Source organism: Sorangium sp. So ce362, from assembly GCF_051519845.1.
Taxonomy (GTDB): Bacteria; Myxococcota_A; Polyangia; order Polyangiales; family Polyangiaceae; genus Sorangium.
In genome coordinates, this window is record NZ_CP150332.1 from 2,474,085 (window position 1) to 2,588,615 (window position 114,531).

General features: G+C 71.0%; 97 protein-coding genes and 2 pseudogenes (2 of these 99 running past the window's edge). 45 read left to right on the forward strand and 54 right to left on the reverse strand.

Translation table 11 applies throughout. The annotated features are described in order from the left end of the window. The 5 genes from WMF17_RS09835 to WMF17_RS09855 all read right to left on the reverse strand — a co-directional run. Positions 1-574, reverse strand: the 5' portion of a protein-coding gene (locus tag WMF17_RS09835; RefSeq protein WP_437649026.1) for an alpha/beta hydrolase family esterase. It extends 527 nt beyond the left edge of the window; the window shows 574 of its 1,101 coding nt (coding positions 1-574); its start codon is at positions 572-574; its stop codon lies off the left edge, out of view. 305 nt (positions 575-879) lie between these two features. Then, positions 880-1,668, reverse strand: a complete 789-nt coding sequence (istB, locus tag WMF17_RS09840; RefSeq protein WP_437644266.1) for an IS21-like element helper ATPase IstB — start codon at positions 1,666-1,668, stop codon at positions 880-882. Further along, the gene (gene istA, locus WMF17_RS09845) at positions 1,661-3,166 is read right to left on the reverse strand and encodes an IS21 family transposase (protein ID WP_437644267.1); all 1,506 of its coding nucleotides are present in this window, start codon (positions 3,164-3,166) and stop codon (positions 1,661-1,663) included. The genes istB and istA overlap by 8 nt, the downstream gene beginning before the upstream one ends. Beyond that, a complete protein-coding gene (locus tag WMF17_RS09850; RefSeq protein WP_437644268.1) occupies positions 3,163-3,537 on the reverse strand; it encodes a hypothetical protein in 375 nt (124 codons plus the stop codon). The genes istA and WMF17_RS09850 overlap by 4 nt, the downstream gene beginning before the upstream one ends. Positions 3,538-3,731: 194 nt before the next feature. After that, positions 3,732-4,766 carry a transposase gene (locus WMF17_RS09855; RefSeq protein ID WP_437649028.1) on the reverse strand — a complete coding sequence of 345 codons (1,035 nt, stop codon included), beginning with the start codon at positions 4,764-4,766 and terminating at the stop codon, positions 3,732-3,734. A 304-nt stretch (positions 4,767-5,070) separates the two neighbouring features. Between WMF17_RS09855 and WMF17_RS09860 the strand changes: the two genes are divergently transcribed. After that, on the forward strand, positions 5,071-5,532 hold the full coding sequence (locus tag WMF17_RS09860; RefSeq protein ID WP_437649030.1) for a hypothetical protein: 462 nt from the start codon (positions 5,071-5,073) through the stop codon (positions 5,530-5,532). A gap of 163 nt (positions 5,533-5,695) precedes the next feature. Here WMF17_RS09860 and WMF17_RS09865 read toward each other — a convergent pair whose 3' ends face one another. The 7 genes and pseudogenes from WMF17_RS09865 to WMF17_RS09895 all read right to left on the reverse strand — a co-directional run bounded on the left by WMF17_RS09865 (position 5,696) and on the right by WMF17_RS09895 (position 11,807). After that, positions 5,696-6,709 (reverse strand): SGNH/GDSL hydrolase family protein, encoded by a 1,014-nt coding sequence (locus WMF17_RS09865; protein ID WP_437649032.1) that lies wholly within the window; start codon positions 6,707-6,709, stop codon positions 5,696-5,698. 524 nt (positions 6,710-7,233) lie between these two features. Beyond that, positions 7,234-7,518: pseudogene (locus WMF17_RS09870) on the reverse strand (IS1380 family transposase); the annotation flags it as partial. 141 nt (positions 7,519-7,659) lie between these two features. Next, positions 7,660-7,887: pseudogene (locus tag WMF17_RS09875) on the reverse strand (matrixin family metalloprotease); the annotation flags it as partial. 460 nt (positions 7,888-8,347) lie between these two features. After that, positions 8,348-9,205 carry a class I SAM-dependent methyltransferase gene (locus WMF17_RS09880; RefSeq protein WP_437649034.1) on the reverse strand — a complete coding sequence of 286 codons (858 nt, stop codon included), beginning with the start codon at positions 9,203-9,205 and terminating at the stop codon, positions 8,348-8,350. After that, on the reverse strand, positions 9,202-10,785 hold the full coding sequence (locus tag WMF17_RS09885) for an aldehyde dehydrogenase family protein (protein WP_437601719.1): 1,584 nt from the start codon (positions 10,783-10,785) through the stop codon (positions 9,202-9,204). The genes WMF17_RS09880 and WMF17_RS09885 overlap by 4 nt, the downstream gene beginning before the upstream one ends. Positions 10,786-10,789: 4 nt before the next feature. Continuing rightward, positions 10,790-11,545 carry a hypothetical protein gene (locus WMF17_RS09890; protein WP_437601721.1) on the reverse strand — a complete coding sequence of 252 codons (756 nt, stop codon included), beginning with the start codon at positions 11,543-11,545 and terminating at the stop codon, positions 10,790-10,792. Positions 11,546-11,675: 130 nt separating this feature from the next. Next, the gene (locus tag WMF17_RS09895) at positions 11,676-11,807 is read right to left on the reverse strand and encodes a hypothetical protein (protein ID WP_437601722.1); all 132 of its coding nucleotides are present in this window, start codon (positions 11,805-11,807) and stop codon (positions 11,676-11,678) included. Positions 11,808-12,004: 197 nt separating this feature from the next. On the opposite strand from WMF17_RS09895, the gene WMF17_RS09900 reads away from it, so the two are divergent. Beyond that, positions 12,005-12,670 (forward strand): hypothetical protein, encoded by a 666-nt coding sequence (locus WMF17_RS09900; protein WP_437649036.1) that lies wholly within the window; start codon positions 12,005-12,007, stop codon positions 12,668-12,670. A 582-nt stretch (positions 12,671-13,252) separates the two neighbouring features. Further along, on the forward strand, positions 13,253-14,521 hold the full coding sequence (locus WMF17_RS09905; RefSeq protein WP_437649038.1) for an FG-GAP repeat domain-containing protein: 1,269 nt from the start codon (positions 13,253-13,255) through the stop codon (positions 14,519-14,521). Positions 14,522-14,650: 129 nt separating this feature from the next. Here the strand turns inward: WMF17_RS09905 and WMF17_RS09910 are convergent, their stop codons facing one another. The 3 genes from WMF17_RS09910 to WMF17_RS09920 all read right to left on the reverse strand — a co-directional run bounded on the left by WMF17_RS09910 (position 14,651) and on the right by WMF17_RS09920 (position 16,603). Continuing rightward, complete coding sequence (locus tag WMF17_RS09910) at positions 14,651-14,800, reverse strand: hypothetical protein (RefSeq protein WP_437601725.1); 150 nt, start codon at positions 14,798-14,800, stop codon at positions 14,651-14,653. Positions 14,801-15,119: 319 nt separating this feature from the next. Further along, positions 15,120-15,533 (reverse strand): hypothetical protein, encoded by a 414-nt coding sequence (locus WMF17_RS09915; RefSeq protein ID WP_437601726.1) that lies wholly within the window; start codon positions 15,531-15,533, stop codon positions 15,120-15,122. Continuing rightward, positions 15,515-16,603 carry an alpha/beta hydrolase gene (locus tag WMF17_RS09920; protein WP_437649040.1) on the reverse strand — a complete coding sequence of 363 codons (1,089 nt, stop codon included), beginning with the start codon at positions 16,601-16,603 and terminating at the stop codon, positions 15,515-15,517. Before WMF17_RS09920 ends, WMF17_RS09915 begins: the two co-directional genes overlap by 19 nt. A 339-nt stretch (positions 16,604-16,942) precedes the next feature. Between WMF17_RS09920 and WMF17_RS09925 the strand changes: the two genes are divergently transcribed. Both WMF17_RS09925 and WMF17_RS09930 read left to right on the forward strand, forming a co-directional pair. Continuing rightward, positions 16,943-18,139 carry a serine hydrolase domain-containing protein gene (locus tag WMF17_RS09925; RefSeq protein WP_437649042.1) on the forward strand — a complete coding sequence of 399 codons (1,197 nt, stop codon included), beginning with the start codon at positions 16,943-16,945 and terminating at the stop codon, positions 18,137-18,139. 511 nt (positions 18,140-18,650) lie between these two features. Then, a complete protein-coding gene (locus WMF17_RS09930; protein ID WP_437649044.1) occupies positions 18,651-19,280 on the forward strand; it encodes a serine hydrolase domain-containing protein in 630 nt (209 codons plus the stop codon). A gap of 7 nt (positions 19,281-19,287) precedes the next feature. Here WMF17_RS09930 and WMF17_RS09935 read toward each other — a convergent pair whose 3' ends face one another. From WMF17_RS09935 to WMF17_RS09945, 3 genes are all read right to left on the reverse strand, one after another. After that, positions 19,288-19,449 carry a hypothetical protein gene (locus WMF17_RS09935; protein WP_437649046.1) on the reverse strand — a complete coding sequence of 54 codons (162 nt, stop codon included), beginning with the start codon at positions 19,447-19,449 and terminating at the stop codon, positions 19,288-19,290. Between the two features lie 248 nt (positions 19,450-19,697). Then, complete coding sequence (locus WMF17_RS09940) at positions 19,698-19,937, reverse strand: hypothetical protein (RefSeq protein ID WP_437649048.1); 240 nt, start codon at positions 19,935-19,937, stop codon at positions 19,698-19,700. Between the two features lie 164 nt (positions 19,938-20,101). Continuing rightward, a complete protein-coding gene (locus WMF17_RS09945) occupies positions 20,102-20,494 on the reverse strand; it encodes a hypothetical protein (RefSeq protein ID WP_437601732.1) in 393 nt (130 codons plus the stop codon). A gap of 363 nt (positions 20,495-20,857) precedes the next feature. Between WMF17_RS09945 and WMF17_RS09950 the strand changes: the two genes are divergently transcribed. From WMF17_RS09950 to WMF17_RS09970, 5 genes are all read left to right on the forward strand, one after another. Then, a complete protein-coding gene (locus WMF17_RS09950) occupies positions 20,858-21,469 on the forward strand; it encodes a hypothetical protein (RefSeq protein WP_437601734.1) in 612 nt (203 codons plus the stop codon). 270 nt (positions 21,470-21,739) lie between these two features. Continuing rightward, a complete protein-coding gene (locus tag WMF17_RS09955; protein ID WP_437649050.1) occupies positions 21,740-23,290 on the forward strand; it encodes a hypothetical protein in 1,551 nt (516 codons plus the stop codon). Continuing rightward, entirely contained in the window at positions 23,290-24,489 is a 1,200-nt protein-coding gene (locus tag WMF17_RS09960; protein ID WP_437649052.1) for an ARPP-2 domain-containing protein, read from the forward strand. The genes WMF17_RS09955 and WMF17_RS09960 overlap by 1 nt, the downstream gene beginning before the upstream one ends. Positions 24,490-24,644: 155 nt before the next feature. Beyond that, entirely contained in the window at positions 24,645-24,872 is a 228-nt protein-coding gene (locus WMF17_RS09965) for an addiction module protein (RefSeq protein WP_437601738.1), read from the forward strand. Position 24,873: 1 nt separating this feature from the next. Beyond that, positions 24,874-25,176: a type II toxin-antitoxin system RelE/ParE family toxin gene (locus tag WMF17_RS09970; protein ID WP_437649054.1), complete on the forward strand. Its 303-nt coding sequence runs from the start codon at positions 24,874-24,876 to the stop codon at positions 25,174-25,176. 463 nt (positions 25,177-25,639) lie between these two features. On the opposite strand, the gene WMF17_RS09975 is transcribed toward WMF17_RS09970, so the two are convergent. The 9 genes from WMF17_RS09975 to WMF17_RS10015 form a co-directional block, all read right to left on the reverse strand. After that, entirely contained in the window at positions 25,640-26,377 is a 738-nt protein-coding gene (locus WMF17_RS09975; protein ID WP_437649056.1) for a hypothetical protein, read from the reverse strand. A 294-nt stretch (positions 26,378-26,671) separates the two neighbouring features. After that, positions 26,672-28,147, reverse strand: a complete 1,476-nt coding sequence (locus tag WMF17_RS09980; RefSeq protein WP_437649058.1) for a reverse transcriptase family protein — start codon at positions 28,145-28,147, stop codon at positions 26,672-26,674. Positions 28,148-28,533: 386 nt separating this feature from the next. After that, positions 28,534-30,423 carry an SWIM zinc finger family protein gene (locus tag WMF17_RS09985; protein WP_437649060.1) on the reverse strand — a complete coding sequence of 630 codons (1,890 nt, stop codon included), beginning with the start codon at positions 30,421-30,423 and terminating at the stop codon, positions 28,534-28,536. Continuing rightward, on the reverse strand, positions 30,420-37,265 hold the full coding sequence (locus tag WMF17_RS09990) for a HEAT repeat domain-containing protein (protein ID WP_437649061.1): 6,846 nt from the start codon (positions 37,263-37,265) through the stop codon (positions 30,420-30,422). The genes WMF17_RS09985 and WMF17_RS09990 overlap by 4 nt, the downstream gene beginning before the upstream one ends. Continuing rightward, positions 37,262-40,087: a hypothetical protein gene (locus WMF17_RS09995; RefSeq protein ID WP_437601745.1), complete on the reverse strand. Its 2,826-nt coding sequence runs from the start codon at positions 40,085-40,087 to the stop codon at positions 37,262-37,264. The genes WMF17_RS09990 and WMF17_RS09995 overlap by 4 nt, the downstream gene beginning before the upstream one ends. A 211-nt stretch (positions 40,088-40,298) precedes the next feature. Next, the gene (locus WMF17_RS10000) at positions 40,299-41,174 is read right to left on the reverse strand and encodes a WGR domain-containing protein (protein ID WP_437649063.1); all 876 of its coding nucleotides are present in this window, start codon (positions 41,172-41,174) and stop codon (positions 40,299-40,301) included. Positions 41,175-41,346: 172 nt separating this feature from the next. Next, entirely contained in the window at positions 41,347-41,643 is a 297-nt protein-coding gene (locus WMF17_RS10005) for a DUF2288 family protein (RefSeq protein WP_437601747.1), read from the reverse strand. Between the two features lie 172 nt (positions 41,644-41,815). Beyond that, a complete protein-coding gene (locus WMF17_RS10010; protein WP_437601748.1) occupies positions 41,816-42,817 on the reverse strand; it encodes an alpha/beta hydrolase in 1,002 nt (333 codons plus the stop codon). Positions 42,818-43,438: 621 nt separating this feature from the next. After that, positions 43,439-43,654, reverse strand: coding sequence for a hypothetical protein (locus tag WMF17_RS10015; RefSeq protein WP_437601749.1), 216 nt, complete (start codon positions 43,652-43,654; stop codon positions 43,439-43,441). Positions 43,655-43,751: 97 nt separating this feature from the next. Here WMF17_RS10015 and WMF17_RS10020 point away from each other — a divergent pair, with 97 nt between their 5' ends. Both WMF17_RS10020 and WMF17_RS10025 read left to right on the forward strand, forming a co-directional pair. After that, positions 43,752-44,063 (forward strand): hypothetical protein, encoded by a 312-nt coding sequence (locus tag WMF17_RS10020; RefSeq protein ID WP_437601750.1) that lies wholly within the window; start codon positions 43,752-43,754, stop codon positions 44,061-44,063. Positions 44,064-44,081: 18 nt separating this feature from the next. Further along, positions 44,082-45,098, forward strand: coding sequence for a DNA/RNA non-specific endonuclease (locus tag WMF17_RS10025; protein ID WP_437601752.1), 1,017 nt, complete (start codon positions 44,082-44,084; stop codon positions 45,096-45,098). A 19-nt stretch (positions 45,099-45,117) separates the two neighbouring features. Here WMF17_RS10025 and WMF17_RS10030 read toward each other — a convergent pair whose 3' ends face one another. Both WMF17_RS10030 and WMF17_RS10035 read right to left on the reverse strand, forming a co-directional pair. Beyond that, the gene (locus WMF17_RS10030) at positions 45,118-45,528 is read right to left on the reverse strand and encodes a nuclease A inhibitor family protein (protein WP_437649065.1); all 411 of its coding nucleotides are present in this window, start codon (positions 45,526-45,528) and stop codon (positions 45,118-45,120) included. A 118-nt stretch (positions 45,529-45,646) separates the two neighbouring features. Then, complete coding sequence (locus tag WMF17_RS10035; protein ID WP_437651314.1) at positions 45,647-46,111, reverse strand: glycoside hydrolase family 97 N-terminal domain-containing protein; 465 nt, start codon at positions 46,109-46,111, stop codon at positions 45,647-45,649. Between the two features lie 478 nt (positions 46,112-46,589). Between WMF17_RS10035 and fbaA the strand changes: the two genes are divergently transcribed. Beyond that, on the forward strand, positions 46,590-47,663 hold the full coding sequence (fbaA, locus tag WMF17_RS10040; RefSeq protein WP_437649066.1) for a class II fructose-bisphosphate aldolase: 1,074 nt from the start codon (positions 46,590-46,592) through the stop codon (positions 47,661-47,663). Positions 47,664-47,763: 100 nt separating this feature from the next. On the opposite strand, the gene WMF17_RS10045 is transcribed toward fbaA, so the two are convergent. Together WMF17_RS10045 and WMF17_RS10050 are read right to left on the reverse strand one after the other, a co-directional pair. Then, the gene (locus WMF17_RS10045) at positions 47,764-48,177 is read right to left on the reverse strand and encodes a hypothetical protein (RefSeq protein WP_437601757.1); all 414 of its coding nucleotides are present in this window, start codon (positions 48,175-48,177) and stop codon (positions 47,764-47,766) included. A gap of 116 nt (positions 48,178-48,293) precedes the next feature. After that, complete coding sequence (locus WMF17_RS10050; protein WP_437649068.1) at positions 48,294-48,677, reverse strand: hypothetical protein; 384 nt, start codon at positions 48,675-48,677, stop codon at positions 48,294-48,296. A gap of 344 nt (positions 48,678-49,021) precedes the next feature. Here WMF17_RS10050 and WMF17_RS10055 point away from each other — a divergent pair, with 344 nt between their 5' ends. From WMF17_RS10055 to WMF17_RS10065, 3 genes are all read left to right on the forward strand, one after another. After that, on the forward strand, positions 49,022-49,243 hold the full coding sequence (locus WMF17_RS10055) for a hypothetical protein (RefSeq protein WP_437649070.1): 222 nt from the start codon (positions 49,022-49,024) through the stop codon (positions 49,241-49,243). 116 nt (positions 49,244-49,359) lie between these two features. Next, complete coding sequence (locus tag WMF17_RS10060; RefSeq protein WP_437649072.1) at positions 49,360-50,637, forward strand: AAA family ATPase; 1,278 nt, start codon at positions 49,360-49,362, stop codon at positions 50,635-50,637. 9 nt (positions 50,638-50,646) lie between these two features. Beyond that, positions 50,647-52,977 (forward strand): hypothetical protein, encoded by a 2,331-nt coding sequence (locus tag WMF17_RS10065; RefSeq protein ID WP_437649074.1) that lies wholly within the window; start codon positions 50,647-50,649, stop codon positions 52,975-52,977. Between the two features lie 8 nt (positions 52,978-52,985). Here the strand turns inward: WMF17_RS10065 and WMF17_RS10070 are convergent, their stop codons facing one another. Genes WMF17_RS10070 through WMF17_RS10080 form a run of 3 tightly spaced genes read right to left on the reverse strand, consistent with a single transcriptional unit; the run spans position 52,986 to position 56,916 of the window. After that, complete coding sequence (locus WMF17_RS10070) at positions 52,986-53,900, reverse strand: HTTM domain-containing protein (RefSeq protein ID WP_437649076.1); 915 nt, start codon at positions 53,898-53,900, stop codon at positions 52,986-52,988. Further along, positions 53,897-54,451: a hypothetical protein gene (locus WMF17_RS10075; protein WP_437649078.1), complete on the reverse strand. Its 555-nt coding sequence runs from the start codon at positions 54,449-54,451 to the stop codon at positions 53,897-53,899. Before WMF17_RS10075 ends, WMF17_RS10070 begins: the two co-directional genes overlap by 4 nt. Next, entirely contained in the window at positions 54,448-56,916 is a 2,469-nt protein-coding gene (locus WMF17_RS10080) for a hypothetical protein (protein WP_437649080.1), read from the reverse strand. Before WMF17_RS10080 ends, WMF17_RS10075 begins: the two co-directional genes overlap by 4 nt. Positions 56,917-57,342: 426 nt before the next feature. On the opposite strand from WMF17_RS10080, the gene WMF17_RS10085 reads away from it, so the two are divergent. Beyond that, the gene (locus tag WMF17_RS10085; protein WP_437649081.1) at positions 57,343-59,061 is read left to right on the forward strand and encodes a hypothetical protein; all 1,719 of its coding nucleotides are present in this window, start codon (positions 57,343-57,345) and stop codon (positions 59,059-59,061) included. A 428-nt stretch (positions 59,062-59,489) separates the two neighbouring features. Further along, positions 59,490-62,294 (forward strand): hypothetical protein, encoded by a 2,805-nt coding sequence (locus tag WMF17_RS10090; protein ID WP_437649083.1) that lies wholly within the window; start codon positions 59,490-59,492, stop codon positions 62,292-62,294. A 41-nt stretch (positions 62,295-62,335) separates the two neighbouring features. Here the strand turns inward: WMF17_RS10090 and WMF17_RS10095 are convergent, their stop codons facing one another. Further along, a complete protein-coding gene (locus tag WMF17_RS10095) occupies positions 62,336-62,899 on the reverse strand; it encodes a hypothetical protein (RefSeq protein ID WP_437649085.1) in 564 nt (187 codons plus the stop codon). A gap of 612 nt (positions 62,900-63,511) precedes the next feature. On the opposite strand from WMF17_RS10095, the gene WMF17_RS10100 reads away from it, so the two are divergent. Genes WMF17_RS10100 through WMF17_RS10110 form a run of 3 tightly spaced genes read left to right on the forward strand, consistent with a single transcriptional unit; the run spans position 63,512 to position 64,676 of the window. Then, a complete protein-coding gene (locus WMF17_RS10100) occupies positions 63,512-64,078 on the forward strand; it encodes an RNA polymerase sigma factor (protein WP_437649087.1) in 567 nt (188 codons plus the stop codon). Continuing rightward, positions 64,075-64,320, forward strand: coding sequence for a hypothetical protein (locus tag WMF17_RS10105; RefSeq protein WP_437649089.1), 246 nt, complete (start codon positions 64,075-64,077; stop codon positions 64,318-64,320). The genes WMF17_RS10100 and WMF17_RS10105 overlap by 4 nt, the downstream gene beginning before the upstream one ends. Next, positions 64,317-64,676 carry a hypothetical protein gene (locus tag WMF17_RS10110; protein ID WP_437649091.1) on the forward strand — a complete coding sequence of 120 codons (360 nt, stop codon included), beginning with the start codon at positions 64,317-64,319 and terminating at the stop codon, positions 64,674-64,676. The genes WMF17_RS10105 and WMF17_RS10110 overlap by 4 nt, the downstream gene beginning before the upstream one ends. Before the next feature lie 739 nt (positions 64,677-65,415). Here WMF17_RS10110 and WMF17_RS10115 read toward each other — a convergent pair. Further along, positions 65,416-66,960 (reverse strand): ISKra4 family transposase, encoded by a 1,545-nt coding sequence (locus WMF17_RS10115; RefSeq protein ID WP_437643636.1) that lies wholly within the window; start codon positions 66,958-66,960, stop codon positions 65,416-65,418. A gap of 662 nt (positions 66,961-67,622) precedes the next feature. Here WMF17_RS10115 and WMF17_RS10120 point away from each other — a divergent pair. The 4 genes from WMF17_RS10120 (at position 67,623) to WMF17_RS10135 (ending at position 71,550) form a co-directional block, all read left to right on the forward strand. Beyond that, on the forward strand, positions 67,623-67,856 hold the full coding sequence (locus tag WMF17_RS10120) for a hypothetical protein (RefSeq protein WP_437649092.1): 234 nt from the start codon (positions 67,623-67,625) through the stop codon (positions 67,854-67,856). 1 nt (position 67,857) lies between these two features. Beyond that, positions 67,858-68,454 (forward strand): hypothetical protein, encoded by a 597-nt coding sequence (locus WMF17_RS10125; RefSeq protein ID WP_437649094.1) that lies wholly within the window; start codon positions 67,858-67,860, stop codon positions 68,452-68,454. A gap of 14 nt (positions 68,455-68,468) precedes the next feature. Then, complete coding sequence (locus tag WMF17_RS10130) at positions 68,469-70,292, forward strand: tyrosine-protein kinase family protein (RefSeq protein ID WP_437649096.1); 1,824 nt, start codon at positions 68,469-68,471, stop codon at positions 70,290-70,292. A 481-nt stretch (positions 70,293-70,773) separates the two neighbouring features. Beyond that, positions 70,774-71,550 (forward strand): GNAT family N-acetyltransferase, encoded by a 777-nt coding sequence (locus WMF17_RS10135; RefSeq protein ID WP_437649097.1) that lies wholly within the window; start codon positions 70,774-70,776, stop codon positions 71,548-71,550. 277 nt (positions 71,551-71,827) lie between these two features. Here the strand turns inward: WMF17_RS10135 and WMF17_RS10140 are convergent, their stop codons facing one another. After that, positions 71,828-73,222 carry an amidase gene (locus WMF17_RS10140; RefSeq protein WP_437649099.1) on the reverse strand — a complete coding sequence of 465 codons (1,395 nt, stop codon included), beginning with the start codon at positions 73,220-73,222 and terminating at the stop codon, positions 71,828-71,830. Positions 73,223-73,404: 182 nt separating this feature from the next. Continuing rightward, positions 73,405-74,010, reverse strand: a complete 606-nt coding sequence (locus tag WMF17_RS10145; RefSeq protein WP_437649100.1) for an RNA 2'-phosphotransferase — start codon at positions 74,008-74,010, stop codon at positions 73,405-73,407. A gap of 205 nt (positions 74,011-74,215) precedes the next feature. On the opposite strand from WMF17_RS10145, the gene WMF17_RS10150 reads away from it, so the two are divergent. Further along, entirely contained in the window at positions 74,216-75,136 is a 921-nt protein-coding gene (locus WMF17_RS10150) for a LysR family transcriptional regulator (protein WP_437649102.1), read from the forward strand. A 25-nt stretch (positions 75,137-75,161) separates the two neighbouring features. Here the strand turns inward: WMF17_RS10150 and WMF17_RS10155 are convergent, their stop codons facing one another. After that, positions 75,162-75,503 (reverse strand): hypothetical protein, encoded by a 342-nt coding sequence (locus WMF17_RS10155; RefSeq protein WP_437649104.1) that lies wholly within the window; start codon positions 75,501-75,503, stop codon positions 75,162-75,164. 355 nt (positions 75,504-75,858) lie between these two features. On the opposite strand from WMF17_RS10155, the gene WMF17_RS10160 reads away from it, so the two are divergent. The 9 genes from WMF17_RS10160 to WMF17_RS10200 all read left to right on the forward strand — a co-directional run bounded on the left by WMF17_RS10160 (position 75,859) and on the right by WMF17_RS10200 (position 84,310). Beyond that, a complete protein-coding gene (locus WMF17_RS10160; protein WP_437649105.1) occupies positions 75,859-76,413 on the forward strand; it encodes a Na+/H+ antiporter subunit E in 555 nt (184 codons plus the stop codon). Beyond that, a complete protein-coding gene (locus tag WMF17_RS10165; protein ID WP_437649107.1) occupies positions 76,406-76,675 on the forward strand; it encodes a monovalent cation/H+ antiporter complex subunit F in 270 nt (89 codons plus the stop codon). Before WMF17_RS10160 ends, WMF17_RS10165 begins: the two co-directional genes overlap by 8 nt. Further along, the gene (mnhG, locus tag WMF17_RS10170) at positions 76,675-76,977 is read left to right on the forward strand and encodes a monovalent cation/H(+) antiporter subunit G (RefSeq protein ID WP_437601778.1); all 303 of its coding nucleotides are present in this window, start codon (positions 76,675-76,677) and stop codon (positions 76,975-76,977) included. Before WMF17_RS10165 ends, mnhG begins: the two co-directional genes overlap by 1 nt. Then, entirely contained in the window at positions 76,974-77,930 is a 957-nt protein-coding gene (locus WMF17_RS10175; protein WP_437649109.1) for a hydrogenase subunit MbhD domain-containing protein, read from the forward strand. Before mnhG ends, WMF17_RS10175 begins: the two co-directional genes overlap by 4 nt. Beyond that, the gene (locus tag WMF17_RS10180; protein ID WP_437649111.1) at positions 77,927-78,250 is read left to right on the forward strand and encodes a cation:proton antiporter subunit C; all 324 of its coding nucleotides are present in this window, start codon (positions 77,927-77,929) and stop codon (positions 78,248-78,250) included. Before WMF17_RS10175 ends, WMF17_RS10180 begins: the two co-directional genes overlap by 4 nt. Continuing rightward, positions 78,247-79,671, forward strand: a complete 1,425-nt coding sequence (locus WMF17_RS10185; protein ID WP_437649113.1) for a complex I subunit 5 family protein — start codon at positions 78,247-78,249, stop codon at positions 79,669-79,671. Before WMF17_RS10180 ends, WMF17_RS10185 begins: the two co-directional genes overlap by 4 nt. Beyond that, entirely contained in the window at positions 79,668-81,161 is a 1,494-nt protein-coding gene (locus WMF17_RS10190) for a complex I subunit 5 family protein (RefSeq protein ID WP_437649115.1), read from the forward strand. The genes WMF17_RS10185 and WMF17_RS10190 overlap by 4 nt, the downstream gene beginning before the upstream one ends. After that, positions 81,158-82,909, forward strand: a complete 1,752-nt coding sequence (locus WMF17_RS10195) for a complex I subunit 5 family protein (RefSeq protein WP_437649117.1) — start codon at positions 81,158-81,160, stop codon at positions 82,907-82,909. Before WMF17_RS10190 ends, WMF17_RS10195 begins: the two co-directional genes overlap by 4 nt. A 111-nt stretch (positions 82,910-83,020) precedes the next feature. Further along, positions 83,021-84,310 (forward strand): hypothetical protein, encoded by a 1,290-nt coding sequence (locus tag WMF17_RS10200; RefSeq protein ID WP_437601785.1) that lies wholly within the window; start codon positions 83,021-83,023, stop codon positions 84,308-84,310. 39 nt (positions 84,311-84,349) lie between these two features. Here WMF17_RS10200 and WMF17_RS10205 read toward each other — a convergent pair whose 3' ends face one another. Then, positions 84,350-84,892, reverse strand: a complete 543-nt coding sequence (locus WMF17_RS10205) for a DinB family protein (protein WP_437649119.1) — start codon at positions 84,890-84,892, stop codon at positions 84,350-84,352. A 288-nt stretch (positions 84,893-85,180) separates the two neighbouring features. On the opposite strand from WMF17_RS10205, the gene WMF17_RS10210 reads away from it, so the two are divergent. From WMF17_RS10210 to WMF17_RS10220, 3 genes are all read left to right on the forward strand, one after another. Continuing rightward, positions 85,181-86,035 (forward strand): class I SAM-dependent methyltransferase, encoded by an 855-nt coding sequence (locus WMF17_RS10210; RefSeq protein ID WP_437649121.1) that lies wholly within the window; start codon positions 85,181-85,183, stop codon positions 86,033-86,035. Further along, positions 86,013-87,938 (forward strand): GNAT family N-acetyltransferase, encoded by a 1,926-nt coding sequence (locus tag WMF17_RS10215; RefSeq protein WP_437649122.1) that lies wholly within the window; start codon positions 86,013-86,015, stop codon positions 87,936-87,938. Before WMF17_RS10210 ends, WMF17_RS10215 begins: the two co-directional genes overlap by 23 nt. A gap of 70 nt (positions 87,939-88,008) precedes the next feature. Next, positions 88,009-88,401 carry a DUF4156 domain-containing protein gene (locus tag WMF17_RS10220; RefSeq protein ID WP_437579425.1) on the forward strand — a complete coding sequence of 131 codons (393 nt, stop codon included), beginning with the start codon at positions 88,009-88,011 and terminating at the stop codon, positions 88,399-88,401. Between the two features lie 214 nt (positions 88,402-88,615). On the opposite strand, the gene WMF17_RS10225 is transcribed toward WMF17_RS10220, so the two are convergent. Next, a complete protein-coding gene (locus WMF17_RS10225) occupies positions 88,616-89,413 on the reverse strand; it encodes a sulfite exporter TauE/SafE family protein (RefSeq protein ID WP_437649124.1) in 798 nt (265 codons plus the stop codon). 119 nt (positions 89,414-89,532) lie between these two features. Here WMF17_RS10225 and WMF17_RS10230 point away from each other — a divergent pair, with 119 nt between their 5' ends. Both WMF17_RS10230 and WMF17_RS10235 read left to right on the forward strand, forming a co-directional pair. Beyond that, entirely contained in the window at positions 89,533-91,617 is a 2,085-nt protein-coding gene (locus WMF17_RS10230) for a hypothetical protein (RefSeq protein WP_437649126.1), read from the forward strand. 47 nt (positions 91,618-91,664) lie between these two features. Further along, positions 91,665-93,446, forward strand: coding sequence for an ABC transporter ATP-binding protein (locus WMF17_RS10235; protein ID WP_437649128.1), 1,782 nt, complete (start codon positions 91,665-91,667; stop codon positions 93,444-93,446). Here the strand turns inward: WMF17_RS10235 and WMF17_RS10240 are convergent. Then, positions 93,430-93,858: a hypothetical protein gene (locus WMF17_RS10240; protein WP_437601792.1), complete on the reverse strand. Its 429-nt coding sequence runs from the start codon at positions 93,856-93,858 to the stop codon at positions 93,430-93,432. The genes WMF17_RS10235 and WMF17_RS10240 overlap by 17 nt on opposite strands. A gap of 357 nt (positions 93,859-94,215) precedes the next feature. Between WMF17_RS10240 and WMF17_RS10245 the strand changes: the two genes are divergently transcribed. Next, positions 94,216-96,228 (forward strand): hypothetical protein, encoded by a 2,013-nt coding sequence (locus WMF17_RS10245; RefSeq protein ID WP_437649130.1) that lies wholly within the window; start codon positions 94,216-94,218, stop codon positions 96,226-96,228. Positions 96,229-96,301: 73 nt separating this feature from the next. Here the strand turns inward: WMF17_RS10245 and WMF17_RS10250 are convergent, their stop codons facing one another. The 10 genes from WMF17_RS10250 to WMF17_RS10295 form a co-directional block, all read right to left on the reverse strand. Further along, positions 96,302-97,237 (reverse strand): SGNH/GDSL hydrolase family protein, encoded by a 936-nt coding sequence (locus tag WMF17_RS10250; protein WP_437649132.1) that lies wholly within the window; start codon positions 97,235-97,237, stop codon positions 96,302-96,304. Positions 97,238-97,537: 300 nt separating this feature from the next. Then, positions 97,538-99,319, reverse strand: coding sequence for a glycoside hydrolase family 43 protein (locus tag WMF17_RS10255; RefSeq protein ID WP_437601797.1), 1,782 nt, complete (start codon positions 99,317-99,319; stop codon positions 97,538-97,540). A gap of 242 nt (positions 99,320-99,561) precedes the next feature. Continuing rightward, on the reverse strand, positions 99,562-100,614 hold the full coding sequence (locus tag WMF17_RS10260; protein ID WP_437601798.1) for a LacI family DNA-binding transcriptional regulator: 1,053 nt from the start codon (positions 100,612-100,614) through the stop codon (positions 99,562-99,564). 155 nt (positions 100,615-100,769) lie between these two features. Further along, positions 100,770-101,858 (reverse strand): S41 family peptidase, encoded by a 1,089-nt coding sequence (locus tag WMF17_RS10265; protein ID WP_437601799.1) that lies wholly within the window; start codon positions 101,856-101,858, stop codon positions 100,770-100,772. Positions 101,859-101,869: 11 nt separating this feature from the next. Then, positions 101,870-102,541, reverse strand: a complete 672-nt coding sequence (locus WMF17_RS10270; protein ID WP_437489133.1) for a DUF3540 domain-containing protein — start codon at positions 102,539-102,541, stop codon at positions 101,870-101,872. Positions 102,542-102,551: 10 nt separating this feature from the next. Beyond that, positions 102,552-104,288, reverse strand: a complete 1,737-nt coding sequence (locus WMF17_RS10275) for a pentapeptide repeat-containing protein (protein WP_437649134.1) — start codon at positions 104,286-104,288, stop codon at positions 102,552-102,554. Further along, positions 104,285-106,714: a DUF2169 family type VI secretion system accessory protein gene (locus WMF17_RS10280; RefSeq protein ID WP_437649136.1), complete on the reverse strand. Its 2,430-nt coding sequence runs from the start codon at positions 106,712-106,714 to the stop codon at positions 104,285-104,287. Before WMF17_RS10280 ends, WMF17_RS10275 begins: the two co-directional genes overlap by 4 nt. Before the next feature lie 25 nt (positions 106,715-106,739). Then, entirely contained in the window at positions 106,740-107,834 is a 1,095-nt protein-coding gene (locus WMF17_RS10285) for a hypothetical protein (RefSeq protein WP_437601802.1), read from the reverse strand. Between the two features lie 54 nt (positions 107,835-107,888). Next, complete coding sequence (locus WMF17_RS10290; protein ID WP_437601803.1) at positions 107,889-109,148, reverse strand: hypothetical protein; 1,260 nt, start codon at positions 109,146-109,148, stop codon at positions 107,889-107,891. Positions 109,149-109,310: 162 nt separating this feature from the next. Next, positions 109,311-110,432, reverse strand: a complete 1,122-nt coding sequence (locus WMF17_RS10295; protein ID WP_437601804.1) for a DUF4419 domain-containing protein — start codon at positions 110,430-110,432, stop codon at positions 109,311-109,313. 453 nt (positions 110,433-110,885) lie between these two features. On the opposite strand from WMF17_RS10295, the gene WMF17_RS10300 reads away from it, so the two are divergent. Next, a complete protein-coding gene (locus tag WMF17_RS10300) occupies positions 110,886-111,632 on the forward strand; it encodes a Bax inhibitor-1/YccA family protein (RefSeq protein ID WP_437601806.1) in 747 nt (248 codons plus the stop codon). A 133-nt stretch (positions 111,633-111,765) separates the two neighbouring features. Further along, the gene (locus WMF17_RS10305) at positions 111,766-112,185 is read left to right on the forward strand and encodes a cupredoxin domain-containing protein (RefSeq protein ID WP_437601807.1); all 420 of its coding nucleotides are present in this window, start codon (positions 111,766-111,768) and stop codon (positions 112,183-112,185) included. A 43-nt stretch (positions 112,186-112,228) separates the two neighbouring features. Here WMF17_RS10305 and WMF17_RS10310 read toward each other — a convergent pair whose 3' ends face one another. Next, complete coding sequence (locus tag WMF17_RS10310) at positions 112,229-112,735, reverse strand: hypothetical protein (RefSeq protein WP_437601808.1); 507 nt, start codon at positions 112,733-112,735, stop codon at positions 112,229-112,231. A 353-nt stretch (positions 112,736-113,088) separates the two neighbouring features. On the opposite strand from WMF17_RS10310, the gene rplC reads away from it, so the two are divergent. After that, a complete protein-coding gene (gene rplC, locus WMF17_RS10315) occupies positions 113,089-113,790 on the forward strand; it encodes a 50S ribosomal protein L3 (RefSeq protein ID WP_437601809.1) in 702 nt (233 codons plus the stop codon). 77 nt (positions 113,791-113,867) lie between these two features. Then, positions 113,868-114,485 carry an SAM-dependent methyltransferase gene (locus WMF17_RS10320; RefSeq protein ID WP_437601810.1) on the forward strand — a complete coding sequence of 206 codons (618 nt, stop codon included), beginning with the start codon at positions 113,868-113,870 and terminating at the stop codon, positions 114,483-114,485. 20 nt (positions 114,486-114,505) lie between these two features. Here WMF17_RS10320 and WMF17_RS10325 read toward each other — a convergent pair whose 3' ends face one another. Continuing rightward, positions 114,506-114,531, reverse strand: the final stretch of a protein-coding gene (locus tag WMF17_RS10325; protein ID WP_437601811.1) for an acyl-CoA dehydrogenase family protein. It continues 1,159 nt past the right edge of the window; the window shows 26 of its 1,185 coding nt (coding positions 1,160-1,185); its start codon lies off the right edge, out of view — the gene reads right to left on this strand; it ends in the stop codon at positions 114,506-114,508.

The window sequence follows — 114,531 nt, forward strand, 5'->3', positions numbered from 1 at the left end:
TCGCGGCGTCCGGCGCGACGAAGATGGTGGTAGCTCCAGTGTCGAGCGTCGCCATCGTGAAGTAGTTCCGGTTCGCCACCGACATGGCGGAGGAGCCGGACTCCGCGAAGGCGAACACGAGCCGATACGGCTTGTCCTTGTCGTAATCGCTCGGCACGCGAAGGATGTACTTGCGAGAGGCGCCGCCGAACGAGATGTCGATCGTGCCGTTTTGCAGAGTCTTCGCTTTGCCGCAGCCAGCGCTCTTGACCGCGTCCGTCCCGGTCGCGCCGCCTGCGCTGCCGCCGCTGTCGCCGGCTTGACCGCCACCACCGCTCGCCCCCCCCATGCCCGCGCCACTCGCGCTGCCGCCCGCGCCGCCTGCGGCCGCTCCGCCCGCGCCCGCGGAGCCGGGCCAGCCACCGCCCGGGGTGCTGCCCGCGCTCGCGGCGTTACCACCGGCGCCCGCCTGCGCTTGGCCGCCCGCGCCTGCGACCCCCGGTTCTTCCGACGGAGGGGTGCTGCTCGACGAACAAGCAACACCCGAGAGTGAGAACAGGGCGAGGACCAGGGAGGAGCAACGGGCGCTTGTCATCGGTAACTCCGCGCGCGCGAAGGGCGCGACTGGGACTCGACCCTAGCTCATGGCCTCCCGACCAGCAATGGATTGAGGCGCGCCGGTTCAGTTGTGAAGCAACAGCTCAAAATAGGCGCGTCACCATACCGGCCGCGACCGTATCGTTCGGCGCGTAGGTAAAAGAAGCCGGGCGCGTAGGTAAAAGGCGGCGGCGCGTAGGTAAAAGAAGCCGGAGCGCCGCGCTGTTGCTGGACCGTTCAAACCGCGGAAATCTGAACAGCCCGGCCGACCCCTGAGCGGGTGGCCGGGCTGCCGGGCAACGCCTACTTCTTCTTGTTCTTCGGCACCCCGTCGTCTCGCGGAGACGGTGCTCGCCGGCCGGCGTGCTCCTTGGCTTCGCGCAACCGGTAGCTCTCCCCCTCGATCGCGATCACGTCGGCATGATGGATCACCCGGTCGATGAGCGCGGTGGCGCACGTCGCGTTCGGGAAGACCGTCGGCCAGTCGCTAAACGCGAGATTGGTGGTGAGCACAAGGCTCTTCTTCTCGTACCGCCGGCTCACCACCTGAAAGAGCAGGTCGGCGTTGCGGTTGTCGAAGGCGAGGTAGCCGACCTCGTCGAGCACGAGCAGGCTGATCTTCGCGTAGTGCTTCAAGCGACGGTCGAGGGCACGTGAGGACTCCTGTGAGCCCAGATCGAGCAGGAGCTGCGCGGCGGTGACGAAGAGGACCGAGTGGCCCATCAGGACGGCCTGGTGCGCGAGATTCTGGGCGATCATCGTCTTTCCCAGGCCTTGCGGGGCGGCGAGCACGATGTTGCGCGCGGCGGCGAGATAGCCCCCGCCGAGCGAGTGCTCGACGAGCTCGCGGTCGATCTTCGTCGGCCAGGCCCAGTCGTAGTCGATCATCGGCTTGAAGCGGCCGAGATGGCTGTCCGAGAAGCGCCGCTCCAGGCTGCGCCTCACGCGGTCCTTCTCGTCGAGATCGACGACCCGTTCGAGCAGCTGCACCGGGCTCCAGCGCTCTTTCGTTGCCAGGGCGATGAGATCGTCGAGCCCCGCGCCGGTGGCGCGGAGCCCGAGGTCGTCAAGACGTTCTGCGAGATCACTCATGACGCTCCTCCGGGTCGCTGGCGCCGAGCGCGTCGTAGCGGCCGAGCGCGTGCGGCGTGATCCGCAGTCCGTGGATTCGCGGATCGTCGGACATGACGTGTTCGAGCGGCGGCGGGGCCCCGGCGGCGCGCGTCGCCTGATCGAGCACGTGCGCGACCGACTGGGCCGAGAGCGCGCCGCGCCCGAACGCATCGGCGATCGCCCCATCGAGGGGCGCCGCGCCGAATCGATCGAGCAGCCGCAGCAGCCGAGACGTGGTGCCACCGAGGTGCCCGCCCCGCAGCGCAATGGCGTCGAGAAACGCCTCGGCATGGGCGCAGGCGGTGCGCAGACGGTCGCGCCCGCGCAGCTCGTGCGCGTGGCGCTTGTGGTCGGCGAGCGTCTGGAGGTGCGTCGGGTCCTCCACGGTTTGAAGCCGATCGTAGGAGCGGCGGTGATGGGCGACGACGGTCTTGCCGTCGACAATCCGGACACTCTCCTCCGAGGCGATCAGCGTGAGCGGCTTGCGCACGAGAGCGTGCGGGATCGAGTAGTCGTTGAGGTCGAAGCGGAGGTACGGCGTCTTGCCCGAAGCCGCCGGTCGCACCAGATCGCTCTCGAAGGCATGTTGCGGCAGCGGCAGCAGGCGCGGCCGCTCCTCGGTGAGCGCCTCGGCGACCAGGCGTCCGTCGGGATCGCCGGGGACGCGGCGTGTGTGGGCGACGGCCGCGATCCAGGCGGCAAGCTGCGTGTTGAGGTCGGCCACCGAGGAGAACGAGCGAGCGTCGAAGAAAGAGTAGCGCAGGTAGCGAATGGCCCTCTCGACCTTGCCCTTCTCGTTTCCCCGGTACGGCGCGCAGGGCTTGGTGGCAAAGTGGTAGTGGCCCGCGAGCTCGAGCAGACGAGGATGAAAGCGAATGATGTCTCCCTGCCGCTCGAGCACGGCCGTCTTGAGGTTGTCGTAGAGCAGCGCCCGTGGCACGCCGCCGAGCGCCTCGAAGGCGCGCATGTGGCAGCGGACGAAGCTCTCCAGCGTCTGGTCGAGGGTGAAGTAGGCGTAGACGGCGCGCGACCACCCGAGTACCATCACGAAGCACGACAGCGCTCGCTTGGCCCTGCCAACGAGGAGGGTCCCAAAGCATCCCCAGTCCACCTGGGCCTGCTCCCCCGGCAGGGTGCGCAGGCGAAAGAACGCCTCGTGGTGCGAAGAGGGTCGGATGGCGCGCACGTACCGGCGCAGCTGCACCACCGAGCCTGCGTAGCCACGGGACGTGATCATGTCGTAGAGCCGGGTGGAGAGCAGCTTCGGGTGGTCCTTGAGCGTGAGCTGGATAAAGCTCTTGTAGGGATCGAGGACCGAAACGTGCGCTCGGTACTGGGTGTTGACGAAGCGCGTCGCATCGATGGCGAGGCGCACGGTGTCGTGGTGGACGCCCAGCTCGGCGGCGATCGTCCCCACCTTCCAGTGCTCGGCGAAGTAGAGCCTTCGCATGCGGGAGCGCAGCTCTTCCGAGATCATCGCGACACCTCTCCGATCAGCAGTCGCTCGAGATCATGAAAGCGGCCCATCCCCGCGATCCCCGGCCGTCTTCGCCTTCGCCCGGCGACGGGGACCCAGGCGACGGTGAACAGCGGATCGATTCCGTGGTCGGTCAACCGATCTCGACAGAGACTCGAGTCGCACGAAGTCCGCTCGTCGTCCGCAGCGAGCGCAGCGTGGACGTGCATCCCCTGCCAGAGCGCGATCGCCTCCAGGAGCGTCGCGAGCGCGCGCGGGTGCGAGGGGTCGCGGCGCAGCCTCGCCTTCAGGAGCGTCTCGCCCGCGCCGTGCATCGCCAGCACCCGCGTCGCGGTCGGGCCCGGGGCGATTCCCATCCAGATCGAACTCATGGCTCTTCTCCTCGCCGGCGCTCGCGCCCCTCGACACGAGGAGCGAATCGGCCGGCGAGGGGAGAGTCGCGGGTGGGGCAACTTCTCGGGTAGCAGCGTCCGTTACAATCGTCGCGCGCTCCTTCCGGAGCTGTCGGACCCGGAGCAACGTCATGTGCTTGCCCTCCGGACTCCTCCAGTAGCGCTGCGCGCTCTCATGCCGCGCCAGCCGACGCCGGAGGTCCTTGCACACGGCCCCGCAGTACCAGTCGCCGCGGTCGCACCGCGGACAGAGGTAAAAGAGCCGAGCGCAGGCCGGATTTGCGCACTGAACCTGGCGAACGGAGTCCATCCCGCACCGAGCGGAAAGTTGGCCGAGCCGGGTGGACCGTGCGACACCACAAGGCGTCGACCGCGTCCATCCGCGAACGACCGAGGGCTCGGAGCGGCGAACTCCGGGCCCTCATTCTTTCTGCGGGCCCGAGCATGCGCCTCCTCCGCGACCTGGGCCAAGCCGGCGGTTGCGCCTGCCCTGGGCGCCGCGAGCGCCCGGAGGCGGTGACCTTCCCGCTTCCTCCGCCGATCAGCTCGTCGCCACCACCACGCCCGAAACGATCGCGGTGACCCTGGGGGGTGACGAACGACTCACCCAGCGCTCGGGCTGTCCGGAATTCCGCGGTTTGCAGCGAGCGCCAACAGCGCGAAGAAACGTAATGCAGCAAGCCGAAAGGGTGGGACCGCGAGCGTCGTGATGGCTCGGTCCTGGGTCGAAAGAGCTCGGCGCGGTTTGTCGACCGCTCGATAGCCGCCCCGCTTGCGTTTCGGAGCGGCGTCATCGTCCGCCTTCGTAGGCTCTTCTGGCTTCGCAGGGCGCGGTCCGATGCGCTTGCGCGCCAACGTGGGCGACTCGCCGACGCGAGCACGCCCGCGTACTTGACGGTGTGAAAGCGCGGCGGCGGGACGCTGGCCGCGAGGTGGCACAGGAGCGAGAGCGGATCCATGTCCACCGCGACAGTCCCGTCAGCGAAGGCGCGCTTGAGCGAGAGCCGCACCAGGCCGTCCTGCTGCGGCTCGACGCGCTCCTTTGCGATCGGGGTCGCAGCACGTAACGCAGCAGCGCCTCCCTCGCCGCGGCATGGTGCGCACCGGCGCGCGTCGCTGCGTGCAAGGTGAAGCCATCGAGCGCAGCGCACAGCGGCTCGTCGTACGCGAGCGCGCTCGGAGAAGACGGCGAGAGCCCGCGGAGCCATTGCGGGCCGGCGGGCGGCTCTCGTCCCGAGACGGCGGAGGCAGCGCGTTGCCGGCGCCAGCGCCGGCGTCGGGCGAGCCGCCTGTCCCGCCGTCGTTGCCTCCAGTGCCGCCCGCGCTCGTTCCGCCGTTCGAGCCACCGCTGCCTGCGGATCCGCCGTTTCCGCCGGAGTCGACGGGCGGCACGCTGGCGCCTACGCTCGGCCAAACGGCGTCATCTAGCTCGATGCCCGCGCAGACGGGCCCGGCTGCCGATACGCCGCCCGCGCCCGCAGTTGCTGTCGCGCTGCTTTTCGAAGCGGGGCCTTGGCGCATGGCGGCGAAGCGGACTCGCGCGTTGGAAGTCAGCTCACCGCCGTGGGAGAGCCGCGTGAGCCGACCGGAAGCCGGCAGGTCCAAGCACTCGTGCTCGGCGGTTTTGCCGTTCATCATCAAGTCGCCATTCCAGACCTGAACGTCCAGCTGCACTTTCGCGGCGTGGTCGCCAGAGCGATTGGGAACGAAATCGACGGCCACGCCGACGACCTTGCCGCTCGTGTCTTTCACTCCGCTGATGAAGACTCGGCCATCCCCATCCTCTGTATCGTCGCAATCGGTGAGCAGACCCAAGCACGCGAGGCCGAGGGAAGTGACAGCAACGAAACGACCCGGCAGCCGTACCCGTCGGGATCCCGTGATCCCACCCTGGTTCATCGAAGGTCGCTCTATCAAGGTTCGGCGCGCGCACCCGATAGTCATTGTCCTGGCGAGACGCCGTGGGGCTCTTGAGAGCCGGAAGCCGCGTCGTGCTGCCATTCGTTCTCGATACCAGGCGAGGTGATTGCGCCGGGGCGAATCAATAGCCGGGGTTACGCCGCGAGCTCCTCAATTTCGGCTCGAACGGCGTGCGCCGCGAATCTGCTCGAGCGTTGGTGGCGTTCGCCTTTCGATTTCAGCGAAGGTACGGACTCAACGCCTCGAACCAAACATCGGCCATGCGGTTATACCCTGCCTGGTTCGGGTGGAGATTGTCGGCGAAGAGGGACTGCTTGTAGTTCGCGTCGTTGGTGAACGCTGTGTACATGTCCACCAGCACGATGTGCTGCCCCTTGCTGACGCGCGTCGAAACCAGGTCGGGCATGGCCGCGTTGTAGGTCTTGATGGTGTTGTTCGTGCCGTCCGTTCTCGTCGGCACGATCTGCGCGAGCACCACGAGGATGTTCGGATCACGCATGAAAATCGAGTCGAGCAGCTTGCCCAGGCGATTCGGTGCGTCCGCAAGGTTGATGTTACCGTTGATGTCGTTCGTTCCGATCATCAACGTAATGATGTTGGGCTTGTAATTCGGAATGCTGGTGCCCACGAGCTGCGCGATGCCGTTGTTGCCCTCGATCGTCCAGCCGCCGTGACCCTCGTGGTTCCTCGGGAACGTCACTCCGTCCACCATGGGCACGCTGTAATCATTGGCGGAACCGACGAAGGTGATGTCGCGGTTCGCTTCGAGCGCGAGGTGGAACAGCGGGGCGCGGTAGCCGCCGGCGACATTGAAACCCTGCGTGATTGAATCGCCGAAGGGCATGACCTTACAGGAGCCGCTCGCCGGGCAGGGCTGGAATGCCGGGCCGCCGCCCGCGCCAGCGCTGCCCCCTCCGTCACCTCCGTTGCCCGCGGTACCTCCGCCACCGTCGGATACGCCGCCCATGCCACCCGAGCCCGCTCCGCCGGCGCCCCCGCCGGCCGTGCCTCCTGCACCGGCGTTCGCCGCGCCCCCGCTGGTCGCGCTCGAGCCGGAACTGCCGGGCGAGCCGCCGCCACCCGCCGCTGTCCCGCTGCCGCTCGTGGTCCCGGCGCTGGCCGTGCTCGCGGTTCCGCCAGGCGAGTCGGCGCCCTCACTGCACGCCGCGACGAGCAGCACCACACACGCGAGGACGGCGGAAGAAGAGAGTTTTAGGCGGCGCACGGGCATCTGCTACGCATAGCACGATCGCGTGCTCCACCGCGATTGTGAAGCGCAGCCTATCGAAGTTGCCGTTGTCGTTGAACGATTTCATCGCGAGGGGAAGTGCGTCTGGACGGCGGCGCTCTTCGCGGCCACGCGGCGCCCGAGTGCGAAACGGCGGTTACACCGGCGCACCTCGTATTCGGTTCTGCGCCCGACGGCCCACGCCTGGTCCGCCTCGGTCCGACCCTCCGAGCACGGCCCGGCCCAGTTTTCGCTAGTGACCGCGCGATGGACGGCTCTTGCGCGACGAGGTACGCGCGGCGGCGCGGGCGACGACGACCGCGCCGGCTAGTCCTCGATCAAGCGCTTGGCGACCCTCGAAATGGGCCGAACCGCCGTCTCGAATCGCCGAGCGGATCCGTCCTGCCGGAGAGCCGGGATTCGGTGATCGTCGCTGCGGCTGGTCAAGGATCCCTCGTTTCGTGGTTCGAGGTTGTAGGTTCGCGGTCGGGCTGCCCGTGCCTCAGTGCGTCGGGCAGCCCCGGCCGTCAGAGCGCATCAAGGAAGCGGAAGAAGATGGGCAGCTCGGGACGCCAGGCAAGGAGCCGATAGACGAGAGTTCGACCGGTATGGAGGATCTGCGCCGGAACGAGAATGAAACGCTGCACGAAGGAGCGGAATTCCATGCGCAGAACGCGCTCTCGATCGGCTTGGTGTGCTTCGTGCCATCGCGGCGCCGTGGGCATGAGCAAAGAGAACCAAGCCTTGAGCGACCACGCGAGCGACGCGATCACCATATAGGCCCAGTTCGACTCGAGCGTGTTCAGCGGGGCGCTCCATCCTGGGCCTCCGGCGGCCGGCGGCGCCGCGCTGCAGCGGACCAGCTGGTCATCGGCGCACTCGGGCGAGAACCCGTGCGGCGGGATGGGGTTGCAGGTCGACGTGGAGAGAGCCCGAGGGGGGTATATCTGGCAGATGCCCGCGATGTCGTCGTCGTGCAGCGTGCGGAAGTTCATCGGGTCCGACCTGTCGTACCTGGAGTGCATGGTCGCCTCGGGGCCGGCCATGGTGTGGTCGAGGCCCAGAAAATGCCCGGCCTCGTGCGTGACGACGGCGAGCAGATCTTCCCTCCGCGCGGCGGAGTCGTCCCCGACGGTGAAGTCGTAGCAGATCGCGGTCCAGCGCCCGCAGATCGAGGGCATTGCGCGCCTCCTCGGCCTCGCGGGCGAGGGGCCGGCCGCGCAGCGCCGCGTGGCGCCGGTCGAGGGCCGCGAGCTCGGCCGCCCTCGCGCTCTCGCGCTCCTCTGCCAGCGCCGCCTGTGCGTCGCGGAGCCGCCGGGCTCCCTACTCCAGGCCCGCCACGTGCTGCGCGACCCCGTACGCGGCCGCTGCGCCGCCGCACAGCACGAGGCCGAGCGCGGCGGCGAGCGCGTGCACCAGGCCGCGGCGCCGGCCCTCGGCGCGCGCGGGCGACGGCCAGCTCGTGCGCGCGCGCCGCGTTGTCGGCCTCGAGGCGCGCCTTCGCCTGGGCCTCGATGCGTGCCACCTCGAGCGCCGCCCGCGCCCGCGCTTCCGCGCGCGCCTCCGCTTCTGCCTGCTCCCGCGCGCGCCGCGAGCCGGGGGCCTTCCGGGGGATGCCCGCGCGGCGGCCGGTCACCGCTGCTACCGTACGGCGTCGCCGCCGCTCCGCGCGGGCGCGAGCTCCGCGATGACGAACAGTTCGAGCAGCGGCGGCGCGATGCCAGCCCGGACCGCAAGGTCGCGCGCCGTGTGCGCGGCGCGGAGCTCGAAGCCCTCCGACGACACGAGCGCGCGCAGGTGCTCGAGGTCGTCGAGTCCCCGGCGCAGCATCGAGCGGAGCGCGCGCTTGCGCAGCCATGCCTCCCCAGGCACCCCGGCGTCGCGCGCCGGCGTGGCCGCGGCGCCGTCGCGCAGGTAGAAGTCCATGAGCACCACGCACGAGCTCAGGCGGCTCGCCACGCGGCGCACCTGCCGCAGCAGCCCGCGCAGCGCGGGCTCGTCGAGGTAGCCGGTCAGCCCCTCGGAGACGACCGCCGTGCGGCGGTCGCGCAGCGCCGCGCCGAGCGCCTCGCCGAGGTCGGCCTCGCGCAGGTCCGCCGCGACGAGGACGAGCTCGCCGCGCGGCTGTGCGGGCTCGAGCAGACGCCGCTTCGCGTCGATCACGGCGGCCTGGTCGACCTCGATGTACACGACCGGACGAGCTCTTGCCCACTCCGCCCCGCGCGGCGACAGCCCCGCGGCGAGCTCGATCACCTGCTCGGGGGCGATCTCATCGAGCAGCGCGCCGAGGCCGAGGTGGCGCGCGGCGAGCAGGAGGCTCGTGACGCTGTGGTCGCCGCGCAGGCCGAGCATGCTCCCGCCCCAGCGCGCGGCCTGGTGGAGGACGCGCCCCCTCAGGGTGTCGAAGCGCGCTGCGCCCGGGACGCCCAGCGACGCCCACACCGCGGCGGTGAAATAGGCGCTCCAGGTGAGCGCCGCGTTCTCTCGCGCTCCGCTCAAGAGCGCTCCTCCCCGGAGCGCGACGCCGCGAGCCACCGCCTGGCCGCGCCGCGGACCATCTGGCCCGCCGACGAGAGCCGCTCGAGCTTCGGTCCTCTGCCCAGCGAGCGCACCATCCCGCGCGCCAGATCGAAGAATGCGCGGTCGTAGGGGAACCACCAGAGCTCGCGCGGGGCGGTGTTCTCGTCGACCGCGAGCAGCCGCGGCCTCGTCATCGCCTGCACGACCGCCGGGCCGTTCTGCACGCCGTAGCCCGAGATCCCGCGCCCGGTCCACACGGCTTGCGGCGCCGCGGCCGTGAACATGTGGTTGTTGACCGTCGCCACCCCGACCCGGAGCTCTCGCGCGAGCGCCGCGCCCCGCGCGACGTCGCGCGTCCACACGCTCCCCGTGAGGCCGTAGGCGCTCTCGTTGGCCGCGCGGATCGCCGCGTCCGCGTCCGGAACGGCGACGACGGGGATCACGGGCCCGAAGGTCTCCTCGCGCAGCAGGTCGAGCGACGGGTCGACGCCGGTGAGCACCGTCGGAAGGTAGCAGTTGCCATGCCGCGCACCGCCGCAGCGCACCTGCGCCCCGGCCGCGACCGCCTGGCTGACGTGCGCCTCGACGCGCGAGAGCTGCGCCGGCGTGGCCATCGGCCCGATCTCGACCGTGCCCGGCGCGGTGCCGTCGTCGCCCACGCGGAGCCGCTCGGCGACGGCGACGAGGCGCCCGACGAACGCGTCGAAGACCTCGGACTCGACGTAGACGCGCTCGACCCCCGCGCAGCTCTGCCCGGCGTTGACGAAGCCGGCCCAGGCGATCCCGTGCGCTGCCCGATCGAGATCCGCGTCGCGGAGCACGATGGCCGCGTCCTTGCCGCCGAGCTCGATCTGCGCCGGGATCAGGCGCTCCGCCGCGGCGCGCGCCACCGCCCGCCCGCCCACGACGCCGCCGACGAAGACGATCTGGTCGACCTCCTCGACGAGCGCCGCGCCGGCCTCGGCGCCGCCCTGCACGAGGCCGAGCAGCGCCTCGGGCAGCGCGTCCGACAGGGCGCCGACGAGCGCCGCGCTGGTCCGGGCGGCGTGCTCGGACGGCTTGAGCACAACGGCGTTGCCCGCGAGGAACGCCGGGACGAGGTTGTGCACCGGGATGGAGACCGGGTAGTTCCACGGCATGATGAGGCCGACCACCCCGTGCGGTAGGCGCTCGACCCGCGCCTTCTTCCGCGGGAACATCACCGGGTTGAACGCGACGTCCTCGGCCGGGAGGAAGTCCTCGGCGCGCGTCGTGTAGTAGCGAAAGACCTCGGGGGTCGAGCCGAGATCGACCCCGTACGCGTCGGCCATCGGCTTGCCCAGCTCGCGATGGAGCTCCGCCGCGATCTCGTCGGCCTTCCCCATCAAGCAGCGCCCGGCCTCGGCGAGGAGGCGCGCCCGCTCCGCGATCGGCCGCGCTGCCCACGCCGCCTGCGCCTGCCGGGCGCGGCGGACCACGCCCCGGATCCCGTCGGCCGTCGTCACCCGCACGGGACACAGCGGGGCGCCGTCCAGCGGTGAGGCGCCGTGAATCCACCCATCGTGGATGATCTCGCCCATGGGACTACGCAGCTTGCCCGCTGAGAAGCGCGGGCATCAGGCGACGGCAGCCCGGCATCCCCGACTCCTGGATGTGCGCGGCGAGCGCCTTCCGGAAGGAGCCGCGGGGCAGCGGCTTGTGGCGATCGAGCGCCCGGAGCAGCGGCACGACCGTGGCGAGCACGCCCGCCGTGTGCCACCAGTAGCGCGCGGTCGCGCGCAGGTGCGCGGACCGGCTCGACCGGGCGAAGAAGCCCTCGAGGTAGGCGAGGTCGTACGCGGTGTGCGCCTCCTCGTCGCTGGCGAGGCGCCGGAACACCGGCTCGAGCGGAGGGTACGACAGGCGCGGCGCGGCGACCTTGTAGAAGGCGCTCATCACCACCTCGAAGGCGAGGCAATCGACGGCGAACTCGAGCACGCCGTGCGGGACGGCGACCTTGCGGAGCATCATCTTCATCAGCCAGCCCGGCAGGCGCGCGCGCTTAACCACGTCGGGGTAGGCGCGGCTGAAATCGAGGAGCGCCTTGCACCAGAGGTTGGCGTGCATTTGCTCGTCCTTGAGGTGCCGGATACCGTGCGCGAAGAACGACTCGAGATAGCCGAGATCGTCGCGCTCCCGCGCCAGGTCGAGCGCCGGGAGGACGGGGAGGACGCCGAGCGCTGCCGATTCGACGATCGCAAACCATGTGATCAGGAGACACGTGGCGTCCGCTTCGGCCTCGCTCTCGAACGCGAACGACATCGGCTCACGGATCGAGACGGTCTCTTCGGCAGCTCCCATTTCCGGATCGTCGCTTTCCCTCTTCGTCGAAGAGAGCATCGGAGTTGAGCTGCCCGCAAGGTACTCGACCAACCATCCTGCCGCAAGCCAACTTGCCGGAGGACATGCGCCGGCCGTCGTCGACATAGCTTCACCGCAAGCGCTGGCGCTCCATGCGCAGCGCTTTGGACACCGCGCGCCGCTCGCACGCCGTCATGGCGCTGGGCTGAACAAGCGCCGCCGCCCGCTCCAGCAGCACCCGGTCCATCTCGTGCGCGACCATCCGCTCCCGGGACGCTTGCGGCGCGCCCCGCGAGAGCGCGGGCGTGGCGGCACCCAGGCAGCCGCTCCCGGCGGTTGACGCCGTTCAGCCGGACGCACTCTTCACGCCACGGTGGTGCGATGAAAGCTCGCCATCGTCGCAGAACGTCCCGTACGAGCCGCCTGCAGGCGGAGAAGGGAGCAAGATGCATAGTTGACGTGATCGCGCTCTCTCCGATGTTCGGGGCCGCCCGGTCGGCGTGCGCGCTCCTCTTGTTCTCGGTCCTCTTCGCCTGGGTGATGTTCAGGCGCGGGCGCGACTCGAACCACGTGGACAGGGCGGTGGTCCCGGCGCCGGGGGCGCTCCTCGTCGACGCCGCCTACCATGCTCTGCACCACGCCTATCCGGACCGTTACATGAGCTCGTTCACCACGGTGTTCGACCGGCTCGCGGGCACAGGGTGTGCGCTCGCTGGAAGGCGCGTGGCGATGACCGGCGCGACGGGCGCTCTCGGCGCGCCCTTGAAGGAGATGCTCGAGCGCGAGGGCGCGCAGGTGACCGGACTGCGCTCCAACGTCGTTTACACCTACGACGATTACGGGCGGCTCGACGCGGCGCTTCAGGGCGCGGACATCCTCGTGCTCGCGCACGGGTCCAAGACGGACCATGCGATGGACGCGAACTGCGCGTCGTTCGTGGCGATCATCGAGCGCTTTCGCGCGCTGCACCGGGGCGACAAGCTCCCTGTCGAGGTCTGGGCCGTGGGCTCGGAGATCGAGTGCCATCCGGCCTGGGGCGACCCGGATCTCCGGATCTACCTCGAATCGAAGCGCACCTTCGCGCGGCGGGCCCGCCATTACTTTCACGACCGCAGCGTGGTGTAGACAACGTTACACAGCCGAGTGAACTCGTTGGATCTGATGGATTTTGCAGGCGGAGCAGTGGATCGTACTTTATGTACGTTATGTCAACTGCTGGTCGTTGGTTGGAAATTCTTGACAGGTCGGAATGGCTTTGCGCCGGCTATCCTCTCATCGTCTGGCTCGCTTTCGGCCTGCTGGCGCTGGTTCTCGCCTGCTCCGGTCCTGTGCCACCTCGGCCGCCATCTCCGACAGTGCTGGCCAAGGTTAAGACGGTTCGGCCTCCGCGGATCTCCGCACCTGTCCTATCCAGGCGCCTCGCCAATGCGGCTTGCTACCGTCGGCGCGACCTTTCTCGCCCCTCCGGTGCTGGCACCAGAGTGAACTCGTTGGATCTGTTGGTTCTTGTCGGGGATCAGTGGATCCGTACTTTTTGTACGTGATGTCAACTGCTGGTCGTTGGTGGAAAATTCTTGACAGGTCGAAATGGCTTTGCGCGAGCCATCCTCCTGCTCGCCAGGGCATAGCTCCCGATGACGAGCGGGACCGTGCGCGATGGCCGGCGCATGGTGACCGATTCTACCACGACGTGCTAAGCGCTCGGAGATGGCTTCGGGAATCGGGGTATTGTGCTGCACACCGCTCGCCTTGGTCATCGCCTGCGCGGCCGAATCCTCGCGCGCGCCCGTCGACGCGGGCACCGACGCGCCGCCCGCGGGCACCGTCACCGCGCCCCCACCGCTCCCCCGTGAGGCCGCCCTCGACGCACGCTTCGTGAAGATCACGCTGCACCGCGAGTTCTACTGCGAGGGGGCGAGCTTTGCGGACTTCAATCACGACGGGGTGACGGATGTCATCGCGGGCCCGGATTGGTACGAGGGGCCGGGGTATGGCACGAGCCATCCCGTCTGGCCGAGGGAAGCCTTCGATCCGCACGGCTACTCGGATTGCTTTTTCGAGTTCCCCTACGACTTCGACCACGACGGCTTCACCGACGTCCTCGTCGTCGGCTTTCCGGGTGTGCCCGCGGCTTGGTACCAGAACCCACGCGACGGCGACGCGCTCTGGGCTCGTCACGACACACTGCCGTGGCCGATCGACAACGAGTCGCCCCTGTTTTCCGACATCACCGGCGACGGCGTGCCCGAGCTCGTGCACATGTCGGGAGGCGTGCTCGGAACGTCGTCGCCCGGCGCGGACCCGACCGAGCCGTGGGTCTTCCGGGCGCTCACCGAGAATCGGGGGTACGGCGCGTTCACGCACGGCCTCGGTGCAGGCGACGTCAACGGGGACGGCGCAAGCGACTTGGTCGAGGCGAGCGGCTACTTCACGCGGAGCCCAGAGTCGCCCGACGGCTTGCCGTTCACGCGCGTCGAGCAGCCGTTCGGTGCCGGGGGAGCGCAGATGCCGGTGGTCGACATAGACGGCGACGGGGATGCGGACATAGCGACCACGCTCGCCGCTCACGGCTACGGGCTCTCCTGGTTCGAGCAGGTTCCGAGCGCGGCCGGCACCGCGTTCGTGGAGCACGTCATCGTTCCGGGGACCACACCCGATGCCGCGTCGAGCGTGTTCATGCACGAGCCGCACGCGCTCGCTCACGCCGACATCGACGGTGACCGGCTCCAGGACCTCGTGAGCGGCGAGCGCTTCTGGGGTCATGTGCCTGCCGGCATGCCGGACTTCGACGCGCCGGCACGGCTCTACTGGTTCGAGCAGGCGCGAGCGGCGGAACGCATCGACTTCCAGCCCGTTCTCATCGACGACGATTCGGGGGTAGGCACCCAGCTCACGGTCGCGGACGGCGACGGAGACGGCCGGCCGGACATCGTCATCTCGAACAAGAAGGGCGCTTTCGTCTTCCTACAACGCTAGGGCGAGAATCCTCGCGCCGATCCAAGACGGCCTCCCACCGGCGCGAAACGTTCGAAGCGACGGAGGCGAGGGCTTGGTTCTGGGTCGAGGCGCTGACGTGCTGGTCGATCACCAGGTGCGTGAGGGGGCTCATGCCTCCGGTGCCACCGGCAGCCCGAGCAGCCGACCGATCGCGTCGTGAACGACCCGCGCCGCCACCTCGTCCCCGAGGGCGAGGGCGCGGCATCGGGTGCTGGCGAGCGAGGCGACCATGGCAGCCCGACGCGACGGCTCGGTCACGGCGAGCTCCCCAGGCCCGGGGCTTGACCATTGGGCCCATGCCTTCCGAGGGGGTGCGATCCGTCGTCACACTCCCCCCAAATCCCCGGGGATGCGACGTCTCGCGACGGTTCGCCCCCCCAGAACAGTCCCGCCAGGAATTCCCGGCCGGAGAGGGGTGGTCGCCAGAAAGCTTAGCGGTTCCTCGTCGCGATTTCGATCTCGTGGCCGCCGCGGCGCCTGGCCAAACGCCGGCGCTGCTCGCCATCCGGCCCTGAAGAGGCCGGCGCGCGCAATCGCCTGCCGACGCTCGCTTCTTTTCGTTCACGGGATGTACGGGTCAGCGCTCGACGCGGAGGCTCCTTTCACGCGCGAAGCGCGCGACGGCCGCCCAGTCGATCGGCGCCGCCATCCTCGGCGCGGGAGGGATCGAGGCCATGTTCTCCCACATGTCCTTCGTGCCGAAGAGCCTCGCGACGACCGCCGGATCCTCGTCCCACGTGACGGGCACGAGGTCGTGGAGGCACGTCGTATCGACAGGGGCCTCGGGATCCGCGATGAACTTCGCCATCATCTGCGTGCCGCAGGGCGCCGCATCGGCGGTCTTCACGGGGGACTCGAACGTGACCACGTGCGGGCTCCAGGGCACCGCCACGAACGTCTGGTGGGGCGCGGTCAGCCTGTCGGCCGCCAGCTCCGCCAGGCCGATGGGCGTCTGCGGATCGAGCAGGCCGTTCATCGCCAGGATGGGCACGGAGGAGCGCGGCCATTCGGTCCAGAGCTGGTCGTGCGGATACCGCGGCCAGCCATCGTAGAGCTGGCCAATCTCCAGCGCTGCCCCCGGGCAGGCGCGCTGCGCATCGCAGCGCGCCTGGAGCTCGGCCGAGGTCGGGGCCGGTGATCGGGCCCGAGCTTCGCCCCGCAGACCGGATCGGCGGCGCAGATCGCGGACAGGTCCTTTAGCACGGGATCGAACTGCGTATCGTACGAGGACAGGTACTGCGCGCCCGGCGATACGATCGAGTCGAGGATCACGGCGTCGACCGCCTCGGGGTACTTCTGCAAGAAACGCAGCGCGCGCGCCGTCCCGTACGAGGCGCCGTAAAGGATCACCTTCTTGCCGTGCTCGCGCGCCCGCTCGACGAGGCGCGCGAGATCGTCGGCGTCGGCTGAAGTCGTGAAGTGCGCGAGATCGTCGCCCCACTGCGCCTTCAACGCCTGGATGCAGGCGGGCCACTCGCTCGCGCTGATCTCCGCCCCGTCCTCCGAGCTCGGGTCCTCCTGGACCGGGCATTCGAGGCGGCTCGAGAGCCCGACGCCGCGGTGCTCGAGCACGTACCAGTCCACATCGGGCATCACGCGCTCCCATAGCTGCTCGATGAAGCCCGTGAACATGTTGCCGGAGTCGCCGGGGCCACCTTGCAGGAGCCAGACCTGCGCCTTCGCCGCGCCGCCCGGCGCGAGGTGGCGCGACACGAAGACGGGCAGCGTCGCGCCGCCAGGCTTCGATGGATCGAGCGGCAGGGCGACCGTGGCGCACTCGGAGATGAAGTCGCCTGGGCAGCCTCCCCATTTGACCGCCGAGCCGCCGCCCGAGGCTCCACCGCCGCCGCTGCCAGGCTCGCCGCCGCTGCCGCCATCGCCGCCGCTGCTGGCCTCGGTGTTCGCCGGCGCCTCGTCGTTGTCGGGGCAGCCCGCGAGCAGGGTCGAGGATCCGAGCAGCGCCGAGACAAGGACCGTCGAAAGGGCGCTTCGCGAGCGCGTCGTGGCTGCGCCGGCAACGCGCGTTCTCGGAGAAGTGACACAATGGTGCAGAGATTTCATGATCGGCTCCTGGTCGTGTGCGGGCGCCCTGGGCTCACCGGCGCGCGCCGACGACCATTTTTGCGTCGATTGGAGGGCGCCGCTCCTATTCGTATCTCTGTTCCCGGACTCGCGAGGTTCGTTTATGACTCGCCGCGAGAGCCACGCCGCGAGCGACGGGCGACGCCTCCGGGGCGGCCGGTGTGCAGCGGGAGCCCCGCAGGTGGGCCGGCTTCCATGGCAAGTCGCCGCAGGCACCCGCAGCGGTCCGCAGCGCGTCATGCACCTGCGCGACGGTGCGACATCGAGAAAATCGTAAAAACCGTTGAACGGAGCCAAGCCGAGCGGGAACACACGGGCATGGCGCTCAGCAAGTCCTCGATTCCGCTCTTCTGCATGGCATTTCTCGTCGCGGGTTGCCCGAACAACTCTTCCGAGGAGGGCGACGCGACGTACGACAAGCTGCTCCAGGAGGGGGTGGACAGGATCCAAGCGAGCGGCATTGTCGCCGTGCATGCCGAAATGCTCGAAGGTGACCGACGGATCCGTGCCCGCAGCGGCGTGGCGCAGCTCAACAGCGAGACGCCGGTCGACTTCGACAGCTACTTCCGGATGGGCAGCAACACAAAGACGTTCGTCGCCGTCGTCGTGCTGCAGCTAGCCGGTGAGGGAGCGCTGTCGCTGGACGACACGGTCGAGCGGTGGCTGCCCGGCGTCGTGTCGGGCAACAGCAATGACGGCTCGCTGATCACGATCCGCCAGCTGCTCCAGCACACGAGCGGTATCTACAACTACACCGGTCCGGCCGAGCCGGACGGCCCGGATCCGCAGTCGGCCCTGGCCGTGCTGCGCTCCGCCGACGAGTACATGCAGCATCGGCTCGACCACATGGACGCGGAAGAACTCGTGGCGCTCGCCATGGAACACAAGCCGACCTTCGATCCGGGGACGCAGTGGGCCTACTCCAACACGAACTACGTGCTCGCCGGCATGATCATCGAGCGTGCCACCGGAAATCACTGGAGCGAGGAGGTCGAGGCGCGCATCCTCGATCCGCTCGGCCTCGACCACACGTTCGAGCCCGGCGATGAGCCTGATCTGCCTGCCCCGCACGCCGTGGCATACCAGCAGTACGAGGTCGACGGGCCGCTCATCGACGTCACGATGGCGAACCATACAATGGCCGGCGCCGCCGGCTCCCTCGTCACGACCACCGCGGACCTCGCGAAATTCTGGCGGGCGCTGACCGAAGGATCGCTGCTCGATCCGGAGCAGATGGCGGAGCTCCACGAGACGGTCCCGGCGCCTGCCTTCGACCCGATCGCGCCCGGCACCGATTATGGCCTCGGCATCATGTGGATCCCGACCAGCTGCGGTGGAGGGTACTGGAGCCACGCCGGGGGCACGCTCGGGTACTCGACCCGCAACGCCGCGAGCGACGACGGCTCTCGCGTCGTCGTGATGTCGCTGTCGACGTCGACCGACGACCCCGAGGCCGCGTACGCCACGATCATCGATAGCTTCAAGATCATCGATCAGCTCATGTGCGCTGATTGAGCGTGGGCCCGGCGCGGGAGGCGCGGCCGCCCCGGGGAGGCCCGTGGCAGCGCGCCGAGGTTCGAGCGATTGAAGAGGTAGATGAACTGCACGGCGAGCCTCCCGCCGCGGGAGATCCCATCGAGATCGTCGGGGTGCCGCTGGAGCACGACGGAGGCGAGTACGCGGAGAAAGTTGTGCGCCGTGCCCGCTGCACGGAGGGCGACAGGAGGCCCGACGTGGCAGAGCACTACTGGCGCTGGTACGAACCGTGGCGCTCCGTTGCTTCCCCCGAGAATTCGGGAGGGCGCGGCGACGAATCGCAGCCCCTTGGGGGATGGCCCCAACCCGGACCCCCGGCGAGCCCCAGGAGATACAGTGCGATCCGCCGGCGCCGCGCCGCGCCTCGTACCGGAGAGCCCGCCGCTCGTCGGGCAAAACCCCTGCCTGGTCATCCGTCGCTCGATCTCGCCACCTCGTCTGGCAACGTGGGTGCCCTATGACATCCCGTACGAGACGAGATTCTCTGTCGATGGTGGTTGCCCTTACTGCGCTGGTTGCTCTGAACCCCGCATGCATGGAGGACCTCACGGCGGCGGCCATCTTCAGGCTCGAGGACGAGGGAAATTTCAGCGTGTCGGACTCGCTCGCGACCCTTTTCGACGACGTGCCGGCCGACAAAGCCGAGATCACCGTCCTGCAAATCGTCCAGCGCAGCGCCGGGTTCGACGAGTACCACGACACCGAGGGAGACTTCGAGCCCATGGCGCGCCTTGAAGCCCGCCAGCGGATCTTCGCGCAGGAGCTGCGGTTCGCGCTGGGAAGCGAGGTCGACTACTCGAATTCGGGCTATACTTTGCTGGCCGACGTCGTCGAGACCGTTTCGGGGCGAGGGTTCACCGATTACGTGCGCGACGAGCTCCTGACGCCGGCCGGGATGCAACACAGCGGCTTCTTGGGGGACCCGGTGTGGGAACGGGTCGACACCGCAATCGGGTACGGCCACTCGACGTTCGGGAGCAACGACCCGGCCGCGTGGCCGTACACGTGGTCGCTGGTCGGCAACGGCGGGCTGGTCACGACGGTCTCCGATCTGGAGCGGTGGCTGGTCGCCGTCTGGGGCGGGGGCGAGCTCGCCAAATTCGTTCTCTCGGTGAGATAGGACGAGCTCAGCCTGGCTGGCGAATGCCCACGGTGTTCTCCAGCAACTGCTGCCGGACCTCCCGCGCCCGCTCGCGCGACACGGGGACGCGGAGCGTGGGGCCGACTTCGACGATCAGCTCTCCCGCGATCGCCCGGTGCATGCCGAGGCGCAGGATCGTCGTGCTCATGGCCGAATCGCCCCGGAACCGCTCCGTCACCGCGTCGATCCGGCGGCACAGCGCCGGCGTCGAAGTCCGGACCACCGCCGTCCTCGCTTGAGCTTCCAGGCGGCCATCGCGAGCTGGCGATGAGCTTCAGGAAGGCGTCATTGGGTCGAGCGTCGATCTGAAGCTCAGAAGCCGACGGGACCCGCGAAATTTCTATTTTGCGGGCGCGCCTTCACCGAAATCATGAATCGACCAGTCGATGAACATCTTCAATCGTTCATTGAGGTGCCGGTTGGGCGGGTAGACGATATGCAGGGGAATGGGGGGCGCGTCCAGTCTTCCAATAGCGCGACCAGCTCGCCCGAGTCCAGGTAAGGCTGAACGCAACGTCTGAGATGCTGGCCGATGCCCGGGCCCGATAAGATCATCTCGAGGAGCCCATTGCCGTCGTTGGTCGAAAAAGCGCGATCTGCAATCTCGTGACGATGGCTCCCCTTCTCGAAGATCATCGGATCCAGCTTGCCCGTGGCAGCAAAGAAGCAGCCGGCGTGGGCGTGTTTCTTCTCGAGATCCGCGGGAGAGGAAGGGGGCCTGAGGGGATCCCTTAGATGGCGGCGCCATCGTACGCCAGGTCCGCTGCCGTTCACGACGTCATGGTGCGCCCCGCTGCCTGTCAGCTCCCGAAGGCCGCGGACCGCCCCGTCCGCGCCTGGATCACTTCGTCGAGCCAGCGCAGCAGACCCACCAGCGGCGGCCGCTCCTGCGCCTCCCGGTGCCATAGCCGGATCTCGCGGCGTCCGGCAGGCGTCTCGATGTCGAAACAAACCTGCGCCTCCCCGGGGACGCCCATTCGTTTCGACGCCGCGTCCACCGCCGCGGCGCCGCCCAGCAACCGATCGAGCGCCGCCATCTCCGACTCCGACAGGGGCTCCGGTCCCCGGTGGATCTCCTCCCCGAGCGCCTGGCCCGCGAGCGTCACGCTCCCCCCGGCGTCGACGCTCACCACCCACGCGCCGAACCGTCCGTTCGGGCCGTACGCCGCGCCGCCTCGGAAGACCATCCTCATGATGACGAGCATTGTGCCCCGTCAAGCTGAAGCTGAACAGCGTAGACAAGACGCAACGTATTCATGGTGAGCTATGTCGCAGTCCTCGTGCCGCAAGTCAGCCACGCTGCACGCGCTGGTTGACATAGACAACCTTACGCGATCCGCATCCCTGATGGGAAAGTGACGCCCTCGCGTCGCACGACGGCGAGCCGCCCGGATCCGGCGCTTCTTCAGTTCCTGTCGCCGGATGTCACGGTGATGACCACGTTGCCCTTCTTGCGTCCCGTGTCGACGTTCGATAGGGCTGGCGAGCCCGCGCCGCGCCACCGGCCCGCTCTTCCGCGTTGGTGCCCCGCGCCCCCCGGGATACGCTCTCGAAGCATGGAGTCACGTCCTCTCGGAGCGGCCTCGCTCTGCGCGATCGTCCTGGGCCTCGCGGCGTGCCAGCCGGCGGCGACGCCGCTGCCGGCCCGTGTCCGTATCTCCATCGACGGCGCCGTCATCAGCCCGGCCAAGGCGGACGGGCGTCAATGGGACGGCATGGGCGTTGTCGCACCGGGGGCGCTCACCGCGATCGGCGACCTGCTCAGCACGGCGCACCCGGCCGTCGCCGCCGCCAGCGTGGCCGGGGTCGCCGCGGAGGCGGCGGGGGCGGGCACCGAGCCGCCGGAGCCCTTCGGCTCGGCGGAGCTGTTCGTGGGCGGCCGGTCGCTCGGGCGGCGCGCGCTCGATCGCCCGGGGCAGCGCGACACCTGCGCGCCCGGCTGGAAAGGCCCGCCGACCTGGCGCCACGTGCCGCTCTCGCCGGATGTCCACCTGAGCGGTGAGCTCATCGACAGGGACCTGGTCAACGACGACTTCATCGGGAGGTTTGCCATCCATCACGGTCACCTCGTCGAGGCGCTCCGGGCGCGCACGGTCTATCCGGTGGCCGTCCGCGATCAGGCCGCCGGACAGGTGCTGTTCGTCTGGATCGAGGTCTGGCCGGAGTAGCCCGGCGTGGACCCGCGCCGGCGACGCCGGTGCCCGCGCGTCTTCGCCTGGACCCGTGCGATGCGCCAGCGCAGCGCCCGCGCCGCCACGCCCTCGCCGGCGCTGCCCAGCGCGCCGGTGAAGCAAATTGGCTCAATCAATCCGTTCCGCGAGGCGCCCCTCCCGGGGTATCGTGTGCTCGCCGCCCGTGGGACTCCGGGGCGATTTCCGAGCCCAGTCTGGTAACTGTTGTAGGTTGATCGCCCCACCATTCCCCGGGCGGCGCTTCGTATGCCCCCCGCGCCCCCCGCGTTCCCTGCACGTTTCCATACCGAGCGCGTCGAGCGCGAGGACCTTGTCATGTTCATCAACGCCTGCTTCGCGTGCACCGGGCAGGCCGAGTTCTATGGCTCCTCGGGCGGGCAGGTCGTCTCCGTCGAGTTCCTCCACGAGTACATCCTCGGCAACTACCGCCGCCTCTACGCGCGCACGCTCGCCGCCGGCATCAACCACTTCAACCAGGCGCGCATCGCCGTGAACCTCCTCGCGACAGGCGCCGAGACGCCCGCCGCGGACCGGCGCGAGGAGGGGCTGCTCATCGCGGCGGCGCTCCGGGAGCTCCCGCCGCAGCGCGCGCTCCGGGCGCTCCGCGAGCTCCGGGAGCGCCGCGTGAACAACCGCCGCGCGCGCGCCGTCATCCGCGGCTACCTCGCCGGACGGCCCGAGCCGGCCTTCGACGCCGTCAAGTACCGCGCCCACGTCCGCGCGCTCGCCGCGCACGCCCACCTCCGGCTCCCCGGCGAGCTAGGGCCCTTCCTGTTCGAGCCCGGGCGGCGCGCGCCGTTCGAGACGCCGCTCCTCGAGCGCGCGCGGCAGGCCCGTTACGCGAAGGAGGCGATCTTCGACCTGCCGCTGACCGTCGCCGAGGGGCTCGCCGCCGCCCGCGGCGTCTCGCGCGACGAGCTCCTGCGCCGCGCCGCGCCGCGCATGACCGAGGGCGAGCGCCTGCGGCTGCAGCGCACCGCCGGGCGCGAGGACGTCGACCTCGCCATCGACCTCGGCCGCGCCCCGCTCACCCGCCTCGCCCTCTATGCGCTCTCCCTGCCCGAGAAGGCGCGGCGCGACCGCCGCGACGAGCTCCACGCCGCGCTCGAGCGCGCCGCCGCCCGCGCGCTCCGCCGGAGCCCCGCCGCGCTCGGGCGCGTCGCCGCCGTGCTCGACCGGAGCTACTCGGCGTCCGGATCGAGCGAGAAGCGCCGCCGCCCGCTCGCCGTCGCGCTCGGCGTGAGCTACCTGCTCCGCGCCGCCGCCCGCGAGTACCGCGCCTTCTGGACCGCGCCCACGCCCGACGAGCTCCTCGTCGATGCGCGCGGCCAGACCGATCTCGCGACGCCGCTGCTCGACGCGCTGGCCTTCCGCCCCGACGTCGTGCTCCTCGTCTCGGACGGCTTCGAGAACGACCCGGCCGGCGCCGCCGCCGAGGTCGCCCGGTGCTTCCGGGCGCGGCTCGACCCGGGGCAGCGCACGTCGATCGTCCACATCAACCCCGTGTTCGACAGCGAGCGCTACGCGCCCCGCGCGCTCGGCCCGTCGATCCCGACGGTCGGCCTGCGCGACGCCGAGGATCTGCCGACGGTCCTCGGCTTCGCCCGGTTCGCCGAGGGGACGGCGCCGCTCGCGGAGCTCGAGCGCTACCTCGCGCAGCGCGCGGCGGATCTGCTCTCGCGCCACGCCCGAGGCGCCGGCGCCGGTGGGACGGCGGAGGCGCTTGCCGCGACGCCGGCGGAGGCGCCCGCCGCGGCGCCGGCGGAGGCGCCCGACGCGGCGCCCGAGGTGTCCTGATGGCCAAGGCGCCGGCCCTGATCCAGTCGCTCACGCTCCGGGGCCTCTCGGCCACGCACGCCCAGGTCTTCGCGGGCGTGCGCCTCGTCCCGCTCCTCCGGGCCGCGCCGCGCGACGACCTGCGCATCGCCCGCCACGGGTACGACGACACCCTGGCGGTCGTCGATCTCAGCGACGGCGCGACCTATTGCTCGACCTACGTGCCGCACGCGCTCGTTATCGGGTGGACCGACGACGGCTCGCCCGTCGCGTCCTACGGCGCTGCGCTCGGGGCGCCGACCGACAGCATCCCGCTCGCCAAGCGGTGGCGCGGCGTCAACGTGCTCCACCGCATGACCCGGCGCGAAGCGCGCGGCGAGGACCCGGCCGAGCGGAACCGCCTGCGCCTCCTGCCGCAGCACCTCGCGATGGAGGGCTTCCTCGCCCTGCATTTCAACGCGCCCGAGATCGCCTGGTCCGAGTACTCGCGGCGGGCGATCTCCCGCGGCCTCGACCCGCGCGTGGAGGTGTCGCTCTCCGGCCGGGCGATCCCGAGCCTGGAGGACGCGCTGCGGGTCTTCGAGATCCACGAGGGGCAGTGCGGGCTCCTGCTCTTCGTCGGCGAGCTGCTCGCGTCGGTGTTCGTCGTGTCGCACCCCGACGACTACCGCGCGCTGCACCGCACGCTGATCGAGGACCTGTTCGAGCAAACGCTGCTCTACGCGGCCCGCCACAACGGCGACAGCCAGGCCTTCACGCACACCTTCGACGCGGCGCAGATCGGCTCGCTCGACGATCTGCGGGCCGCGCTCGGCCGGGCGCGGGCCGAGGCCGGCGCGCTGCACGTGGACACCGCCGCAGGCCTCCTCGGCCGGCCGATCTCGGCGGAGCGCGTGTACCGGGCGGGGCCGTTCTCGCTGCAGCGGTTCATGACCGAGCTCGATCCGGCGCTCGACAACCACATCGGCGAGGCGATCGTGCGCGACGACGGCACGCTGGAGTACGCGAAGACCTACCGGCTCTCGGCGGGGCAGGTGCGGCGCGCGCGGCTCCTCCAGCAGCTCGCCGCGCACGGCTGGAACCTCGACGCCACCGCGGCGGCGCTCAAGATCGCCCGCGACCAGCTGCTCCGGCGGATCGACGGGGAGGGGTTCGGCTACCTCATCGCGGAGCACGTCCTCAAGGCGGCGCTGAAGCGGACGCGCGAGCGCGGTCGCTGAGGGGATCTCGGCGCCTCCCGGGGCGCGCCCCAGGTTGCGGCGTGCGGCGTGTGTCCCAGGTTGCGGCGTGGGATGCGCTCGCCACGCCGCGCAGGGGCTCAGCTCGCCCGACCTGCACCCCCCGAAGCGTGGCCAGCGCTGCTACACTGCGCTCCATGAGCAACCCGGCCGAGAAGCTCCTCGACGAGGCGTTGAAGCTCCCGGAGAGCGAGCGGCGCGTCATCGCGCTCCGCCTGCTCGACAGCGTGGGCGAGGAGCCGCCCGAGGAGATCGAGCGCGCGTGGACCGAGGAGGCCCTGCGTCGCCTCGAGGATCTCCGCGCAGGACGTACCCAGCCGATCCCGTGGGAGGAAGCTCGGAAGCGCATCTTCGCGCGGGGCTGACGTGGCTCGACGCGTCCTGTCCCTCGCGCCCGAGGCCGAGCGCGAAGCCCACGAAGCCTTCCGCTGGTACCGGGACCGGGACGAGCGTGCAGGCGTCCGCTTCGAGGCGGAGTTGCTCGCCGCCCTCGACCGCATCACGGAGACCCCCGAGCAGGGTCCCGAGATCGAGCGAGGCGTGCTGCGCATGCTCCTGCACCGCTTCCCGTACGGTGTCCTGTACGCGATCGAGCCGGAGCACGTCTTGGTGCTCGCGGTGATGCACCTCCGGCGCCGACCGAGCTCCTGGCGCGGCCGCGGGGGCTGACTCTTCGAGCGTCAGCCGCTCGCAGCGCGCCCCCGTCGTTCTTCTCGACGCCCAGGAGGGCCTGCTGGCCCGTACTGCGCGCGGAATCGGGCGAGCCCGCGACTGGGAGGCGCTCGAGGCGCAGCCCGCTTCGGTCGATCTGGAGCGGGATATCGTGCTGCTCCGGCTCTACCGAGAGAAGCCGATCCAGGGGCTGCAGATCGCGCTCTCGCTGCGGGAGGATTACCTTGTTCCAGGGCGGCCCTGAAGGGAAGCGAGCCACCGCATCATCCATAGGGGAAAAAGGTCCACGGACGAGCGCCGCTCGCTGGCGTCTCCTGGGAGAGGCACCGTGTAGCAGGAGCGGATGAACAAGCTCCTGGAGCAGCGATCCGCTTGAAGACCGAGAATGTACCGCAGAGGCGCAGAGGAGAGGCTGCCTCTCCTCGAACAGGGGCTGAGCCCGCGAGGTCGGCTCGGCGCGTCACATCGGCTCTTGCAGATCCTTGTAGCTCGGCAGCGCGCCGAAGTTGAACCCGATGCCGAAGTTGTAGACGAGCCCCGGCCCCTCGACGCTCTTCATCATCGTGATCTCGGGGTGGATCGCGAAGTTGTCCGATGCCCGGAACTGGAAGCCGAGGCTGCCGCGCAGGAGGAGGCCGTCCGCGCTCGCCGCGGCCTCATCGTCGTCCGAGAGATCGCCCGAGGCGAGGCCGTAGGTGACGCCGGGGCTCACCACGATCGAGAACCAGTCCGCGGGGTTCACGGCGAGCATGAGCGGCGCGTGCAGGTAGACGATGTGCACGGAGGCCTCTTCCGCCGACAGGAAGAAGTACTGGAGCCCGGGAGCGACCGCGAGGTCGAAGATGCCGCGGACCGGGTTCACCTTGAGATCGACGCCGAACGAGCTGAGGTTATGGACGTGGGCGCCGATATCGAGCATGTCCGTCAAGCCGGCCCGGAGCTGGTACGAGGGCAGCGTCGGCAGGAATCCGCTGGTCGTCCTCGTCGCCGTCTCGACCTCGGTGGTGCTCGGGTCGTCGGCGAGCTCCTCGATCTCGCCGATGTACCCGAAGCTCTCGAGGGACACCGAGTGCGAGATCTTGCCGGGCTCCACGGTCCGCGGCGTTCCGTAGGAGTTCGGGTTGGGGCACCCGCAGAGCAGGGAGCCAAAGAGGAGGACCGCCGGGAGCGCCAGGAAACGAGCAGAGGGCTTTCGCATAGCCGACCATCCTACCCATTCCGCATTTTGGATGTCCAGGCACCTCACGGAGGGAGCAGCTTTACGACAGGGGCTTGTTGCGGGGCCTATCGTGAGCACCCAGCCACGGACGAGCCTGGACGACGAGGTGTCATGCGTGGCTCATGCCATCATAGCATGGACTGGATACGTCGGTCGATGGCGAGGACCGGCTGCGGACCTCGGCACACCGTCGTTCAAGTCCACCGCCGATCCCGCGTGGGCGCCTCGGGCCGGGCAGCTCGTCGAGGCCTCTCCAGCGACCACGAAGGCTGCCTAGCCCGCCTCCCCAGCCGGAGCCGGCTGGCTCCGCTCGAGCGTCTCGATGCGCCCGAGGAACGCGCGCCCCCTGACCGGATCCGTCATGTACACGAACGCCGCGAGCCCCTTGAGCTGCGCGAGCGTCTCCCCCTTTCCGGGCCTCCCGAGCTCCCGGTTGCGGATCGCCGCGCGCAGCGCGCGCACCCGCTCGCGCGGGACGCGCGCCGCAGGGACGGCGTCGCCCGCGCCGTTGACGACGAGGCCCGTCACCTTCTGCCGGCTGCCCTTGCGCATCACCACGGTCTTGCTCGGATGCAGCCGGAAGCCCTCCGAGCTCAGGATCTCCCGGAGCCCGCGGAGCAGCGCGCCCACCGGCGCGCGCGGCCGCGCGGCGCCGGCGACGCCCGGCGCCTCGGGCGCGCGGAAGGAGAACGTGAGATCGTCAGCGTACCGCGTGTAACGAAGCCCCAGCTTGCGCGCGAGGCCGGACGCGCGCCGATCGAGCCGCAGGCAGATCGCGTTCGTGATCGCCGGGGAGGTGGGCGCGCCCTGCGGGAGCACGCGCGGGCCCGTCGCCACGTAGAGCGTCTGCCCTCGGAACTGCACGACGTCCCGCGGCGCCTCCGTCGAGAGGAGCGCAACGAGCGTCGCCGGACCCTCGGCCACGCCCGCCTTGCGGAGCAGGCCGCGCACCCGGCGCCACGTGATCGTCGGGAAGAAGTCCTTGATGTCCACCTTGACGATGGTGTCGGCGCCGGCGTGCGCGGCGGCGTTCGTGACGATGGATCGGCTCGCCAGGAAGCCGTGCGCCGCGGCGTGGACCGGCAGCTTCTCGAACAGGTTGCGGAGCGCCCAGCGCTGCGCGCGCTTCAGATCCCGCTTCGGCGACGAGATGGTGCGCGCGCTGCCGTCGCGCTTCGGGATGTGCCACCGCCGGTAATGGGTGCCCGTGTCGACCTCGCGGTGGTACGCGAGCCAGCGGAGCCGCGGGATCGACAGCCCCAGCGCGCTCGCGAGCTCGGCCGCGCCCGGCAGGTCGGGGAGGCCGTGCGCCCGCGCGCGCTCGCTCAGCCCGGGCACATCGAGCCTGTCCGGCCCGCCACGGTCGCTCCAGTGCACGCCCGCGCCAAGGTGGTTGACGTGCGTGGCGACGTAGGCCTCCCAGGCGAGGCGGCGCAGCGAGCGGCGCTCCCTGGCCTCGACCTTCTTGCGCTCCTTCCACTGAGCGCGCTCCCGGTCGGACATCGCCTTGGGATCGCCGGTCGCGAGGGCGCCCTTCGACGTGAGCTCCGCGCTCACCCACGCGTCGATACCGCCCGCCTCGTCGATCGCCTTCCAGCGGGCGACGCGCTCCTCGTGGGCGAGCCGGCGCGCTTCTGCGCCTGCGGCGGCGTGGAAGCGCGCCGCCGCGCCGCCGGGGGCAGGCGGCGTCGTGATGGGGAGAACGACGGGGGCTCGGGCTTGAACGGTCGCGTCGATCTTCGCGGTCATGTCTCGGTGGGAGCGTGGTGGTGAGTCACGATGGGAGCGATCTGTCCCGGGGACGCCGGACCGTCGATCGCTGTCTCATGTCGCCAAGAGAGGCTCCAAGCGCATCACCTTCATCGCTTGGTGCACGGTAGCCTCACCGGTTCTCCGGCTAGACGAGCCCTACGGCGTCGGGAGAAACGGCGTTTGCGAGGTTGTCTCAGCTCTCCCGACGCCGTAGGGCTCGTCTAGCCGAAGAGAACCAAGAACAGGCTACCTTGCGGAGAGTGACTGGCGGTTCCTCCAGAGCGGCGCGACGCCGCTCCTACGCTCGAGGCGTGGAGGCTGGTGCGTTCAGAACCTCTCCTGGCAACACGAACAATCTCTTTTTCTTGACCTCCTTTCCTCTCTCATGCTGACGACGCGTCGGCGTCCACGAACCCGGAGGACGTCAATGCATCCAGTCTCTTGAAATACGCGTCGCGCGCTTCGCCGTCCGTGTCAAACCAAATGCGCTGGTGTCGTGGCGCTTCGGCGCGCGCCCCCCACGACAGGTGTACTACGCGGTCGTCCAGGGAGACACGGTAGACGACCTCCGCGCCCGAGGCCTCGCGGCGCACGTACGTGCGCGTCTCGGCGCGGATGAGCGACCGCCCCTCGGCCGTCTGGCGCAGGGCGTCCCGCTCGGCGCGCTCGCGGGCGTAGGCGACGCGGAGCGCGATCATGTGCTCGCACGGACCTTCGCGGAGGCCGCTCCGGCGGAACGTGGGGCAGCTGCACCACGCGTCGGAGACGCGGCCCTCGAGATCCATCGTGAACCGCGGGGCGAAGTCGCGGTGGGCCTCCCGGTCCGCGACCTCTCCGTGGATCTCGGTGCCCTCGCCGGCGATCTCGTGCACCTTGGTCGGCCTGACCGCGCCGGGCGCGCCGAGCAGGCGGTGGGCCGCGGCCTCGCGGGGCGAGCTGTAGCGGATGTCGCGCTCGTCCACCGGATCGGCGAACAGCTCGCGCGGGCGGTAGACGCGGCGCGCGACGTCGTAGAGCACCCGGCCGCGCAGGCACTCGAGCTGGAGCGCCGCGCGGGCGTCCTCGGCGCCGCCGCCGGCCGCGAGCGCCGCGAGCGGGAGCGGCCCGCGCTCGCGGAGGAGGGCGATCTGCCTGGCCGCGAGCGCGTCGAGCGCCGCGCGCGCCTTGTCGCCGCCTTTCCCCTCGCGGGGCATCAGGGCGTCGAACGAGGCGGCGCTGGCCCAGCTGCTGTCGGTCCAGCCCGTGAGCGCGATCGTCAGCGTCGCGCGGCCCAGATCGAGCACCCAGAAGACCGGCAGCCCGGGGCCCCGGAGCTCGGCGCGCACGCGCTGCACGTGCGGCAGGAGCCGCGACAGCGCGAGCAGCCGCTGCCGGCCGAAGGTCCGGACCACGCGCGCCGGGCCCTCATACGGAGGGCCGTGGCCCTCGATCAAGATCTCCCAGGGCTCCAGGATGAGACGCGGCGGCTTGCCGGGGACGAGCTCGAAGCGCAGGCCGCGGGGCGGCTTCTTCGCCTTGCGGGTGCGGAGCACGAAGAGCGCGTTGTAGAGATCGATCGGCGCGAGCTCGCAGGAGACCGCGGGGAGCGTCGCCGCCGACTGCACCTGCAGGAAGCCGCGGAGCCAGGTCGTCGGGACCTCGAGCGAGCGCTCGATCGGCGTCGCGCGGGCTGCCGCGGCGTCGCCGCGCGCCACGCCTGCGTCGAGCTCCACCTTGGCGTAGGCGCGCAGGCGATCGATCTGCTCGACGATGCGCGGCGAGAGATCGACGAAGGCGGTGCCATGGGCGGCCTCGCGGCCCTCGAAGAGGTCGCTGGAGAAGGCGAGCCGGGCGTAGGCGCTCTCGTCGCGCGAGAAGACCTCGATCGAGACCTCGTCCGGGTGCACCGTGAGCACGGGATCGAGCGCGCCGGAGGCCCTCGGCTTCGCGGCGGAGCCGTCGCCCTGGGTCGCCGCGTCGTCGGGGAAGGCGCCCTCCAGGAACGCCTTCTGCGCCTCCCAGATGGCCGCCGTCGCCTTCTTGCCCTGCTTCATCAGGTAGGCGAGGTACGCGGTCCGATCCCGGCCCTTGTACCGGAGATCGCTCTCCAGGATGGTCGCCAGCACGGCCATCGCGTCGCGGAAGAGCGCCGCGTCGCGGACGGTGCCGCGCACGCCGACCGGGCCGCGGGCGCCGTCGAGGGAGAGGCGCACGCTCGAGTGGAGCGGGGCGGCGGCGAGCTCGCTCGGCGCGGCGTACCGGAGGAGGATCGGGCGGGCGAGTGCGGCCGTCATGCGTTGACTCCTTCGGGGGTCTCTGGCGATGCGGGGGAGGGCGCGGCCGCGAGCCGCGCCGCGCGGGGATCCGCCGCCTTGCGCTTCGCGCGGCGGTACGCTCGGTACGCGGCCTTGCGGAGGGCGACGTCGGCCTTCTCTTTGGCCTTCTCCTTGTCGAAGGCGAGCGCGGCGAGCGCCTCGAGCGCGCGCTCGCCGCCGGCGCGGCCGAGCGCCGCGATGGCGTCGAGGCGCGCGGAGGCGTCGCCGCCGCTGCCCTGCGCGAGCGCGATCAGCGGGGCGAGTGCGGCGACGTCGTGGCGCGCGAGGATCGACGGCAGCGCGAGGCGCCGGCCCGGCTCGGTCGTGGTGAGCGCCGCGAGCGCCTCGGGCGAGGCGACGCGCGCGGTCGGCCCGAAGGCGACCGGGTCGAACGGCCTCACCGCCACGGCGATCGCGGCCGAGCCGTCCGGCGCGAGCGCGGCGAGCGCGGCCGACGCCGAGGCCCGGACGCCGGCGTCCATGTCCTTGAGGGCCGCCGTGAGCGCCTCCACGGCGCCCGCGGGCGGCGCGGCCCCTGCGGACCTCGCGGCCGACTCCAGGGCGCCGAGGGCGCGCGCGGCCTCGCGGCGAACCTCGCCGGGAGCGCTGTCGTTCGAGAGGAGCGCGCGCAGCGCGGGCGCCGCCGCGGTCGCGCCGGCGCGACCCGCGGCCCAGAGCAGCTCGCGCCATGCAGCGGCCTCGGCGCTGCGCTCGTCGCCGTGCGCGGCCGACCAGCGCTCCGCGGTGCGCTGCGCCGCGGCGGCGAGCGCGCCCGCGAGGGCCCCGCGATCGCCGGCCACGGTGCCGGCGGCGATGAGCCGCGCGGCCTCCTGCCGCGCCGGGGCGCGCTCGTCCTCGAGCATGCGCAGGAGCGCGGCCACAGGCAGCGCGCCGCGGCGGAGCAGGCCCATGGCGAGGCGCTGCCGCAGGTCCTCGTCCTTGAGCGCGGCGAGCCGGGGCAAGAGCTCGGCCGGGTCGGCCTCCGCGGCGAGGTAGCTCGCCGCCGGGCCCGCGATGTCGTCGTACTCGCTCCCGACCGCGAGGAGCTCGACGCGCGTCCGCTCGCCAGGGAAGAGCTTCTCCAGCGCCTTGCGCGCGTTCTTGCGGACCTCGCTGCTCCGCGCGTCGAGCGCGCGGGCGAGCGCGGGCTCGGCCGCGCCGTCGCCGAGCAGGCCGAGCTCGTTCACCGCGACGATGCGGAGCCTGTCGGGCGTGTCGCCGGCGCGCACGAGCTCCTCGAGCAGCACGCGGGCGCGCTCGCCGCCGATCCAGCGCACGCCCTTCGCCGCCGACTCGCGGAGATCGATGGAGTCCGCGTGGAGCGCCTGCTCGACGCGCTCCGAGGCCCGCTTGCGGAGCTCGGCGCTCCCGAGCTTCGGGGCCATGCGGCCGAGCGCCTCGGTGGCGGCGGCCTGCATGCTCGGCTCGATGGGCGCTTCCTTGGTGCCGCCGGCGGCCACCGCCTCGAGCTCTTCCAGCGCGCGGGCGTCGCCGAGCGTGCCGAGCGCGAGCAGCGCGCGCTCCCGCTCCCCGGGCTCGCCCGCGCGCACGACGAGGAGGAGCGGCCGGAGCGCTGACGCGAGGCCCCGCTCGGCCACCCCCTCCGCGGCGGGCAGCACGAGCTCGCGCGCGCCCGCGCGCAGCACGGCCTCGAGCGGCCCCGAGGGCGCGCGCTCCTGTCGATCGCCCTTCACCCGCTTCGCGTACGACGTCACGGCCGCGACGCGCGTGGGGAGATCGCGATCCGCGAAGAGCGCGACAAGGAGGTCGTTCTGCGCGGGATCGTCGCCGAGATCGAGCTCGCGCGCCGCGGCGAGGCGGAGCGCCGGGTCCTTCGCGCGCGCGGCGGCGGCGAGGAAGGCGAGCGCGAGCGCCGTCTCGCGCTTCTCGCGCTCGCGCCCCTTGTCGACGATCTCGAGGCACGCCTTGAGCGCGGCGCTCCGGACCTCGGCCGCCTCGTCGTCGAAGCGCGCCGCGAGCGGGGCGGTGGCCGCGGGGTTCCGCGTGCTCCCGAGCGCGCTCGCCAGCGCGGCGCGGTCCGCCGGCGTGGCGGCCTCATCCATGCGCGCCGCGAGCGCCCGCACCGCCGCGTCGCTCGCGAGCGCGACGAGCGCCTTGCGCGCGCGCGCCGCCGGCGCGGCCGCCCCCTCGCGCAGGAACGCCGAGAGCACGTCGACGGCGCGATCGTCGCGGCTGCGGGCGAGGAGCTCCGCGGCGCGCAGGCGCAGGTCGTCGTGATCGCTCTCCATCGCGCGGCACAGGGCGGGCACGATGCGCGGATCGCTCGACGACGCGAGGCGCTCGAGCACGCCGAGGCGGAGGTCGGCGTGCTCGCTGCCGAGCGCCGCGAGGAGCGGGTCGAGGCTGCCCTTCGGAGAGAGCCGCTCCAGGAGCTCGAAGGCGTAGCGGCGCACGTCGGGCAGCGCGGAGCTCAGCGCGCGCACGATCTCGGGTCGGGCGTCGCCGCCCCGCGCGGCGATCTCGTCGAGCGCGGTCCGCGCCACGTCGGCCGACGCCGACGCGAGCCCGAGCGCGAGCGGCTCGCCCGCCCCCGCGGGGAAGAGCGCCTTGAGCCCCGCGAACGCCGCCTTGCGCACGAGGTGGTGCGGGTCGTCGAGCGCCCGGACCAGCGGCGGGACCGCCGCCGTGCTGCTGACGTGCCCCTTGGCGCAGACGTCGACGATGCGATCGATGGCGTCGCGGCGCGTGCGGTGCGCCTCGTCGTCGCCCGCCGAGACTTGCCGGAGGAGGCCCATGTACGCGCCGAACGCGAGCCAGCGCAGCCGCCGCTGCTCGCCCTCCGGGACCGCGTCGCCGGCCGGCTTGTCGCTCTGCTTCTGGCCGCTCTGCCCGCCCGGCTCGGGCTGCGCGAAGAGGCGGCGGAGCCACCCCTTCGCGGGCTTCGTGTCGCTCTCCTCCGCGGCGCGCGGGGTCGTGTCCGCCACGACGTGGGCGCCCGCCGGGCGCAGCGCGGCCACGCGCTTCGCCTCGCGGAAGTACTCGACCGGCTTGCGCCGGATGCGGAGCACCTGCGCGGCCGCGTAGCGCTGCTGCGGGTCGTCGCTGGCGAGCGCCTCGGCGAGGCCGACGAGGATGCGCCCGCGCGCGACCTCGGGCGGCCAGTCCTTCGTGCCGGCGGGCTTCTCGCCGTCGGCCGCGCGGCCCTGCTCCGCCGTGTCGGGGCGCGGGGGCATCAGCGCCTCGATGAGGTGGGCGAGGTACAGCTCCGGATCGGTCCGGAGCTCCAGCGCGCGCGCCGCGGCGAAGCGCACGTCGGAGCGCTGCGACGAGAGCGCGCTCGTCAGGAGGTCCGGCGGGTCGCCGCGGCGGAAGGCCCTGAGGTCGCGCGCGAGCACGATCGCGAAGACGATCTCCTGGACCTCGCGCGAGCTGTCCTCGAGACCCTGCAGCATGCCGCCGTAGCCCTCGGGCCCGAGCGCCGCGAACGACATGATCGTCGCGACGCGGATGGGCGGGTGCTCGTGGCGCAGCGTGCCCGTGAGCACCGGCAGCGCCCGCACGTCGCCGAGCCGCGCGAGCCCGTCGGCGGCCCACGACCGCACCGCGACGTCGGCGTGGCCCATGGCGTCGAGCAGGTAGCCCTCCTCGCCGCGGCGGGCGGCCATCGCGAGCCCGCGCGCGGCCTGCTCGCGCACGTCGGGGTACTCGTCCTTGAGCAGCTCGGTCGCGAAGTACTTGACGAGGCGCGGCGATCCCAGCGTCGCCAGCGCGGTCGCTGCACGCGCGCGCAGCGGGCCGAGGACCTGGATCGGCAGCTGCTTGAAGAGGGACTGATCGCCGAGGAGCGCCCGCATCGGGTTGATCAGCTGCTCGTCACGCCGGACGGCGCAGAGCTCGGCCGCGCGCACCCGGAGGTCGAGGTGGCTCGACTGGAGGCCGATGTGGAGCGGCCCCGCCTCGCCCGGCAGGAGCTTGTCGAGCGCCTCGATCGCGGCGATGCGCGGCCCCGCGTGCTCGTCCTCGAGCAGCTTGCTCAGGGCGCTGCGCGCGGCCTCGCCCACCGGCACGCGCGTGGCGAGCAGCCGGAGCAGGGTGTTGCGCGTGTCGTCGCCCGCCGGCATGCCCGCGGCCCCGCGCGCGCCGCTCTCCCGGACCGAGGGGTGGATCGACGCCATGGCGGCGAGGTGCGGCTCCGCGGCCTCCTTGCCGCGGAGCTTGACGACGGCGTCGTACGCGGCCTGGGCCACGCTCGCGTCGCGGTCGCCGATGGCCGCGTGCAGCCGCTCCGCGGCCCACGGCTGCTCGCCGTGCGCCTTGAGCTCCTCGACGGCGCGCAGGCGCAGGTCGGGGAAGCGCGCGAGCTGCGCGCGGTCGAGCGCCGTCTGCGGATCCGAGGCGTGCCACGACCAGAGCGTCCGGAACGCCTCGCGGCGGACCTTGGGCGACTCGTCCTCGATCGCGTCGGCGAGCAGCGCCTCGGCCTCGGGCGGCCTCGGTCCCTTGCCCTCGCCGGCGAGCGCCACGAGCCGGTCGAGCCCGCGGACGCGGATGTCCTCCTGCGACGAGCGGAGCGACGCCTCGGCGACGGTGAGCGGGGCCGACGGCTGGAGCCGCGCGTAGGCGTCGTGCGCCGCGGCGCGCACCGCCCCGTCCGCGTCGTCGAGCATCCAGATGAGGCGCTTCTCGGCGCGGGTGTCCCGGAGCTCGGCGAGCGCGGTCGCCGCCTGCCTTCTCAGCGACGGGTCCTGCTCGCGCGTGAGCTGCAGCAGCGCGCCGAGGGCGCGCGTGTCGCCTAGCTGCGCGAGGCCGCGCGCCCCACGCACCGCCGTGTCCGGCGTGCGGCACGCCATCGCGGTGAGCAGCGGCTCGAGGTCGGCCTCGGCGGGCTCGGCCCCCGGGCTGCCCACGCCGGGGATCCGGGCGCGCGCCGCCTTGATGGCCGCCTCTTCGGCCGCCTTCGCGGCGTCCTTCGCCCCATCCTTCGCGTTCGCCGCGGGTTTCTCCGCGCCGCCCGCGCCGCCCGCGCCGGCCCGCCGCAGGACCTCGGCCGCGCGCCGCGCGATGTCGATCGCCGCGCGGCCGAGATCCTCGTCGCGCGCCTCGAGCGCGTGGGCGAGCGCTCGCCGCTCGATGACCTTCGCCGCGAACGCGATGCGGCGTACCTCGGCGTCCTCGTCGTCGAGCGCGCGCGCCGCGATCGGCGCGAACTCCGGCGCCGAGAGCCAGCCGGCGAGCGCCGCCCGGATGAGCGCCTCGACCCGGAGGTCGGCCGGGCCGCGCTCGAACGCGGTGCGGAGCGGCTGCGGGCCGTCCGGGTAGATCTGCTGGAGCTGGTCGAGCGCCGTGAGCCGCACCGACGCGTCGCGGCCGGCGAGCTTCTCGGCGATGAGCCCCGGGACGAGCGGCGAGCTGCCGTAGAGCTTCCGGAGCTCGAGGAGCGCCCGGCGCTGCACGTCCGCGGCGCGGGCATCGAGCGCCGCCCGGAGCGGGGCGAGCGGCGTGTCGCGCTCGATCGCGCGGAGCGCCTCGAGCGCGGCCATGCGGACGTTCGGGCTCTCGTCGTCGAGCGCCTCGCGGAGCTTCGCGCGCGCGCCGCGGCGCCCTTTTTCCCCGAGCTCGCGGGCGGCGAGCGCGCGCACCTCGGCGTCGCGGTCCGATCGGAGCGCGGAGAGCGCGGCCTCGAGCGCCTCGGGCTCGTCGAGCGAGGCGAGCGTCTTGACGGCGCTCTCGCGCGCCGGCCGCGCGCCCGACAGCGCCTGGGCGAGGACGTCGAAGCCGTGCGCGAGCTCGGCGGTGCCGTCCGCGGGCGCGCCGGCGGCGTCGATCGGGAAGCGCCATACCGTGCGCCGGTCCCCTGCGGCGAAGACGGCGCCGAGCCCGTCCTTCGCGTCCGCGCCGCCGCGGGCGGCCTGCCCGCGCGCGCCTTTGCGCGCGGCGGCCGGCGCGAGCGCCAGCGCGTGGAGCGCCAGCGCGCTCGTCTCCAGCGTGCGCGGCTTGCGTTTGTCCTCGAGCCGGTGGATGCGGATCGCGCCGTCCGCGCCTGCGGACAGCAGGCGGTCGCCGCTCTCCTTGCCGTCTTCCTGCGGCGGCGGGGTGGGCAGGCACAGGAGCGCGCGGACGCCGCCCGCGTGACCGCTCCCGTCCGCGCCGCGCACCTCGCACTCGACGTCGCCGACGAGGTACCAGAGGCGCACGGTGCCGTCGTCGCCGCCCGACGCCAGCCGTCCGTCGCGCGGCGTGAACGCGAGCGCCGTGACCGGCCCGTCGTGCCCCGGCATGGCGCGGACGGCGCCCGTCGACAGCGTGACCACGCGGACGACGCCGTCGTCGCCCGCCGCCGCGCAGAGCTCGCCGGCAGGATCGAAGGCGACGGCGCGGAGCGGCGCCGCCGAGAGCGCGAACGACGCGATCTCGACCGCGGCGCCGGGCTGCGGGGCAGGGGAGCCGGCGGCCTCGCCGACGCGGAACACCCGCAGCGCGCCGTCGACCCCCACGGTCGCGAGGCGCGCGCCGCCGGGCGTCGCGGCGATCGCCGTTGCGCCGCCCGGGTGCGCGTCGATCGCCCGCACGTCGGCCACGCCGCCCGCGACGAGGCGCAGCGCCCCGTCGGAGCACGCCGCGGCGAGCAGGTCGCCCGCGAAGGCGAGGCCGAGCACGTGCGCGGGCACGTCGATCGAGCGCACCGGCTTGTTCGCCACGTGATCGAACAGCGTCACCTGGCTCGCGCCGGCGGGGGATGGCGTGGTCTGCGTCCCGCGCGCCTCGCCCGGCGCCGGCGCGCGCACGCCGCCGACCGCGAGGAGCCGCGGGCCGATCGCGAGCGCGCGGACCTTCTCGTAATGGCCGATCGCGTGGCTCATGCGGTCTCCTGTCCGACGCCGGGGAGCGCCCGGCCTTCGCCGACGGCTCCGAGGCCTTCGATCTCGAGCCCCGGGTGCGCGTGCCTGAGCCGCAGGAGCGCCGCCAGGCACGCCTGCCACTCGCCCTTCGCGATCGACCCGGTGAACTCGGCGATGACGGGGGCGACGAGCGCCGCGAACGCCGCGTCCTCGACCGCCAGATCGCGCACGACCTCGATCACGTGCCGCTTGGCCTCGCTTGCCGAGAGGCGCCTGCGCGAGCCCGCGTCGTCGCCCGGCTCCGGCGACCGCCCCGCGGGGATCCCGGACAGCACGTACCGCAGGAAGCGCCGGAGCGCCTCGACGTCCGCGAACCGCCCGGCGTCCTCGGGCAGCTCCGCCGCGGGGCGCGCGTCGTCTCCGCGCGCCCCGCGCGGCCGCCATCCCGGCGGCAGATGGCGCGGACGGTGCTTCTCCCAGAGCATCCGCACGGCGAAGAGGCGCACCTCGCGGTCGGCGCTCTGCATCAGCCAGCCGAGGCGCTCCGGGCCGCCGAGCCGCGCGTAGTGCTTCAGGATGAGCGAGAGGCCGAGCTCGCGCGCGCTCTTCTTCAGGCTCTCCGTGAGCGCGAAGACCTGCGCCGGATCGAGCTCCTCCGGCGTGAGCGCGATCGCCGGATCGGCCGAGGGATCGCCGACCTTGCGGAGCGCGTCGAAGGCGATGTTGCGCACCTCCTTCGCGTCGCTGTGCGCGAGCTCGTAGACGCGGGTCTGGTAGCCCCACGCCCGGAGCTCGGCGCGCGTGATGAGCGCGGCGAAGCGCCGGACGTCGTCCCGCTTGTCGGAGAGCGCGGGCCAGATGCGCTCGGCGGTGAACGCGCCTCGCTTGAGCGCCGGCTTCAGCTCGAGCTCCTTGGCCTCGCCCTGCTCGGGCCCGAGGACGGGGTGGTGGCAGCGCAGGTACGTCTGCGCGAACGCCCGCATCGGCTCGGGCTCCTTCTCGCCGAGCGCGAGCGCGAACAGCCTCGCCGTGCCCGCCTCGCGGTCGCCGCGGCCGCTCGCGTCCTGCCCCGCGTCGAAGTCCTGCGGCTTCATGTGCGAGAGGAGGTAGCGGCGCGCGAAGCCGTTCAGCGTCGGATCGGCGCGCCGCGCGAGCGCGAGCAGCCAGGGCAGCGTGAGCTGCCGCGGCGACACGATCTTCGGGTTGCCGAGCACCTCCAGCGCCACCGCGCGCGTCTCGGCGCTGAAGACGAGCCCCTTCAGGCGCTCGACGCCCTCGGCCGTCAGGTCGGGCAGGGCGTCGGCCTTCTGGAGCCAGGTCGCGACCGTGGACCCGAGGCGCTTGCGCGTGAGCGCGCCGAGCAGCCACGGCGTCCCGATCGCCGCGATAGGGCACTTGCCGAGCGCGTCGAGCGCGGACTTCGTCGCCTGGTAGTCGTCCTCGTGGCGCGGGTCGTCGAGCACGCGCACCCAGAAGCCCGCCCCGGGCTCGCCGGGCCGGTACTTGGCCTTGAAGTACGCGGCGGCCCACCTCTTCTGCTCGGACTCGCCGTAGAGCATGTCGATGAGGAAGCCCTCGGGCAGCTCGGCGCGGTCGAAGCTCTCGCTCAGGGCCTTGCTGGCCCACGCCTCGGTCTCGCTGTGCGTGAGCAGCCGCCCCAGGAACGCGTGGCCGAGCGCGCGCGGGCTCTTGCCCTGGAGCGCCGACGCCGCGAAGGCGCGCGTGTCCTTGTGCTCGGAGTCGAGCAGCGCCGCGAGGCGCTCCGGGTCGAGGTCGGTCGCGTGCGCGCGGGCGTACTCGATCGCGAACGTGCGCGCCTTCGGGCTCGGGGAGCCGAGCAGCGCGAGCGCCGCGTCGTGCAGCCCGAGGCCCCGCAGCTTGCTCTGGTGGAGCTCCGGCGAGCCGAGCAGCGTCTCGATCAGGAACTCGTGCGCGCTCGCGAGCGGCCGGTGCGCGAGGCGCGAAAGCCACGCGGGCGTGACGCTCCGCAGGGTGTCGGCGAAGTCCTTCTTGAGCCCCTGGATCGCGAACTTGGCCGGCGGATCGGCCTGGCAGGCCGAGAGCAGGAGCATCAGCGGATCGGGCGATCGCTTCCACGCCTCGTCGAAGGCGCGGTGCTTCACCATGTCGTTCGGCGGGACGTTGCCGTGGAACGAGCGCCCGTCGTACTTGCCCGTGCCGTGCGCCCAGATGTGGTTCGCGACCCAGAGGTCGCTGAAGCTCGTGCCCGGCGCGTAGTGGCGGAGGACCTCGACCGCGAACTGCGGGTAGAGCTCCGGCGTGCTCCGCCCGAGCTCGCGCAGGAAGCGCCACGCGCGGCGGCGCATGTAGATCAACGTCCCCCTGGAGACCTCGCGCCGCCGGCTGCGGGAGAGCTCGACGTCGAAGCGGAAGGCGAGCGCGCCGAAGATCTCCGCGTCGAGCCGCGCCTCGGCCAGCTTGTAGATGCGCTTGAGCCCGCCCCACGCGCCGAAGACCAGCGGCGCGCTCGTGGCGATGTCGCGCAGCGCGCTGCGCCCTGCGTCCGTGCCCTCGTCGTAGATGCGCACGAGCAGGTCCGCGAGCTCGAGCCGCGGCGGCGGCGCGGCGTCGACCTGCGCGAGGAAGCGCTTCCACGCGTCGGTCGACTGCTCTCGCCGCTGCTCGGGGGAGCGCATGCCCTGCGCGCGCGAGAGCAGCTGCAGGAACGCCGCGAAGGTGAGCGCCCCCTCGCGCGGCGGCGTCTCCGGTTTTGGATCCGGCTGCTCGAGGTACGCCTCGACGACCTCGGCCAGGGTGGGTGAGCCGCTCGCGGCGAGCTGCTTGACGTTCGCGATGTCGATCGGGTTCGGTGAGCTCGCCAAGTCGCCCTCGCGCTGCGGGATGGGCTGAGAGAATCGCGATCCCTGCGGATCAGGTCAAGGACGAGTCGATCCGGCGATGACGGATGGGCCGCCGCCTCGGTGCGGCGACCCTCGGTGTGGCGTATCCGCCTACGTCTGCGCCGCGCGCTGCGCACATCGGCTCGAGGCGGCGCTCACGGGGCGCGGGCGGCGAGCCCGACGCGCGCGCAGCTCACGCCGCGCGCATCCGGGCGATGCGCTGCGCGACGTGCGGATCGCTGCCTGCGTCGAGGCCCGCGAGGTGCTCCTCGAGCGACCGCCCGGTGCCGGCGAGGTGCGCGGCGAGGAAGGGCGAGAGCGCCTTCCATCGCCGCGCCCACCCGGCCTCGGCGCTCATCGCGCCGTGGTGCGGCCGATCGACGAGCAGCGCGCCGAGCCGGAGGCCGAGCTCCGGGTCGCCGAGCTCCTCGAGCTGCCGCTTCAGGAGCGCGAGCGCGCCGGCGGCCGGCGAGGCCGCGGGCGGGGCCTTCCAGGTGTCGCGCACCGCGCGCGCGAACGCGGCGGCGTCGAGCTCCGACAGCAGCTCGATCGCGCGCACGAGCGGCAGCCGATCGGCCGCGCTCGGCGCGACGACGCGGGCCATGAGCGCGTCCAGCGCGGCCGACAGCGCCGCGTCGGTCGCGGGATCGAGCCCGCCGAGCGGCTCGAGCGCGCGGCGGGCGCGGCGGACGGCGCGGCCGAGGGCCCAGCTCCGCCGGCCGCGCGCGGCCGCGAGCGCGGACAGCGCGTGGACGGCGGCCTTCCGCTGCGCCTCGGTGGCGTCGCCGGTGCGCACGCGCGGCGGCAGCTCGAGCTTCGGCGGCGGCGGGGCGGCGCTCGCCGCGGGCGCGGGGGCGGCGGGCGCGCCGACTTCCTGGTAGCCCTCCCGGAGCTTCTCCGCGATCTTCTTCTCGCATTCGCGCGCCGCGGCCTCCGCGGAGGGGAACGCCTTCTCCTTGCGCTGCCCGGCGGTGCCCAGCCGGCCGTAGACGACGACGAACGTCCTGTCGTCCACGTCGGCCATCCAGAACTTGGCGCTCGTCCCCTGCACGAACTCGAACCGGCGCATGCGGGCGAGGATATCACGGCGCGACAACGGCGCGCCTCGGGTCGCTGCGTCCGAGCGCCGGAGGGCACGTGTGCTCGCGCGTGGGACGAGGATGCAGGTACAAGGCTCCTTGCCTCGATGCGGGTCGCGCGCTCGCGCGGTCGCCCCGACGGGGGGGGCCGCCTCACCCGCCTCAGGAGGGCAGCGGCGAGGCCGGCCGGTGCACCAGCACGAAGGGCGCGACAACGAGGGACACGAAGCGCAGATCGCGCTGGAGCGGCCAGCGCGTGAGATCTTCGGCCGTGGGCTTGGTCAGCTTGCCGGCCGCGATCCAGGCCTCTACCGCGGCGGCGTCGTTCGAGGCGACGGCCTCGCCGACGTCCAGGAGGTCGAGGTCGGCCGCGACGAGGATGATCCCGTCGCGGGCCGCGTGGGCGCGGAGATCGGTCCAGAAGACCTCCCCGAGCGTCTTGGCGAGCCGTTCGCGCATGGGGGCAGCATAGAGCCCGGGCAGCCGCCGCCAAGCCGGCCAGGCGCCGCAGGTGGCGGTGCACCCCGCGAGCGCCGAGCCGCTCCCGGCAGCGCCTCACAGGAAGGGGGGAGGGGGTGACGCGCCGCGCAGCGCCGGCAGCGCGCGACCGGCCAGAGTCTCCCCTCGAGCGCTACCAGCCCATGTTGTGGTGAATCCAGCAGTCGATCTGCTGCCAGCCGACCGGCGTGCCGCGATGGCCATTCAGGATATGGCCCGTGCGAGGGACGATCGCGGTCGTGACGCGCTCGGCGCCGGTGTAGAGCGCCGCGTCGGAGTCTACATAGGACGCCGGCTGCAGCTCGTCCGTCTCCCCGAACTGGATGAGCACCGGGCTCGTCACGCCCTGGATGCCGGAGAGCGAGGGGTCCCCGGAGACGGCGAGGAGGCTCAGGAACTGCCCGCGGGTGTAGGTGTCGGCGATGGTGGCGTTGTCGAAGTCGATCAGCGCGGGGTCGGCGTTCGCCGCGTCGTAGAAGATGTCGGTGCGTATCTCCGGCGGGATCGCGATATAGGGCGTCTGCAGCAGCGCCGAGATCGCCTCCGGGGAGACCGGGATCGGGTGCGGCGTGAAGGCAAAGCCCGTGTTGACGAGGACGTCCGCGTCGTTGTAGGTGCTCTGAACGAGCGTGCTGGTGATGGCGCCGTTCGAGTGGCCGACCAGCGCGATGCGGCTGAAAGGCGTCTTGAAGACCCCGCCGCTGGTGCGCATCTCGGCGATGACCTGGTGCACGCTCTCGGCCGTCTGGGCCAGGTCGAGGAAGTCGCCGTCCGGGCGGCTGCTCTCCCCGGCCCCGAGCAGGTCGAGCGCCAGGACGGCGTATCCCTCCTTGGCCATGTACCGGGCGTAGGAATAGTCGCGTCCGCCCATCGACGGCATATCCCAGTATGCGTGCGTGTAGGTGAGCCCGTGGACGAGCACCTGAAGGGGGCGATACTTGGTGTGGCCGCGATAGTAGAGGTAGCCGACCACCTCGTACGTGTTGCCGTCGGAGAGGGTCACCGGGAACACCAGACGCTCGACCTGGGTGTGCTGGCTCGACGACGACGCCTCGGCCTGGCTCGCAGGCAGAGAGGTGGCCGCGAGCGTCGCCGAGAAGAGAACCGTGCTGAGTGTGCGGGAATACAAATTCATCAGTTGACCCTCATGGTTGCGGTAGGTGATTGGAGGTGAGGCAGCGTCTATCGCGGTGCGATATCTCGTGGTCTCTCAGCTCCAGCACCACCTCGCAATGCTCGCAAACACTGGACCAGAAAGCATCTGAACAACCAAGGTAGCGCACGAACGCCGCTCGTGCCGCCGTTTAACCGTATTTATCAATGCTTTTGGTCCTGGTTGCGTTCTCCGTACGTCGTCCGTGTGAGCCGCCCGAGCCGCGCATCCCGTCGTGCGACGTGGACGCTGCACAAATCGTTGCGTTATCCCGCAATGATTTGCGCCTGTGGATGACGCGGATGCGTGGTCCCGTGCAGATGCCGGAGCCCATCTCCTCGTTTCGGTTGCTGTGCTGGCAATAATTTTACTGCCACGCTTCACGGATTCTCGCTGTCCGTCATGGCCAGGAGGCGCCGTCTACGCACCGTCCCGGGACAATGCATCGGTATGAGATTTTCGCAGCCATGCTGCATTCGCCGCCCGCGGATGAGCCCGCCAGAGCCGGCGATGACGAGGATCCTCGACCACGGCGCGGGCGCTTCCTCAGGTCCCCCGGCGAGCGCCGCGCGCGCCGCGTCCACCGCGTCTACCGAGGCAAGGTCAATGCCGCTCAGAAGCTCGCTTCGCCGCCGACCCCCAGAGGTCGTAATCGAGCGTCATCGGAATGCCGCTGTAGAACACCGCCCTGCCCCCGAGCTTCCAGCCGCGCCCCAGATCGACCGCGGCGGCGGCGTTGAGCACGTGGCGGCGGTCGAAGGCCGAGTCGAAGGTCTCGCGGCCGACGTGGCGGACCGAGCGCGAGAGGGGGTAGGACACGAACCCTCCGACCCGCTTCGACAGGCTGCGATGCGCGTGGATCTCCAGCCCATGGGTGCTGCCGGTGCCGCGCAGCTCCGCCCGCTGCCCGAGGCCGATGTCGGTGCCGGGCAGCCCGTTGCCGAGTGCCGAGGGCGTCGCCGAGGTCGAAGAAGCCGCTCCGGAACGCCGAGACCGTCGCCTTGATCTCCTCGGGGAGCCGGAGCTCGACGCCGGCGCTCGCGAGCAGCCCTGTCTGCACGCCGCCGCGCAGGCCGCCGATCTGGAGGCCGGGCACGGCGCCGAGGAAGCTCGGCGGCTGGTGGGTCATGCCGAAGGCGCTCGGCAGGGCGACGTTCCGCGTCGCCTGCCGCTATCGCCCGGCACCGGCCGCGCATCGAGCTGGACGCTGGTGCCATCGCTGCCGTAGATAGCCGGAAGCGCTCACGTGGGCTCGAAGAGACGACAACGAAAGTCCAGGGGTTCGCGCGCGCTCGTCGCGCTCGTCGCCCTCGTCGTGACCGGGCTCAGCGCGGCGGGGGTCAAGTGCGGCCTCGAGCGCGGGCTCGAGGGGCTCGGGCTGGACCTCGGCCTGGACCGCCCCCCCGGGCCATCCCCCTCACCGGGCCGATCCACCGGCCCCTCGCCGCCGAAGGGCGCTCCGCCGAAGGGCGCGCCCTCGCCGCGGCCGCCGGCGCAGAGCGCCCATCTCGAGCTCGGCGTGCCGGCCCGCACGGGGGCGCGGGCCGCCCGGGCCGAGGCGCCGGCGTCCGACGATCACCTGATGATCAAGCCCCAGTATGCCCTCTCGTACAACCGCTCCAGGAACGTGGCGAACTGGGTCAGCTGGCGGCTCGACGCCGCCTCGTTCGGCGACACGCCCCGCCATCGGGGCAAGTTCCTCGCCGACGCGGCGCTGCCGGACGGATGGTACCGCGTGCAGCACGACGACTACACCGGCTCCGGCTTCGATCGCGGTCACATGGTCCGCTCCGAGGAGCGGACGCGAACCCCCGACGACAACAAGGCGACGTTCCTCCTCACGAACATCCTGCCGCAGCGGCACGACCTCAACGCCGGTCCGTGGCTCCGGCTCGAGGAGGCGTGCCAGGAGCTCGCGCAGAAGGAGCGGCGCGTGCTGTTCGTGATCGCCGGCGGCCTCTTCGACGAGCGCGGGCGCCCGACCACCCTCGGCAAGGGCGTCGCCGTGCCGGAGGCGTTCTTCAAGATCGCCGTGGTCCTCGAGCCGGGGCAGGGGCCGGACGACATCGGGCCGGCGACGCGGGTCATCGCGGCGGCGATGCCGAACGAGACGGGGATCCTGGAGCAGGGCTGGGGGCAGTACCGCACGACGGTGGACGAGATCGAGCGGCGCGCCGGCTACGACATGCTGACCGCCCTCCCCGAGGCGCTGCAGCGCACGCTCGAGGCGCGCACCGACGACGGGCCCGCAGGCGGCCGCTGAGCGGCGCGCCCTCCGTCGATCACGTCTCGACGACCTTCGTCTTGAGCCCGAGCCACGCGCCCGACGGGTGGCGGCCGAGGACGTAGACGTCGATCGCGACGCGCCCCACGCGGTAGACGCGAAGGTCGGTCAGGTGGCGCTCCAGGAGATCCGCGAGCCGCCGGTACCGCCCGGCCTCGGCCAGCGCCGCCTCGCCCGCGTCCTCGGCCGGCTCGATCACGGGCGCGAAGAAGTCGCCCGCGGTCGTGACCTCGACCGGCGTCTCCGCGGCGAGGCCCTCGGCCGCGAGCAGCGCGTCCGGCGACGACGCGTCCCCGCGCGATCGGAACGGCTGCAGCGGGTGATCGGACTCGCTGGGGAACAGCAGGTTCTGTGCGGCCTCCGCGAGGGAGGCGAGGAGCTCTTCGGGCGACGCGGGTTGGGCCTGCATGCGGATCTCCGGACGGGCGGCGCGGCGAGCGCAATCTTACCGTGAGGTGATCATTCTACCGTGAACCCGAAGACGTACGGCGCCTGCATCGACACGCTGTCCAGGTCGAGGGCGCTCTTCACGTCGGCCACCGTAGACCTCGAGGCTCGCCGTGTCCTCGGGGGTCGCCGGGCGGAGGCGGACCGCCTGGCCGCCGCCGGCCTCCATGGCCGCGACAAGCGTGTCGGCGGGCGTGACAAGGAACCGGCTCCGGGCGACCAGGGTCGGGCGCGTGTCGTAGTCGGCCTCGGCGTCGTCCGTGTACGTCTCGGCGACGAAGGCCCCCTCGCCGAGCCTCGTGGCTCATGAAGTTGGGATACGTGCGCTCCTCCCCGGTCGGCTTATCGGCCTCGTGCAGGGCCACGTAGAGGTCGCCCGGGAGTCGGACCATCATGGGCGTATTGGCATTCTGGGCTGCGCTGAGCGCGCCGCGGTTGTACAGCGACTCGTCGCCCTCGAAGTCCGCGCGCGTCCACCAGGCGGTGCCGTCCGAGGCGAAGCGAAACTCGGTGTCCTCGGAGGTGATGGCGAGCTGCCGCCGGATGGGCTGTGCTCGTCATCACCACAACCGGCGACCCCGGGGACGAGCGACGCGGCCAGGCCGAGCCAGGCGACCCGAGTGCGAATCCTTTTCGCGATCGTTGCGCATTCGATGGTCATGGGGCGTGGTCCGCCATGGCCCACCTCCCCGGTGGCGTCCATCGTGAGCCGTCCCCTGGGCCAGTGTTAACATGTTGAAATTGAACGAGTTTTTGCGATCGTGGCGCGGGTGGCGTCCAGGCGTGCTGGTTGCACTTGACATCTCAGGGAGGTTTCGGAGCCGCATCGTCCCGCGCCGGTCACCGGTGGTGACGCGATGCTTCAAGTCTGCAGCTGCGGCACGGGAGAAACCGCTTGCTCCCGGAGCTTCGGCGATGGTACCCGGACGCGCCCGCCCTGGGGATCCGATCCACCCTTCCGCTTTCCGTTGCCGCGTTGCATGCTCAGCGCAACCCGAGCAAGGAACAAGGATTCAAGGTGCCATGTCCAAGTTGAAGCTCAAGCCCGGCGTGATCACTGGTTCCGCTCTTCAGGAACTGTTCGAGTACATGAAGAGCGTGGAGTGCGCGCTGCCGGCCGTGAACGTGATCGGCTCGCACAGCACGGTCGCTGCCCTCCAGGCGGCCCGGGAGGCCAAGTGCCCCATCATCGTCCAGTTCTCGAACGGCGGCGCCCACTTCTTCGCCGGCAAGTTCCTGGACAACAAGGGCGAGAAGGCCGCCATCGCGGGCGCGATCGCGGGCGCCCACTACGTGCGCAACCTGGCTGAGGCCTACGGCGTGCCGGTCATCCTGCACACGGACCACGCCGCGAAGAAGCTCTTGCCGTGGGTCGACGGCTTGCTCGAGGCCGGCAAGAAGTTCTTCGAGAAGAACGGAGAGCCCCTGTTCTCCTCGCACATGCTCGACCTGTCCGAGGAGCCGCTCCACGAGAACCTCGAGATCTGCCAGAAGTACCTGCGGCAGATGGCGGCCCTCAAGATGACGCTCGAGATCGAGCTCGGCGTCACGGGCGGCGAGGAAGACGGCGTCGACAACAGCGGCATCGACAACTCCAAGCTGTACACCCAGCCGGCCGAGGTCCTCGCGGCCTACGACGCGCTCAAGCCGATCGGCAACTTCACGGTCGCCGCGTCGTTCGGCAACACGCACGGCGTCTACAAGCCGGGCAACGTGCAGCTCCGGCCGCCCATCCTGAAGAACTCCCAGGACGCGATCCAGAAGGAGCGCAAGACGGGCGCGAAGCCGGTCGACTTCGTGTTCCACGGCGGCTCCGGCTCGTCGCGCGAGGAGATCCGCGAGGCGGTGTCCTACGGCGTCATCAAGATGAACATCGACACGGACACGCAGTGGGCCTTCACGCAGCCCATCAAGAAGTTCATGGACGACAAGGGCGCCTACCTGAAGTCGCAGCTCGGCAACCCCGAGGGCGAGGACAAGCCCAACAAGAAGTACATCGACCCGCGCGGCTGGCTCCACCTCGGCGAGAAGGGCGTGGCCGCGCGCCTCGTCGACGCGTGCAAGGACCTGAACTCGTTCGACAAGTTCGAGTTCTGATCCGCGGCGGCAGCGAGGGCCCTGCCCGCCCGGGCGGGGCCGTCGTTCGCCGCGCGGACGCCGGCGATGCGCCGCGCGTCCTCTGATTGTCGGCGCTGGCTCACGAGGGCGACGGGGGCGCCTCGCGCAGCGAGCGGACGGGAGCGGCCGCGGCAGGGTCGCGGCGCGGCAATCGGGAGAGCGGCAGGCCGAAGAGGCCCAGCGCGGTGAGCTCGATCCCGAGCACGGGGAGGAAAGACGACCCCGCGAGCTCGCTGGCGAGGACCTGCACGAGGACGAGCGGGGCCGCGATCGACAGGAGCGCTGTCCGGTAGGGGACGCCGTGCAGCAGCGCGAGCAGCACGCCGACGATCCCGGCGGTCAGGCAGCCTTCGGCGCCGGGGAGCAGCTCCAGCGCGCCCGGGTCGCGCAGCGCGGCGCGGATCCACAAGAGGGCGCCGCTCCCCAGGAGGAGAAGCGCGATCGGCAGATTGCCAGAGGAGCGTGTCGAGAGCGTCCGGGTCTGGAAAGCCATGATCTCGGGCCGAGAGCACGCCATGTTCCATCGAGGCTCCCCGGCGGCGACGGCCGCGCGGCGCGCGGCGCGCGGCAGGGATTGCGCGGCGGCGCATGCCTTGCGTGCCACGCGCGTCAGGGCGCGGGATGGCCGGGCGGCCCGCCGGCGCCGACGTCGCGAGCGCCGGCGTCGCCGGCATCGCGAGCGCCGGCGTGCTCGCCGCGGCGTGCTGGATCGACGGGCGCGAGCCGGATGCCCAGGTTCAGGAGCTTCACGCAGTCCTGCTCGCACGTGGGCACCCCGTCCGGGGCCAGCGAGCACCGCGTGATCTCGACGAGCTCCCCCGTGCGCCCGTCGGCGACCAGCCGGCACCGCGCCGGGGTACCGGTCCGTGGGCACACCAGGGTGACCTCCGAGGCGCGGTAATGCCGCCGGGCGAGCAGGCGTCTTGTACAGACGACCAGCGATCCAACGCCGCCGGCAGTCGCCAGCAGCACGACGAGCCAGTCTGCCATCATGATCCCCTCCGAAGAGCCGCAGCGCACATCACAGCAAACGATGCGCCATCCGGGGCGCCGGCGTGACGGCCCAGCGTGCGCGGCAGATCGCGCTCCTCGCTGGTGCACGCCGTGCGCCCTTTCGCGCACAGCGTGCGTGACGGCAGGCGGACCAGCCGCTCGGCCCGCCGGATGCGCACCGGCGGGTCGGGAGCGAAGGGCTGCGGGACGCGGGATCCACGGCAGACGATGTGACCGCGATAAGCCCCGGACGGCTCGCCTCGCCTGTGCCGCGGTGCACCCTCGCGCGGCTCGGTGATTGCAAAAGACCCTGCATCGGCCGATGGCCGCGGGAGGAGGGCGCGATGAACTGTCGTCTGGATGCACCGGAGAAGCTGGCGTGGCTCGAGATCGAAGGTGGCGGCGTGGAGCCACGGCAGGTGAGCTGCCCGCGTCGAGGGGAGGCGACGGACGTGCGGGAGTGCGTCGCGTGCAAGCGCTACGCGACGCTCGCGCTCCATCCGAGCGGGAAGAAGATCTATGTCGTGTGCGAGCCGTTCGACGACGCGCCCGCCGAAGAAGCGTAGCGGCGCGAGGGGCGCCAGCGCCGGGAGGCGGGCGGACGGAGCGCGGCGCACCTTGAATGCCCGGCGAGGACGTGCGAAAGCCTGGCGAGCCACGAAGGCGTACGGAGAGCGTCTCGATGACCCCTCGCCCCAAGCCAACCCGCTCGGCCTGTTTCCAGCCGGACAACTACATCGATCTGGCGCTGTTCACGAACCGGGAGGAGCTCCTCAGCGACTTGGTGGAGAGGCTGAAGAGTGTCCTGGAGCCTGGGGGGCCTGGGCAGGCGAGGATCCTGGTTCGCGGGCATCGTGGGGTCGGAAAATCGATCCTGACCCGCAAGGCGCTCGACACGGTCATCTCGTCGCCCGGCGCGCTCCGGGTCATCGTGGACGGCGCCCAGACGGGCCACGGCCCTGACGCCGTTCTCAAGCGCATCGCAGCCGACCTCGGCCGCGAAGCCACGGAGAACGCGAACGACCCAGCGCTGCAGAAGGGCGCGGAGCTGCTCCAGCGCTTTGCCGCGCTCACGAAGGTCAGCGTCAAGGAGGTTCGCCAGTGGTCGCGCAACATCCAGCTCGGCGCTGCGGTGAAGTCCAAGCTCGTAGAGAGCGTCCAGGTCGAGTTCGGCATCAGCGGGGCCGCCGGCCGGGTCCGGACCGTCGAGGAGTCGTACGAGCGCGCGATCGACGCCGAGTTCCTCAGGGACAAGGTGCAGGACTTCCTCAGCGATTGCCGCGCCGCCGGGGAGCACGTCGTCCTCTTCGTCGACAACCTCGATCAGGTCGGCTACGCCGAGATAGAGGAAGACGTGCGTCGGGTCACGGACCTGGCGAAGGCCATCCTCGGCTTCCGGGACTGCGTGGTCGTCGCGAACCTTCGGACCGAGTTCGTGTCTGCGGATCTGCGCAAGCTGTACTCGAACGAGGTCGTCGTGAAAGGCCTGGAGCCCGAGGAGCTCCTCCGGATCGCGAAGACACGGATGAGCACGGCAGGCCAGGACAAGCGCCTGGCCCTCAAGGAAGCAGGTTTCGAGAAGCTGGCAGCGAAGCTTGCCTCGTGGACCACGAATGCCTGGGGGTATCTCTCGTGGCTCGCCGATCTCGACTACGAGCGCATCGATTTCCCGCCTGATGATGGGGATCGCCTGCGCGAGGCCTTGCTCCGGATCGCCGAGAATCGCTTCGCTGGGCTGCGCGGCGAGGAGATCCGCCGGGTGGCGGCGGCGTTCAAGCACGCCCCGCATCAGTTCCTCACAGGCGTCGAGCTCGACACGCACGGCGTGACGCAGGAGCTCCGGGAGCGCGCGCTCCGTTACGGCGCGCTGGTCCCCGACTGGCTGCTCAGCCCCGATCGTTACATGCTCTCGCCAGGGCTCCACTTCCTCTGCGAGCACGCGGCCGGGCTGGCTCCCTGAGGAGGCCGCGTGCGCCTGTTTGCCGGCGATCATTTTCCGCGCCTCGCCGTCCAGAGCGGTGATCTGCCGCGGCCGTGGGTGATGCCGTCCGGGCTCCCGCGCGCGCACCGCGACCGTCTCGCGGTGTTGCTCGCGCAGGCGCTCCGGGCGCTCGAACCGGAACTGAGGCTGGTTCAGCTCCGCTGGGCGGAGCGGCACTCCCTGGTGTCCGGCCGCATCAACCTGCCGAGCTCGGTGCTCGTGTGGTGGCGCATCGACGCCGTCCCGGTGGTGAATCCGGAGGCGGTCGTGCTCGACGGCAGCAAGATGACGCCGGGGCTCACGCTGTACGACTTCGATCAGGAGGTCAGCCTGCCCGCGGAGGCGTGGCTGGGGCCGCTGAAGATCGGGGTGCTCCACCGCATCATGGACCGGCTGCTCGACGAGCGGCCGGTGGGGACGCACGAGGAGGTCGCTGATGCGTTGCGAGAGCTCTCGGCCAGGCTGGTTAGCCCGATCGATCTCGTGGACGCCGCCGAGGCGATGGTCGAGGTGGAGGCCCAGGGCGAGGGGCTCGACGCGTCGAAGGCAGAGGCCGTGGGCCGCGTGATTGCGGGACGGTTCACGACGGGAGCCGCGGAGAGCGCCGTGCGCGCGCTCGTTGCGATCGGCAGGGGCGAGACGCTTGGCGACGAGGAGTACGAAGCGCTGTACAAGGCGGGGCTCGCCGATCGGGGAGGAGTGGTACCGCTGCTCGACGTGCTCCGGAACGAGGAGATGCTCCGGCGGGCGCTGGTGCAGGTAGTTGCGCAGCGGCGGTTCGAGGGGAGTATCGCGGAGCTGGCGCCCGGCCTGTTTCCTGACGAGCGTCGGGTGTCCGTGCAGGCTGGCGTGGACCTCGTGCCTCCCCAGACGCTGAGTACGAGCGATGAACACTCATCCAGCCTGCCCGAGCCCCAGGCCAAGATCATCCGCCAGGCGCAGGAGATGATCCAGCGCGGCGATACCGAGATGGGCGCCCGAGTCCTGCTCCGAGCTCTCCAGCAGCGCGAGGACAGCGCCTGGACGCGCGATGATCTGCTGGCAGCTGGGCTGCTCCTGCTCGAGGTATCGACGAAAGACGACGTCCAGCACGGCGAGAACATGGACGTAGCGTCAATTGAGTGGCTCGCGGCGATCTACGACGCTGCGAGCGACCTGCTCGAACGTTCCGGCGCTGTCCTGGAGGCGACCGTGAACGCCCTTCACGGCGCGGGATTCACTCGCGTCCTGCTTCATCGATGGAATGAAGCGGCGGCGTTGCTCGAGCATGGGCGCTCACTGGCGGCGGCCTCCGGCAACCGAATGGGCCTTGCTGCCTGTCTGAGCAGTCTCGCTACGGTCATGCTTATGATGGGACGCGTGAACGCGGCTCTGGAGCTCGCCGAAGAGGCCGCGCCGCATTTTCGCGCCCTTGGGATGCGAGTTTCAGAGTGTGCGACGTTGAAAACTGTCGGCGACGCCCGGATGGAGCTCCATCAAACCGAGGGAGCACGGGCTGCGTACGAGCAGGCACTCGCCGCGCTCGGCGACGCCAAGGAGCCGGTCACCAGGGGCACCATACTGCTTTCCCTTGGACGGCTCTGGAAGCTCGAAGGCAGTTTCAAGAATGCGCGCCAGGCCTTCGAGGACGCTCTGTCGTTGTTCCGGGAGCGCAGCTCTCGGAAGAACGAGGCGGCTGCCCACGAGGCGCTGGGAGAGCTATCGCTGAGCCGGAGCGAGCCGCTCCGGGCTCGAGAGGCCTATGAAGAGGCGGTTCCACTCTACCACGAGCTCGGTGACCAGCTCGGCGAGTTGACGGCGCTCGCCCGCCTCGGCGATGTGCATGCATCTATGAACGCGCTCGCGCTCGCGCGTGACGCCTACGACGCGGCCCTGGAACTCGCGCGCGAGCTCGGGAACCGCTCGTGGGAAGCCTCGCTGCTCTTCAGATGTGCCGCAGTGCGCGACCGGAGCGGGGACCGGGAGGGGGCCGTGCGAGAGTACGAGGAGGCGCTGCACGTATACGAGGAAACAGGGGACTTGGCAGCCCAGGCACGTACGATGACGGCGCTCGGCGACGTCGAGCTCCGCCTCCCAGAACGCCCTGGTTACAGGGGTGAGGCGGCCCGCTGGTTCGAGCTGGCCGTGGCTCGCTGGCGCGATGCGGGTGATGCGGCGGGCCTGGGTGAATCTCTGTATCTTCTGGGCATGATGCGGTATTTTCAGGATCGGACCCAGGAGGCGAGGGAGACGCTGGCGGAGGCCCATTCCATCGCGCTAGCGAATGCGAACGAGGTGCTTGCAGCTCGGGTGAAGTTATTGAGCGACAAGCTGCGCTAGGGGCCGTATCAGGTGGTAGCCCCGCGGCGCGGGCGCCTCAGATCGCGCAGCTTCTCCAGCTCGAAGAACCCCGCGAACGCGACGCCGAGCAGCGGGTAGGGGAACAGGATCGCCATCGTCAGCAGCACGCCGAGGTGGAAGAGCCAGGCGGCGCCGCAGAAGACGACGGCGATGCGCCGGCTGAACAGCGCGAGCGGCGCGCCGAGCTCCATGGCCAGGCTGCAGAGCGCGAGCGGCGGGAACAGGAACCGGTAGCGGACCAGCGCGCCGCCGAGCGGAGAATGGGTGTCGCCGAGCGCGATCTTCCGCACGTTGTCGTAAGCGACGTAATTGCGGAGGATGTCGCTCAGCGCCCAGTCGAGCCCGCTGTTCCGGAGCTTGGTGACGCCCGCGATGAAATACGAAGTCACCGTGATCGCGCAGAACAGCCGGATCGGCCAGCCGTAGCGGCCGTCCGGCGCCGGCGGGGCGACGCCCGCGCGGCGCGCGGCCCGCGCGTCGAGCGAGAACGCGTCGGCCGCCGCGCCGAGGCTCAGCGCGATGACGTGGAGCACGAGGAGGTTCTCGGTGTGGAACACCATGCCCCAGGAGTTCCTGTAGGTCAGCACCCAGAGCAGCAGCGCGCTGAAGAGCGGCCCCGTGACGCGGAACCGGTAGCCGGCCACGAAGGCCGCGCCGGCCGCGATCGCCCCGCCGATCAAGGCGCGCACCGCCCAGAGAGGGAGCGGCGCGGACAGCACCGAGACGACGCCGATCGGCCTGAAGCTCCCCGGAGGCAGGTGGCCCACCCCCTGGAGGTGCACCGCGCGGACGCAGAGGTACACGAGGGCGAAGCCGCCGACGAGGAGCCGCAGGATCGCGAGCCGCTCGGCGGGCGCCTCGGCGAAGAAGGCGCGGTCGAGCCGGTCGAGGAGCCGCCTCATCGCGCGCCCACCTTGCAGGTCGCGTGGAGCTTCGAGTCGACCGGGGCCTCCTGCCCGTCAAAGAACGCCACGGCGTCGAAGGTGTCGGTCCGGATCTCGATCTTGACGACGTCCGCGTAGCGGTCCTGCTCCGCGACGCGCGCCGCGATGCCGCGGCAGAGCGCGCGCGCCGCGCGGGCGCCCTGGCGGATGCTCTGCGCCAGCGTGGCCTTGGCCTGCAGCACCTCCTCGCTGCCCACGAGGCGCGGCGGGATCGGCCGCCGCTCGCCCCGGGAGTCCACGCCGATGGCGCGCTCCACCGGGGTGCGCGCGTCGTGGCGACCCCACGAGAACATCGGGTAGGTCGACAGCGGGAAGCTGTCGACGGGAGGGCGGCGGAACAGCGGGGCGAGCATGAGGAGCACGAGCCCCGCGGTCACGCCGTACGCGTAGGCCTTGCGCTCGCCCCATCGAGCGCCCTCGCCCGGGCGCGCCCCGCCGCCGGCGGCCGCGCTCCCGGCCGCCCCACCGCCGGCGGCCGCGTCCCCGGCCGCCCCGCCGCCCGCGCTCACAGCGGCCCCGCCGCCGGCGCGCTCCGCCCGGGCACGAGCCCCAGCATCCTGCCCCCGTGGCCGAGCGCGGCCCAGGCGTGCTGCACGTAATCGATGCGGATCCGGGGGGACGCCATGCTCTCGCTGAAGCCGCCCTCGATGATCACGCCGCGGCTGCAGGCGAAGCAGGTCGCGGGCGACCACTGCTGCCGCACGAGGAAGCCGAGCACCCGCTGCATCAGCGCCCGGTCCCGCGTGAGATCCTCGCCGCGCCCCTCCTTCACCGCCATCGCCGCGGCCAGCGCCTCGCCGAACCCCGCCGTCGACGTGTTGTGCGGCGGCAGCACGTTGCCGAACCCGTACCCGCCCACGAGATCGGGCGCCACCTCGCTGTCCTCGTCGAGCACGAGCCGCGACTTGAACGCCACGTAGTCGAGGCAGAACCGCTCGTAGTCGTCCCGGCGGTGGTGGCCGAGCGCCGCGCGCGCCGCGAGGCAGTGCCAGTTCTCTTCCATGTATACGAAATCACTAGCAAAATGGTCCCAGTAGCGGTTCGCGTAGTGGTCCATGGCCCGGTCGACGGCGGCGCGCACCGCGGCGGCGGGCGGGAGCTCGGGCCTCGGCTCGCGGGCGGCGAGCGCCTCGAGCAGCGTGAGCGCGAGCACCGACTGGCCGCCCTCGTAGAGCTGCGTCGGGCCGAGGATCGGCGCGACGCGCGCGAGGTCGAGCTGCGGCGCGAAGCCGCCGTCGTCCCGCTGCGTCGCGAGCACCATGCGGGCGAGCCGCCCGATGAGCGCGTCGTGCGCGTCGCCGACGACGTCGCGGCACGAGAGGAACGCGACGAGGCTCAGCGCCGTGGGGTTGAGGTTCGCGACCGTCCCGGGGCTGTCGGCGGGGTAGAAGAGCGCGCCGACGGCGCCGCCCTCGCCGGCCTTGCGCTCCAGCTTCGCGAGCAGCCCGAGCGAGCGCTGCACCGCCTTGCCGAGCGCCCGCGGCGCCGGCGCGCCGCCTTCGCCGCTCCCGAGCTCGCACAGGGCGAGCGTGGTGCCGGCCTGTCGCGCGATCGAGAACCCGTCGAACGAGGCGCGCCCGGTGAACGGGTCGACGATGTAGCGGAACATGCCGTCCTTCCGCTGCGCGCCGAGGATGTAGCGCTGGGCCGCGGCCGCCGCCCGCTGGGCGGTCGCCTCGGTGAGCGGCACCGACGGCTCGCCGATCCGGGACAGGAGGTGGAGCTCGCCCGCGGCGTCGACCGCGTAGCTGAGCGTCTCGATCCGCGCGAGGCCGCTCCTCAGCGCGGCGTCGTCGGGGCCGGCGGGGCCGTGGCCGCCGGGCGGCTCGGGCTCGCCGAGGGCGCGGCGCAGGACCGCGAGGTCCACGCCGAAGCGGAAGTCGGGGACGCCGGCGAGCGGCGCGTTCGTGTTGAACGCGTCGAGCGCGATGAGCTGCCACGGCAGGAGGCACCGCTCCGCGAGGCAGATGCCGTCGAGCCCGGGGCGCAGCGACAGCCCCGCGAGGCCCGGGCCGGGGGAGTCGAGCGGCTGCACGGCCGAGACGACGTCGATCTTGAGGGGGCCGCGCAGCGCCTCGGCGAGCGCGCCGCGCAGCGCCGCCGCAGGGTCGTCGCCGGGCGCGGGCTGGAGGCAGCGGGTGGCGACGGCGGCGCTCTCGGGCTCCTTCGCGCGGGCGAGGTGGGTGACGACGAGGGTGGGGCGGTCGGGCTCCGGGGGCGCGGCGCACGCGGCCGGCGCCGTGGTCATGAGCGACGGCGCCTTGGCCGGCGGCGCGGGGAGCGCGTCGAAGGACGAGAGCGCCTCGCGCAGCGCCGCCCCGGTGCGCGACGGGGCGCCGCCGGGCACGGGCAGGACGTCGGCCTTGGCGACGCGGTGGCGGAAGAGCAGCGAGAGCGCGGCCAGGAGCGCCAGCGCGGCGAGCGCGGCGAGCGCGGGCGAGGGCCGGCGGTTCGGGCGGAGCAGGCGGAGGCCGCCGGTCGATGCGACGCCCCAGCAGGCGAGCGGCAGCGTGAGGAGCGCGACGACCGCCCAGACCGCGAGCAGCGCCGCGGCGATGCCGGTGCCGAGGCCGCGGTTGAGCGAGGCGACGTAGACGGCGGAGGAGAGGAGCCCGAAGCTCAGGAAGGCGAGGTAGCCGAGCGAGGTGAAGGACGTCGCGCGGAAGGCGCGTGGCGCGAGGGGGTGGGGGAGGAGCGAGAGCGCGGCGGTCGCGGCGTGGAGCAACGCGAGCGCGGCGGTGACCACGGCGAAGAGCGTCCACGGGCGGAAGGGGAGGGAGAGGGCGGCCCAGGTGAAGACGGGGGCGTGGAGGGCGCTGAGCAGCCCGACGGCCCAGCGGCGGGGCGGCGGGGGCGTGGAGGCGGCGGCGCCGCGGTCGGGGCGCGCGGGGGCTTCCGCGGTTCGGGGGGCCGGGGGGGCGCTGTCCTGGAGCGGAGCCGGGGGCGCGGGGGGGTCGCTGTCGGGCGCCTGCATGGTGCGGCGACGCTTATCACGATGGCGGTCGAGGACCCCCGGGGTTCGAGGCGATCGGGGCTCCACGCCGGGGGGGCACCGGCGGACCATCCACGTACTGGATGCGCCTCGCGAGCTGCGCCGTGAGCGTGTGCAGCGGCGCAACCAGGAGCAGGGAGACACCTCGGCTCGCTCGCGGTTGGCGCGAGGGGTTGCCGTCGCTGGTCGGAACAGTACCTGGACTGGGCGATCGAGCCGAGCGACGACGGCGGGCTTCGGAAGCCGGCGGGCGCGACGGGGCAAGCGCTCCGCGCCTGAGCGGCCGGGGCCATCGCGGCCCGCCCCGGGAGGCTCTGCCGCGATGCGCGGCGGGCGATGGGCATCGGACGTCCTATGGATGCGCAGCGCGCAAAGGCGAGACCCGGCGTCCGGCGCCTTCTCGCGGCCTTGCTCCTCGCAGCGCCGCTCCTCTGGATGAGCTGCGGCCGGCCGGCCGCTCGGGTGCCCGCCGCGCGCCGGGTGGAGCCGCGCGTGCGGGCCGTCCTGGAGGCGTACGTCGCCGCTGGGCGCCCGGCGCCGCCGGCCGAGGGATCGGTCCCGCTGCTGCTCGTCGCCGACGCCATGCCGGGCGCGCCCGCGCCCGCGAAGCGCCCGCCGGAGGCGCTGCCGCCGCCGGAGGTCGTCGTGTCGGTGGCCGTGCCGTTCGCGCCGGGCGCGCTGCGCGACGCGCGGCGCCTCCGCCTGCGCGACGGGCGCGGCGCGGCGGTCCCGCTCCGCGCGAAGCCCCTCGCGGTCTGGCCCCGGGGCCGCTCGATCCGCAGCGCGCTCCTCGTCTTCCGCGCCGCGCTCGCGCCCGGAGAGCGCGCGATCTACACGCTGGACTTCGGCGCGCTTCAGCCCGGCTCACCCTCGCAGCGCGCCGACCCGCCGGTCCCTCAGACCCCCCAGGCCGCCCAGCCCTCGCAGCCCCCCCAGGCCTCGCAGCCGACCGCGCTCGACGAGGCGCTCCTGCCGAGCCCGGACGGCCCGATCGCCGCGGTGCTGCCGCCCTCGTGGTACGCGGCGAGCCGGGTGTGCGGGCCGCAGCTCCCCGCCATCGACGATCGCCGCTTCCCCGGGTTCGAGAGCGGCATCGAGCGCGCGCTCGCCCGCATGACGCCCGCCTACGACACGTACGGCGTCAGCTGCTCGGGCGCGCACCGCACGTACTACGACGGTCCGCACGCGCTCTATCAGCGCTTCCTCCGGCACGGCGACGCCGCCCGGTACCGGCGCGCGCGCGCCGAGGCCGTCTGGTACCGGCAGCACGAGCTCCGGTTCTCGCCCGACCGCCGGCTCGCGGTCCACGTGTGCGAGAAAGCCGACTGGACCCCGGCGGCGCCCCTCTCATGGCAGGTCCTCCGGCGCATGCTCGGCCAGGGGATGCTCGACGATTACCTGCTCACCGGCGACCCGGCGGCAAAGGAGGCGGTCCTCGCGATGGGCGAGGCGCTTCGGCTGAACCTGGCCGCCCTCACCGGCGGGAAGAAGGAGGACGTGCTGCGCACGACCGAGCGCAACATGGCCTGGGCGATGATGACGCTGTCGAGCTACTACGCGATCGACCCGCGGCCGGAGCTCCTCTCGGCGCTGCGCGGGCTCGCCGATCGCACGGTGGCGTGGCAGCGGCAGGGCGCGTCGGGCGCGTTCGAGCACGACCTCAATCGCGCCGACCCGTCGGAGTGCGAGCGCGGCCCGCGCGGCGGCTCGCCGTTCATGACCGCGCTGCTCGTCGACGCGCTCATGGACTACCACGCGCTCACCGACGACCCGCGGATCCGCGACGTTGTTGCGCGCGCGGCGGGCTGGCTCGCCGAGCGCGCGATCACGTCGGACCGGCGCGCGTTCCGGTACCTGTGGGGTTGCGAGACCGACGCATACGACGACAGCGGGACCGCCGACCTCAACTTGCTGATCGTGCCCGCGTTCGGCGCCGCCTACGCGCTGACGGGCGATCCGCGGTGGATCGACGTGGGAGACGCGCTGGCCGACGTCGGCGTGAAGGAGATGCGGGCGAAGCAGCCCAAGCACTGGAACCAGGCGATGCGCGCGTTCGGGCGCTACCTCGGGTACCGCGCGGCGCTCGCCGGACCGGCGATGGCAGGGCCGCTGTCGGCCGGCCGCTGAGCGAGGCCTGCGCGCCGGGGCGCAGCCCCCGCCTGCGCCCGGGCCGCGGGTCGCTCAATGCCCGTCCTTGCGCAGGGCAGCGACCCCGTTGCGGGCGCCCTCGCCATCGGCTCTACAGACGGTCGGGTCGTGGGCCAGCTTGAACACGAAGGCGTGAAGCGGGGAGAAAAGGTCAATGATCTTCCCGCCTTCCCGACTTCCCGCCTTCGTGTGAATTCTTTCTCGCCAATGTGACACCTGCCGGGGCGCCCGCGGCGACGCCGCGGTGGGTGTGTCGGTGCGAGTGTGCTGAGCTTGGCGATCGTTGGCGCAGCCGCGGCGCGATATTGCAATTCGGGTGGACCGTGAATAGCCTCGATCCTTCCCATCTTATCGTTCGATTGTTGTCTTCATCATCCCGAGGAAACCCTCATTCCCGGAGGTGGCTCATGGTCTCGCCATCCGTCCTACGCAATATTCTCCCCCGTCTCGCAGCGACTTCCACCCTGCTCGCGTGCCTCGCTGCCGGCAGATCGGCCCAGGCGGCGTCGCCTTACACGCTCTTCGAGAGCGGCCACGTGCGCCCGCTCGCGCTCTCGCCTGACGGCAAGCTGCTCTTCGCCGTCAACACCCCCGACAATCATCTCGAGGTGTATCGCGTCAAGAACCATGGTATCGAGCATCGCGCCTCCATCCCCGTCGGCCTGGAGCCGGTGGCCGTGGCGGCGCGCAGCGATACCGAGGTCTGGGTCGTCAACCATCTGTCCGACAGCGTGAGCGTGGTAGAGCTCAGTCAGGGCGCGCATGCTGGCCGGGTCGTGCGGACGCTGCTCGTGGGCGACGAGCCGCGCGATATCGTCTTCGCCGGTCCCGGGAAGGGACGCGCCTTCATCACGGCGGCCCACCGGGGCCAGAACGTGCCGTTCGACCCCCAGCTCACCACCCCGGGCGTGGGCCGGGCGGACGTCTGGGTCTTCGACGCGGGCAACCTCGGCGCGACGCTCACGGGCACGCCGCTCACGATCATCACGCTGTTCAGCGACACCCCGCGGGCGCTGGCGGTGACCCCGGACGGCAGCAAGGTCTACGCGGCGGCCTTCCACTCGGGCAACCGCACAACCGCGATCCACGAGGGCCTGGTCCCGAACGGCGGGGAGGCGGCGGGGGGCGTGCCCGGGCCGGCGACCAACGTCGAGGGTATTCCGCATCCGGAGACAGGGCTCATCGTCAAGTGGAACGGCGCCCACTGGGTCGACGAGCTGAACCGGCCCTTCGACGACCTGGTCCGGCTCTCGCTGCCCGACAAGGACGTGTTCGTGATCGACGCGAACGGGAGCCCGCCGGCGCAGCTGCCCGGCGCCGCGGGGTTCTACACCGGCGTCGGCACCATCCTCTACAACATGGCGGTCAACCCGGTGAGCGGGAAGGTGTACGTATCGAACACCGAGGCGGGGAACGAGAAGCGCTTCGAGGGGCCGGGGATCTTCGCCGGCCAGACCGTCCGGGGTCACCTGCACGAGAGCCGGATCACCGTCCTCGGCCCGGCCGGCAGCGTCACGCCGAGGCACCTCAACAAGCACATCGATTACGATGCGTGCTGCGCGCCGATCCCGAACGCCGAGAACCAGAAGAGCCTCGCCCTGCCGCAGCAGATGGCCGTCACGAGCGACGGCAAGACGCTGTACGTGGCGACGATCGGATCGTCCAAGATCGGGGTCTTCAGCACCGCCGCCCTCGAGAGCAACACCTTCACGCCGAGCACCGCCAGCCAGATCCAGGTGCCCGGCGGCGGCCCGACCGGGCTCCTGCTCGACGAGGCCAAGCGGCGCCTTTATACGATCACGCGCTTCGATAACGCGATCTCGGTCATCAGCACGGTGACGAGGTCCGAGATCGCGCACGTGCCCATGCATCACCCCGAGCCGCCGAGCGTGATCGCCGGTCGCCGGTTCCTCTACGACGCGTCGTTCTCGTCCAGCCACGGGGACTCGTCGTGCGCGAGCTGCCACGTGTACGGCGATTTCGACAGCCTGGCCTGGGATCTCGGGAACCCGGACGAGGTGGTCGTCGACATCCCCGGGCCGTTCGAGTCACACCCGCTGGACTTCGGGATCCCCGACACCCACCACCCGATGAAGGGGCCGATGACGACGCAGAGCCTCCGGGGGATGGCGAACCACGGGCCCATGCACTGGCGCGGCGATCGCACCGCGGGCGCCGAGGAGCCGAGCGCGCACCCGGACAGCGGGACGTTCGACGAGGTGGCGGCGTTCAAGAAGTTCCAGGCAGCGTTCCCGGACCTCGTGGGGAGGAGCGAGTTCATCCCCGACGCCGACATGCAGGCGTTCGCCGACTTCATCCTGCAGGTCACTTACCCGCCCAACCCGATCCGGGCGCTGGAGAACTCGCTCACCCCGGCGCAGCAGGCCGGGCGCGATTTCTTCTTCAACAACGTGTCCGACTTCAGCGAGGAGGGGACCTGCGTCTCCTGCCACGTGCTCGACCCGCACGCGAACGAGGAGCTCGGCGTCGCCGCGCCCGGCTTCTTCGGCGGGGACGGCCGGTATACCTTCGACCTGGAGACGGAGGCCTTCAAGTCGCCGCACTTCCGCAATCTGTACCAGAAGGTCGGCATGTTCGGGATGGCGGACAACGAGCTCTTCCCTGGCAGCGACGATTTCATGGGCGATCAGGTCCGCGGCTTCGGCTTCAACAATGAAGGCGGCGTGCCCACGCTCTTCCGGTTCGTGAGCTCGGCGACCCCCGACATGGGGTTCAACCAGTCTCCGCTCACCCCGGGCGGGTTCCCGCCGGGGCCGGAGGGCGACGTGATGAAGCGCGAGCTGGAGCAGTTCCTGCTCGCGTTCGACAGCAATCTGGCGCCGATCGTGGGACAGCAGGTGACGCTCACAAAGCAGAACGCAGCTGCGGCGGGGCCGCGGATCGATCTCCTGCGTGCGCGGGCCGACGCGGGCGAGTGCGATCTCGTGGTGAAGGGTCTGCACAGCCATGAAGTGGAGGGCTTCCTTTACGTCGGCTCAGGCCTGTTCGTCGGCAACCGGCTCTGCGACCCGCCGATCACCGGGGCCGCGCTGCGGCACCGGGCTTCGCGCAAGGGCGGCGAGCTGACCTACACGTGCGCCCCGCCGGGCTCCGGCGAGCGCATCGGCCTCGATCGCGACGGCGACGGCTTCCGCGACGGCGACGAGGCGGACGAGGGCAGTGACCCGGCAGACCCGTCGAGCACGCCCTGACGGGCCCAGGCGCGTCGCGCGCGGAGCGCGGCGCGCCTGCGCTATCCTGCGGGCCGGAGCCGGAAGGCGCCGCACTCCGGGTGCTCGATGCGCCCGGCGAAGAGCGAGCCGTCGAGCGCGAGGTCGCCCTTCATGCTCACGGTGACGTAGTTGGGAGGGCGCTCGAGCCAGGCGCCGGGCGAGAACGCCGCGGTGCGCGTCTCGGGGTCGTAGCGGCCGCTCATGAGGTACTTTCCCGATGTGCCGGATGCGGCATGATGGAAGTCGAACACGGCCTTGATCCGGTCGCCCTGGACCCGGAGGATCCGGAACGTCATTGCTGTCGTGCCTTGCGGGCAGTCGTAATCGCCGATCCCGGTGCGCGTCCGCTCGAACGGGCTCTCGCCGCGGGGCTCGTCCGGCACCCAGCCGTCGGCGGCCACCGCCGCCGCCGGGGGCGGCTCGTGGATGACGATATAGACCGTCTCGGCGGGAGGCGGCGGCTCCGGCGCGCGCGGGTCGCCCAGGGTAGGGGCGGGGCCGCAGGCGGCGAGCAGGAGGGCAGCGCAGGGGGCGCGGCGCAGGGCAGAGCGCCGTGGAGGGGCGGAGGCGTTCGCGGTACCCATGGGCGGGAGGGTACCACAGGGACGCGCGGGGCTCGCGCGCAGACTGGACGAGGATGAGGCGTCCGGTGCTCGGATCGGCACGGGCCGGCGCCCTGTGGATGGCGAACAGGTAAGCGGGGAAGGAGACCAGGGGTTTGTCTCGCCCGGGACGAACGTGTTCTATCCGTCGCGGCACTTGCCGCCTGCGAAGTGCGAGCGTTCGTGGATTTCGTTGTCTCTTCCGTCGTGACCTGACCGGGAGCGACGGGCGGCCTGACTGTGATGAACGTCGGCCCGCACTTGTGCGCGCCGACGGTTTGTTGACCGCCAAAACAGTGCGGCCCGCGGGTGTTGGTAGCACCCCGGGCCGCGTGGCCGAACCCCGAGTCACCGAGGTCCGACATGCTGACCGTAGTTCGCCCGCCGTCCGCGGGCCAAGGGAGCGGCGCGCCCGCGCGCCGCCGCTCGCTCGCTTGCCTCCTCCTTAATAGAGCCTGAGATCGGCCGGCCGCGCACGCTGGCCGGCGTCGCCAGCGGATCGCCCGCCTGGCGTGCTCCCGTGGCGCGCCTGCGCCGCGCACCCGTGGCGCGCCTGCGCCGCGCTCCCGTCGCCGCAACCTACGGGAGGAGCGGGTGAAGCGCCCGCGGAAGGGGGCTCACCGCCCGCCTGCCGCGCGACATCCCAGGAAGCGCCCGCCGATCGAGGCGATCCTTGCGGAGCGCTCGGTCATCCTCGCGGTGCTCATCGCCAGCGGCGTCCCGGCGCGTGATCGCGAAGATGTAGCCCAGGGAATCCTGCTGAACGCCTGGCGCTCCGTGCGTCGCGGCATGTACCGGCCCGATCCCAAGGTCGAGCCGCGCGCGGCGCTGCGCGCCTGGCTCTACGGCGTCAGCTGGCGCAAGACCGGGCACTACCTCGGCAGCGCGTGGGTGCGGCGGGCGGTTCTTCATGCGCAACCCCTCGGCCGGCTCCGCGAGCCCATCGGCCCCGACCTCGAAGCGCAGGTCGACGAGCGCGAGGTGCTGCGGGCTCTGGCCGAACTACCGGCCTGGCAGGCAGAGGCGCTGCTCTCCGTGGACGACCCGGAGTCGCTCGCCGCGTACGCCAAGCGGCGCGGCATGAGCCGAGGGACCGCGGCGAGCCGGCTCCGCATCGCCCGCAAAGCGCTCGCCCTGAAGCTCCGGAGGTGGCGGCGATGAACGACCGAGAGACGCGCCGCGTGCTGACCCTGGAGGATCTCACCTACATCGCGGAGCGGGCGCGCGCCCTGGAGTCCTACGCCGTCGCGTCCTGGGACCGCGAGCGGCTCTGGGCCGCTGTGCTCGACGCCCAGATGGAGGCGAGGACCCGCGTCGAGCGCGAGGCCGTAGCCGAGGCGCGCGGCGCGTTGCAGATCCTCGACGCCATCGAGCGGCACTTCGTGCGGAAGGGGGCGCGATGAACTTCAACATCCGTGATCCGAAGCACCGGCACAGCCTCACCTTCCCCGGCAAGCCGGTTACCCGCAGCGTCTCGCCCGACGACATCGAGCGCTATCTCAAGGACCGCGGCTACCTGCCGGCCCTGTCCGTCGAGCACGGCTGGCCCAGGGGCATCGCCTACATGTGGTGGCCGCCGAGGTGGCCGGACCCGCGCACCCCGCCGATCCACATCCGGCCCCGCCATGTGCCCGGGCCGCGGCTGTGCTCGCAGCCGCTGGAATCGGTCATCGAGATCATCGCCCACAACGAGGACCGCACCCCGGGCGAGGTGCTGCGTGAGATCGCCGTGATGGCGCTGATGGCCGGGGGCGAGTAGGTCGGCCGTTTCCCTCCATCCCCAGATATACCTCCCCCGGCGAAGTGCTCGACACACCGCGACGGGCCAGGGCATGAAGCGCTGGCTTCGGCTACGGAAGATGTGGCCGACTCTGCCGTTGACCAACCGGATGGAAACCTCGTCCATCACCAGTCCCACAGCCGGACTGGCCGACCTTCAGCCGGGCGCACCGCCGCGGGTTCCTTGCCCCCGAACGACCGGAGGAACTGAGCCGGCCAGCGCCTCGGGTAGCGGAGCGCATTCGCTCCCTCATCGGCGTCGGCGCGGCATCGACCCGATCGCCTGGCGACGCGGTGAGAACAACTTCAGTGACTTCTAGATGTAGGTCCGATAGCATCCGCGGTGGATGGCACCGCTCGACCTATTCGCAATGGCTACGGCCAACGAAGCCGCACTACTGGACAGGCTCGAAACTCGTCGCACTGCCATGGTCGGCCACAACGTCGCTCAACTAAATCTATTCTGCCAGAGCATAAGAGAGCATAGCGGCATCTCGATAAACATGAAGCCGCACAAGCTCATCGTGTTCTTGCGTCGCGGACGATACCTCAGCATATACGAAATCGCCAATGACCTCGCAGCTACTTCTGGACGCAGTGCAGAGGACGAACTTCGCGCGATGCAGGACAAGTATTATGATCGCCGGGTCTTCTTTGACAGATCCTTCGAAGACGGAGAACGATTCGGGTGCGGCTCTTCTGGAACGAGGGCGTTTTGCTCATTTCACCCGGCGCAGTTTGGGTCGAGGCGGCGGCAGCGGTGAGGGGACATCGCCTCCTGCATAACGTGCACGGTGCGTTCGGTCATGCTCCTGCTGCAGGTGGAACGCCCAGTAGGCTTCGAAGTCGCCGCTCGAGCGCAGCGAGCGGAGGCGCAGCACCGCCTCTGCGCCTTGGAGCGACCAGCGAGCCCCGGTGCGGTCCATGCGATCCTTGACGAGATGGCGGCATGCGCCCTCGATCACCCCCGTGGCGATGGGCAGCCCCGCTGCGAGCGCGCGATCGTAGTGCAAGAGCGTCCGATGCTTCACGAGGTAGCCGATGCAGGTATCGAGCGTCACCGCTGTCCCCATGTCCACCACGCGGCTGCTGGCATGGCGCCGGATGGTGCTGGCAATGGCTCCGGCCGTGCGCCCCGCGAGCAGCTCGTGCAGCCGGCACGTCACCCACTGCTCGACCTCCTTGGTCCCGTCGGCGAAGAAGCAGTGCGCGGCCTTCCAGAGATATTCAAGCACGTGGATGATATCGAGGACTATTGTGATCTCGACGCATGCCTTCTTCGCGGCGCGCTTGACCAGGGTGATCTGGTCCTTGTTGCCGTCGACCAGCACCACCCACCGCCGAAGGCGTTCCGGATCGCGACGCAGGCCTTCAGCAAACGCCGCCGAGATCACCTCTCGCGATGACTTCTCCACGCTCGCCCAGACCCGTTTGTTCACCGGCCGCGGCCGTTGCGCGGCGACGTCATGCACAGGGCGCAAGTCGTTCACGATGTCGTCAGGCGTGCGGACCCAGGGGTCTATCGTGTAGAGGGTGGCGACCTCGGCCATTCGCTTCCGGTTGCGCTTCTCGCCCTTGGCGAGGCGCTTCGTGAGCTTGTGTTTCCCCGCTTCCGCAGCCTTCCGCGTCGCAGGTCGGAGGTCTTCGCGCCGCATCGCGATCCCCTTGCCGTCGAAGCTGAGTACCAGCAGCGCCTGAGTGTCCTCGACTTCGACGGCGCGGGTGGAGTAGAACGCATCGAAGTCCTGCGCGGCGCGCTCCGCGAGCTCCTCCACCTGGCGCTTCGGCACCGCGGCGCCGGTCGATTTTCTCAATCCCTCAACGACCTCATCGAACGAGCTGCGGGCGGCGCTCTCGGCGACGTAGCGACGGACGCTGTGCGAGTAGAGCTCGTCCGGGAGGCTCAGCGCCGCATCCATCGGATGAAGACCGGGGACGCCCGGCGCCTGATAGGCCGCGCGTGGCACATCGACCTCTCCGACGACCGACATGAGCGCTCTGCTGCTGAGACGTCGATGCTTGCGCTGAACGCCGTCCGCGCCCTTGACCTCCACGGGCCTTTCGCGCTCGGCCCGAAGCTCGAGGTGGGCCTGGAGGAGCCGCCGCTGGTACTCGCGCCCCTCGTCGACGACGAACCCCTCCAGCTCGGCATGCGTGCTCTCCATCGACTCGGATGACCGAAGATGCTTCTCCATGGCTTCTGCCTGCTCCCGGGCGCTCTCGAAAGGGTCCTGACCTGCTGCAACGGCGTACGCGGCGCTCACGACCAAGTCCTCCTGCCGGTCCAACCTGCCTGTCGGGACCGGCCTCTTGCAGAGGCCATGGATACGTCAGATTCGTGGAATTTCAACGCGTTGCATTTTCGCGCCCGGAATTATCACCTGTGGCGAAGTATACGATCGTCAATCCGTCGAATGTGGCCTCGCCCGCGCCCGGATTCTTTCACCTCTCGCGGCCGAACCTGGGCTGCGGCTTCGCGCTTGGGCCGGCGGATAAGTGCACGGCATCAACGTCGCAGGGGGGCCAAGTCCACCGGCTACGTCGACGGGCGTCTGCGTCGATGTGATAGGGGCGCGGTCCCAGGGACCGCGCCTTCGGCGCAACACCATGAAAGCGCACGGACTTTTGTCGTCGCCAAGGATCTACACCCGAACGATTCCTCTATGGTGCCCTGAACATCGGCGGTGCAGGCGCATCAGAGTATGGTCTATTCTGCGTTTTTCTAAACGAAGATGGAATCCGCGCCATCCGAAGCGCATTTGTACCTGGCAACAGCCTCGAACGATACGTAAATGACACGCCCACCCTCACGCTAGACGAAGGCGCTCTCCGGCAGGAGGTAGCGACTCCCGATCAGCGACATTGCCTCGCCGCGCTTAAGCATGCGGACGAACTCATCTCGACAGCAGCGCCGGACTGGGCCACGATGCTCTGCTCCCGGGAGCAGTTTGTGGAGGCGATTTTCGTCGGAAACGTCTCGCCAAGTAGCGTGGCGGAGCTAAGGATAAAGCAGGAGGAGCTGCTCCGCTTATCAGACCTCGCATTTGATGATATGATGGGAACGTTGGCGCCCAGCGATCGAGTCGAACTCGATCAATTTCGCGAATCCATGGAACTGTTAGAAAGCATGGAGTTCGCTCGGCGGATCAGGGAGGTGTAAGGTGATCTCTGTACTGGCGCTGGATCGAAACGACGGTTGGGTATTCGCGAGAGAAGGTGAAAGAATTCTGCTTCTTCGTCCACCATACCGTCTTTCCGACGCAATAACTGTGTCCGAGGTGGTCGTGCAACGCGCCGTAACGCAATATGCCTACGTGGCCTGTAATCGCGACTTTCCGGCGTGGACTGACGTCGTTGCGTTTGCTCGAGAAGAAGTTGCTCAGAGCCGCAAAGCTGAGGGACGTACGCTTCCCGAAGAAGGCGTCGGAAGAGCACTGCTGCGAAACGCACCGGCCAGTACAATCGAGCGCTTTCTGGAACGCATCCGGTCGGAGCTGTTGCCGCGATCAGAGTTCAACGCGGCGGAGAGAATTCTTGCAGCGCTTCAGATTGAGTCTCTTCGATTGCGTGAGTCGCCAGAGCTCAGTCGCCGTGTAGCGGAACTACTCGCCGATGTCCTAAAACGGCGAGAAGAGAGAATTGCGCGACTCATTCGTAAAGAAGAGACCTTCCCTCGTCTCGCGAGGCGTGGCCGTCTCGACATAAGCATGCAATATGGACAGCAGGTAGCACGCGCAGGGTCCATGTTCGCTCGATAGTAAGGAACACGCGCATGCACACCATCACGTTTTATTCTTACAAGGGTGGAGTTGGGCGCTCGCTTGTCGTCGCAAACGTCGCCAATTATCTGGCCCGCATGGGCAGAACAGTATTTCTTCTCGATTTTGATCTAGAGGCGCCTGGACTTCACTACAAATTCGGTCTGGAGCATGGAGGTGCGCTCAAGGTAAAGCAGGGACTCGTCGACATCCTATACCAGTTCTCAACGAATCGCAGCCTGCCAGAGACGCTAAGCGAGTATGTTATTGATATAGAATCAAACTTCTCAAGCTCGGGGAAGATTCACCTGATCTCGGCTGGTAATGCACCATCTCCGGACTATTGGAAGAAGTTGTCGAAGGTGGATTGGCATGCACTTTTTTATTCCGAAGCAGCGTATGGAATTCCACTCTTTCTTGAACTCAAGGCGTTCATCGAGGAGGCATACGACCCGGACGTAGTATTGATCGATGCCAGAACAGGAATCACAGAGATGGGCGGCGTCGCCACGACGGTGCTTTCAAACCAAGTGGTATGTCTTATGCTACCAACGAGCGAACACCTTGAGGGTACGAGGGGTGTTATGCATGCCATACGCAATGCGCCGCGGATCGAGGGCGGTTCCGAGCTCGAGATAGTTGCCGTGCTGTCGCGCTTACCGCAAAAGAAGGATGCAGACGAGACAGTCGACGTCGCCAAAGTCAAGAATTTCTTAAACGAGCCAATTGACGCGCTAGGATCACGTTTGAGCATTGCAGACATTCTGGTCCTGCATCGGGATCCAAAGCTGGAAGAGCGCGAGCATATTCTCATTGGCAGCAATCGAAGACTCAACGATTCACCACTTCTGCGCGACTACGTTCGACTGTGTGTAAAACTGATTCCAGACAGTGAGATCGAGAATTCCATCGGACGGGTCATTGAGGTGATCCAAAAACGGACATTCCACGAGCCGGACGAAGCTGAGAAGGCTATAGAGGATTTGTGCACATATAATCCCCACCCGGAGGCGTACAGGGCTCTACTGGACATGTATCGGCTTCGACGCAGGAACTTCTCGAAGCGGCTGGAGGCGGCGCACGCCCTCTGGAACCTCACCGGCGATGCGCGCGATAAGCGTCTCTGGGAGGCGATCCAGGACTACAGATTCGACAGAGAGAAATCACTCGACGAGGATTTACTCAACCTTATTGAGTTGATATGGCGATCCCATGGATCTAAAGATCCAAAATTTGGAATGGCGATCGTTCATAGCTATGAGGCAGCAGGGCTCTATGCACAAGCGCTAGGCGTGCTCGATACACTCGTCTCTATCCATGAACCCACGCCCGACGCAGTCGTCAAGTTTATCAATCTGCTCCTCCAAGAAGGCCAAAGGAGCCGTGCCGAAGAGCAGATTGAGCGATTCAAGGCACACATGTCCACTTCCCCTCGATTCCTCGAGACTTGGACAGAGACAGTGCTTGCTAGTGAATCGACCAACAAGATCGCTGCGTTGGTCGCCGATCCACTATTCAAGCTGGACGTGCTTGCGCAACACAGGCCCGTACTGGCGGCACGCGTGCGAGTTTTCACAGGGGAATACGAAAGCGCCAACGAGACATTTGCCTCGACAAGAATAGTATCAGGGCTATCGAGGAAGGAGGTAGTACAACTCGGAGCACTCGCGCGAGACCTCAACAAACTCGATACGTTCGAAACCAGACTGTCGAAGGCGTCGACGCCTGCCGCAACAAAAGATATATTACAGTCGATCCGGGAGATCCCGCCGCTGCCAGTACCGGATGACTTTGGTACTGGATACGGCGGCAACGATGATGATGATATTCCGTTTTGACTGGCAACACCCTGCTCCGGATGAAGAGCCCGCACCGCGCCACCCCGCTCCGGCTCGACGCCTCGCCCGCCGCCGCCCTCGACCCCGTGCCCCGTGCCCCGCTCCTCGACCCCGGCGAGCGCGCCGCCGCGAACCCGCACCCGTTCGCAGCGCGCCGCCGCCCCCACGGGCGCCGAGCTCGCCGCGCGCTCGTCGGTGGGTGGCGAGCCCGTCGAGCCGCCGCCGCGCACTGCGAGCTCGCCGCCGAGGCGCACCTGGTCGAGGCAGAGCACGCCAGGCCCACCACGCGCCCGCGAGCGCGCGCCGCAGGGCTCTTGTGCTCGCGGTCCGGCCGAGCACCGCGAGCGCGCTCCGCGTCCGCCGCGCCCTCGAGAGCCCGCTCCGCGCCACCCCGCTCCGGCTCCAGGCCTCGACAGCCATCGTTTCCTGGACGAGGCCGGGATCTGTTGCGAAGGAGAGGGTTCGGTGGTGGAGTGCCCCCGTGGACCACGACTCCGTGCTTGCGCTGTTTGACCAGCAGATCAGACAGGGGCGCTCGGGCGAGCTGGCGACTGGACGATCCGGCTTCGCCCGCCACGCCGTACGGGCGGATGGCTCGGACGGGAGCTGGGCGACCATCGTCTGGTCCGACCTCGACGAGTCGACCGTGGACCTCGCGATCGCCGAGCAGATCGCGCGCTTCGCACCGCTCGGGCGTGCCTTCGAGTGGAAGCTTTACACCCACGATCGGCCGGCAGACCTGGGGCAGCGGCTGGTCGCTGCCGGTTTCCGTCCGGAGCCGGAGGAGGCACTGCTCGTCGCCGATACCGCCGAGCTGCCCACCGAGGTCGTGTTGCCCGAAGGCGTGCGGCTGCTTCCCGTGACCGATGCCGAGGGCGTGCGGCTGGTCGTCCGGGCGCACGAGGCGGCCTTCGGTACGGATCACGCTTCGCTGGAGCGCAGGCTGGTGACCCAGCTGGCAGAGGAGCCCGAGGCGATGGCCGCCGTCGTCGCAATGGCCGGCGACGTCCCCATCTGCGCTGGCAGGGTCGAATTCCACCGAGGGACGCAGTTCGCCAGCCTCTGGGGCGGTGGGACCGCGCCTGCGTGGCGTGGTCGCGGCGTTTACAGGGCGCTTGTCGCGTACAGGACCCGTCTCGCGGCCGAGCGCGGTTATCGTCACCTCCAGGTCGATGCTCGGCCCGACAGTCAGCCGATCCTGTCACGGCTCGGCTTTGTCCGACTCGGCACGACCGTCCCGTACATTTATGAGCGGTAGGCGGCGGGCAGCGAGGTGCGGAGGGGGTGGAATCACGGCCTCGAACACCGACGCCGGCTCACTGCTCCCTCGTGATCCAGGCGATCGGTAACGGCGACTTCTGGTCGCGGCATGAAGAGCTCGGCGGGCCGGCGCTGTGTCGCGCTGCTCGCCCGGTTCGAGCGGCGCCAGAGCGCCGGCGGCTGAGGCGACGGGTCCGGCGCCTGCGCGGACTGGGGTGATCGCTGATGTGCTGACGCCGCGCGCCCGTCGCGCCCGCCGCGCCCGTCGCGCCCGCTCAGCGCCCTTTCAGCGGCGGCGCCCGGAGCGGGACGCTGGGGCTCTCGAAGGCGCGCGCGGCGCGCAGCACCAGCGCCTCCTCGAAGTGGCGCCCGACGATCTGGAGCCCGAGCGGCAGGCCGGCGCTTGTCACGCCCATGGGCACGCTGATGGCCGGCTGGCGCGTCAGGCTGAAGGGGCCGGCGAAGGACGCGGGAGACGGGCCGCCGCCCTCGATGGGGGGAGCCGCCCCGGCCGAGGTGGGCGTCACCAGCAGGTCGAAGCGGCGGTGGAACGCGGCCATGGCAAGGGCCAGCTCCGCGCGTCGCCGCTCGGCCTCGAGGTACGCCACCGCGCCGAGCGCCTCCCCTTCGGCGGCTGCGCTCCGCACCGCGGGATCGAGCAGGGCGCGCTGCTCCGGTCCGAGCTCCCGCACGGTGTGCGCGGCGCGGGCGGCGAACAGCGTCCGCAGCACGCCCCCTGGGTCCGCGAACGGGGGATCCACCTCCTCCACCTCGGCGCCGAGCTCGTGCAGGGTCGCCGCCGCCGCGGCGAAGCGGGCCCGCGTCTCGCTGGCCGGCTCGATGGTGCCGAGCGTGGCGCTCACGCCGATGCGCACGCGGCGCAGCGCGCCCGCGAAGGGCGCGTCGTCGATCGCGTCCACCACGTCCCCGGGCGCCGGCGGGGCCCGGAACGGGTCGCGGTCGTCGGGACCGGAGAGGACCGCGAGGAGCAGCGCCGCGTCGCCGACCGTGCGCGCGATCGGCCCCACGTGCGGGGGCACGCCGACCACGCTCGCCGGGTGGGCCGGCACGCGGCCGAAGGTCGGCTTGAGCCCCACCACCCCGGAGAACGCGCTGGGGACGCGGATCGAGCCGCCGCCGTCGGTCCCCACCGCGATCGGGCCGAACCCCGCCGCCACCGCGGTGACGGCCCCGGCGCTGCTGCCTCCCGGCGTGTGCCGGGGGTCCCACGCGTTGCGGGTGATCCCGGTCAGCGGGCTGTCGCCGGAGCCCTTCAGGCCGAACTCCGAGGTCGTCGTCTTCCCGAAGAGCACCGCCCCGTGCTCCCGCAGGCGCGCGACCGCGGGCGCGTCCTCGGTCCAGGGGCCGCTCGCGTCCACGGTGCGCGAGCCGCGCCGGGTCGGCCAGCCGCGCGTGAGCAAGAGGTCCTTCACCGAGACGGGCACCCCGTCGAGCCGCCCCGCCGGCGCGCCGTGGACCCACCGCGCCTCGGACGCGCGCGCCGCGTCGAGGGCGCGCTCCTCGTCGAGCAGCACGAACGCGTTGAGCGGCGCGCCGTGGCGCTCCACCTGGGCAAGGACGGCCCGCATCACCTCGACGGGCGAGGCGCTCCGGGCTCGGTAGAGGGCGAGGAGTTCGAGGGCGGTCGCCTGCACCAGCGAGGAGGTCATGATTCGTCCATTATAACGGATGATTTGTCCGTTTCAACAGACGTGACGCCCGCGCACCTGCTGGTCCTCAAACCTGAATACATCAAGTAGCCGAAACATCCTTCGAGCCACAGCTTGAGCCCCCCAACTTTCTCCCCCTCTCCCCGTCTCCGCACTCTCCCCCTCTCCGCCCAGCGCCGCCCTCATCCTCCCGAGATCAGCGCCCGCAGCGCCTCCGCCTCCCGCTTCGCCCGCGCCACGATCGGCATCAGCCCCACGAGGCACCCCACCGGCACCTCCCGCGCCAGGATCACCCCGTTCTGGCTCCGGAACACGCGCACCCCGCGCGCCCTCAGCCGCGCGGGGCTGATCTCGAGCATCACGGCGACGTTCGCGCGCTTGCCCACCGCGCTGCCCGGCGCGTCGGTGCAGTGGACGTGCGTGCGCGCCGCCGGCCGGATCCCCTCGCGCGCGATGCTCCGGACCGCGTCCACGCTGGTGCCGTGCCAGATCGACGCGTCGCCGTGGACCTCCTCCCACGACGCCTCCAGGCCGGCGAGCGTCACCGGCATCCCGTCGCGCGAGTGCCCTTGCGAGGCGCGCACCCGCTCGCCCCGGATCTCGAGGCGGTTCTTCGTGTTGTTCTCCACCGCCTCGTCGAGCTGCGAGCGCCCTATCCCGAGCGCCCTCAGCACGTCGTCAACGGCCACCCAGCCCGCCTCGTCCATGGCGATGCCCAGCGAGGGCGCGCCGTGGCGGAGCAGCCAGGAGAGCTTCTTGCTCGTGTCGGTCAATCGATCGCGGCCCATCGTCAAGCTCCATCCTTTGCAGTGCACCCGGAGCCGCGACCCGCGCACCGCGCGCGTGCCGCTCGACCCGCGCGGGCGGGCTCCGGGAGAGATCCTGATCGGTGCAGGAATCGGAACATCGGACGGAAGGAAGAATAGACACCCCGCTATCCTCCGGAAGCAGTATTTCTGGATGCGCTATCGCGTTTCGCGATAGCGTCCCGGCATGCTCAACCTCGACTGGCTCGGCGCCTTCGTGGTCTTCACCGAGCACCTCAACTTCACCCGCGCGGCGCGGGCGCTCCACCTCTCGCAGCCGGCGCTCCACGCCCAGATCGGCAAGCTCGGCGAGGCGCTCGGCGTCACGCTCTACCAGCGGCGCGGGCAGCGGCTGGAGCTCACGGCCGACGGCAAGCGCGTCGCCGCCTTCGGGCGCGAGGTCGGCGAGCGGACGCGGTCGTTCCTCGGCGTCCTTCGCGACGGCGAGAGCCGGGAGCCGGTGGTGCTCTGCGCCGGCGAGGGCTCGTACCTGTACCTGCTCGGCGAGGGGATCCGCGCCTTCACCGCGCGCGCCGTCGCCCCGCTCCGCCTGCTCACGCGCGACCGCGAGGCCACGCTCGACGCCGTCGTGACGGGCGAGGCGCACCTCGGCGTCGCGCCGCTCGAGGGCGCGCCGGACGGGCTCGCCGCCGACCGCCTCACCGAGGTCGAGCTGGTCCTGGTCGTCCCCGAGGCGCACCCGCTCGCCCGCAAACGCCGCATCCTGCTGCGCGATCTCGAGGGGGCGCGGCTCGTCGTCCCCGGGCCCTCGCGGCCTCACCGGGCATTGCTCGCGCAGGCGCTGCTCTCGGCGGGCGTCCGCTGGGAGCCGGCGGTCGAGGCGAACGGCTGGGAGCTGATGCTCCACTTCGTCCGGCTCGGCGTCGGCATCGCCGTGGTCAACGCCTGCTGCCGCCTCCCGCGCGGCCTCGTCGCGCGCCCGTTGCCCGAGCTGCCGCGCAAGGTCTTCTATGTCGTCCGCCGGCGCGGGGTCGAGCTCCAGGGCGCGCCGGCGGAGCTCCATGATACGCTGCTCGCGCACGGGTCGGCGTGGCAGCGCAAACACGCGCTCGGCGTGACGTCGAGCACGCCGGCGCGCCGGCGCTGAGCGTTCTATAGCCGACCTCCGGGGCTCAGGCCGCCTTCCTGGACTTCGACTTGCCCTGCTTCGCCTTCTTGCCGCCCATCTCGTCCGGGCGCCTCACCAGCTTGGAGAAGTTGCTCGGCTCCCCGTCCGCCGTCTCCTCCTGGTACACGAGGGCGAGGTTCGCCTCCTCGAACTTGGCGAAGAAGTCCTCCCACGAGATCTCCTCGAGGGAGCCCTCCCCGCTGTAGCCGGGAAAATCGATGCGGAGGATGCCAGGCTCCCCGTCCTTCTCGGTGCTCTTCACCGTCGCCGGGCGGCCTCCGCGCGATTCGGCCCACTGGCGGATCTCGTCGTGATCGATGGTCGTCTTCGATGAGCTGGCCGGCATGATCGTCCCTCCCGTGCTCGTACGTTGATTCTCGCGAGGAATGGCAATCTGCGTGCCAGAGGGTCAGGCGATGATCCGGACAGGCGATGACGAGCTCGGCCGTGAGCGCGTTTGACGGCGGACGAGCGGGCAGGGTGATGGCTCGACCGGCCGGAGGGCGGCGCCGCGCCGCTCGGGGATACCGCGTCACGCTCTGGATACCGCGTCGCTCTCTCTGGAGGAGGGCGTCGTCCCGTGTCCGCCGTCCAACCTCCTCCTCCTCTTCCGTCGAACCTTTCGTGGAACCGCCAGGCCCGTTGACGTCACGGGCTCCACCCCTAGCTTCCGCGAAGACGTACCGTTCGGCGACGACAGCGTGGAGGAGGAGGGGCCCGCGAGGACGAAAATGATTCATGAAGTCCGGGAGCGGCTCGCACAAGGGGGCTGGCGATCCGTCTCCGTCCGAACGTTGGTTCTCATCGGCGGATGGTGGGCGCTGACCGAGGGGGATCGCGCCGGGCTTGCCTTTGGCGTGCCAATGGTTCTTCTCGCCCTCTTCACGAGCGTGTGTTTGCCGTCGCCCCGCGCGCCTCGGTGGAGCCCGCTCGGCCTGCTGCGGTTCATGCGGTTCTTCCTCGCCGGCTCGCTTCGTGGCGGCCTCGATGTCGCCCACCGCGCGCTCGCGCCGCGGCTCCCCATCTCGCCGGTGATCATCCGGTTTGCGCCTCGCCTGCCCGCGGGTCCAGGCCGGCACCTCTTCATCGGAGCGATGAACGTGATGCCCGGGACGTTGAGCGTGGATATCGAGGTCGATCATCTCGATATTCATGTCCTGGTCGACGGCGGTGATGAGCTTGTCCGGCAGCTGCGAGCGCTGGAGGAGCATATTGCCCGCGCGCTGGGCGAGCGCCTGGAGTGTTCCCGTGCATGACGTGAGGACCGGCGTCGCCGTCTTTCTCTTGCTGAACGTCCTCGCCGGCGTCGTGAGGATCGCGCGGGGCCCCACGCTCGCCGATCGCATCCTTGTCGCGCAGCTCTTCGGCACGACCGGCGTGGCCGTGCTCCTGCTCGCCGCGGCGGATCAGGGGATGCCGGCGCTGCGCAACGTGGCCCTGGTCTTCGCCCTCCTCGCGCCGATCACGGTCGTGGCGTTCGTCAATCACGCCTTCGGGCGGTGGACAGGGGGCGGCTGATGAGGAGCGTGGACGTCGCTTCCGGTGTGCTCTTCGTGGTGGGCGCGTTCTTCTTCTTCGCGGGAACGGTGGGGCTCCTGCGGTTTCCGGATGTCTACACGCGGCTGCACGCGCTGACGAAAGCGGACAACCTCGGCCTGGGCTTCGTCGCGGCGGGCCTCGCGCTGGAGGCCGGCGAGCTCTCGGTGGCGCTCAAGCTCGGGTTCATCTGGGCTCTCGTGCTGCTCTCCAGCGGCATCTCCTGTCAGCTGGTCGCGCGGGCCGCGTTGCGTGGCGGACTCCGACCCTGGAGGCGACCATGAGCGGGGTCGACTGGGCGATGGACGGAGCTCTCGCCTGCGCCCTCCCCCTCCTCGCGTGGCGAGTCCTCGTGACCGATGACCCGCCGAAGGCCGTTGTGCTCTTCATCGCCTTCGGCCTCCTCTCCGCGGTGGGCTGGGCTCGCCTCGGCGCCCCGGACGTCGCCCTCGTCGAAGCGGCGGTCGGCACTGGCTTCACGGGCGCCCTGCTCATGAGCGCGCTCGGGTGGCTCGACCCGGCGCGGCGGGCTCCACCGCCGCCTTCCCGGTACCAGCGAGCCTCGCTCTCGCTGCTGCTCGCCGGGCTCGCCCTCCTCCTCGGCGCGGTCGTGTTCTCCTTGCCAGACCCGAGCCGTGGCCTGCGCGACGAAGTGCTCGCCAATCTCGCGCCGACCGGGGTGTCCTATCCCGTCACCGCGGTCCTCCTCGGCTTCCGTGGTTATGACACTCTCCTGGAGATCATCGTCCTGCTCACAGCGGCGATCGGGGTGCAGTCGCAGGTTCGGCCGGAGGACGCGCTCGGCGACGCTACCCGGGCAGGGCCCTTGCTCCCCGTGCTGATCCGCATGCTCATCCCGGGCATCGTCCTGGTTGCCGGCTACCTGCTCTGGAGCGGCGCGCACGCGCCTGGCGGGGCGTTTCAGGCGGGGGCGATCCTCGGCGGGGGCGCGATTCTCCTGCTGCTCGCGGGGACGGGTCCACCACTCCGCATGTCTTCGACCGTCGTGCGAGCCGCCTTGCTCGTCGGCCCGGCGGTCTTCCTCGCGGCCGCCGGGGCGCCGCTCTTCGCCGGTAAGCATGTGCTGGAGTACCCGCCCGAATGGGCCGGGGCGCTGATTCTTTGCATCGAATCGGCCCTGACGATCTCGATCGCCATGGTCCTGGCGATGTTCTTCCCGCCGACGAGGCACCCGGATCGAGCGGGGGTGCGGGCCCGCGAGGAGGACAGGGCGTGAGCCAGTGGACCCTCTATGCCCTCTCAGGCGTCGTCGTGCTGGCCGTGGCGCTGTACGGGCTCTTCTCCTCCGAAGACCTCGTCAGGAAGGTCATCGCCGCCAACCTCGTCGGGAGCGGCGTGTTCCTGTTCCTCGTGGCGCTGGCGCGGCGGGCTTCCGGCGGCATCCCCGATCCCGTGCCCCACACGCTCGTCCTGACCGGGATCGTGGTGTCCGTGAGCGCGACGGCCTTGGCTCTGGCCCTGGCGAGGCGCCTCGGCGGCGCGGCGGATGACACACGGCCATCCGGATCCATCGAGAGAGAAGCGGATGAGCCATGAGCGCCGCGCTCGCCTGGGCGATCCTCGTCCCCCTGATCGGCGCTGTGCTGTGCTTGCTCTCGGGTCCGCGCGGCGAACGATGGATAGCCGGCGCCGCGATCCCGGGGACCCTGGGCCCCGTCTGCGCGGTCGCAGGGGCCGTCGGCACGAGCGGAACGCTTCGCCACGCTGCAGGCGGCTGGGGCGCATCGCTCGGCATCGACCTGCGTGCCGACGGCCTGGCGGCGGTGATGCTGCTTGCCGTCGGCGTCGTCGGCGCTCTGACCTGCGCGCAGGCCATCAGGGATCAGCGAGCCAGCCCTCGCCCGGGAGGTGGGGTCTTTTCGCTCTGGCTCTCCGCGTGGGCGGCCCTCAACGCCCTCGTCGTGTCGGCCGACATCTTCAACCTGTACGTCACGCTCGAGCTGACGACGCTGACGGCGGTCGGGCTCATCACCCTCGGCGGCGACCGCGAGGCCCTCAAGGCGGGGTTACGCTACCTCCTGTTCGCGCTCCCGGGCTCGCTCGTTTACCTGCTCGGCGTCGCGATCCTCTACGGGATGTACGCCACGCTCGACCTGACCGCCCTCGGAGCGCGGCTCGCCCCGGACCCGACGACGTGGACCGCGCTCGCGCTGATGATGGCCGGGCTCTGCCTCAAGACCGCGCTCTTCCCGCTTCACGCGTGGCTCCCGCCAGCCTACGTGAGCGCGGGGTCGACCGTCAGCGCGTTCCTCGCCGCGCTCGTCGGAAAGGGCTCGTTCTACGTCCTCTTGAGGATCTGGCTTGAGGTCCTTCCAGCGGAGGCTGCGCCCCGGGCCGGGCAGGTCCTCGGGATGCTCGGCGCCGCGGGCGTCCTCTGGGGGTCGCTCCTCTCGTTGAGGCAGCGACGACTGAAGGCGCTCACCGCCTATTCGAGCGTGGCGCAGATCGGCTATCTCTTCCTGGTCTTTCCGCTCGGCGTCCCGAGCGCCTGGCCGAGCGCCGTGTACCTCGCGATCTCGCACGCCGCCGCCAAGGCTTCGATGTTCCTGGCAGCCGGCGCGATCCATCGCACGCTCGGCCACGACGAGCTCGATGGACTGCAAGGCCTGGCCCACCGCCTCCCGGTCACCTTCGTCTCCCTGGCGCTCGCGGGCATCAGCCTGATGGGAATGCCGCCCAGCGGTGGGTTCGTCGGGAAGTGGCTGCTCCTGCGTGCCGCCATCGATCGCGGTCAGTGGGGGTCGGCCGCCGTGATCCTGGCTGGCGGGCTGCTCGCCGCTGGCTACATGTTCCGGGTCCTGCGCAGCGCGTTCCTGCCGCTGCCGCGCGAGGCGCGCCTCCACCCGCTCCCGCGCGGGGCCGAGGTCGCGGCTCTTGCGCTTGCCCTGCTGGCGCTCCTGCTCGGCGTCGCGCCGAGGGTCCCGCTCGAGCTCCTGCGCGTGGGCCTGCCGTCATGAGCCTTCACGACTCCATTCCCCTCCTGGTCGTCCTGAGCTCTCTCGTGCCCGGGATCCTCATCTTCCTGCTGGCCGAGGAGCAGCGTACCACCCGGACGGCCCTGAACCTGGCCTCGGCGTTCGTGAAGCTCGCGCTCACGGGCATCCTGGTCTGGGGTGTCGGGCAGGGCCGACGCTACGAGACGCGCCTGCCGTTCCTCCCCGACGCGGACCTGCTCCTTCGTGCCAGCCCTTTCAGCATGCTCTTCGTCACGCTCTCGGCGGTCCTGTGGCTCGTCACGACCGTGTACGCGGTGGGCTACCTCGAGGGGTCGCCGCACCGCAGCCGCTTCTTCGGTTTTTTTTCGCTGAGCGTCTCCTCGACGATGGGCGTCGCGCTCGCCGGGAACCTCCTTACGTTCCTCGTCTTCTACGAGATGCTCACCCTCTCCACGTACCCGCTCGTCGTCCACCGCGGGACCAGGGAGGCGCTCCGTGCAGGCGATCTCTACCTTCGCTACACGTTCCTCGGCGGGGCGTTGCTCCTCGCGGGCGTGGCGTCCCTGTACGCGCTCGTGGGATCCCTGGAGTTCACCGAGGGGGGAGCGCTCCCCCAGCCCGTCGCGGAGCAACACAGGTCCGCGCTCATCGTCGTGTTCGTGCTCCTGATAGGAGGCCTGGGCGTGAAGGCCGCCCTCTTCCCGCTGCATGCCTGGCTGCCCGTGGCCATGGTCGCTCCTGCCCCGGTGAGCGCCCTTCTCCATGCGGTCGCCGTCGTCAAGGCCGGAGCGTTCGGGATCACGCGCGTTGTGTACGACGTGTACGGGGTCCGCCTCGCTCATGAGCTCGGCGTCACCGGACCTCTCGCGGTCCTCGCCGCGACGACGATCCTCTACGGCTCTCTCAAGGCCCTCACGCAGGATGACCTCAAGTCGCGGCTGGCCTATTCGACCGTCAGTCAGGTCTCCTACATCACGCTCGGCGTGGCGGCGGTCGGCACGCTGTCCACCATCGGTGGCATCGTTCATCTCGTCCACCAGGGGCTGATGAAGATCACGCTGTTCTTCTGCGCCGGGAACCTGGCCGAGGAGCTCGGGCTCCACAGGGTGAGCGAGCTGCGCGGCGTGGGCCGGCGAATGCCCTTGACGATGGGCGCGTTCACCCTGGCGGCGCTCGGGATGATCGGCGTGCCGCCGCTCGCCGGGTTCGTGACGAAGTGGTACCTCGGGGTGGGCGCGCTCGAGGCGAACCAGCCGTGGGTCCTCGGCGTCCTGATCGTCAGCAGCCTGCTGAACGCCGCCTACTTCCTGCCGATCCTCTACGATGCGTGGTTCGGGGAGCCGACGGCGACCTGGCCGGCGGCCTCGGGCCGCGCGGAGACGGGGCTGTTCCTGCTGTTGCCCCCGCTGGTCACGGCGGCGCTCTGCCTCGCGGTCGGGGTCTTCGCCGGCACGCCGCTGAGCCCCCTGGCATGGGCGAAGTTGATAGCCGCCCGGGAATTCCTGCCGTGACCCTCGTCGACCTCGCTGCCGGGGCGACGATCGCGGCGTTCGCGTTCCCCCTGCTCCTCGCGGCGGGGGTGCCGGTTCGCCCCGCCCGGCCCCTCGCGGCGGCGCTCGCCCCCTGGGCCGCCTTGCCGGCGCTGATCCTCGCCGTGGGTCTGCACGGTCGCGCGACCATCGACTGGAGCACGGTGCTCCTCGGGATGCGCTTCGGGTCTCAAGGCACGGTGACGCGGGGCTTTCTGCTCTTCACGGCGTGCCTGTGGCTCGTGTCCAGCCTCTTTGCGCGAGCCTACATGGCGGACGATCCGCGTCGCTCGCGCTTCTGGGTCTTCTTCCTCGCGACGTTGAGCGGGAACCTCGGGCTCGTGCTCGCCCAGGACGTGGCGAGCTTCTATCTCTTCTACGCGCTCATGACCTTCGCCGCGTACGGGCTCATCGTGCACGATGGAACCGACGCGGCGCGCCGCGCCGGTCGGGTCTACGTCGTGATGGCCCTCATCGGCGAGATGTCGCTCCTGGCGGCGTTTCTCCTCATCGTCGGCGCCGACATCAACGTTGGCCTGCAGGACGTCCCTCGCGTGGTCGCCGCCTCGGCGCGCCGGGAGCTCGTGGCCGCCCTGCTCCTCGTCGGGTTCGGGGTCAAGGCTGGAGCGCTTTTCCTGCACATGTGGCTGCCGCTCGCGCATCCGGCGGCGCCGGTTCCGGCGAGCGCGGTCCTGAGCGGGGCGATGATCAAGGCCGGCGTCCTCGGCTGGCTGCGGTTCCTGCCCCTCGGCGTCGTGGCGCTGCCCGTCCACGGATCCGTGTGCGTCGTCGCCGGGGTCGCGGCGGCTTTCTTCGGCGTCGCGATCGGGCTGACACAGCGCGAATCGAAGACGATCTTGGCCTACTCCAGCGTGAGTCAAATGGGCTTCGTGACGGCCGCGCTCGGCATCGGCCTCTCGAATCCAGGCGCCGCTGCCGCGGTGGGCACGGCGATCGTCTTCTACGCGATGCACCACGCACTGGCGAAGGGAGCGCTCTTCCTCGGCACCGGAGTCGCCAGGGCGACGGGCTCCGGCTGGCCGGGGCGCCTCGTGGCCCTGGGCCTGTTGTGGCCGGCCCTCGACCTCGCGGGGGCGCCGCTCTCCAGCGGGGCCCTCGCGAAGATCTCCCTCAAGGACGTGGTGGCACAGGCACCCTGGGGAACCACGTCACTGCCCTGGTTTCTCTCCTTCGCGGCCGTCGCCAGCACGCTTCTGATGGTTCACTTCCTGCGTCGTACGATCCCTCGCTCGGCGGACCGCCTCGTTCCCGGGGCGGGGCTGTGGGTCCCCTGGGCGTCGCTGATCCTGCTCGACCTCGTCCTGCTCGTGAGGCCGCCCGTTGCGACGGCGGATTTCGAAGTCTTCGTTGCCCCGGAAGAGCTCTGGTCGGCGGCCTGGCCGGTGCTCGTGGGGGTCGTGATCGCCGCTGTTGCCGGACGGCTGCAAGGCCGAGTACCACACGTCTGTGCGGAGGTCCCCTCTGGAGATCTGCTCTACCTTGTCGATGCCGTCCTGATGAAGCTTCAACGGGTCCTCCTTGCGGCCCGGGACGCGTGGGTCAGCATGGCGCTCCGGCCATGGCGCGCACGAGTCGTTCTCATCGAGCGGTCCTCGGAGCGCCTCCTGCTGGCAGCGGAGAGGGCCGAAGCGGCCCTCTCGGCGTTCGGAGCGATCGGTTTGTTGTTCCTCCTCCTCATGCTCCTCGTCATGGCCGCGCAGCTTTTCTAGAGCGGCTGCTCGGCCGCGTCGGGCACGGCGACCCGCATCAGGAGGCCAAGAGGCTCCTCCTCTGCTACCTAGAGTCGAGCGGCGCATCGCGCGCCGCCGAGGGCCGAGGAAGTGACCGCCTACCACCTGCTCCTCCGGGTCGCCGCGCTCGTCGCGGCCACGACCACCGCCACGGGCGCGGTCGCGCGCCCGCCCGTGCAGCAGGAGCACGTCCTGCCGGCGGCGCCCGCGCCCGAGCCCGCGGCCTGGCGCGCCCTCGTCGTGGGCGGCGGCCCGCGGCCCACGATGAACCAGGTGGCCATCGAGGCCCACGTCCGGTACTTCCAGTCGCTGCTCCCGCCCACGGTGAAGCGGCGCGTCCTCTTCGCCGACGGGCGCCGGGGCACGCGGAGCGTGCAGTTCCTCGACGGCCACCGCATGCGCTACCGCGCGCCCAGGCTCCCGCGCATCGACGGGGCGACGACCCGCCCGGGGTTCGACGCGATCTGGCGCCGGTTCGTCCGAGCGCGCCCGGCCGACCCGCTGCTCCTGTATTTCGCCGGCCACGGGAGCCCGGATCCGCGGCGCGACCTCGACAACAACGTGTTCGACCTCTGGGGCGGCGGGGCGCTGTCCGTGCGCGACCTCGCCGCCCGCATGGCGGAGCTGCCCGGCGACACGCCCGTCGTCCTCGTCATGGCCCAGTGCTTCTCCGGCGCCTTCGCGAACCTCCTCTTCGAGGGCGGCAGGCCCGACGGCGAGCTCGTCGAGCGCGACGTCGTGGGGTTCTTCGCGGCGACCCGGGACCGCCCCGCGTCCGGCTGCACGCCCGAGATCAACGAGGCGGATTACACCGACTTCAGCAGCTATTTCTTCGCCGCCCTCTCGGGCGTCGATCGCCTCGGGAAGCGCGTCCACGGCGCCGATTTCGACCAGAACCGGTTCGTGGGGATGAACGAGGCGTTCGCGTACGCCCTCCTCCACCAGGCGACGGGCGATGTGCCGGTCGCGACATCCGATGTGTTCCTGCGTCGCTTCGTGAACAAGCCCGATCACGAGACCATGGCGACGCCCTATTCCCGGGTCCTCTCGTGGTCGAGCCCGGCGGAGCGGGCCGCCCTCGAGGGCCTCTCGGACGCGCTCGGCCTCCGCGGCGAGCACCGGCTGCGGGCGGCGTACGACCGCGAGTTCGGGCCCGGCGCGGGCACGAGGGACGTGGAGGACGTGACGTCGGCGCACCGGCTGCGGTTCATCCGGCTCGCCAAGAGCGTGGTGCTGGCGAGGACGCTGCGGCAGAGCGCCGACCGCGCCCTGAGCGCGCGCTTCGAGCGGCTGCGCGCCGCCGAGGCGCGCAACCCGCTCGTCGAGGCCAGGGCGGCGCGCCAGGTGCGACAGGACCCCCGGCGGCGCGCCGCCCGGTGAGCCGGGGGCGGCCTCGCCCGCCTGCCCCGGGGGCTCCTGTCAGGGCGCGCGGGGCTCGTCCCGCAGCATCGCGATCATATCGGTCACGCCGGGGTCGATTCCCATCTGCGTGAGCAGGGTTGTCACCTGGCCACGGTGATGGGTCTGATGATTGAAGAAATGGCCCACGGCCCACCAGAGCGGATGGGCGTGGACCGTACCGCTCCGCGTGTAGCTCAGGTCGCCCGAGAGCGCCCGCTCGTCGATCTGGTGCACCCAGGCGAGGATGTCGGCGTCCGTCCTGGCGCGCTCGCGGGAGAGAGCGCCGAAGTCCGCGTAGAGCTCCTGCGACATCGCGGTGATCTCGATGGCCTTGCCGCTCGCGTCGCGCGAGGCGAACCGCCCCACGTCGCCGGTGAAGCGCCCCATCCACACGCGGTCGGCGAGCAGAAGATGGTTCAACGTGCCGTGAATCGATCGGAAGAAGGCCCCGCGATCGCGCTTGCGCTCGACGTCATCGAGCTTGTCGACAAGCCCAAAGAGCCTGTCGTTCATCCACAGGTTGTAGCGGGCCAACGCGCGGTACTGGTCGATCCAGGTCATGAGCGAACCCTCGTGCAAGAGCGGGCGCGCACCCTACCATGCCCGCCCCCGACGGCGAACCCTGGCCAGCACCGCCGCGATCGCCCGCGGCGTAGCGGACCGCCGCGCGCGACTTCGGCAAACGGCGCGCCTCGGACGCATGGCCTCCACCGCGCGCAGCGGCCGAGATAGCGCTTGCTCGGTCCGCTATGGCGGACTATTGTCCTCGATAACAGACATGTGGTGCTCGGGGAGATCTCCCTCTCGGAGCCGCATTTCCCGATCTCCACCTCCTCACAAGGAGCCGCGATGGTCAGCCTTGCGCTCGATTCAGCTATCCTGGCCGAGACGTACGATCGCGTCAGCGATCGGCAGTTCAACCACGGAAAGCTGCTCATCGAAGAACTCCAGATATCCACGGGCGAGAGCGTCCTTGACGTCGGGTGCGGGACGGGTCGGCTCGGGGCGCATGTCGCCGAGCTGGTCGGCCCCTCCGGTGAGGTGTCCGGGGTCGATCCGCTGCCGCTCCGCGTCGCGCTGGCGAACGGGAAGCGCAGGCCGAACTTCAGCGCCAGCGTCGGCCAGGCCGAGGATCTCTCGCAGTTCGCCGTCGGGAGCTTCGATGTCGTCTTTCTGAACAGCGTGCTCCACTGGCTGCCCGAGAAGCTCGGCCCGCTGCGCGAGGCGCGCCGCGTGCTCAAGCGGGGAGGGCGCCTCGGCATCAGCTCGGCCGCCAGGGAGCGCCCGCACGACTTCGAGCGGGTGCTCGCGGACGTGCTGTCCTCTCTCGGTGTGACCGGCACCGCGGAGGCGCTCGGCAGCACGCCCCACAAGGTGACCTCCGACGATCTGAAAAGCACCCTCCTGCTTGCCGGCTTCGAGGACCCGAAGCTCCAGATCCGCTCCTTCACCGACCACTTCACGGACACGGACGACGTGATCGCGTTCTACCTGGCCAGCTCGTTTGGCAACTTCCTGTCCAACCTTGTTCCGGCGGACGCCGCGCGGGTGAAGCCGGCGCTCGCGGCCGAGCTCGAGCGCCGTCGCGCGCCGGAGGGGATCCGGCTGCAACGTCACCTGATCTTCACCGTCGCGCGCGCGGGCGGCGCTGACGGAGGAGAGCCCGCCTCCCGGAGGGCAGGTGAGCGAACGACTCGACGTTGAGGTGCTGGAGCGCCGCGAGGAGCTCGAGGCGCTGCGGGAGCCGTGGAGCGCGCTGTGGGAGCGCTGTCCGGCGGCGACGGCATTCCAGCGGCCGGAGTGGCTGATCCCGTGGTGCCGCGAGCTCGGGCCCGAAGAGGTGCTGGCCCTTGTCTTCCGGTCGGAGCAGGGGCTCGTCGGCATGGCGCCCCTCGCGATCCACCGTACCGGCGAGGAGCGGGTCGTCGCGCTGCTCGGCGCCGGGCTCACCGACTACAACGACGTCCTGGCCGCGCCCGGGTACGAGCGCGCTGTCGCGGAGGCGGTGCTCGCCTGCCTCGACGAGCGCGCGGACGCCTGGGACGTCGCGGATCTCCACGACCTGCGCGGATCGTCGCCCCTGTTCGCGGCCGAGGCGCCCTCCGGCTGGTCGGACGAGGTCGAGAAGCTCGAGGCGTGTCCGAGGGTGACCATCCCGGAGGGCGCCGGGCCGGACGACCTGTTCTCGCCGGGGATGCGCGCGCGCGTCAGCCGCGCTCGGAGGCGGCTCGCGCGGGCCGGGGCCTTGCGCGTCGACGTGGCCGACGCGGCGAGCGTGGACGAGCTGCTCGACGCGCTGTTCGCGAACCACCGGGCGCGCTGGATCTCGCGCGGCGAGGGCGGCGTGCTGGACGAGGCGCTCCGGCCGTTCCACCGCGCCGTCGCGCGGGGGCTGTGCGCGCGGGGCGCGCTGCGGCTGTTCGGTCTGCGGCTCGACGGGCGGATCATCGCGTCGCTTTACGGGCTGGCCGAGCGGGGCGGGCTCGCGTCGTACATCACCGGCTTCGATCCGGAGCTCGCGTGGTACAGCCCGGGGCTCGTGATGCTCGCCAGCGCGATCGAGCACGCGGCGCGCGAGGGCGCGCGGACCGTGGACTTCCTCCGCGGGCGCGAGCCGTACAAGTACGAGTGGGGCGCCGTCGATCGCTGGACGTACCGCCGGCGGCTGCGGCACCGGGGCGCGCGCGAGGCCGGGCGGCCGGGCGGCCCGGAGGCCGGGCAGGGCGACCTCGAGGGCGCGGTGAGGGCCGTGATGTCCGGCGAGGTGTCGTCGGAGGTCGGCCTTGCGCGGCTGCTCGGCGCCGCCGGGGATCTCGCGGCCGCGGCGCGGGCGATCGAGGCCGCGCGGCCGGCGGCGGGGGAGGGGGAGCCGGCGGCGCGCCTCGAGGCGCTGCGCCGCTGCCTGGACGAGCGGCGCGCCGCGTGCGCGACCGTGGCGGAGATGCTGGGCGCGCACCGGGACGCGGGCGTCGCCGGGGCGGACGCGCCGGCGCGCGCCGCGCGGCTGTTCGACGAGCTCTGCGCGCGCTCGGAGGAGGCGAGCGTCGCGGCGTACTCGCTCGGCGATCCCGAGATCCTCGAGCGGGCGACGCGGGAGGTGGTCGAGCTCCTCGAGCGGTGGGGCGCGCTCGGGGAGGGCCGCGCGATCCTGCAGATCGGCTGCGGGATCGGCCGCTTCGAGGCGGCGCTCGCGCCGCGGGTGCGCGAGGCGTGGGGGCTCGACGTCGCGCCGCGGATGATCGAGGCCGCGCGGCGGCGCTGCGCGGGGCTGCCGAACGTCGTGCTGGCGGTCACGTCGGGCGTCGACCTCGGCGACGTGCCGTCTGCTGGCTTCGATCTCGTGTACGCGGTCGACTCGTTCCCGTACCTCGTGGCGGCGGGCGCGGCGATCGTGGATCGGCACGTCGCGGAGGCGCGCCGGGTGCTGCGGCCGGGCGGGGAGCTCGTCGTCCTCGGCTATTCGTACCGGGGCGACCCCGCGCGCGACGCGGCCGACGTCGCGCGGCTCGCGGCCCGCCACGGGTTCGACGTCCTGGTGAGCGGCGAGCGCGCGTTCTCGCTGTGGGACGGGCGGGCGTACCGGCTGCGGAGGCTCGAGCACCGCTGACGACCTCTCGACGCGCGGCGAGGAAGAAGCGCTGCCGCGCGCCCGTAGCTATCGGCAGAAGGTGCTTGAGATGAAGACCCCGACCTGCCGCGCGTTCGCTCTCGTTCTCCTGTCGTCCCTGTCCCTGCCTGCCTGCGCCGCCGTGGAGCTCAACCCGGGCGCGGAGAGGATCATCGTCACAAAGCAGCCGGCCCCGCAGGGGTGCCGGTTCCTCGGGACGGTGGTGGGAGAGCAGGGCGGCTCGTTCTCCGGAAAATTCACCAGCAACTCGAACCTGCAGAAGGGGGCGGTGAACGACATGAAGAACCAGGCCCACGAGCTGGGCGGCAACTACGTGGTCCTGGAGAACACGAACGCCGGCAACACGATCTCCGGCGATCGGGACAGCCTCTCCGGCCAGCAGACCGACGTCACCCACATGGGCAACGCGTACAGCTGCCCGCCTCAGCTCGTCGGCCTGTAGGATCGTCCGAGCCCACGAGGCCGCTGCGGTGATGGCCCGCAGATGGAGGCTCCCGCCGGAGGCACCGGCGGGAGCCTCGCGCCATTGGGCGGCGCGCCTTATGCCGGGCCAACGTTGGCCCCGGGAGCGGCAACGGCGCGCCTGATGCCGGGCCAACGTTGGCCCCGGGAGCGGCAACGGCGCGCCTGATGCCGGGCCAACGTTGGCCCGGGCGTCAGGCGCCGAACCGGTCCCAGCCGAGCTTGGCCGTGAGCACGAGCCCGAGCACGACCACGAACCACCGCACCTTCCTCGGCTCGATGCGCCGCGCGACCGAGGCGCCGGCGAGCGAGCCGACCACCGCCGCCGCCATCATGATCGGCGTGGCGACCCGGTCGACCGCGCCCGCGAACAGGAACGCGATCGCGGCCACCCCGTTGATCAGGGTCGCGAGCACGGTCTTGAGCGCGTTCATCCGGTGGATGTCCACGTTGCCCGCGAACGACGAGAGCAGCGCCAGCATCATGATGCCGATGCCCGCGCCGAAGTAGCCGCCGTAGACGCTCACGAGGAACTGGAGCAGGAACACGAGCCACGGCCGCGAGGGCAGGGCGAAATCTTCCGCCGCGCCCGCGCCCGCGCCGCCGTCCTTCGCCGAGGGCGTCGCCGGGCGCAGGTTCTGCCAGAGCAGGAGCAGCGTCGCGACGAGCACGAGCCCGGGCACCGCGGCGTCGAACACGCGCTGCGGCGTCACGAGCAGGAGCGCCGAGCCCACGATGCCGCCGAGCAGCGACGGCAGGAAGAGGACGCCGAGGACCCGGTAATCCCGGGCGAGCTCGCGGCGGTACGCCCACGCCGACGCGAGCGACGCGGGCGTGAGCGCCACGGCGTTCGTCGCGTTCGCGGAGAGCGGCGAGAGCCCCGCCGCGATCGCCGCGGGGAACGAAACAAGCGTGCCGCCCCCGGCCACCGCGTTGATGACGCCGGCCACGGCGGCGGCGCCGGCGAGGAGCGCGGCTCTCGTCAGATCCACTGTCGCGACATGGCCCGAGCCCGGCCGTGCTGTCAACCTCCGCCCCGAGCTCCTGGGATGGCGTTGCCGCCGATCACGGCGGTCGTTTGTCCTTGGAAATCCGAGGAAATCCGAGCGCTATGACGCGATCCCTTTCGTTCCTCCACGTTGCTTTGCTCTCCACGCTGTCGCATATCGCCCTGCCTCCGAGCGCCGCCGCCGCCGGCGAGGGGCCGCCGGCGCGCGCGCACGTCTGGGTGGCCGATGACGGCACGCGCGTCCGCCGGGACGACGTCGGCCTGCCGCTCTCGCGCGGCGACGGAAACGCGCTCTTCCGGCCCGGCGAACCGATCCGGCTCGGCGCGCTCCGCGCGGAGGTCGTCGCCTTCCAGGTGATCGTCGAGGCGGGCGCCGAGCCCGTGCGCGGCGTCACGGTCGAGCTCTCCGGGCTCGCCCCCCCGGCCGGCGCAGGCGCGCCGTCCAAGACGCCGGCGGCGCCGCAGCAGCAGGCGCAGGCCCCCGGGGCGGCGCCCGCGCAGGCGATCTCGATCGATCGCTTCGTCGAGCACTACGTCGAGATCAAGCAGCGCTCGCGCACCGACAAGCGACCCATGGAGTCGCTCGGGTGGAGCCCGGCGGCGCGGCCGCCGGACGACAGGCACCTCGGGTTCCTCCCCGACGCGCTCATCCCCGTCGAGCTCGCGCCGCCCTGGGCGCCCTATCCGCTCGAGGTGGGCGCTCGCGAGACCCGGGCGGTCTGGATCGACCTCCACGTCCCCGAGGGCGCCGTCCCCGGCCTCCACGAGGGCAAGGTGGTGGTGAGCTCGGCCTCGCACGGCGAGCTCGCGTCGCTCGATCTGAGGCTCGATGTCGCCTCGGCGACGCTGCCCTACGGCCCTGTCGACTTCATCGCGTTCTACGAGGCCGGCCGCGTCGCCGAGCGGGTCGGCGACGGGCCTGCCGTCGAGCAGCAGCTCTGGCAGCTGCTCCACGAGCACCACGTCGACGGCTTCGCGTCGGTCCGGAGCCCCGCGGATGTGGAGCGCCTGCGCGCGGCCATCGACGGCTCGCTCTACACGAGGGAGCGCGGCTACCGGGGGCCGGGCCAGGGCGTCCCGCCCGCCGCGGTGGCGCTCGGCGCGTACGGCGGCTTCGGTGACCCGACCGAAGAGGCGCTCCGCCGCGTCGAGGCCGTCGCGGAGCTCCTCCCGCCGGCGGTGGACGACGTGATGCTGTACGCGGTCGACGAGCAGTGCGAGAGCCCCCGCGGGCCCGGGTGGCGCCGGCTGGTCCGCGGCTCGCGCCTGTCGTCGCGCATCCTCGTGGGGCACTCGTGCGGCAACGTTCACCCGGTGGAGCAGGACGTCGACCTCGTGCTCACGCCCGCCAACCGCTTCGACTCCGCGTGGGCGCGGGCCGCGCACGAGGCCGGCAAGCGCCTCTGGGTCTACAACGGCGCGCTGCCGCGGGCCGGCTCCTTCATGATCGACGCGCCGCTCACCGGGCTCATGGCCGACGGCTGGATCGCGGCGACGCACGAGATCGGCCGCTGGTTCCTGTGGGAGACGGCGTTCTGGCACGACGGCAACCGCGGCGGGAAGGGCCCTGTCGACCCGTTCACGGTCGCCGAGAACTTCCACAACCGGGACGGCGACGCCTGCCTCGGCGACGGCATGCTGCTCTATCCCGGCACGCAGCGGGGGAGGTTCGCCTCCCGCTCCGTCGGCTTCGCCGGCGTATTCCCCTCGATGCGCCTGAAGACCCTTCGCCGCGGCATCCAGGACGCCGGCTACATCGCGCTGGCCAGGTCGGCGTCGCCCGGCGCGGTGGACGCGATCGTGAAGGAGGTGATCCCGGCCGCGCTCGACGAGACGCTCGACACCTCGCCCACCGCGTGGAGCAGCGAGGGCGCCCCGTTCTTCGAGGCGCGGGCCGCGCTGCGCGCCCTGATCCCGGCGGACGCCTCGCTCGACGCCGCCGGCGTCCGCCGCGCGCTCGCCGAGGCGGCCGCGGCGCGGCGCGCGCTCGTCCCGCTCGCGCGATCGCAGGGCGCGGGCGACGGGCCGCCGGCGGGGGGTCCGGGGCAGACCGCGCCGGGGCCGCTGCGCCGTTTTCGCGGGACGGGGCTGCTCCTCGCCGCCCTCGCCATCGGCGCCGCGGCGCTCGCGTTGGCCATCGCGCTCTACCGCCGGGGGAGGCCGGGGCGCGGGGCCAGGCGGCGTTGACCCGCGGGACGGCCACCTCCGCGCCGCCTGCTACGCTCGCGCCCCCCATGCAGAACCCACGCAGCGGCCCCCGCCCCGGCCGAGCGCACCTCCGACGTCTCCTCCGCCTTGCCCGCCCCGAGCTCGGCAAGCTCGCGCTCGGCACCCTGTTCCTGGGCGTCGGCAGCGGCATCAGCCTCCTGCTCCCCCAGGGGATCCGGAAGATCATCGACGACGCGCTCGGCCCCGGCACCGGCGTCGAGGCGATCGACGACGCGGCGCTCTGGCTCGCGCTCCTCATCGTCGTCCAGGCCGCCGCCGTCGCGCTGCGGTACGTCCTCTTCTCGACCGCCGGCGAGCGCGTCGTGGCCCGGCTGCGCGCGCAGCTCTTCGAGCACCTCCTCCGGCAGGAGGTGGCGTTCTTCGACGACCACAGGACCGGCGAGCTGACGAACCGCCTCGCGTCGGACACAACGGTCCTCCAGAGCGCCGTCAGCGTGAACGTGTCGATGGCCCTGCGCTTCGCCGCCTCCGTGATCGGCGGCGTCGCGTTCCTCTTCTACACATCCCCGCGGCTCACCCTCCTGATGCTCGCCGTGGTCCCCCTCGTGGCGATCGGCTCGGTGGCGTACGGCCGCCGTGTCCGCCGGCTCTCCCGCAGCGTCCAGGACGCGCTCGCCCGCGCCAGCGAGGTCGCCGAGGAGGCGCTCTCGGGCATCCGCACCGTCCGGGCCTTCGCCGCCGAGAAGCACGAGGCGGAGCGTTACTCCGGCCGGGTCGCCGAGTCGTTCGACCTCGCCCGGAGGCGCATCCGCGCTTCGGGGAGCTTCATGGGCGTTGTCACGTTCGCCGGCTACAGCGCCATCGCCCTCGTGCTCTGGTACGGCGGCCACCTCGTCGCCGCCGGGCGCATGACGCTCGGCGGGCTCACCTCGTTCCTCGTCTACACGATCGTCGTCGCCTTCGCGCTCGGCGGCCTCAGCGACCTCTGGGCCGACTTCATGAAGGCCACCGGCGCCGCCGAGCGCATCTTCGACCTCCTCGACCGCGAGCCGGCGATGGCGGACGCCGGCGGCGCCCAGCCCCGCGCCGTCGCGGGGCGCCTCGAGCTCCAGCGCGTGCGTTTCAGCTATCCGACGCGCAAGGATGTACCGGTGCTCAAGGGCATCGACATCTCGGTTCGCCCCGGAGAGGTCATTGCCCTGGTCGGGCCGTCCGGGGCGGGCAAATCCACGATCGCCTCGCTGCTCCTGCGGCTCTACGACCCCGACGAGGGCAGCATTCTCCTCGACGGGCGCGACCTCCGCGAGCTCTCGCCGACCTGGCTTCGCCGGCAGATCGGCATTGTCGCGCAGGAGCCTCTCCTCTTCGCAGCGAGCGTGGCCGACAACATCCGTTATGGACGGGAGGGCGCCTCGGACGCGGAGGTCGAGGCGGCGGCGCGCGCGGCGAACGCGCACGATTTCATTCTGCGGTTCCCGGCGGGGTATCGCACGCTCGTCGGCGAGCGCGGGGTGCAGCTGTCCGGCGGGCAGAAGCAGCGCGTGGCGATCGCGCGCGCGATGCTCAAGGACCCTCGGCTGCTCGTGCTCGACGAGGCGACGAGCGCGCTCGACGCCGAGAGCGAGCACCTCGTGAAGGGGGCGCTCGACGCGCTGATGAAGGGGCGAACGACGTTGATCATCGCTCACCGGCTCTCGACGGTGATGGGCGCCGACCGCGTGCTCGTGATGGATGGGGGGACGATCGTGCAGAGCGGGGCGCACGCGGCGCTCATCGCCCAGGACGGTCTCTATCGCCGGCTTGTCGAGCGGCAGTTCGTGAGCGCCCAGCTCACGACGACTGCATGATGAGCTGCTGCGCCGCCCTGCGCTCGCCCACGATGGAGACGGCCGTCTCCGAGGCGAGCCCCGCCGCGCTCTGCGACGTGCGGCGGAGCGTGCCGAGCAGCGCGTGCCAGCCATGCTGGCTGTTCGTGAGGGCGCGCGCGCTGATGCCGTCCATGCGGACGAGCGCCTTGCGCGCGACCCGGAACACGCCGCTGTTGATGCCCTCCACGAGATCGAGCGTGGCGCCGAGCCGCTCCTGGGTCTCGACGCGCACGTCATCGAGGAGGCCGAACCCCGCGCGCACGACCTCTTCGACGACGCCGAGGCTGCCGTCAACCCACGTGTAGATCAGGCCCTCTCGCGGGTCGCCGAGCTGCGCGCGATCAGAAACCTTGCTGCCGGCCGAGATCTTGCCGGAGATGCTCTCGTCCATATCGAGCCCCCTTCGTTACGGTAGTTGGCAGGCTGCTCGCCTGCTGCGAACTCACTATCAACAACCGAGGTCTCGGATGGGTTATCACAGGGCAACAAAGGTGTGAACTCTTTCTTTTGTGATCGCCCCCTTTCGGCGGCGCCGCGCGGAGATGAGCCCTGGGCGAGCTCTCCCAGACGTCCTGATGAGCCTCGCGATACTTCAATGAAAACGTACGATAAGCGGCCATCGCGTCGGTGACGTAAGCTGGCGGCCACGGGAAGATCCTTAGTCCTTGGCAGGCGCGTCCCGGCTAGCTAGGGTCTCACGGTGCCCACGAGGCCCACGAATACCGGGCGATTCATGAGGGGAACCACCTTGTCAACGCTTCTTGCCGCCTCCTGCGTCTCCGGCGCGCCGCACGGCGAGGCGCCCTCGGCGCCGCCGGATCCTGAGCTCCTGGCCTTCGAGCTGCACGAGGGCCGGATTCGCAACCACTTCTTCCGTCGTGGCCATATCGCCGCTCATGTCCTGGCGACCTCGGGCGTGTCGCCGCGGCTCATCGTCGCCTTTCCGGCGGGGAACATGGGAATCGCTGTGTGGTTCGACGCGCTGCCGGCGCCTGTCGAGCTCTCGGTGGAGGGGGCTCTCTCGGGCGTGGAGCGGCCCGGTGGGATGCGCGGCGTCTCGGCGCGCCTCGCGAGCACGGCCCCGGCGCTGCGCGTCCATCGGCTGGTCCTCGGGAGCATCCGCACCGTGCGCGAGGTGGGCCGCGACGCCGAGCTTCCGGCCTGGCTGCGCAGCGACGTCCAGGCCGGCGCCTCGGCGGGCGGCGCGTCGATCGCCGTGCGGCGCACAACGCGGGACGGCGAGCACCACATCGAGCTCCTCATCGAGCCGGAGGGCGGCACGACGGCCACGCTGGAGCCGGACGGGCGGATCGCCCTCACGGCGGGGCCGGGGGGCGTCCGGGTCCGGGTGACGGCGCTCTCGGACGAGCCGCCGCTCACGCCGGTGCCCCTCGACGAGATCGTCACGGAGCGCGCCGCCGACGACCCGCGCCAGCGGCAGGCGCTCGCCTTCCTCGCGTACCGGGAGAAGCTGCTGGCCGGGTCCTGGCGCTTCCTCACGTACTTTGGCCGGGACACCTTGCTCGCGGTGAGGATGCTCCTGCCGGTCCTCGAGCCGGCCGTGGTCGAGGCGGGCATCGGCTCGGTCCTGGATCGGCTGAGCGCGGCCGGGGAGGTCGCGCACGAGGAGGCGATCGGCGAGTACGCGGCGCTCCTGCACCTCGCGGCGGGCCGCGCCGGGGCGCTGCGCGAGCCGGTCTACGACTACAAGATGATCGACGACGACTTCCTCCTCGCGCCGCTGGCCGCCGAGTACCTCCTCGGCAGCGCGCCGGGCCGGGAGCGCGCGGCGGCGTTCCTGTCGCGCCGGACGCCGGGCGGCGACACGTATGCGCAGGCGCTCGCGCGGAACGTGTCGCTCGTGCTCCGCCTCGCCGCCCCGTTCGCCGAGACGGGGGATCCGAGGGCGTTGATCGCGCTCAAGGCGGGAGCGTCGGTCGGCGAGTGGCGCGACAGCGAGGAGGGCCTCGCCTACGGCCGGATCCCGTACAACGTGAACGCCGCGCTCGTGCCGGCCGCGCTCCGCGCCTCGGCGCGGCTCCTCGCGAGCCCGCTGCTCGGCGCGGACGGGGAGGGCGCCGGCCGGGCGGAGCGATTCGCGCGCGCGTGGAAGGACGCGGGCGTGTACTTCCGGGTGGAGCTGCCGGAGCGCGAGGCGAAGCGGCGCGTCGCGGCCTATGCGGCGTCGCTGGGCCTGGACGCCGCGCCGGCGCTCGCGTCGCTCTCGGGGACGCTCTCGTTTCCGGCCGTCGCGCTCGACGGGGAGGGCCGGCCCCTTCCCATCATGCACTCCGACGACAGCTTCGTCCTCCTGTTCACGGAGCCGCCGCCCGGCGCCCTCGAGGAGATCGCGGGCCGCCTGCTCCGCCCTTTCCCGGCCGGCCTGCGGACGCCGGTGGGCATCCTTGTCGCGAACCCCGCGTTCGCGCCGGATCCGGCGCTCTGGGGGCTGTTCACGTCGAGCCACTACCACGGCACGGTCGCCTGGTCGTGGCAGCAGGCGATGCTCGCCGCGGGCCTCGACCGGCAGCTCGGTCGCGGCGACCTGCCGGCCCGCGCGCGCGACGCGCTCGAGCGCGCGCGACGTGCGCTCTGGGAGGTGATCCAGGCCTCGCGCGAGGCGAGGACGCGGGAGCTCTGGAGCTGGGCAGTCGAGGGAGGGCGTTACCGGCTGGTGCCGTTCGGCGCCGAGAGGACGCACCACGACGAGTCGAACGCTGTGCAGCTCTGGAGCACGGTGTACCTCGCCGTGCGCCCGTGAGCGGCGCACGGCGGGATGGCGTTCCGTCCGCTCGGGCAGGCCTTCCCAAGGAAGGCGAGCCCACGACGTCGCCTCACGGCAGCAGGTCGCCGATCGCCGCGTACCAGACGTCCGCCATGCGCGCGTAGCCGGGCCCGTTCGGGTGGATCCTGTCCGGGAGCTCCGACGCCGGAAACCCGGTGTGCATATCCACGAGCAGCACGTGCTGCCCCGCGGACGCCCTGGCTTCGACGATCCCCACCAGCGCCTGATTGTAGGTGACCACCGCGGGATCGGCGAAGGTGACCGGAATGAGCTGCGCCGCGACCACGAGCGCGTCGGGCGCCGACGCGAAGATCTTGTCCAGGAGCGCTCCCAGGCGCTGCGGCGCCGAGGAAAGATTATCGTTCTGGGTCACATCGTTGGTCCCCGCCATGAGCAGCACGATGTGCGGGCGATCCGCGAGCGCGGGCGTCGGCACGAGCCCTGCGATCTGGTTGATCTTCCAGCCGCTGTGCCCCTCATGAGCCCGCGGAAACGCGGCGCCGTCGACCGTCGTCGGCCCGTTGAGCAGAGAGCCGACGAACGTGATCTTCTGTCCCGCGGCGCGCGCCTTGCGGAACAGCTCGATCCGATAGCCGCCGCCGCCCTGCACCCCGACCCCGTCCGTGATGGAGTCGCCGAGCGGCAGGATCTTGCAAGGCTCCCCGTTCGTCGGGCATGGCGTGAACCCGCCCGCGCCGCCCGCGCCGCCCGCTCCTCCCGCGCCGCCGCCGCCCTGGGCACCGGTGCTGGCGTCGCCACCGCCGTCGCCGCCGCCCGAGCCCGTCGCTCCGCCCGTTGTGACCCCGCCTCCACCGTTCCCGCTGGTGACCCCGCCTCCACCGCTCCCGCTGGTGACGGCGCCGCTCGTCGCGTCCCCGCTGGTCACGCCCGAGGCAGCGTCCCCGCCGGTCCCGGAGCCGGTCGACGCCTCTCCCGGCTCATCGGCACACCCGCTGAACAGCGCCGCCAGCGCGACGGCCGCCACCCGCGCGGCCCACGTCGAACGGCGCGCCCTGCGGCGCTCCGCATCGCTCCGCTCGCGCGATCCGCGCCGAGAACGATGTGTTTGAGCCAAATTCATCGCAGTCGAGAGGGGCATCTGGAGTCTCCGAGAAGGCGCGCAGCGCCGTGACGTGATGAAGTGGACATCTCTTCGAGCCTCCGTATCCGGGAGAACGCCGATGTCCGCGAGATGCAAGGCCGGGCGAGCGTGCTCCGCTCGATGGACACAGCCCTGCTTCGTCTCGCCATCTCCTGGTCAGGGCGAAGCCGCCTGGCTCACCTGTTACGGCTTGGTCACCTCGAAGGAGGCGACGTTCACCGATCCGCCCAGAGACTGCGTGGCGTAGTTGAAGATGCCAAAACGATAACCAAGGAAATACTGCCAGTCCTTGTTCATGTTGAGCGTGTTGCCCAGGCTGGTGAATCGGCTGCCATCCGTGCTGTAGGAGAAGCGCGCTTGCGCGCCGCCGGCATCCGTGCGGACGTTGGCCTCCACGCGCAGCCAGATCTTGTCGCCGGACACGTCGGCGCCGGCGACCTCGGTGCCCGTGCTCGTCGTGGTCCAGGAGGTGTTCATGTTGACACCATTGGTCATCACGACGCGTGTCGCCCCGTTCGCTCTCTTGACCCCGATCCACGCCGACGCGTCACGCAGGGCAGCGAGGCCGGCTACATCGCCGTTCTGCATTTTGCTATGGTCGAGCTCGATCGTCGCGATCGAGACCGGTCCCTCGATGCGGCGCGTCAGCGTGTTTCGAGCCGCATAGAGATCGCTGGTCACCGTCGCCGTTCGCAGGGTGAGCCCGGCCCCGGAGGACCACTTTGTGTTGTCGGGGTTGTGGTTCCACTCCCACTCGTGGCCCAGGGTCTCCTCGGTGAAGGCCTCCTTGCTCGCAGGCGGCTTCACTCGATTCGAGCCGCAAGGCAGGTCCGGGAAGGGGTACGTTCCACCCCATTTGCCGTCCACCAGGGTGACCGAGGGCCAGCCGTTGGTCCAGGTCATCGGGGCCATGACCGGCAGGCGGCCGCCTGGGAACGAGTCGTTGAACGCGAGGTAGTACCAGTCGCCGTTTTGCGTCTGGACGATGCCGCCTTGATGCGGGCTTCCACCGGAGCCCGCAGCGCCAGCGTAGGGCAGCTTGACCGCGAAGGGGCGCAGCTCGTAGGGACCGAAGGGGCCGTTCGTCGATCGCAGCACATACTCGCCATTCGCGTATTGCGTGACGAAAATGTAGTAGTCCCCATTGATCTTGTAGAAGCGAGAGCCCTCCAGCGGTCCGGAGATGTTATCCGGCGTCCGGAATACGGCCTGATTCTTGACTTGGCTGAAGCCATCTGCGCTCAGCTGGGCCACGCTGATCGTGCCGTTTCCGTAAGCCACGTACATGGTGTCGTCGTCGTCGACCAGCAGCCCCATGTCGTAGTAGCAGCCGCCTTTGTGCTTTTCCCACGGACCTTCGGGGGACTTGGCGGTAAAGACCCAGCCGCCGCCCACGTTGTGCATGCAGCCCATCCAGTAGAAGGTCTCGTTGCTCTTCCGATACTGGAGCGTGGACGCCCAGATGCCGTTTACATAGGATCTACCCCGGCTTAGGTCGTACGACGCGTCGAAGTCCAGCTGGGGAACGGAGTGTGAGAGGTATTCCCAATGGACCAGATCGTAGGAGCGGAGGAGGGGCGCTCCAGGCGAATGGTGGAACGTGGACGCCGTATAGTAGTAGGTGTCGTCGACGCGAAAGACCTCCACATCGGGGAGGTCTTCCCAGATGAGAGGATTGGAGTAGGTCTCAGGGCAGACGGCAGGGGCGCCTCCACCCGAGCCACCGTCACCGCCGCCGCCGCCGCCCGCGCCGCCGCTGCCGGTCGCCCCGCTGCTGGTCGCCCCGCTGCTGGTCGCCCCGCTGCTGGTCGCCCCGCTGCTGGTCGTTCCGTCGCCGCCCGTGCCCCCCGCTCCTGCCCCGGACGAGGTGCTCCCCGTTCCCGGGGAGGGCTCTGTATCCGACGAGCCGCACCCGATCAGGCTCAATCCAGCGAGAACAACGATTTGTGCTGCGTATGAACGCACATCAGCCTCCGCGAGGTTGGTTGTGGTCGGGCGAGGTGAGAATGACCCCGATACGCGCACGGGTCCCAGGTGAGACCTCGCGTCCAGCGCGGTACGACGCGAGCGCGGCCCAAGAAAAGATACCCCGAGAGGCCAATGTGAGCGTTCACATGGCCGGTGTCAACAAAATTGACCGGCGAGCGACCGTCCTCGGGCTCGGCGGGGGCCGGGCCGGCGGGCCTACGCCGGAGGCTCGAGTGGGCTCATCGGTCCCGGCGGAGCGCGGCGGTGCTCCTGCGCAGGACCAGCTTTGTCTCGACGACGACGCGCGAGCCGGTGCGCTCGCCGCTCTCGATCAGCCCGAGCAGCAGGTGGAGGCACCTTCGGCCGAGCTCGGAGAAGTCCTGGTTGACGGTGGTGAGCGGCGGCGTGAAGTAGGCCGCCTCCGGGATGTCGTCGAAGCCGACGATGCTGAGGTCCCGCGGCACCTCGTGCCCGATCTCGTGGAGGCAGCGGAGCAGGCCGAGCGCCATCTGGTCGTTGGCCACGAACACGGCGGTGACGCCCGGCGTGCGCGCCAGCTGCGGGGCGAGCTCGTAGCCGGAGCGCGCGCTCCAGTCGCCGCGCAGGAGAGGCGGCGGCTCGACGCCGGCGGCCTCCAGCGCCGAGCGCCAACCGTCGATGCGCTGATCGGCCTCGAGCCAATCGAGCGGACCGGCGATGTGCCACACCGTCCGATGGCCCAGGTCGAGGAGATGGCGGGTCGCGGCCGCCGCGCCGCCGTACTGGTCGACGGCGACCACCGGGACCGAATCGTCCGGCCCACCCTCGACAGCGACAAGCGGCACGTTGGAGGTGACGTGGCGGAGCGCGTCCACCGCCGACCGCTGCGGGGCGATGACCACGATGCCGTCGGCGCCGTGATCGCACAGCCACTTCACCGCATCCACCACCGGCGCGCGGTTGAGCGACTTCACGCTGGCGATGCTGACGCCGTACCCGGCGTCGTGCGCCGCCTGCTCGAGCCCGTGGAGCGTCGACGCCGGGCCGTAGAGCGTCGTGTCGAAGCTGACCACCCCCAGCGTCCGCGAGCGCCCGGTGACGAGCGCCTGCGCCACGGAGCTCGGGCGGTAGTCGAGCTGGCGGATCGCCTCGAGCACGCGCTCCCGCGTGTCGCTGTGCACGTGGGGGCTGTCGTGCAGGACCCGCGAGACGGTCTGGTGCGAGACGCCGGCAAGCTTGGCCACATCGACCATGACCGCGGCGCGGCGCCCGCCTCGCTTGACGCGCCGCTCCGGGGGAGACTTCTCTGCCATCAGGGGGCGAGCTTAGTCGCGAACGGGCGGATTGGAATCCACATTACCCATGATCGCGGCGCGGCGCCCGCCTCGCTCGACGCACCGCTCCAGAGGCGACGCGCCAGCCGCCTGGCCCCCCGAGCTCAGCAGCGGCGGATCGATCCGCGTCGACGTCATCCGTGTGAGCGTTCACAATCTGGCCTCACGCCGGTGAAGAGCTGCACGAGCGACGGTTGCGCCCCCTCTGGCGCAACCGCCCCAGGCTCCCCGAGCTCGACATCCGGCCGCACGCCCGTCGCGTGGATCGTCTCTCCGCCCGGCAGGACCATCATCGCCGCCGGCGCGAGCACCGGCGCGCGCTCCTCCGGATCCTCCACCACCTTCAGCGCCGTCCCCTTGCCGTACGTCCGCTCCCCCGCGACGACCGCCCGTCCGTGCCACTGCAGGCAGCCGGCGAAGAGCTCCGCCGCCGACGCCGTCCCGCGGTCCACGAGGATCCACAGCGGCGCGCGGCACGGGTTCCGGTGGCTCGACCGGTACACGGTCTCGTCGCCGTCCGCGTCGATCGCCCGCGCGAGGACGCTCCCCGGCTCCAGGAAGTCGCCCGCGAGCTCGAGGAACGCCGTGAGCTCCCCTCCGGGGTTGTCGCGCAGATCGAGCACGAGCGTCTCCAGCCCTTCCGCCTCGAGCGCGCTCACCGCCGTGTGGACCCGGGCGGGGACGTCCAGCGAGAAGCGGCGAATCCGCAGGTAGCCGATCCCCGGCCCGATCCAGGCGCTCTCGACGGGCGACGCGCTCCCGCAGGGATGGAGCGAAGCGACGAGCGCATCGAGGTCCGCCAGCACCGGGGCGCCGGCGGGACGGGCGCCGCCCGCGCTCTCCGCGTTGTAGGCGTAGAACACGTTGGTCCGGCTCGGCAACACCTGCAGGCCGAGGAAGCAGTTGAAGTTGTTACCGACCCTCGCGGACAGGAGCATCGTCCCCGGAAGGAAGTTGATGCGGATCGGGAAATAACCGAGTATGTGCCGCGCTGGCCCCATGAACGTCGGGTGCAGCGTGCCCGCCTGATCGCCCGTCGTGAGAGGGCTGGTCGACGCCTGGTTCACGGCGGGCGCCATCGATAACCACACGTTGAACGAGAACGGGAACAGCGTCCCGTTCGGGTTGATGTTGGGGAAGGGGAACAGGCCCAGCACCGGCGACAGGCACACGTCCGGAAAACCGGCGCTCATGCCGACGGCCTTGTTGTTCGCAGTGAGCATCGCGCGGCCTCCTAACCCAGCAGGATCTGCTTGCCGTTCACCGTGACCGTCTCCTCGGTCAGGATCGTGGCGTTCTTCGCCTTCGTGAACGAGGTCTTCTCCACCACCGTGTGCGACTCGCTGGCCTGGACGCTCAGGAGCGCGCTCACCCGCTGGTACACCGACGTGAACTTCTGGACCATGGCGTCGGCCACCATCCGGATCTTGCCGGCCTGCACATCGAGCTCCGGCCCCCGGATCTCGACGCCCTTGTCGCCGCACAGCGAGAGCGCGCCCTCCCGCGCGTGCACCGCCACGTCCCCCTGGAGCGACAGGACCGACCGCCCCCGCCCGTGGAGCACGCCGATGGCGTAGTAGCCCTCGTCCCTGCCGATGACGAGCAGCGTGTCGTCCAGGGCAGGCTCGTACGGCAGCGCGAGCGCCATCTGGACCGCGACCGGCTGGCCGCCCGGCAGCTCCACCGCGATCGCGCCCGCCTCCGCCGAGGTGACCCGCGCCGGCCCCAGGTACTCCCGCGGCAGCGCCGCGGCCCTGCCCGGGCCCGCCTCGTCCGCAGCCGGAACGCCGGCCCGCGCCAGGCCGATCCTGGGCACCTCCGCGCCGCGCGCGTGCTCCTCGCCCCTCGGCCCATCCACCCGCACGGCCGCCGCGCGATCGCTCTCCTTCATGGCTCCCATCGACATGGCTCCTCCTCTACGAGCGCCGCTCGGGCGGCATCCAGGCCTCGGCCTCAAGCCGGTCCACGTCCGTGCGCCTCGCCGTGGCGAGGTTCGCGTCGAGATAGCGTGTCTTCTCGTCGCGGATGTGGTGCAGGTTCGCCCACGTCAGGTCCGCGCCGGTGAAGTCGGCGCCGGAGATGTCCGCGTGCGAGAGATCGGCGTAATGCGCCTTGACCCCCACGAACAGCGCCCCGGCCGCGCGGGCCTCGGTGAACACCGTCTCGCGGACATCGGACCCCGCGAGGTTCGCCCCCGTGAGATCGGCCTTCACGAAGATCGCGCTGCGGAGCATCGCCTGCGTCATCACGGCGCCGGCGAGGACGCTCTCGCCGAAGAAGGCGGCCTTGGCCATCGCGCCCGACAGGATGGCGTGCCGCAGGTTCGCCTCCTTGAAGTTCGCGTTGGCCAGGATGGCGCCCTCGAGGCGGGTGCGCTCCAGGTTGCACTGCGTGAAATCGCAGTTCGACAGGTTGCACCCCGAGAGGTCCATCCCCGAGAGGTTGCCGAGCGCGAAGAAGCACCGCGAGATGGTCAGTCCCGAGAGGGACGTACGGGTCAGGTCCACCCCGGAGAAGTCCACGCAATCGAAGATCGCCTTCTCGAAGAGGATGCCCTCCACGCGCGCGGTCCGCAGCGACGTCTGCGAGACGAGCGCGCGGGTCAGGTCCGCGCCTGCGAGGTTCGCCCCCTCCAGGATGCAGCGCACGAGCCGCGACCCGGACAGGTTCGCGCCGGAGAGGTCGGCCTCGGTGAAGACCACCATCTCGAGGTCCTTGCCCGACAGGTCCGCGCCCGGCAGCTGCGCCCTGTACAGCATGCACGACCTCAGCGTCGCGCCCCGGAAGTCCGCGCCGGTGAGATCGCAGTTCGCGAGCGTCGTCTGGTCGAGCGTCGCCCCCCGGAAGCTCGCGCCCCGGAGGTTCGTGCCCTGGAGCGACGACAGCGTGAGGTTCGCGTTCTCGAAGCTCACCCCGGCGAAGTCCATCTCCTCCAGCGCCGCGCCCGCGAGGTCCGCCCCGGAGAGGTCCAGCTGGCCGAGGCGCGCGCCGTCGAACACCGTCTTCGTGAGCTTCTTCGGGAGCACGGCCTCGCGGAGATCGGCCTTCAGGAACACCACCGTGTCGAGCTCGGCGCCCGAGAAATCGGCCCGCGCCAGGTTGGCCTCGGCGAACGACGAGCCCTCGATGCGCGCCTGCGAGAGCGAGGCGCCCGAGAGGTCCGCCCTCGTGAACGAGCTGTGCGAGACGGTCGCGCCGTCGAGCGCCGCGCCCGACAGGTCGGCGAGGTCGAGCCGCGCGTTCGACAGCGTCGCCCTCGAGAGCTCCGCCCCCGCGAGCCTCGACTCGGCCAGGTTCGCCCCCTGGATCCGCGCGCCGCTCAGGTTCGCCCCGCCGAGCTGGCCCCGCACCAGGCTGATCCCCGTGAGGTTCGCGCCGGACAGGTTCGCGCCCGAGAGATCGCTCTGGGCGATGGCCGCCCCCTCCAGATCGGCGCCCGACAGGTCCGCGCCGCCGAGCGCGCACCAGGCGATCTTGGCGCCGCGGAGGTCGGCCCCCGAGAGGTCCGCGCCGCCGAGCTGCAGCCAGCCGAGCTTCGCGCCGCGCAGCCGCGCCTTGCGGAGGTCGGCGCCCCGCAGATCCATCTGGCCGAGCGTCCTGCCGTCGAGCGGCTCGCCCGCCTGGACCCGCGCCTTCAGCTCGTCCGGCGTCATCGATCCCGCTCCAGGGTCGACTTTTTCAGGTTCGCCCCCCTGAAATCGCAGCCGGAGCCCGCGGTCTGGTAGAATTTTGCATCGTAGAGGTTCGCGTCGACGAACTTCGCCTCCGGGACCCTCGCCCTGAGCAGGTCGGCCTCGAAGAGGTTCGCCCGCGTGAAGTCGGCGCGCGTGAGGTCGGCCCGGTCGAACCGGGAGCCTCGCACGTTGGCGCCGAAGAAGTTCGCCCCTTCGGCGGTGGCCTCCGAGAAGTGGGCGCTCGTCAGCACGGCGAGGCTGAGATCCGCGCCGGTGAGGGTCGCGCCCAACCACACGCTCCCTTCGCCCCGCGCGCCCGTGAAGACCGCCCGGGTCAGGTCCGAGCCGGAGAAGCTCGTGCCGGTGAGGGTGGCGCCGGCGAACGTGGCGGAGGCCGCCTTGACCTTCGACACGAACGATCGCGTGAGCGAGGCCTGCGACAGGTCCGCGCGCTCGAGCACGGTGTCCTCCAGGAACGCCACGGCCCACGTCGCCCCTCTCGCGGTGGCCCCGGTCATGTCCGCCCGCGAGAGCACGAGCTGCGTCCCCCGCGTGCCCGACAGATCGGCCTCCATGAGCCGCGCGCCGTCGAACGAGGTGCCCTCCAGCGTGGCGCCGCGGAAGACGGCGCGCTCGGCCCAGGCGCTCTGCAGGGTCGCGCCGCTCAGGTCCGCTTCGGTGAAGTCCGCCTCCCTCACGTCGGCGTCGAACAGCACGGCGTGCTTCAGCGTCGCGCGCACGAGCTTGGCGCCCCGGAGGTTGGCCCCCGTGAGGAGGGCGCCGGAGAGGTTCGCGCCGGTGAGGTCGCGGCCGCTCAGGTCCTTGTCGCTCAGGTCCTGGTCCGAGAGGTCGCTCCCCGGCCCGATCTCCCCCGGAATGCGCGGCGGGTCCGTCGAGAGGCCCATCGACGCGAGCTTCGGATCGCCGACGAGCTTGTCCCACGCCGCGAGCGCCGGGACCGGCGCTCCGCGCGCGGCCGCCAGCGACTTCGCCTCTTCCACGGCCCGCGCGACCCTCCGGAAGGCCGTCCGGAGCGCCGCGTCCGTCACCATCGGCGCCGCTTCGGCGAGCGGCGGCGGAAGCGCCTGGGAAGCCTTCGGCAGGTGGCGCAGCGCCTCCGCGATGACGCCGCCGAGGACCTTCCCCCCCGGCACCGCGACGCCCGCGAGCGCGGCCATCGCCCGGCGAATCTTGTCCTGCTGCGGCCTGGCCACGTCGCCGAGCCGCGCCTTGAGCATCGCCGACAGCGGGTCGAGCCCCGACGCGTCCGGCGGCGTCGCCGCCTCGTCGCCCTTCCGTTGCAGCGCTTGCAGCGCCTTCCACTCCTCCTTGAGCTCCGGCGAGATCTGCGCCTCGATCTCGAGCGGATCGGCCTCGAACCGCGCGAGGATCTCCCGGTAGTGCGCCTCGGGCAGCGGCGGCGCGTCGAGCGGCTCGGAGGCGACGAGCGTCGTGACGGGCGACAGGTCGTCGTCGGCCACCTCCGTGAGGCCTCGCCAGGTGAGGAACAGGGCCTCTCTGTCCAGGTCGGCGAGGAGCGTGTCGAGGTGCATCGGCACCTCGCGGAACCCGCGCTCCGCGTCGTTCGCGAAGGCGCGGATCCGGAGCCCCGGCAGCCGCGACCGGAACACCTCCGTGTCCGGGTGGAGGTTCTGGAACAGGAGCTCCTCGTCGCCGCGCAGGTAGGGGAGCTGCTGGTCTGGCCGGGCTGCGTTGAAGTAGGTCCAGTCGAGGTCGTCGGCGTAGTACGGCGCGCGCTTCTCGCGGTACGCCTTGCCGTAGTTCTTCCCGACCTTCGCGCGCCGGTCGGGGCGGTTCGGGGACAGGGGCCCGAAGCCCGCGGGCGCCGGCCGATCCGAGCGCGACAGCAGGAGATCGTCCGCGCCCTCGACGTTGGGGAGCTCGCGCGTCCCGTGGCCCTTGCCCACCGGGTTCAGCGGGTGTCCGGGCCCCCCGAAGCTGTGCCGGTCGCCGAGCGGCATCCGCTCGAACGGCACCGGATCGCTCATGGCCGGCCCGAGCAGGCCATCCATCCACACGCGCTCGCCGACCACGCGCAGGATCTTCGACCAGGACCCGACGCCGAACCGCACAGGACACTCGGTCACGCGCGCCTTGCCCGGCGTGTGGCACGTGCCGAGCAAGAGCACGTCGGCGTGAGGCTTGTAGTCCGCGAGATCGCTCGGATAGAGGCACTCGCCGGTCTGGTCGTGATCGTCGTCGTCGAACACGTTGCCCCGCAGCGTCTCCTGCGCGAGCACCGGGTGGCCCTCGGGCAGGGAGAGCGGCGCTCCGGGCCTGAGCGTGAATTTCGCCCGGACGATCAGGGTCATCTCCGGCTGGGGCGGCCTCCGCGAGGTGACCTTGCTGCCGAAGAGGAAGGGGGTGAGGTTCTTGTTCGCCATTCGTGGGCTCGCCGCTCCTCGGGCATCACACGATGAGGTGGGCCGCCGAGATATTCGTGCGGACGGGCGCGGCCTTGCTCCGGTCCAGGGACACCTTCTCCCGCGCCGGCCCCATCGAGAGCTTGGGGCCGACGCTGGCCTCGAGGGTCGCGGTCACGCTGATGGACGCCTTCAGCCCGAACGTCGCGTCGACCGTGGCCCCGATCGACAGCGTGGCCTCCCCGCCGAGCGTCGCCTCGATCATCGCCCCGAGGACGACCTCGTTCACCACGCCGAGGTTGATCGTTGTCTCGATCCCGTCGACGACGGTCTTGCTGTTGCCCTGCGTGTAGGAGTCGGCGTTTCCATACATCTCGTCCTCGGTGTCGGCGCGCGTCTCGGAGATGATCTTGTCCGCCGTTGTCTTGTTCCTGATGGTCCCGGCCTTGGTCGTATCCGAGAGGGTCTGTTCGACCGTGGTGGTGGACGTGATCGACCCGGCCTTCATGGCCTCTTTCGACGGTCCCTTGACGGTCGTCTCGTCGGTCATCGTCTTGACGTGGGTCGTCGACTCCATCGTCTCGGCCCAGGTCTCTTCCTTGATCGAGGGCACGGGCAGCTTCGCCGAGCCGGTATAGGACGAGATGCTCTTCGCCCACGTCCTGGCGATCATCGTGGGGTTCTCCGTCATCACCGACGGGTAATCCTCGATCGGGGTCGGCGTGTCCTCGTGGCCGGTGCGGCTCACCAGCTTGGGGCCGTAATGGTACTCGAAGGAGTCGCCGTGGTAGGTCGAGTGCACCTCGCCCTTCACGGTCGTCTCGCGGATCTTCCTCTGGCCGCGGGCGCCCTTCACGAACTCGATATCGCTCCGCCCCTGGAAGGTGATGCCGCCCTCCTTGATCCGCCCCTCCTCCACCTCCGTGGTGGCCTTGAAGGCCCGGCGGCCGAGGACCTTCATCGAGTAGGTGCCCCCGATGACCTCGATCTTGTCGCCCCGGGTGGTCGTGATCCGGTTGCCGTCGGTCTCGTCCCGCCAGGTGTTGTCGTCGTCCGGGGTCGCGCCGACGCGGAGGTACGACGACATGCCGTCGCCGAAATCGGGGACATGGAGGATACCGTACTTGCCATCGCCGGCCATGGGAGCTCCGTCATCCGGTGGGCGCGTGGAGCGTCGTGCTCGCCGCTCGCGCCCTCAGAAAAAGAGGTTGAACGGCGAGATGACCTTGTTCGTGAGCGAGACCTCCGTCTTGCTGAGGTGGAGCTCCACCCCGGTGGTCCCCAGCTCGCGCTTGGGACCGACCGAGAAGTCGACGCTCGCGGTCATGCTGAGCTCCACCTTGGCGCCGACGGTCACGTCGAGGGAGCCCCCGGCCGTGAACGTCACCTCCCCGCCGAGCGTCGTCTCGATCATCGCCCCGAGGACGACCTCGTTCACAACGCCGAGGTTGATCGTCGTCTCGATCCCATCGACGACGGTCTTGCTGTTGCCCTGCGTGTACGAGTCGGCGTCGCCGTACATATCGTCCTCGGTGTCGGCGCGGGTCTCGGAGATGATCTTGTCCGCCGTTGTCTTGTTCCTGATCGTCTTCGCCTGGGTCGTGTCCTCCATGGTCCCGTCGACCGTGGTGGAGGACGTGATCGACTCGGCCTTCATGGTGGAGATCGACGCTTCCTTGACGGTCGTCTCGTCGGTCATCGACGTGGCGTTCGTCGTCGAGACCATCACCTCCGCCCAGGTCTCGTTCGTGATCGTGGGCACCGGCAGCTTCTCCGAGCCGGTATAGGACGAGATGCTCTTCGCCCACGTCTTGTCGATGATCTCGGGGTTCTCGGTGGGGATCGCCTGGGGCGAGGGCGGGTTCGTGTCGTCGAGGTAGTCGTCGGCGACCTGCAGCGTGGGGAACGTGTCCGTGCCGGTCTGGCTCTGCTTGAGCTTGCCGTAATACGTGTCGTAGACATCGCCGTGGTAGGTGGTGTGCACCTCGCCCTTGATGGTCGTCTCGACCACCTTCCACGTCCCGCCGTAGTTCTGCACCCACTCGATGGTGGTGCCGCCGCCGAAGGTCTCGCTCACCTCGGTGAGGTGCCCTCCCGAGATGTCCCAGCCGGCCTGGGTCTTCCCGTCGCCGTGGCCGAGGATGAGCAGGCGGTAATTCCCCCCGATCACCTCGACCTTGTCGCCCCGGGTCGTCGAGATCCGGTTGCCGTCCGAGTGGTCGCGCCAGCCGCCCTTCGTGTGCAGCTTCGCCGTCTCGGCCTGGCGCTCGCCTTCGGGCACGAAGTCGGGCGAGCCGTCGCGCTTTCGCGTGTCGTCGGTGAAGGTCTGAATCCGCTCCGCGAGGTCGTCGCCCGCGCTCTCGCCGAGCGGCGCGGCCGCCCCGAGGCGCAGGTACGACGGCTGTCCGCCATTCAGATCCGGTACTTCGAGGAGAGCGAACTTGCCTCCGGGCACTGGAGCCTCCGTGTCGAGCGTGATGAACGGCGCATGGCGTCGCCCCGTCGCGAGCGCCCTATCCTAGGTCACGGTGAGCCGGCCGTCCATGCCGAACCGCTCGCCGCGCCCTCCCGCACGGCGCGCGGTCGGTCGCCATGCGCCATGCGCGTGCCACGCGGCTCAGGAGGCCGCGGCGGCGCGCTCGGCGATCGACTCGGCTGCTTGGTGCACGACGGCCCACGCGAACTCGGGGAGGAGCGCGAGCGAGTGCGGGTCCTGCGTGACGCCGATCAGGCCGCTGATGAACTCCATGCGGTGCGCGCGGCGGCCCCGGTCGACGAAGCGCAGCTGGGCGCTCGTCAGGCCGGGCGGCAGCTCGGAGAGCCCGGGCCCCTGCGGGTTGCCCAGCCTCCCGAGCGCGTCGCTGCGGGCCTCCGCCTTCAGCCATCGCTCGTGCCAGGCCTCGATATAGGGGTTCGGGGCGAAGTAGTCGTTGGGCCAGGCGCGCAGGTAGGGAAACAGCACGTGGATCCACCCGGTGATCTCGTCCGCCGGGTTCTCGTACCTGAAGAAGGCGCGCCAGAACGCCCTGTCGGCGCGCCCCTCCGAGGAGGCGGCGATCTGGTCGAGCACGGGCAGGAGGGCGCGCGTCCAGCGCTCCTGCCCGACGGCGCCGAGCATCGCCACGCGCTGGCGCACCCAGCGCCAGTCATCGGAGGTGCCGAGCAGGTACACGCGCGGGATGCCGCGCTGCGGGCGCGCGAGATCGCCCGGAAACGGCGGCTCCCAGTCGAAGTGCGGCGCGAGCGGGGTCGCCACCGTGAGCTCCGACGACACCCGCTCGACAGGACCCGTGGTGGAGAAATTGCCTGCCACGAGATCCCGCAGCGGGCCGACCCGCGCCGAAACCTGCCTGGAGAAGTCCGGAAACAATGCGGGCCACGGGTTCACCTCGCCGAGGGTGAAGTCCGGCCGCTCGACGACGAGCTCGAAAGGGTGATCTTCTGCGAGGAAGCGGCGCCGTTGCTCGTTGTTCGCGGCGAGGTGGAGCGTGAAGCCGCGCGCCAGGCAGAACCAGATCACGTCGGGCGAGATCACGAGGGGATAGCGCCGGGTGAAGGCGGTATAGGCCGCCTGGACGAGCGGGTGCAGATCCGTGCGTCCCACGAGCGGCAGCCGGTGACGGTAGGTGGCCTCGATCGGCGAGACCAGCAGGCTTTGCACGGCAGCTTCGCTCTCGAACCCCGGCAAGGGCGCCGTCGCTGGCTCGACCTCCGCGACGGCGATCGTCGTAACGTTCATGACCCCTCGTCCTCCTGGCCCGGCGCGACGCCGTCGTGATCTGGCGCTGTCCTTTGTCCTTCCGTACACGAGCGTGCTGCGCGCGACAACCTGACGGGTCGAGCGGCCCACGTCGTCGGCGCAGCATGAAACCAAGGCGAAGCGTCCCCGGCGGCTCGTGATGCGAAGGCCGCGCGATGGCCGGTGGCCTCGCGGACCCGACACCCCGCCGGGGCGCCCCTCGGGCGAGGTCCTCCTCGGGCCGGCGGCGCGCCGTTCACGCCCCGCCGCCGCCCGCGCCGCGCGGATAGGTAGGTGGTAGGTGGGTGGGCAGCGCGTCATGGGGTGTGATTTTTCGTGGATGGCGGACATTTTTGGGGCCGCGCCGCGGCGGTGTTGCGCGTCCGTGGCGAATGGTGCACGACTAGACGATCGCGCAGCCGCGGCGATCAACTTGAAGGAGGAGCGCAGCAGATGAGTTCACGCCAGGCGGGGTCGTACGTGGCCGGGGCACCGGCCAACCCGAAAGCGGCGCTGCGGATCGACTTCCTCAAGAAGGTGTATGGGCTCTTCACTGCGAGCCTGGTCGTGTCCTCGCTGGGCGCCATGTGCGCGCTGTACATCGGGGCGCCGGACGCGGACGAGGCGGCCCCGGGGGGCGCGATGCCGCCGGTGATCGAGCTCTTCGCGGCTCACCCGATCCTGTCGATGGGCGTCGTGTTCGGCGTGATGTTCGGCGCCCGCGCCGTGCGCCGCGTCCCCGGCGTCAACGTCCTCGCGCTCTTCGGGATGGCGGCCATCCTCGGCGTCACCATGGCGCCTGCGCTCTACATGGCCCAGGTCGCCGCGGGCCTCGGCGGCACCCTGTCGTCGGCCCCGGTGCGGGACACCTTCATCCTGACGGTCCTCACGTTCGGCAGCCTCACGCTCGGTGTCTTCCTCTCGAAGGAGGACCTGTCGTTCCTGGCCAGCGGGCTGGTGATGGGCGCCATGGTCGTCCTCGGCGCCATGCTGCTCAACGTCCTGCTCGGGAGCACGCTCCTCGGACTGGCGATCGCCAGCGTGTCGGTCCTCGTGTTCGGGGGATATGTACTCTACAACACGTCGCGTCTGCTCCACTCGGACGACGAGGACCCTGTCGGCGGCGCGCTCGACCTCTACCTCAACTTCATCAACCTGTTCTCGTCGATTCTGCAGATCCTCTCGGGCCGCCACGTCTGACCGGCCGTTGCCGCGGCGCGCCCGCCTGCGCCTTTTCGTGCGTGCCCGGGGCCCGGGCCTCGAGCGCGCCCCGGGCGGACGCCGGGGAGGGCGGCTTGACGTCCCTTTTCCGCTGGGTAAGAACGCGCGGACCATGGGTCGTCCGCTCCTCATCGCCGCGCTTGCCCTCTCCCTGTCGCCGCTCGCCGGCCTCGCTTGCAGCAAGCCCGCCGAGGAGACGAAGGCGGCGGCGGCCGAGGAGACGAAGGTGGTGGCGGCCGCGGAGCTCGCCGCGCCGGCGAACGTCAAGCGCGTCGACATCGCCGTCAACGACAGCGGCTTCTCCCCGTCGACCATCGAGCTGAAGAAGGGGGAGCCGGTGGTGCTGCGCTTCACCCGGACGACGAAGAGCGAGTGTCTGAAGGCGATCGCGATTCCGGATCTGAAGATCGAGAAGGACCTGCCGCTGAACACGCAGGTCGAGGTGGCCGTCACCCCGGAGAAGGAAGGGAAGATGGTGCTTCAGTGCTGGATGGCGATGATCAAGGCGACCATCAACGTGGTCGGCTCGTGACGCGGCCGCGCCCTCGTCCGGGGCGCGGCGTCGCGCGGAACCGTCAGAGGATGAGCCAGAGCTCGGCGTCGTAGCGCCTCGCGCCGCCGCCCGCGTCCCGCGCGGCGCGGCGCGTCCCGGAGGCGGGCGCCTCGGCGCGGCCCGGCTCGCCGGGGGAGCCAGCCTCGCGCGCCGCCGGCGCGCCGGTGTGGGCCAGGTCGATGCCCGAGGCGGCGCAGCGGGCCACGGCGAAGCGGAGCATCTCGCGCACGTCGCTCGCGGCGAGCATGCCGCTCGTCCGGTGGCGGGCGAACGCGGCCGCGCGCTCCACGCACGCGACGCAGGGCGCCGACTCCGACCTGAACCTGAAGAGCAGCGTCCCCTCGGGCCATCCGAGCCATGTCGCCTCGATGCTCACCACGACGAACTCGCCGTCACGGACCACCTGCGTGCCGGCCACGCCCGCGCCGTCCTCGCCGGCGCCGGGCCCGCCGCCTCTCAGCAGAAACAAGCAACGTTCCATGAGGCGCTCGACGTCGCGCGGCTCACCGTGAGCGATGATGTCTGTCATCCATGACCTCCGACGTCGGAATTTGAGGCCTACTTCCCGGTTCGGCGACGCCGCGGAGAGTCAGGAAATGTCCGCTGAGACGGACAATGTCCAAGCGGCTTTTGTTGTGATAAAAATCACACCAGACGTGGATATGTGATCTGGATCACGTCAGAAGCCGAAACTTTCGCTTCCCTTTGGGGTTGCCGTGGGTAAGCTCTGCGCCCCCCAACGCACCCGGCGGGCGACCGCCCCGGTTCTTCGCTCCGAACCGGCTCGTACAGAGGCGTGCCGAGGGGATCGTGCTCGCGGCGCGCTGCGCGCGCGGAGCCAGTCCGAGCCACCCCCAGACGGAGCGAAGAGGCAATCGCATCATGAATCAGCATCCCGGCATCATCGGCAAGAAGATCGGCATGACGCAGATCTTCAGCGAGACGGGCGAGGTCCTGCGCTGCACGGTCGTGCAGGCGGGCTGCGTCGTCATCGGCAAGCGCACGCTCGAGAAGGACGGCTACAGCGCCCTCATCCTCGGCCTCGGCGAGCGGGCGGAGCGGCACACGACGAAGCCGCTCGCCGGCGCCTTCAAGAAGACGGGGCAGACGCCGAAGCGCGTCGTGCGCGAGCTGCGCTGCAGCCCCGAGCACGCGGCGAAGTACGAGCTCGGGCAGGCGCTCAAGGTGGACGAGATCTTCGAGGTCGGCCAGCGCGTGGACGCGCAGGGCCGCTCGCGCGGCCGCGGCTTCAGCGGCGTCATCCGCCGGTGGAGCTTCGCCGGCGCGGTCAGCTCGCACGGTACCCACGAGTACTTCCGCCACGGCGGCTCGATCGGTACGAACATGACCCCCGGCCGCACGCTGCCCGGCCTGAAGATGCCCGGCCACTACGGCGACGAGACGGTGAGCGCGCTCAACCTCAAGATCGCGAAGCTCCTCCCCGAGGACAACCTCATCCTCATCGAGGGCCCCGTCCCCGGCCCGAAGAACCAGGTGGTCACGATCCGTGGCGCCGTGAAGAAGCGCGGCGGCAAGGGTCTCCCCAAGCCGGTGCAGCCGACCGGCAAGAAGAAGATGGGCTGAGCCCCGGCCGCTCGGTGGAGCGCGCGCGCCGCTGAGCGCGCGCGCGCGTCCCGCCGGCGGAGCCCTCCGGTCCTCCCGTGCCGCCGAAGTCCAGGAACCCGTACCAGCGCCCCGACGCCTTCACGAAGGCGGCGAAGGCGCAGGGCTATCCTGCGCGCAGCGTCTTCAAGCTCGAGGAGATCGATCGCCGGGTGCGGCTGCTCCGCCCCGGCCAGCGCGTGCTCGACCTGGGCGCGGCGCCCGGCTCGTGGTCGATGTACGCGGCGCAGCGGATCGGCGCGGCGGGCAAGCTGCTCGCGGTCGATCTCTCGCCGATCACCGCGGCGTTCGGCCCGCAGGCGACGGTGGTGCAGGGGGACGCGCTGTCGCTGACGAACGAGGCGCTGGCGCAGTTCGCGCCGTACGACGTTGTGCTGTCGGACATGGCGCCCTCGACGAGCGGCAGCAAGATCGCCGACCAGGCCCGGAGCTACGAGCTGTTCATGCGCGCCGTGGCCGTGGCCGAGGCGCTGCTCGCGCCGGGCGGCGCGTTCGTCGGCAAGATCTTCATGAGCGAGGACTTCGTGAAGGCCCGGGACGCGCTGCGGAACCTGTGCGAGGAGGTCCGGAGCATCCGGCCCGAGGGGACGCGCTCGAACAGCGTGGAGCTCTTCCTGGTGGGGCTGCGGCGCAAGGCGCCGGGGAAGACGGGATAGGCGCGCGGGGCTAACCCCCCTCAGAACGCGTTGTGCCCCGTGATCG

Excerpts from the sequence above, each read along its gene's own strand:
- WMF17_RS09865 (WP_437649032.1), bottom strand. The coding sequence starts at position 6,709 with ATGCCCGTGCGCCGCCTAAAACTCTCTTCTTCCGCCGTCCTCGCGTGT.
- WMF17_RS09985 (WP_437649060.1), bottom strand. The coding sequence starts at position 30,423 with ATGACGGCCGCACTCGCCCGCCCGATCCTCCTCCGGTACGCCGCGCCG.
- WMF17_RS10240 (WP_437601792.1), bottom strand. The coding sequence starts at position 93,858 with ATGGACGAGAGCATCTCCGGCAAGATCTCGGCCGGCAGCAAGGTTTCT.
- WMF17_RS09960 (WP_437649052.1), top strand. The coding sequence starts at position 23,290 with ATGGCCAAGGCGCCGGCCCTGATCCAGTCGCTCACGCTCCGGGGCCTC.
- WMF17_RS09940 (WP_437649048.1), bottom strand. The coding sequence starts at position 19,937 with ATGATCTTCGAGAAGGGGAGCCATCGTCACGAGATTGCAGATCGCGCT.
- WMF17_RS09895 (WP_437601722.1), bottom strand. The coding sequence starts at position 11,807 with ATGGTCGCGCACGAGATGGACCGGGTGCTGCTGGAGCGGGCGGCGGCG.
- WMF17_RS09955 (WP_437649050.1), top strand. The coding sequence starts at position 21,740 with ATGCCCCCCGCGCCCCCCGCGTTCCCTGCACGTTTCCATACCGAGCGC.
- WMF17_RS10055 (WP_437649070.1), top strand. The coding sequence starts at position 49,022 with ATGAACTGTCGTCTGGATGCACCGGAGAAGCTGGCGTGGCTCGAGATC.
- WMF17_RS10175 (WP_437649109.1), top strand. The coding sequence starts at position 76,974 with ATGAGCGGGGTCGACTGGGCGATGGACGGAGCTCTCGCCTGCGCCCTC.
- fbaA (WP_437649066.1), top strand. The coding sequence starts at position 46,590 with ATGTCCAAGTTGAAGCTCAAGCCCGGCGTGATCACTGGTTCCGCTCTT.
- WMF17_RS10220 (WP_437579425.1), top strand. The coding sequence starts at position 88,009 with ATGAAGACCCCGACCTGCCGCGCGTTCGCTCTCGTTCTCCTGTCGTCC.
- WMF17_RS10060 (WP_437649072.1), top strand. The coding sequence starts at position 49,360 with ATGACCCCTCGCCCCAAGCCAACCCGCTCGGCCTGTTTCCAGCCGGAC.
- WMF17_RS09855 (WP_437649028.1), bottom strand. The coding sequence starts at position 4,766 with ATGGCTCCGCGGGCTCTCGCCGTCTTCTCCGAGCGCGCTCGCGTACGA.
- istA (WP_437644267.1), bottom strand. The coding sequence starts at position 3,166 with ATGATCTCGGAAGAGCTGCGCTCCCGCATGCGAAGGCTCTACTTCGCC.
- WMF17_RS10080 (WP_437649080.1), bottom strand. The coding sequence starts at position 56,916 with ATGCAGGCGCCCGACAGCGACCCCCCCGCGCCCCCGGCTCCGCTCCAG.
- WMF17_RS10010 (WP_437601748.1), bottom strand. The coding sequence starts at position 42,817 with ATGAATTTGTATTCCCGCACACTCAGCACGGTTCTCTTCTCGGCGACG.
- WMF17_RS09935 (WP_437649046.1), bottom strand. The coding sequence starts at position 19,449 with ATGAGCACGACGATCCTGCGCCTCGGCATGCACCGGGCGATCGCGGGA.
- WMF17_RS09965 (WP_437601738.1), top strand. The coding sequence starts at position 24,645 with ATGAGCAACCCGGCCGAGAAGCTCCTCGACGAGGCGTTGAAGCTCCCG.
- WMF17_RS09905 (WP_437649038.1), top strand. The coding sequence starts at position 13,253 with ATGGCTTCGGGAATCGGGGTATTGTGCTGCACACCGCTCGCCTTGGTC.
- WMF17_RS10140 (WP_437649099.1), bottom strand. The coding sequence starts at position 73,222 with ATGACCTCCTCGCTGGTGCAGGCGACCGCCCTCGAACTCCTCGCCCTC.
- WMF17_RS10150 (WP_437649102.1), top strand. The coding sequence starts at position 74,216 with ATGCTCAACCTCGACTGGCTCGGCGCCTTCGTGGTCTTCACCGAGCAC.
- WMF17_RS10280 (WP_437649136.1), bottom strand. The coding sequence starts at position 106,714 with ATGGCGAACAAGAACCTCACCCCCTTCCTCTTCGGCAGCAAGGTCACC.
- WMF17_RS09980 (WP_437649058.1), bottom strand. The coding sequence starts at position 28,147 with ATGACCGCGAAGATCGACGCGACCGTTCAAGCCCGAGCCCCCGTCGTT.
- WMF17_RS10190 (WP_437649115.1), top strand. The coding sequence starts at position 79,668 with ATGAGCCTTCACGACTCCATTCCCCTCCTGGTCGTCCTGAGCTCTCTC.
- WMF17_RS10155 (WP_437649104.1), bottom strand. The coding sequence starts at position 75,503 with ATGCCGGCCAGCTCATCGAAGACGACCATCGATCACGACGAGATCCGC.
- WMF17_RS09930 (WP_437649044.1), top strand. The coding sequence starts at position 18,651 with ATGGTGGTTGCCCTTACTGCGCTGGTTGCTCTGAACCCCGCATGCATG.
- istB (WP_437644266.1), bottom strand. The coding sequence starts at position 1,668 with ATGAGTGATCTCGCAGAACGTCTTGACGACCTCGGGCTCCGCGCCACC.
- WMF17_RS10285 (WP_437601802.1), bottom strand. The coding sequence starts at position 107,834 with ATGGCCGGCGATGGCAAGTACGGTATCCTCCATGTCCCCGATTTCGGC.
- WMF17_RS10260 (WP_437601798.1), bottom strand. The coding sequence starts at position 100,614 with ATGGCAGAGAAGTCTCCCCCGGAGCGGCGCGTCAAGCGAGGCGGGCGC.
- WMF17_RS10070 (WP_437649076.1), bottom strand. The coding sequence starts at position 53,900 with ATGAGGCGGCTCCTCGACCGGCTCGACCGCGCCTTCTTCGCCGAGGCG.
- WMF17_RS10235 (WP_437649128.1), top strand. The coding sequence starts at position 91,665 with ATGCAGAACCCACGCAGCGGCCCCCGCCCCGGCCGAGCGCACCTCCGA.
- WMF17_RS10270 (WP_437489133.1), bottom strand. The coding sequence starts at position 102,541 with ATGTCGATGGGAGCCATGAAGGAGAGCGATCGCGCGGCGGCCGTGCGG.
- WMF17_RS10000 (WP_437649063.1), bottom strand. The coding sequence starts at position 41,174 with ATGCGCCGGTTCGAGTTCGTGCAGGGGACGAGCGCCAAGTTCTGGATG.
- WMF17_RS10045 (WP_437601757.1), bottom strand. The coding sequence starts at position 48,177 with ATGGCTTTCCAGACCCGGACGCTCTCGACACGCTCCTCTGGCAATCTG.
- WMF17_RS09950 (WP_437601734.1), top strand. The coding sequence starts at position 20,858 with ATGGAGTCACGTCCTCTCGGAGCGGCCTCGCTCTGCGCGATCGTCCTG.
- WMF17_RS10110 (WP_437649091.1), top strand. The coding sequence starts at position 64,317 with ATGAACTTCAACATCCGTGATCCGAAGCACCGGCACAGCCTCACCTTC.
- WMF17_RS10050 (WP_437649068.1), bottom strand. The coding sequence starts at position 48,677 with ATGATGGCAGACTGGCTCGTCGTGCTGCTGGCGACTGCCGGCGGCGTT.
- WMF17_RS10145 (WP_437649100.1), bottom strand. The coding sequence starts at position 74,010 with ATGGGCCGCGATCGATTGACCGACACGAGCAAGAAGCTCTCCTGGCTG.
- WMF17_RS10130 (WP_437649096.1), top strand. The coding sequence starts at position 68,469 with ATGCACACCATCACGTTTTATTCTTACAAGGGTGGAGTTGGGCGCTCG.
- WMF17_RS10275 (WP_437649134.1), bottom strand. The coding sequence starts at position 104,288 with ATGACGCCGGACGAGCTGAAGGCGCGGGTCCAGGCGGGCGAGCCGCTC.
- WMF17_RS10105 (WP_437649089.1), top strand. The coding sequence starts at position 64,075 with ATGAACGACCGAGAGACGCGCCGCGTGCTGACCCTGGAGGATCTCACC.
- WMF17_RS10230 (WP_437649126.1), top strand. The coding sequence starts at position 89,533 with ATGACGCGATCCCTTTCGTTCCTCCACGTTGCTTTGCTCTCCACGCTG.
- WMF17_RS09885 (WP_437601719.1), bottom strand. The coding sequence starts at position 10,785 with ATGGGCGAGATCATCCACGATGGGTGGATTCACGGCGCCTCACCGCTG.
- WMF17_RS09920 (WP_437649040.1), bottom strand. The coding sequence starts at position 16,603 with ATGAAATCTCTGCACCATTGTGTCACTTCTCCGAGAACGCGCGTTGCC.
- WMF17_RS10310 (WP_437601808.1), bottom strand. The coding sequence starts at position 112,735 with ATGACAGACATCATCGCTCACGGTGAGCCGCGCGACGTCGAGCGCCTC.
- WMF17_RS10185 (WP_437649113.1), top strand. The coding sequence starts at position 78,247 with ATGAGCGCCGCGCTCGCCTGGGCGATCCTCGTCCCCCTGATCGGCGCT.
- WMF17_RS10095 (WP_437649085.1), bottom strand. The coding sequence starts at position 62,899 with ATGGGTACCGCGAACGCCTCCGCCCCTCCACGGCGCTCTGCCCTGCGC.
- WMF17_RS10305 (WP_437601807.1), top strand. The coding sequence starts at position 111,766 with ATGGGTCGTCCGCTCCTCATCGCCGCGCTTGCCCTCTCCCTGTCGCCG.
- WMF17_RS09975 (WP_437649056.1), bottom strand. The coding sequence starts at position 26,377 with ATGCGAAAGCCCTCTGCTCGTTTCCTGGCGCTCCCGGCGGTCCTCCTC.
- WMF17_RS10210 (WP_437649121.1), top strand. The coding sequence starts at position 85,181 with ATGGTCAGCCTTGCGCTCGATTCAGCTATCCTGGCCGAGACGTACGAT.
- mnhG (WP_437601778.1), top strand. The coding sequence starts at position 76,675 with ATGAGGAGCGTGGACGTCGCTTCCGGTGTGCTCTTCGTGGTGGGCGCG.
- WMF17_RS09945 (WP_437601732.1), bottom strand. The coding sequence starts at position 20,494 with ATGAGGATGGTCTTCCGAGGCGGCGCGGCGTACGGCCCGAACGGACGG.
- WMF17_RS10205 (WP_437649119.1), bottom strand. The coding sequence starts at position 84,892 with ATGACCTGGATCGACCAGTACCGCGCGTTGGCCCGCTACAACCTGTGG.
- WMF17_RS10090 (WP_437649083.1), top strand. The coding sequence starts at position 59,490 with ATGGTCTCGCCATCCGTCCTACGCAATATTCTCCCCCGTCTCGCAGCG.
- WMF17_RS10030 (WP_437649065.1), bottom strand. The coding sequence starts at position 45,528 with ATGCAGGCCCAACCCGCGTCGCCCGAAGAGCTCCTCGCCTCCCTCGCG.
- rplC (WP_437601809.1), top strand. The coding sequence starts at position 113,089 with ATGAATCAGCATCCCGGCATCATCGGCAAGAAGATCGGCATGACGCAG.
- WMF17_RS10120 (WP_437649092.1), top strand. The coding sequence starts at position 67,623 with ATGCTCTGCTCCCGGGAGCAGTTTGTGGAGGCGATTTTCGTCGGAAAC.
- WMF17_RS09850 (WP_437644268.1), bottom strand. The coding sequence starts at position 3,537 with ATGAGTTCGATCTGGATGGGAATCGCCCCGGGCCCGACCGCGACGCGG.
- WMF17_RS10265 (WP_437601799.1), bottom strand. The coding sequence starts at position 101,858 with ATGCTCACTGCGAACAACAAGGCCGTCGGCATGAGCGCCGGTTTTCCG.
- WMF17_RS10020 (WP_437601750.1), top strand. The coding sequence starts at position 43,752 with ATGTCGGTGCCGGGCAGCCCGTTGCCGAGTGCCGAGGGCGTCGCCGAG.
- WMF17_RS10300 (WP_437601806.1), top strand. The coding sequence starts at position 110,886 with ATGAGTTCACGCCAGGCGGGGTCGTACGTGGCCGGGGCACCGGCCAAC.
- WMF17_RS09890 (WP_437601721.1), bottom strand. The coding sequence starts at position 11,545 with ATGGGAGCTGCCGAAGAGACCGTCTCGATCCGTGAGCCGATGTCGTTC.
- WMF17_RS10295 (WP_437601804.1), bottom strand. The coding sequence starts at position 110,432 with ATGAACGTTACGACGATCGCCGTCGCGGAGGTCGAGCCAGCGACGGCG.
- WMF17_RS09990 (WP_437649061.1), bottom strand. The coding sequence starts at position 37,265 with ATGAGCCACGCGATCGGCCATTACGAGAAGGTCCGCGCGCTCGCGATC.
- WMF17_RS09925 (WP_437649042.1), top strand. The coding sequence starts at position 16,943 with ATGGCGCTCAGCAAGTCCTCGATTCCGCTCTTCTGCATGGCATTTCTC.
- WMF17_RS10005 (WP_437601747.1), bottom strand. The coding sequence starts at position 41,643 with ATGCGCGAACGGCTCGCCAAGACGCTCGGGGAGGTCTTCTGGACCGAT.